We start from the raw sequence: 115,343 nt of genomic DNA on the forward strand, positions 1-115,343 counted from the left end.
TTTGGCCGTCGTAAATTTGGCACCCGGGGAACGCGGTCCGGCGGCCGACGCTTAAGCTTGCGTCCGGGCGGGCGCTCCCCACAGCCTTTCGACCCGGCGTTCGAACACGCGGACGCCTCGGTCGAGCAGCAAGCCGCACGCGCCGATGCAGACGATACCCGCCAGCACGAGATCCAGGCGGAGGGTATTGCGGCTGTCGATAATGAGAAAACCGAGTCCGGACTGGGAACCGACCATCTCCCCGGATACGAGAAAAATCCAGGAGGTGCCGATCGCGATATGCAAGCCGTTCGCGATGGACGGGAACGCGGCGGGGAATATGATTTTGGTCAGCAGCGGCCGGCCACCGATTCCGAAGTTTGCCGCCATTTTCAAATAGCTTCCGTCCACTTTGCGAATGCCCGAAACGGTGGATAACAGAACCGGGAAAAACCCGGCCAAAAAAATAATGACGATCGCGGGCGCATTGCCGATGCCGAACCACAGCACGATAAACGGGGACCAGGCGATCGGCGAAATCGGCCGGACGAGCTGAACGACCGGATCGATCATGGCCCACAGCAAGCGCGTCCTTCCGAGGGCAAGGCCAAGCGCGATGCCCGCGGCCGATGCGGAGAGGTAGCCCGCCGCGAACCGGAGCAGGCTGACTTTCAAATGCGCGAACAGCGCTCCGCTGGCGGCGAGCTCGCCCAGTCCCCGAAGCACGTCCAGCGGGGCCGGGAGCAGCGATTTTTCATAATTTCCGATCCAGACCGCGAGCTGCCAGACGAGCAGAAGAACGAGCGAGCCGATGAGCGCGCAGAAGGATTTACGAATCGGCTTCATGTTCCTGCAGCGCCTTGTCAATGAAGGAATTGTCGACGAAGTCGGCGAAAGCCGGCGGATTCTCGAACAGCTTCATTTCCGTCAAAACCTGCCTCAGCTCCTCGTACGTCCGCTCGTCGAGCTTCAAATCGTCGTAGGAAATCCACTCCAGCGACAAGTCGAGCACGTTTTCGTCGACGTTCATGTATTTCGAGAACGTTTCCTTCACTTGCTCGTCTTTATGCTCGGCCGCCTCTCCCGCTTCCACATATTGTTTGACGAGCTGCTGCACCGCCTCCGGATCGTCCTCGATCAGATCGTTTCGAAGCACGAGGGCGCAGCAGATCGAATCCGGCCACAACTCCCCCGATTGATGAAGCACCTTGCCCGTTCCGCTGGCGACGGACCTGGCGCCGAACGGCTCCGCCACGACGTAGCCGCTGATTCTCCTCTCCGCCAGCGCGGCGGGCATCTCGGCCGGGGGCAGCTCGACGACCTGTACGTCCTCGAACGTCAACCCCGCCTTCTTCAACGTTTGATAAAGCAAAATGTTATGCGTCGAATATTCGTGCGGGATCGCGAAGCTTTTCCCTTTCAAATCGGCCGCGCTTCGAATGTCCGGCGAAGCGACGACGACGTTGCCGTCCTTATGCCCGAGGGCTACCGCCTTCAGGTCGATTCCCTGATCTTTCGCCAGCATCGCCAATTCGACCAGCACCGACGCTCCGTCGATGTTGCCGGTGTTCAGGGCGTCCATCAATTCCGGCCAGGAGCCGAATTTGACGAGCTGCAGCTCGAAGTTGCCGTATCCGTGCTTTCCGAGCTCCTCTTCTATGTACAGCGGCGCCGCGTGCGTAATCGGCAAGTAGCCGATCTTAATCGTCCGCTTCGCCCCCGTCCCCGCTTCCTTCGCTTCTTCCGAGGCGCCGCAGCCGCTCAAGGCGGCAAAGGCGAACAGGGAAATCGCCGCCGCGAGCGCGATTGTCCGTAAAAACTTCACTCTCGCATCCTCCCGTCAAATCGTAAATTCTTCTTTCGAGCCGGAACCCGCAAGCCGAAACTGCTCCAAAATCCGTTTGCGGTACAGTTGAAACTCTCCGTGTCCGCGGTCTCTCGGCTTGGCCGCCGGAATGCGCAGCTCCAGCCGGATGCCTCCCGGCTCCGTCCCGAGGAGCAGGATCCGGTCGGACAAATAAACTGCTTCGTCGATGTCGTGCGTCACCAGAATCATCGTTACGTTCTCCCGCCGCTGAATGCTCAGCAGCTCATCCTGCAAGTAATAGCGGGTAAACGTATCGAGCGCCGCGAACGGCTCGTCGAGCAGCAGCACGCGCGGCCGCACGGCCAAGGCGCGAGCGAGCGCCACCCGCTGCTTCATCCCTCCGGACAGCTGGGACGGAAACAGGCCGGCTTTGTCCTGCAGATGAACCAGCTTGAGATAATCGAGCGCTCTCTCCCGCCGTTCGGACGCGCCGAGCTTGAGCGGCTCTAGACCCAGCTCTACGTTTCCGAGAACCGACCGCCAAGGCAGCAGGCCGTAATCCTGGAACATCATCACCGCCTGCCGCACCGGCCGTTCCACCGGCCGGCCATCGAGCCGGATCGTGCCTTCGTCGGGCAGCTCGAAGCCTCCCAGCAGGTTGAGCAGCGTGCTTTTTCCGCAGCCGCTCGGTCCGAGCACCGATACGAATTCGCCCTGGCGGATGCGGAACGTCACGCCGTCCAGCACCGTCTGCCTGCCGCCTTGATGGCCGTAGCTTTTGGAAATGCGGTCGGCCTCTACCGCGATCGGAGCGTTCGAACTCAACGTGCAACCCCCTTTCCACTAATTCATATAATAATAATCGGAATTAAAGTTATAATAATATACTATGTATTAAAAAGCAACCTTCTATTTGCAAAAAAACGTTGAGACTATCTCTCATTTGCATGATAGGAAGGAGCTTCAGTGGATTTTGTCCAATCAAAATCGGTTTTTCCGCAACGATTTCAAGCTTCAGTGGATTTCGTCCAATCTAGCGAGGCCGATTCGTCCGTGTTGTTCGAAATGGGCATTTTTCGTTGGAGAAAATCCACTCTGGATCGCAATTTCCCCGTTTTTCGCTCTGCCGATTGGATAAAATCCATCATAAGCTACCCCTATGCCGAGTCTTCCCCTTGCCCAATGGTTCCCGTCCTAGCCTTCCCGCTGCCATTGCCTAAAAAACGCGCCTGAAGGCGTCCTAGGAAATGCAGATCACCCGAATGTACTCACCCGGCATGCGACCGTTTGCGTTTCGAAAGTTGTGATTTGAGTCGCCACGACTCAACTGTGCCGTTAGCGCGCGCGCCGAGGCGGCGAGATGAGTCGCCACGACTCAACTGTACTGTTAGCACAAGCGCGGAGGCGGCGAGATGAGTCATTTTTACTCAACTGCGTACGGCTATTTGCGTTTGGTGGGTCGAGATGAGTCGCCACGACTCAACTGTGCACCGCAGCTCCATCGGATCCGCATGGGCCAGTCCGGCTTCCGGATCGGATGTGGACATGTCGGAAGGTAGGTTCCGCGCTACCCTGGCGGGCGCCGTACTCCGCAAGCTTGCCTGCGCGCTTTCGCACGGCGAAGAATTTAAGCTTCCCTTCATTCTAAAAATCTTTCTAAAAAAATCGCCCTCCCCGAGGCACAACCGCTGCCGCCGGAAGGGCGATTCCCGCTTAATTCCGTTCCCGAACCTCCACCGCGTCCTTGTAGTCGTCCCGCACGCTCTTCTCCCACATCGGCACGCCGGTCCGATAGGCGGCTCGCCCGTTCAAATGCCCCGCGATCGGCGACGTGACGAACACGAAGACGATGCCGAGCAGGATTTTCGCGCTTACGTGCTCCAAATAAAACATGAAATACAGAAACACGCCGAACAGCACGAACAGCACGCCGAGCGTCGCGCTTTTCGTCGCCGCGTGCGAGCGCAAATAGACGTCGGGCAGCCGGATGAGCCCGAACGCGCTGAGCAGGCAAAACAACGCCCCGACCAGGATCAGCAAGCCGATCGACAGCTCACCGAGCGCTTTCATCGTTTCCATGCTCGATCACCTTCCCTCTTTCCATATATCGGGCAAACGCCGTCGTGCCGATAAACGTCAAAATGCCGATGACGAGTATCGTGTCCATATACGTTTGCGTGCGGTATTGAACGCACAGAACCGCCACGACGGCCAGCAGGTTGATGCCGATCGCGTCGAGCGCCGCGATGCGGTCGGGCATCGATGGACCTTTCAGCAGCCGGTACAGGCAGCCGAGCATGGCAAGCGACAGGATGACGAGGGCTGCGTTAAGCAGTTGCTCGAACATTACCGCGTCACCTCCATGATCGCTTTTTCGAAGGTGTGCCGGATTTGTCCGGACATTTCCTCCGCGTCTCCGATATCCATCGCGTGAATGTAGAGCGTTCCGCCGTCGGGGGAAACGTCAAGCGTCAGCGTGCCGGGCGTCAGGCAAATGAGGCAGGACAGCACGGTCACTTCCCATTCGCTTTTCAGCGACGTTTCGTAAGCGAAAATACCCGGCCGGACGTTCAGCTTCGGACGAAGAACCGCCCGAACGACCGCGAAGCTGGAGACGAAAAGCTCTTTCAAAAACAGCGCAAGCAGCTTGACGACCGCCCACAGTTTGATTAAATAAAAATCGTTCGGCCAAAAGCGGCGGAAGACGAATATAATCGCCGCTCCGAGCGCGTATCCGATCATAAACCGCGAAGCCGAGCCGTCGTCGTGAAGAAACATCCATAAAAAAGCGAGGATCAAATTAAGCAAAATTTGCATGGCCATGGCCGGTCACCCCCTCAAAACGGCGTCGATATACACTTCCGGCCGACTTAGCACGTATCCGGCTTCGGCGACGTACGACAGCACCCATTCCGAGCCGAGTCCGATCGCGACGACGAGCGCAAAAAGCCCCGCCGCGGCGCCCGCGCTCCACCGCAGGCCGATCTTCTCCGGCGCCGCCGCCGGCGTTTTCCCCCAAAAGGCGTGCCGGAACACGTTCATTAACGAGTATAGCACGACAAAGCTGGAAGCGAGTCCGATGGCGGACAGCGCATACGCGCCTTCGGAAAAGCCGCTGCGAAGGATCATCGCCTTTCCCGCGAAGCCGCTTAACGGCGGAACGCCGACGAGCGCCAGGGCCGTTGCGAAAAACATCCATCCCAGCAGCGGGTAGCGCCCGATCAGGCCGCCCATTTCCTTCAGCTTTTCGGTGCCCGCGGCGGCCGCGATCATGCCCCCGAGCAGAAACAGCAGCGCTTTGGCGACCATATCGTGCATCAGGTAAAACGCGACGCCCCCCAGCGCCTCCTCCGTCGCGACGGAGACGCCGAAGCCGATGAACCCGACGGCGATGACGACGTTATAATTGAGCACCCGGCTCACGTCCCGGTAGGCGATTGCGCCGATGCTGCCCAATATCATTGTGGCGCCGGCCATCCACCCGATCAGAGAATGCGAAATCGCAGGTTCATGGTAAAAAATAAGCGTAAACGTGCGAATGATGGCGTACAGGCCGACTTTCGTGAGCAAGGCGGCGAACACCGCGCGCACGGCCGTCGGCGGCGCGGCATACGAGCCCGGCAGCCAGAAAAACAGAAACAGTCCCGCTTTTAACGAAAACACGAGCAGGAACATGACGGCAATGACGTTGAGGATGCCCCCTTGCCCGCTCTCCGCCACCCGCTCCGCCAAATGCGCCATGTTCAGCGTTCCGACGCTCGCGTACAGGTAAGCGACGGCGGCCACGAACAAGGTGGAGGACAAAATATTGATCAAAATGTACTTCAACGTTTCCCGAAGCTGCCGCTTGGTCCCTCCCAGCACGATCAGCGCGTAGGAAGAAATGAGCATCACTTCGAAGCAGACGAACAGGTTGAAGATGTCTCCGGTCAGAAACGAACCGTAAACGCCGACGAGCAAAAACTGAAAGACGGGGTGAAAATAATTTCGTTCCCGGCTTTCCCCGACGCTGCGGAACGAAAAGAGCAAACAAACGAAGCCGATGACCGCCGTCGTCAACACGAGCAGCGCGGCCAGCATGTCGGCAACGAAAACGATGCCGTACGGCGGCGCCCACCCGCCCATGTCCAGCGTTTGAATGCCTTTTTCCCGCACCTGAACGACGATCAGGCAGGCGACCGCGATATTCGCCAAAGCGCCGATCGCGCCGACGAATCGCTGCCAAACGATGCGGTCCTTCAGAAAAATGAGCGCGACTGCCGTACACAAAGGGAGAAGAAGCGGCATGACGAGCAGGTTATTCATCCTCTTTCCCCCTCAGCTGTTCCATATCGTCGGTCCCCAGCGTCTGATACGACCGATAAGCGAGCACGAAAAAAAACGCGGTGACGCCGAAGCTGATGACGATCGAAGTCAAAATGAGCGCCTGCGGCAGCGGATCGATATACGCCTTCGCCTTTTCGCCGAGCAGCGGCGCCGCTCCCGTTTTCAGCCCGGCCATCGTCATCAGCAGCAAATGCACGCTGTGCGTAAGCAGGGACGTGCCCAGAACGATGCGGAGCAGGCTTTTGGACAAAATGAGATAAACGCCGACGGCAAACAAAATGCCGATGCTTAAAGCCATCAACCCTTCCATTCCGGGTCATCCCTCCCAATCGTAAGCAAAATCGTCATCGTCACCCCGACAACGGCGAGGTAGACGCCAAGATCGAACAGCACGGCCGTCGCGAGCTCCGTTTCCCCCATGATCGGCAGGTGAAAATAGCCGAAGGCATGGCTTAAAAACGGCGCCCCGAACGCAAAGGAACCGATCCCGGTCAAAAACGCGATCGCCAGTCCCGTCGCCGTCAGCTTGCGGAAATCGACCGGCATCATCAGCCGGAAGGAATCCATGCCGAACGCGATCGCGGTCAGCAGCAGCGCCGAAGCGGTCATGAGCGCGCCGATAAAGCCGCCGCCCGGAGCGTTGTGGCCGGCGAAGAACAAGTACAGCGAGAACGCGACGATCAGGAAGACGACCACTCTGGAAATCGTTCGCAGCAGCACGTCGTTGCTCCTGCCTTGCGCCCGGACGCTTGGCGCCGCATGCGCCGCCGGCAGCCTCGGCAAATCCGGATCGAGCCTGAGCTTGACCAACGCGTAAATGCCGAGCGAGGCAATGCCCAGCACCGTAATTTCAAGCATCGTATCGAAGCCTCTGAAATCGACCAGAATGACGTTGACGATGTTTTTGCCGCCGGCCAGCCGGTAGCTTTCGTCCACGAAATAGTCCGCGATCGTCCGAAAGGAGCCGCTCCCGCTCGCGCCCAGCGCGATCAGCGTGACGATGGCGCCCGAGCCCGCCGCGATCAGAAAATTGGTCAGCTTGAAGGGCAGCTTGACGACCTCTTTTTTCAATTTCGGCAGATGATAGAAACAGAGCAGGAACAACGCAACCGACACCGTCTCGACGATCAGCTGCGTCAGCGCCAAATCCGGCGCGCGGAACATGATGAACAGCAGCGTGACGATATAGCCGACCGCGCCGGTCAGGATGATCGCCATCAGGCGCGAGCTCGCGAACGGAACCGCGATCGCCGACACCGCCATGACCAGGACGACGGCCGCTTCGTAAAACGAAACATCGGCATAGTGCTCCGTGCGAAACCGGATATCGCCGGTCAGCAGGAGGGCCGTCCCGAGCGACAAAATAAAAAACAGGAAAATGTAGATTAGATAGTGCCGGACGGACCCCGTCATATAGAGGTTCGTCAAGCGGGAAGACAGCTTCTCCGCCCCGCTCAGGCTCCCGTCGTACAACCGGTTCAGCACGCCGGCCCCTCCCCTTGCCTTCTCGAGGACGCCCAGGCGGCCGTGCAGCGCATACAGCGCCGAACCCGCCAGCACGACCCCGATCGTCATCCATACTTCCGTCGTCCAGCCATGCCAGAAGTGGATCGAGACGTGAAAATGCTCTCCGGGCGCAAGCAAATCCGGAAGAACGGCCCCCATGGCCGGCTCGATCAACGAGGCGGACAGCAAATTCGGAAACAAGCCGAAAATGACCGCGCAGGAAGCCAGGACGACCGGCGGGACGAGCATGCCGAGCGGGGCTTCGTGCGGTTTTTTGCTCAGTTTGTCAAACTGCGGTTTGCCGGCGAACGTCCGCCAGAGCACGATCATGCTGTAGACGAACGTAAATACGCTTGCGACCCAGGCGACGACGGGAAAAATCGCCCCCCACGAGTCCAGGCTCCACAGGTTCAGGCTGGCGATATTCAATACCGCCGTAAAAAACATCTCCTTGCTCAAAAAACCGTTGAACGGAGGCAGCCCGGCCATCGAAAACGCCCCGATCAGCGCGACCGAGAACGTTACCGGCATGATCCGCATCAGCCCGCCGAGCTTGCGCAAATCGCGGGTTCCCGTCTCGTGGTCGACGATGCCGACGACCATGAACAGCGCGCCTTTGAACGTCGCGTGATTGATCAGATGGAAAACCGCCGCCGTCGTCGCTTTCGCGTAAAGGAGCGAATCGCTCGTGCCCGCAAAATAAGCCGCAGCCGAGCCCAGACCGAACAAGCTCATGATCAGGCCGAGCTGGCTGATCGTCGAATAGGCCAGCATCGCCTTCAAATCCGTTTGCCGGACCGCCTTGACCGATCCGAATACGAGCGTGGTCAAGCCGATTCCCGATACGAGCCAAAACCAGGCGTCTTCGCCGGAAAAAACGGGACTTAGCCTCGCGACCAAATAAATGCCCGCCTTCACCATCGTGGCGGAGTGCAAGTAGGCGCTGACCGGCGTCGGCGCTTCCATGGCGTCCGGAAGCCAGATATGGAACGGAAACTGCGCGGATTTCGTGAACGCGCCCAGCAAAATCAGCAGCATGGCCGGGATGAACAGCGCCTGACCGGCGATGTCGTCCGCCATGGCGATCGTTTCCCGGATGCTGAACGTACCGGTCATCGCATACAGCAGCAGGAAGCCGGCGAACATCGCGAGACCGCCGAAAACGGTAATCAGCATCGATTTTTGCGCGCCGTAGACCGACTTTTCCCGCTCCTGCCAAAACGCGATCAGCAAAAACGAGGAAATGCTCGTCAATTCCCAAAAGCCGTAAAGCACCATCATGTTGTCCGACAGCACGACCCCGAGCATGGCGCCCATGAACAGAAGCAAATAGACGTAGAACGGGCGAATCGCTTCTTTCTTTTTATCCAAATAAAAAATCGAGTACAGGACGACGAGCGATCCGATGCCGGTTATGAGCAGCGAGAACAGGAAGCCCAATCCGTCCATGTAAACGGCGAAGTCGATGCCGAGGGACGGAATCCATTCGGCCGTCGAAGCAAGCGCCTTCCCGTCCCGGACATCGGACGAAAACCCGAGAAAATACGCAAACAACAGCACGGGCAGCGGAAAAACGAGCCACCCCGCATGCAGGCGGGGCAGCAGCCTGGAGATCCAAGCCGAGATCGGCGCCCAAATAAAAGGTAAGATGATAGCTACGTGCAGCAGCGTCAAGCCGCTTCCCTCCCTTTGCAGTCCAACTTTTTCCTACTGTTCAGCTTTTCCAAAACCCGGTCTTCAAACCCTTCCACCGCCTTCCGAAACGTAAAGCCGAAAAAACAGAAAAGGAGCCCGCTGGTGGCAGGCTCCTCCGAAAAAACATGTTCAATTGATCCATATTATATCGATGGCTCGAAAAAATGTAAAGGAATTTTTAGTCAGGACGTATGCGACCGCTCGTCGCTGGCAAACCCTTTTCCTATAGGAAAGGAGTGATCCTGGCGTGCGAACTCGCGATAAGGCGTATATTTGCTTGACCCTCTTTTTGCTGCTGCTGGCGCTTGGCTGGGCGCTTGACGCCCGGCTGGCGAAGTCGAAGCCGTCTGCAGAAGGACGCTATACGATCCGGTCGGTCGGAACGACGCAAACGGTGCCGGGAGGAAAAGAGCCTTTCGGGGCGCGGGAATATATCCGCATCATCGGTTGGGAAGACGACTAACGCACGTCCGGCCCGGGATTCCGGATCGCCCGCGATGCCGCGAACGCGACTTTTTCAGGCCGGCCAATCCGGCCCGCGCCGCTTCCGCTACCCGGGCAGGCTTTCCTTAGCGGCCGAAGACGCCTTCAGAATGGAGGTCAGCACGCCCGGAAACCGCGCTTCCAGATCGTCCGTCCGCAGCGACAGAAAGTGCTGCGTCCCTTGAACGCGAATGTTGAGCACGCCGGCTTCGCGAAGAATCCGGACATGGTGCGACATCGTCGACTTGGCCACCGGCTGATCGAACGAGCCGCACGGCCGCTCCCCGCATTCCGCCACGTCGGTCACGAGCCTCATCCGGTTCGGGTCGCTAAGCGCCGCAAGCACCGCCGTCAGTTGAATGTCCTCCCGTTTCGGGTGGAATAAAATTTTCATTTGTCTTCCCCCTCTCCAGGTTGGACTGATGATTTGAATTATACCACAACTCGTGTTATGTTTTTAATGTTCGATAAACATAGAACTTAAACGGATACGAGGGGAAACCATGAAAACCGAAATCAGCTCCGCTATGCCGCCCGCGGACGCCGAGCCGTCCTTGCTGCGCGAGAAGGTCGTCGTTCCGCTGTTGGGCCTCATTCTCGTCCTGGTCATCATGAACACGATGATGTTCAATTTGGCGCTGCCCGTCGTGACCGAACAATTCGCCCTTTCTTCTTCCGCGGCCTCCTGGATCGTCACCGGCTACTCGATCGTGTTCGCGATTTCTTCGATTACCTACAGCCGGCTATCCGATCTCGTTCCGATTCGTTATCTGCTCTCCTTCGGGCTCCTCTGCCTCGGCGGGGCATCGATCGCGGGCTTTTTGAGCCATGACTTCGTCATCCTGCTTTGCGCGCGCATCGTGCAGGCGGCGGGAGCCGGCTCCGTGATGAGCCTCGCCATCGTGCTCATCAGCCGGTACGTCCCGCTGTCGCGCAGAGGCAAGGCGATGGCCCTCATTTCCTCCGCCGCTTCGCTCGGCTTGGGTCTCGGTCCGGTCGTCGGGGGAGCGATCACCCAATTTTGGGGCTGGAACGATCTGTTTCTCGTCACCGGCTGTTCGCTTCTGCTCATCCCGGTCGTCTTCCGCCTTCTCCCCGAGGAGCCCTTCGTCAAAGGCTCCTTCGACTGGCCGGGAGCGCTTCTGATCGGCATCGGCTCGACGGGCTTGCTCCTCTTTTTGACCGGCGGCAGCTTCGTCGCTTTGGCGGCGGGAATCGTCGGGCTGTTCGCGTTTTGGCTTCGGATCCGCTCCGCCGCCGAACCGTTCGTGCAGCCCGCCTTGCTTCGCAACAAACGTTATTTGCTGCTGGGCTCGCTCGGCCTGTTCGCCTATATCAACAGCTTCGCCTTGCTGTTTCTGCTGCCCCAGCTGCTCGCGCACCTGTACGGCTTAAAGCCGGGGATATCCGGGCTGATCGTATTCCCCGGAGCGTTCGTCTCGATGCTGGCCTCGAACGCGATTGGCAAAGGGATCGACCGGTACGGCAACGGCCTGCTGCTTCGCGTCGCCCCCTGGCCGATCGCCGTTTCGGGGCTGCTGTTCGCCTTGTTTGCCGATCAATCCTATTTTGCCGTCATGTTCATTTACATGCTTATGATCGTCGGCTTTTCCGCTCTCAACGCGAGCGTCTCCAACGAGATGTCCCGCATTCTTCCCGCCGCCAACATCGGAGCCGGGATGGGGCTGTTTCAATTGATCCAGTTTTTCAGCGGCGCGTTCAGCGTCGCCGTGTGCGGAAGCTTCCTGGCCGCGCGGGAACGGTTTCCGCTGGCCGACACGTACGCGCTCATCTTTTGGGGATTGATGGGCATCGGCCTGTTGTCCGTTCTCTGTTCGTTCGTTTATTTAGGGTCCAATCGCGGAAGCAGGGCGGACGGCGTGGCGGGATAAGCATCATCCGGACGAAAAGGCAATCGAACTTGCGATCGGCTGCAACAAATCGCGAACGGAGCTCGTTTAAAAACACAAAAGCAGGAAATCATCAGACAAGGAGTGAAATCAGCATGAAAAAAAGCTTGATTTGGCTGTTGTCCGCACTGCTGGTCGTGGCGCTGTCTCCGTCCGTCTTCGCTTTCTCGGATACTTCGTCGTCCAAGCACGCCGACAAAATCAACGCCCTGAAAGAGAAAGGCGTCATCAGCGGGGTCGGCAAAGACAAATTCGATCCCGACGGAGAGCTGTCGTACGCCGCCGGAATCTCGATGATCAACAAAGGCCTGGACATCAGCCTCGCCCGCTTCCTGTTCGTCAAAGCTCCGCTCGCCAGCGACTACTTTACGAACGTGCCGGACGACGCCTGGTATTCGGACGCGTTTATCGTCGCGCACATCAACGGCCTGGAAATTCCGCAGGACGTCAAGCCGGATCAATCGATGACGCGCGAGCAGTTCGCCCATCATCTGTTCCTCGGCATGGAAGCGAACGGAGCCCACGCCTATCCGGAGCCGTACATTCTGATCGACGACGAAGCCGACGTCAATCCGAGCTACATGAACAGCATTCAAAAGCTGCTCATTTCGAACGTCGCCTCCCTGGAAGACGGCAAATTCAATCCGAAAGCGCCGATTACGCGCGGCGAAGCGGCCGAATGGCTGTACAACGCCATGGAATTCGTCCAAAATACGCCGCAGGTCGATCCGAACCCGGAGGAGCCCGATCCGTTGGCCGACTACAAGCTCGAGGTCAAGCCCGTTAACGAGAGCGTGTCCGAAGTGACGGTCAAAGCGACGGCCCCGCATCCGGGCTATGGCCTTCGAATCGTCTCGATTCAATTCGAAGGCGACCAGGCCATCGTCTTTACGGAACCGGTATGGCCCGATCCGGAGATGATGTATCCGCAAGTCCTGACGGAAATCAGCGCCGTCACGTACGTGGACGCCAAGCTCAAGCCGGTGCTCCCGCAGGATGCCGTATCGTCGCCGTCCGACGGCGAAGCTTCCGAATCATCCGCATCCGCATCCGTTTCCTCTTAAGCGAATCAACGATAAAAAAGGCCGGGGCCGTCCCTACAGGTCGAATTTGACCTATGGGACGGCCCCTTCCGTACATGCTCATTTGCTCGCAGCTTACGATACTTCGCCCATAACGGCCTCCGCAGGCCGATATTTCGGATGACGGTTCCTTTCCGGCCTCAGCCGGGAGTCCCGTTCAGCCGAAGGCCGCCCGACGGGCAAAATTCGTCGTTGCCGCCGACTCCCGCGCCGCAGTCGGGGCATCGTTCCAGGCTATCCGCGGCCAAGGCGCCCGCATCGTCCCCGCTGCCGCGTTGCAAAGACGAACCCCATCGGAAAGCCCCCTTTGTCCGCGTTAACGCACCTTACGGAAAATGAACCGACTTTCGGCGTTTCTTTCGCCTTTTTCCGGCCATCCACAAGGCGGCTGCCGCGATGACGGCGCCGGCGGCCCCCGCCCAAATCCATCCGTTGCGAAGCTTCTCTTCTTCCACCGGCATCGCCGCGGCGGCGGCTTCCGTATTTTGCAGCGCGTGGACCTGCTTTTTGACGGGCGTCAAGGTCCCCACCGCTTGCTCGCCGAATTCGGTATCGAGCAGGACGCTCCCTTGCGCGTCGACCCGAAAGGACGGAAGGGCGCCGATCGGCATCAGCGCGCGGATTTCCTCCTCCGCCCGCCATTCGTACGTCTCGTCCCCGATCTCCTCGGTATGCGTCTCGCCGGCGGCGAGCAACGGCGCGGATTCGAAGGCCGCAAAACCGTAATCAAACAGCGCCGTCATATCCGCATAGGCGTTTTTGTTGCTTGGCGCCTTCAGGACGACTCCGATCAATTGCTCGTCTCCCCGGGTCGCGGAAGAAACGAGCGTATTCCCGGCGGCCGTCGTATACCCGTTTTTAATCCCCGTCGCGCCTTCGTACGTCGTCAGCAAACGATTGTGGTTGTAGAGCTCGGACTTCCACTCCAGTCCGTCCCACGGCATTTGAACGGTCGAGACGATTTCGCGGAACGTTTCGTTCTGCATGGCGTAACGCGCGATTCGGGCCATATCGGCGGCAGTTGTCACCTGATTCGGATCGGGAAGGCCGGACGGGTTGACGAAAAAAGTATCCGAAACGCCGACCGTGTTCGTCGCGAAATCGTTCATGCGCTCGGCAAATTCGGCTTTCGAGCCGTCGATATGCTCCGCGATCGCGGTGGCGGCGTCGTTGCCGGAATTGAGCATCATCGCGTAAAGCATAAGCTCCATCGATTTTTGCTCGCCTTCGGACAAATACACGCGCGTGCCGTCCTCGTATCTCGCTTCCCTGGATACGGTTACCGTTTCGTCCAGCCGGGACGTTTCCAGCGCGACGATGGCGGTTACGATTTTCGTGATGCTTGCGGGATACAGCCGCGCGCGTTCGTTTTTGGCGAATAGCACCCGGCCCGATTGCTGATCGATCAAAATCGCGGACTCCGAAGCGATGTTGGCCGGAGCCTCCGGGGGAGCTTCGGCTTCCAGGATCTCCGCCACCGTGACGGACGGCGCCGAGGAAGGGGCGATGGTTCCGTTTTCCGCGGCAGTCGCGGCCTGAAATCCATGCGCAGACGGAAAGGACAACAATAGCGAAACGGCAACGAAGATTTTCGGCAATAGACGCATCGGTCGGTTATCTTCCCCTTTGCTTCCTCCAGTTTCCCCTTTTTCTTATTTTTCTATCGTAACCGAATTCGCATCAAGCGGCAAAGCAAATGCTTGGAATGAACTCCCAATTTCAGCCAGAACGCCCAGCACCCCTTCGAAAGGTCAGGGATGTTGATGGCCGTGCGGGTGAGGCGCGTGGTTCTCGTCCGCGAACGTGACGGACAATTCGGCGTAAAAAACGCCCTTCTGGACTTGAATTTGCTGATGAAGCGATCGCAGCTCGGAAAGCTTGCCGCGCACGACGACGACTTCGAGGCATTGCGCGTGATTCAGATGGACATGCATCGTCGAGATGATGCTGTGGTGAAATTGATGCTGAAGCTCCATCAAAACCATCGGCAGCTCGCTGACATGATGATCGTAAACCATGACGATCGTGCCCGCGACAAATTCTTCGGAATGAAGCTTCGCCGGCTCCAGCAGCGCTTTTCTGGCGAGGTCGCGGATTGCCTCCGACCGGTTCGTGTATCCCTGCTGCTCGATGTAGCGATCGAATTGCTCGATCAGCGGCGCCGGAAAGGAGACGCCGAACCGGGTCAATTCTTCTTTTTCAGCCATGTTCGCACCCTGCCGTTCCATTAAACGTTTCCTGTTACTTGTGCCGCAAATGCTGCAGCGTCGCGTGAAACATCTCTTCGATATGCGCGTCGTCGAGCGAGTAATACACCGTTTTGCCGTCTTTCCTTCTTTTCACCATGCGGATATTGCGCAAGTAGCGAAGCTGATGGGAGACGGCGGATTGATTCATGTCCAGCAGGACGGACAAATCGTGCACGCACAGCTCCTTCTGCATCAAGGCGTCGATCATGCGCACCCGGGTCGGATCGCTAAGCGCCTTGAACCATTCGGCCAGTTCGCCCGCGGACGACTCGCTGAGCATTCGCGAGCGGACGTGCTGCAGATCGGCGACGGTCCCTTCGCACGGCTCTTCGCAATTTGCGACTGCTTGTGGCTCCACTGCGCATCATCCTTCTCCTCAATCTGTCGATGTCGACATTATAACAAAACATCGGCCAAATAAAAAAGACCGCGGTAGCGGTCGCAAGCCTTCCCGGCTTTGCCGACTCCCCCGCGGGGGCGGGAGAGCCGAAAACCGATCAAAATTCGTAGCCGTTCATCCGAAGATGAGCGTGATACATGTCGATCGCGGAAGGATGGTCCTCCTTCGATATCCACTGCTCCGCTTTCCATACGCCCGATTGCTTGAACGCCCGGGGACAATGGATAAAAATTTCTTCCGTCTCGACGACGACCGCCATGCCGGTCGTTTTGCCGGTCCACTGCTGGCTTTCGATAAACGCCTCGTTCCGCGTAATGACCGCCCGGCCGTTAATCCGCAGCACTTCGTCAAAGCCCGGAATAAGAAAGATCATGCCGACCTGCGGGTTTTCGATTATGTTCAAAAGCGAGTCCGTCCGGCGATTGCCGGGCCGGTCCGGAAACGCCAGATGGCGTTCGTCGAGTACTTTGACGAACCCCGGCTTATCGCCGCGCGGCGTAACGTCGGCGCGACGGCTCCCGTTCGAAGTCGCCAGAAAAAACAGCGGAGACAGCTTCAGATAGTTCTCGACATGATCTTCGATGACGCTTACCGTTTTTTTGACGATCGCTTCGTGCGGTGCCTCGATCCGTTCCCGGATTTGCTCCGCCGTCGCGATCGTATCATTCATCCAAGCAGGCGTCGCCGACATTCCCGCCCCTCCCCCTTTCATTTTAAAGCCGACGCGCCTGAAGCGATCCGGGCTTCCGGCGGCGCCGGAGCCGCGGCACGGGGGCGCGGGTCAGCTTTTCGGCCGGGCTTTGACCTTGTTTTGGACCGGCGGCAGATGCTTCATGCTCCGCAGCATCGGCCCTCCGCACAGCGGACACGCTTGCTGCAGGGCCGCGAACTCTTCGCGAACCCAGGCTTTGCATTCCGCGTTTTTGCATTTCCATATTTTCGTCGGCTTCAACGCCGCTTTCGTCTCTTCGCTTGCTGCCAATCTAGAGTTCATCCTTCCTTAAAAAAAATAAAACCCGCGCCGCTTGGGTGCGGGTTTTATCCGTGTAGCGCCGGCCGGACAAACACTGCCGGCCGGTATTTTTCGCCCGTTCGATTACTTGGAGAAAATATCCGTCAGCACCGGAACGATTTGCGACTTGCGGGAAACGACGCCCTTCAGCAAAGCGCGGTTGTTTTCCAGCTTCACGTTGTACGCTTCCTCGACTTTGGAGGCGGACTTGCCCAGCGCGATGCCGACGGAATCGTTGTTCAGAATGTCGGTGACAACGAACAGGAACAGGTCGAGACCTTTTTCCGCGATGATCGCGTTCAGCGCGTCTTCCAGCTCCGCTTGGCGGGAAAGAACGTCGTTCGTGTCGACGGCGTTCACTTGCGCGATTTCGACTTTGGCGCTGCCCATGGAAAATTCCTTCGCGTCCAGCGAGATGAGCTGCGGAATCGTCTTGTCGCTCAGGTCGGCGCCGGCTTTCAGCATGTCCAGGCCGTATTGGTCGGCGTCCACGCCCGCAATGGCGGCAAGCTCGCGAGCCGCGGCGACGTCCTGCGGCGTGCAGGTCGGCGACTTGAACAGCAGCGTGTCCGAAATGATGGCGGACAGCATGAGGCCGGCGACATTGGCGTCGATGGCGACGTCGTTTTCTTTGTATAGTTTGTTCAAAATCGTAGCCGTGCATCCGACCGGCTCGGCGCGGTAGTAAAGCGGGCCGCTCGTTTCGAAGTTGGCGATGCGATGATGGTCGATGACTTCCGTTACGCGCACTTGATCGATGTCGGACGCGCTTTGCTGGCGTTCGTTATGGTCGACCAGAATGACTTCTTTCGTTTCGTTTGCGACCGTTTCCACTTGGCGCGGAGCGGCGGTATTGAATTTGTCGAGCGCGAATTGCGTTTCGGCGCCGACGGCACCCAAGCGAACCGCTTCAACGTCGAAACCCAGCTTCTTCTTCAGTTCGGCATACGCGATCGCAGAGCAGATCGTGTCGGTGTCCGGGTTTTTGTGCCCGAAAATTAGAACTTTCCCCATCTTCATACTCCTCTTTTCGAATGTTCGGCAAAAAAAGTATACCCCAGATCGCCCGTCGCAGGCAAGCGAATCAACCGTTTTCAACGGCAATACGTACAGGTTGTGCGAATAAACTTGTAACGGGGTGAATGCGATGGCGCTTATTGAATTGGACCGCGTCGGAAGGCGGTATCGCGTCGGCGGCGAAATCGTGAAAGCTCTCGACGGCGTCAGCCTGACGATCGAAAAAGGCGAATTCGTCGCCGTTACCGGACCTTCCGGCTCCGGCAAATCGACGCTGATGAACATTATCGGCTGTCTGGACGTTCCGGACGAAGGAACCTACCGTCTCGAAGGAAAAAACGTCTCCTCTCTCCCGTTCGACAAGCTGGCCGAAGTCCGCAACCGCAGCATCGGTTTCGTTTTTCAGCAGTTCAACTTGCTTCCCCGCCTGACGGCTTTCGCCAATGTGGAGCTTCCGCTTATTTACCGCGGCTTGGACAGCAAAACGAGAAAACAGGCGGTGCTCCGGGCCCTTGAAGCGGTGGGGCTGTCGGACCGCAAGCACCATCGTCCCGCGGAGCTGCCTTGCGGCCAGCAGCAGCGCATCGCGCTCGCGAGGGCGCTCGCCGGGAATCCGTCGCTGCTGCTCGCGGACGAACCGACCGGCTCTCTGGACGAAAAAGCGAAGCTGGACGTGCTTTTGCTGCTGTCGGCGCTGCACGAGCGGGGCCATACGATCGTGCTGATCACGCACGACCCGGACGTCGCCGCGTTCGCCCGGCGGGAAATCCCGATCGCGGACGGCAAAATCGCGTCCGATTCGGCCGAAGCGCTTCGCCCATAGGGGCAGAAAAGGTCAATCGGGAGAGGGACCGAGCGGAATTCGGTACGACGAATACTCCTCGATGATATGTTCCCCCTGCGCATACACCCACCGGAAACGAAACCGGTCCCCTTCGTATCCCGTTCGCTTGCGAATATCCGGGACGACAACCGTTTCCAGATGCTCCAGCAAATTGCGCTGCAAATCGGCGATTCGCCGTTCGTTTTCCTCGTTTCGCTTCTCGGCCTCGCGCTCGTTTTCCGAAGTTTGCAAATAGTACATGACGCCGACTTCCTTGTCCGTCAGCGTTTCCGGGAGCGGCGCCCCCGAACCCCGAAACACTTCCCGGACGGTGTCGAGCCAATCCTTGTATAAATCGATCGTGACGTTGACCATCTCTTCCTCCTTTTGGCGGTTTACGATTTTCGGGCGATCGCAAACTCGTCAAGCAGCTTTCCGTCCGCGTCGTATGCCCGGTAAACGAGGCGTTCGGCGTCGACCGTCACGCCCGCGAACATTGGCCGTCCGTTTTGAAAGTGAACCGCATGATAAAATTGATCCTCTTTTTTCTCGTTGAACTTTCCTCCGGAAGCGTTCGGCGTCACGTAAACCGTTCCCTCCCCTTCGGAAACGACTTCATTGCCCTTGAGCGGATACGAACGCGAATATTCGTGATTATGCCCTTGCAGCACCAAATCGACGCCGTGCTTGTCGAAAATCGGGACCCACTTCTTGACGATCGACTTGGTCTGGTTTCCTCCGTAAGCCGGACGGTGAATCGCGACGATCTTCCACGGCTTTTCGCTCGCGGCCAGATCCCGATCCAGCCATTCCGCCTGCTCGTCCTTGTTCGACTCCGAATTCAGCATCGCAAAATGAACGGGACCGTAGTCGAACGAGTAATTCGTGCCCGGAATCGAGTTCCCGGCTCCGTTGCGCGGCAAATGGAAATGAGCGAGAAAGCGGTCCGCCTTTCCGTCCGTTTCGTCATGATTGCCGGTAACCGGCATGAGCGGGATCGAGGCGAGCCACCGCTTCGCTTCGCCGAAAAACGCGTCCCATGCCGTTTCGTCCTCCGGATTTTCGGTCAAATCTCCGTTATGTACGATCAGCTTCGCATCGGGGAACGTCTCCATCGCCTTGTCGAGCGTCCGTCCCCACAGCTTGAAATCGGCCGGCGTCTCGCCTTGCGAATCCGCAACGTGGATAAACGTAAACGATTTCTCGTTGTCGGCTTCGGTTACAAACGCGGCCGGCTCGCTCCACCCGCCCTCTTCGCCGGTTCCCACGCGGTACATATAGACGGTACCGGGCTTCAGTCCCGCCGCCGCCGCTTTGTTCGAGGTTTGCGTTTGACCGTCCCCGACCTCCACTTGCTCGGTCGTACCGCGAAAAGTCAGCGCATTCGCTTCTTCGAACGCCGCGGTTTCCGTTCCTTCGACGATTTGAACGACGGAGGAGGCCGAAGGGTCGGCCGAAAACCAGGAAAACCCGCGGGTTGTCGCGGCATCGCCGACGATCGTCGTTCCGATCGATTTCGTGACGTTCGCGGCGTTCCGAGGCGGTCCCTGCTCTTGTTCCTGCCCGTGTCCCTGCCGCCATTGCAAACCGATCGCGGCGGCCAGAAGAAGCGAAGCCGCCCCCAGCACAATGGCTTGAAGCTTTCGCATCAGAACGACTCCAAAAACCGCTTGCAATCCTCCATCTGGTCCGGCGCCGCATGCTCCATGACGATATCGACGCCCGGCTTGGAAGCCTCAAGCAGTTCCATGTACAGCTTATAATTCATTTGGCCGTGCCCGGGGGAGCCTCGATCAGCTGTCCGTTCGGCTCCAAACGCCGATCTTTGGCATGACAGGCGATAATCCTGTCGCCGAGCAGCCGGAACGCTTCCGCGATCACCTCGTCCTGCCGGTCGAAATTGGCCGCATTCAGCAGGTTTCCGGGATCCAGCACGACGCCGATGTTGCGGGACGGCACTTCGCCCAGCATCCGGCTCAATTGGCCGGCCGTCGCGACAAGATGGCGGTTGGCCGCTTCCAGCCCGACATAGACGCCCCACCGTTCCGCTTCCTCGGCCAATTCGGCCAGCGTTTCCCGCATCGCGGTCCAATCCCGGTCCGCGTACTCTTCGCCCGGATTGACGCCGGTCTCGAAGGCGACCGTCGGACAGCCGAAATCCCTTGCGTGGCGAAGCAGCTCCTTGAACCGGGTTACATTCAGCCGGCGTTGTTCTTCGTCGAGCTCGAACATATGCAGGTAGCAGCCGAGAACGGAAATTCGGACGCCGTTGCGCTCGAACGCCTCGCCGATCGTCTGCGCGAGCCCGGGGCTTAAGCGGCCGGGACGGCTGAAATCGTAATCCTGAATTGCTTTCCATAAAGCAAGCTGAACGTGTTTGAACCCGTATTGGCCGACCTTGGCCGCAAGCTCCCGGTACGGAAGGCAGCCGAACAGATGCGCCAAAACGCCGATCGATCGATCCGTCATTTTTCGCTTCCTCCTGTTTTCGAATTTCGATTTTGGGGAATATATAGTCAGATGTATTGTCATTATACAAGAAGCACGGTCCCTCCCGCTTCCCGTTCGCCGGATTTTCCGGATTTTTAACCAATTCGGACGTTTTTTTGAACGAAGAGGTCCCGACAGGTTGACGACAATTCAGCATCGTGCTATATTTATATCAGGATTTAGATTAAGTTTAAATTTAAAAAAATGAGGAGGAATCGTTCATGTCGAACGTCGCATCCGTACTGAACCAACAAGTTGCCAATTGGACCGTTATGTATACGAAACTGCATCAATACCACTGGTTTGTCAAAGGCCCTCATTTCTTTACGCTGCACGAGAAATTCGAGGAGCTGTACAATGAAGCCTCCGCGCATCTGGACGAGCTTGCGGAACGCTTGCTTGCCATCGGCGAACGTCCGGTCTCGACGCTGTCGGAAAGCTTGAAGCTGGCATCGGTGAAAGAAGGCGCCGGGAAGGAAAGTCCCGAAGAAATGGTTGCCGCCATCGCAAGCGACTTCGCTTCGATCCGGGACGAACTTCAAAAAGGGATCGAAATCGCGGACAAAGCGAAGGACGAAGTGACGAGCGATATGCTGCTTGGCATTCAAACCGGATTGGAAAAGCATATCTGGATGCTGAACGCCTTCCTCGGCAAAGACGTCAAAACGCCGGTCCACGCCTGATCGCGATCCGGATTTACGCCGAAAAGCAAGCTTCCCGCCCGCTACTTGCGCGGTTGCGGGAGGCTTTTCTTCCTTATTTATATTTTTGCCAATCCATCTTGCTGTTGTTCAGCAAAAATTCGAAGTCGTTTTCAAGCCGCTTCAGTTCCGCGCGCCTTGCTTCTTCCTCGCGCTTCTTCTTTTCCTCGGCGGTCTTGCGTCCTTCTTCCTTCAACGCCTCGGCATGAGCCTTCAGCTTGCCCAGCGTTCCTTCGTCGAGCAGGTCGCGAAGCGTCGCCGGTTTGTCGGTTGCGGCGGGCTGCGCTTGCCGCTGCCGTTTTTTTGTTGCCATAATCGATGATCCTCCATTCCGGGCCGTAATGCCGATTACGTCTTCAGCCGCTGGCGCTTGCGGTAATGAACCGCGAAAAATACGGCCGTGAGCACGATGCAGAACGCCGTATAGGAGCCGATTAACGCCCACGTGCTGACGCCGGGCATCAAAATGGACGAGCTGATAATGCCGAACAGCCAAATATGGGACAAGTTCCCGACGATGGAAGAAATCCAGTAGGCGCCCGGCTTGACCGCCGAGATCGAGGCCAAAAACGTGATCAAATTGTTCGGCATGATCGGCAGCGTGCGCAAAAAGATAATCGCCCAAACGCCGTACTCTTCCACGTATTTCGTCCATTTTTCGTACTTTTTCAGCTTTTGCTCCATTTTGCGGTTAAACCACTCGCCCAAAATCGATTTGCAAAGATAATAGACCGCGACGGCCGAGACCGTGCCCGCCAGCCAGCTCATCAGCATGCCGTTGACCAGGCCCAGGCCCGAAATGTGAAGCATGATGATCGTCGTAAACGGAAAAAGCCCAAGCAGGCCTTGAATGGCGGCAAGCGGAATCGTCAGGACGAGCAAATAAAAACCTTCGAGCTGCGTCGCGTCAAGCAGTTGTTCGATCCAAGCGTTAATCGTTTCCCCCACTTCGTCCACTCCAGTTTCCGTCTGTCTTGGCGCTTGCTATCCTATTATATATCAATATACGGATTGCTGCTTACGATTTGACAGACTCGCTGACGAGTTCCGCATAGGCTTTCGCCCCGTCGGGCTTCAGGTGAACCCCGTCCGGATAAAAATAATCGTCCCGGTTCCGGCTCGCCGCGTTCCAATCGAGCAGGATGACGTTGTCGCGGCTTTCGGCCGCCTTTTCGAGCGTGGCGTTCACGTTGTCCTGCCATTTGCGCGGGACCCTCGTGTTGATCAGCAAAATTTGTTCCGCTTCGTCCAGCGAATCGAGCAGACGGTCAAGCTGTTTCTCGGAAAACAACCCGTTCGTGCCGAGCTCGATGACGACCCGGCTGCCGAGCGTTCCGGCTTCCTTCATCTCCTCGATCAATTCAGGGGCGTCGTAAAGCTGCCGTCCTTTCAAGCCGTCTACGCGGATGCCGGGCAGCATCTCCTCGAGGAAGGGCTGGACGGCAAGAATGACCGAATCGCCGATGACGGTGATGCCTTCTCCCGAGACGGCGTTATTTGGGCCGTCCGCCCCGGGGGACGCCGAAGGCGAAGGGGACGGCTCGCTTCCGGGTCCGGTCTGGCCGGACGGCTCGCCCGCCGGCGCCGTTCCGGCGGAAGGCGCCGCCAAGTTCGTTCCGCTCGGCCCCGCGGGCTTCGTCGATCCGCCCGATGCCGATCCGCCGGGAACGGAATGGGCGTATTCGGCTTTCTCCGGCGTCCCCTGCTGCCCGTTCGACCCGGCGATTCCCGTTTGCGGCGCAGCGACTTCGACCGCATTGCCGGATACGCTCGCGAACATGACGCCGAGCAGCAGCGCGGAGCCGAAGCCGACGGCAATCGGCTTGCGCCTCCGGGCCTTGGCGACTTCCGGCGTTCCGGAGACCGCAGCCGCTGCCCGGCGACGCCTCCATGCGCCGGAACGGATCGGTTCCTCGACGAAGCGCCAGGACAAAACGGCGAGCCCGAACGTCAGCGCGAGCTGCAGCGCCATCAAGCCGTAGTCCGTCCCCCCCGTATGGACGGAGGGAGACGTCAGCGCAAAAACCGGGTAATGCCACAAATAAATGCCGTACGAGCGCACGCCGATCCAGCGCAGCGGCCTCGCTCCGAGCAGGCGGCCAAGGCGTCCGTCCGGATGGGCGACGGCCGCAATGACGCCGACCGTGGCGGCGGCGAGCAGCAGAAATCCGCCGGGATACAGCGACGCGTCGTATTCCCCGACCCGCCAAATCATAACGAGCGCGACGGCAAGGCCGGCGATTCCCGCCGCATCGAGCCCGGCAACGCCGCGTCCGCGCACGATTTCGGGCAGCTTCGCGCTCGGCAGCAAGAGCGCCGCCGCCGCGCCGATCAGCATGCCGAAGGAGCGCGTATCCGTGCCGTAATAAACGCGGCTCGGATCGGCGCCCGGCACGTAGAGGAGCCCCATCGCCAGCGCCGACAGCAAAGCGCCCGCGAGGGCGACCGCGGCAACCGCTCCCCTGCGCTTGACGAATTTCAGGGCAAGCGCGACGACAAGCGGCCAAATGACGTAGAACTGCTCCTCCACCGCCAGCGACCATAAATGGCCGAACGGCGAAGGCGGACCGAAGCTTTCGAAGTAGGAAACATCGTGATAAACGAGCCACCAGTTGTTGACATATAAAAGCGCGGACGCCAGGTCGCCGGCGTGGAGCGATAAGCGATGGCCGTCCGTGAACAAGAGCCATAGAGACACGGCCGCAAGCATCGTCAGCATGGCCGGCAGCAGCCTGCGCGCGCGCCGGAGCCAAAAATCCGCGAGCCGGATTCGGCCGTGCGTTTGCCGATCGTTGATCAAAATATCGGTAATCAAATAACCGGAAAGAACAAAAAACATTTCGACGCCCAAAAAACCGCCCTGGGCTCCGGGCAAACCAAAGTGATAGGCGATGACGGCCAGGACGGCAACCGCCCTGAGTCCGTCCAGACCCGGTATGTACCGGTAATTGCGGTGTGAGGGTTTCGGCATACCCGCGTTCTCCTTGCTGCAGTAAATTCATGTGAGGCGACTTGCAAAATCCATTACCATTGTATTCGCGTTCTTCCGGTTTAAAGCCGCTTGCAAGCTGTCGCTCTTTCCTCCTTCCGGCGCCCGTTCGGCATTTTTTCGCTTCCTCGTATTAGACGACGCAGCCCCGCTTCCCGTTACATAAAAAACAAAGAAAAAAGTCGCTTTTTGCGACTTTTTCGCGGCATTATTCGGATCGCTTCCGTTCGTAAAAAACATGTCTCGCCCGCAGGCGGCCCCCTTCGATTTCCATCACTCCGAACGAGTAGGCCGGCTGCCTTCTTTTGTCCGTCGGCGACCCGGGATTGAACACGAGCAGACCGTTCTTCTCCTTCAAAACCGGGATGTGGGAGTGTCCGTAAACGACGGCTTGGACGTCCTCTCCTTTGAACGCGTTCAGGGCGTTCGTTTCGGTATCGGTTCTGGCCCCCGGCCCGTGGCCGTGCACGAGGCCGAGCGCGACCGGACCGAAGCGGACGATTTTCCGGTATCCGAGCCGCTTGACGATGTCCGGCCCGTCGTTGTTCCCCGCTACGCCGTAAACGGGCGCAAACGCCCCCAGCTCCCCGATCAGCTTCGGATCCGTCCAATCCCCGGCGTGCAGAATGGCATCCGCCCGCTTCAGCTCCCGTTCCAGCGGCTCCGGCAGCTTTTTGGCCATTCGGGGCATATGGGTGTCCGCGACGATGACGATTTTCAGCTTAATCTCCTCCCTTCGGCGACTCGAAAGGCAAGTTCGTCGGCTCCTTCCATTAGTATATGTAAACAGAAAGAAGCGAGCAAAATTAGGCAAAAATACAAAACGACGATAACAATCGTAAAAATCGTTGAATGCGTAAGGTATCCCGTGTATATTAATTCGAGTAGTAATCGTAATCGATTTATTTCTTTCGTTTTGCAATCGAAAACCGAACGGAGATGACGATATGGCTCAACAGGAAAAAAACGGCCCGCCCCAGCCAGCCGAAATCGACGGCACCGACCGGCAAATCATCGCCGCTTTGCATAAAAACGGCAGAATCTCCTACACCGATTTGGCCAAAGAAATCGGCCTATCCCGCGTCGCGGTTCAGACGAGAATCAACGCGCTGCTCGAAAGCGGCGTCATCGAACGGTTTACCGCGGTCATCAATCCGGCCAAAATCGGCATCCGGGTGTCCGCTTTTTTTAACGTCGAGGTCGAACCGAAATATTTGCACGAGGTCGCGGACGAATTGGCGGACGATCCGGCCGTTACGAGTCTATACCACATGACGGGCCCGAGCAAGCTCCACATGCACGGACTGTTTGCCGACAACGCGGAGATGGAATCGTTTTTGAAGGATAAGCTGTACAAAATGCCCGGCATCACGAGCGTCGATTGCCAGGTGCTGATCACGCGTTACAAGAGCAGAATGGGAATGAGGCTGTAGCATGGAAAAGCAAACGAACGAAAAGCCCGGCTCTTACGGGCAGCTCGCGTGGGCGATGGCGAAAACCGGGGTGCTGGGCTACGGGGGCGGCCCGTCCGTCATCCCGCTTATCCGGTACGAAGCCGTCACTCACTATAAATGGATGGACGACGACGAATTCGGCGAAGTGCTGGCCATCGCCAACGCCTTGCCCGGGCCGATCGCCACGAAAATGGGCGCATATTTGGGCTACCGCATCCGGGGAACGCTCGGCGCGATCGTCGGCGTCCTGGCCCATATTTTGCCTTCGTGCATCGCGATGGTCGCCTTGCTGTCCGCCGTCCAGGTGCTGAGCGAATCCCCGATCGTCCAGGGAATGATCGGCGCGGTGACGCCCGTCATCGCCGTCATGCTCGGGGAGATGGCCTACCAGTTCGGCGAAAAAGCCGTGAAGGGGTTGGGCATCCCGCTCGGCATCGGGTTTTTCGTCCTGGCGTTCGTTCTCCTGCAAGGGGTCGACCTGCATCCGGCGATCGTCATCGCGCTGTTTCTCGCTTACGGGACCGTCCACTTCCGGTTAAGAGCATGGTTCAAAAAGAAACGAAAACCCGCATCCGAACGCGAAACCGACGCCGGATCTTAAATCGAAGGAGCGCTTGGCATGGATCTCATCAACCTCATCGTCGGATTTTTTATCGCGAACGTGCTCGGATACGGCGGCGGACCGGCTTCCATCCCGCTCATGTATCAGGAGATCGTCAATCATTACCGCTGGTCCACCGATCATGAATTTTCCAACATTTTGGCGCTGGGCAACGCCCTGCCCGGGCCGATCGCAACGAAAATCGCCGCCTTCGTCGGATTTGACGTATCCGGCGTCGCCGGCGCGTTCGCCGCCTTGGCCGCGACGGTCGTCCCGTCGGCCGCGGCGTTGATCGTGCTGCTCAAGGTCATTCAAAGGTACCGCCAATCGAACGTCGTCAAAGGGTTGACGCTGCTCGTCCAACCGGTCATCGCGATCATGATGCTGCTGCTCACGTACGAAATGGGCGAAAGCTCCATCCAGAATATCGGCGTTTGGCAATCGCTCGGCATCGCGGCCGTCGCCTTCTGGGCGATGATCGTCAAAAAAATCCACCCGGCCGTCGTCATCGTCGCGGCATTCGCGTACGGCGGCATCGTGCTCCCGCTCGTTTGACGCGCCGTGCCGATTTTCCGTTAGAAACCGAATGGCCGTCCCTCGTCATGGAAGATGACGGGGGACGGCCGTTTCGTTTGTCCTTCGCTTCATGAAAAACGCAGTTCGTAGGTTCGGCCGGCTTCCGTCGGGAACTCGGTTATGCCGGAGGACCGGCTTGTCTTGACCGTTTCGCCGCCGCAGCTGACCGCGAACGGGCGCGCTTCGGCGATCCGGCAGGGCGCGCCGGCAAGGGAAGCGATGCGGGCGGTCGCCACGCGTCCGTTTTTCCAGGCGAAGCCGACTTCGAAGCCTCCTCGCGCCCGCATCCCTTCGACGCTCCCGTCGGCCCAAGCCTTCGGAAGCGCGGGCAACAGCCGGACGATGCCGCCGTGCGATTGCAGCAGCATCTCGGCGATGCCGGCGGTCGCGCCGAAGTTGCCGTCGATTTGAAACGGCGGATGGGCGTCGAGCAGGTTCGGGTACACGCCGCCGCCGACGAAGCGAATGCCGTCCCTCTCCTCCGCCGGACGAAGCAGGTTCGCGATCAGCGCGAGCGCGCGCTCGCCGTCGCCGAATCTTGCCCACAGCGCGATTTTCCATGCCAGACTCCAGCCCGTTCCGTCGTCCCCTCGGCGCTCCAGCGCCGTCTTCGCCGCCGCGAACAGCGACGGATCGGATTCTTCGGTCATGCCGTCGCCCGGATAAACGCCGTACAAATGCGACACGTGACGATGATGCTCGTCTTCGTCGCCGTAATCGCGCAGCCATTCCTGAAGCTGCCCGCGGCGTCCGATTCGCGGAGGCGGAAGCTTGCCGATCGTCTCCTTCCACTGCCGGCGAAGCTCCTCGTCCGTGTCGAGAATTTCGGACGCCGCGATACAATGGGCCAGCAGTTCGGAGATGAGCAGCATATCCATGGTCGCGGCTTCGCCGAGCGCCCGTACGCTGCCGTCCTCGGTCACGTAGCGATGCTCCGGAGACGTCGAAGGCGACGTCACAAGGAAGCCCCGTCCGTCCTCGACTAGCCAGTCCAGGCAAAACAGCGACGCTTCCTTCAGGATCGGATAAGCGAAGTCGCGCAAATACGCGCGATCCGGCCGAAACTCGTAATGCTCCCACAAATGCCGGCACAGCCACACGCCGCCCATCGGCCAATTCGCCCATAGCGGATTGCCGTGCCCGTAATCGCCGGGAGGGGCGGATTGGCGCCACAAATCGGAGTTGTGGTGGGCGACCCAGCCCCGGCAGCCGTAATTGACGGAGGCGGTCCGCGCTCCGTTTGCCGCGAGTTCCCCGATAAAACGCAGCAGCGGCTCGTGGCACTCGGGAAGCGCGCACGTCTCCGCGGGCCAATAATTCATTTGCGCGTTGATGTTCAGCGTGTAATTGCAGCTCCATACCGGGCGGACCTCATGGCTCCATATCCCCTGCAAATTCATCGGCTGCGTTCCGGGTCTGGAGCCGGCGATCATCAGGTAGCGCCCGTATTGGAACAGCAGCTCGACCAGCCCGGGGTCGGCCGCCCCGCGCTCCGCGATGAGCCGGTCGGTCGTCAGGCCGCGGGCCGGCTCCTCCCGCGGCTGCGGCTTGACGGCCGGCGGCGGAATTTCGCCCGGTTCCGCTTCGGATAGCGGCGGCATGGACGCCCCGTCCGCCGGCAAGCCGCCGACCGCTTCCGATGCCGGGGCCAGCTTCAGCGACACCCGGCCGAACAGCTCGGCATGATCGGCCTCATGCGCCGCGCGAAGCTGCTCGAACGACTTGTCCGCCGCGCGCGCCAAGTCGAAAGCGACGGCGGCTCCCGGGTCGCGGCCCTCCGTGCCGGGACAGCGGTCGCAGCCGTCGAAGCTGGTCGCCGCGGCCAGCAGCAGGACGGCTTCCGTCGCGCGCTCGACATGCGCGCCGTTCGCATCGACGCGGACCGCCGCCTCGGGTCCCGTCGCGCGAATCCGCAGCCGGCATTCGAAGCGCATCGCCTTCGTCGTTTCCGGATAGCCGTAGCGCACCGGGTCGTCCGTCGGATAGTAGCTCGGATCGACGTTTTCCGGGCAATAGCCGCGCAGCGCGAGGTCGTTCCCTTCGGCGCTGGCTTCCGCCCGGAGCAGGCTGTCGAGCGACGCCTTGAACGAGACGGCTCCGTCCCGGCTGGCGCGGATTCGCATGACCAGCAGCCCGTCGGGATGGGAAACGAACGTCTCGCGTTCGTATTCCGTCTTGCCGATCCGATACCTAACGGATGCGATTCCTTGGGCGATATCCAGCTCGCGCGCGTAGCTTTCTGTTTGATGCCCGTGCCGAAACGTCAGGCGAAGCTCGCCGAGCGGCATGTACGTTTGCGTATACGGTCCCATCGTCGCCTCTTTGCTTAACCGTTCCGCTTCTTCTCCTTTGCCCGCCGCGATGAGCCTCCTCATTTCGGGCCACGCTTCCTTCGCCTTCGGGTTGTTCCAGTCCCGCGGATACCCCGACCAGAGCGTATCCTCATTCAGCGTCAGCGTCTCCCGCTCCACGCCGCCGAACACCATCGCCCCGATTCGCCCGTTGCCGACGGGCAGCGCTTCGTTCCATACGGCCGCCGCTTTGTCGTAACGCAGCTTCATCGGACGGCGAGCCCCGATTCCCGCAAAATTTCGTCGATCGTCACGTAGCGCCCGTCCTCCGCCATGCTGCGCTCCATCGCCAGCATCAGCGCAAGCGTGCGAACCGCTTCGGCCGCGTCCGGCAGCGCGGGTTTCCCTTCGTCCAGGCAGTCCGCGAAATACTCGATATAATTTTGATACTCCCCCGCATGGTGGCTTTTGCCTTCGAAACGGAAATAGTAATCGTGCTTTTCCTCGATCGAAACCGTCCGCGTGCCTTCCCCGGCAAAATGCGTATGGTAGCTCAAATTGGAATACTCCGCCCGGGTTACGCCCTTCGTGCCGCGGATGACGCAGCCGATCGAGGGCTCGACATGCTGCCCCAGCGTCGGCATCGTGTAGTTCCCCGAAACCTGGGCAATGCGGCCCTGCTCGTCGCGCAGCAGAAACCGCAGCGAATCCCACGCTTCGATGCCGTAAGATCTGCTGTTTTCGCTAACGCGCCCGAAGCCCATCGCGCCGGTCACGCCCGGCAAATACCACCGCACGAGATCGACCGCGTGAATCATGAAATTGTACATCCAGCTGAACCCTTTTTTCCGGCTCCAGGCTTTGTCGAGAAACCAGCGCGCGTCGGTGATGTAATGGGCTTCCACCGTTTCGACGTCCCCGTGCCGCCCCGTCTCGAAATCTTTGCGCTGCAGGATCATCGGCTCGAAAAAGCGCGAGCTCTGCCCGACGAACACCTGCTTCCCGCTGCGCCGCCGCAGCTCGAGAAGCTCGGCCGCCCCTTCCAGCGACGGCAGCAGCGGCTTCGTGCACACGACGTGCTTGCCCGCTTCCAGCGCCTGGCATGCATGCGTAAAATGCAGCTGGTCCGGCGTATAGATGGCGATCGCATCGATGGCGGGATCGGCCAGCAATTCTTGGTAGCTCGTCGTCCACGCGGAGAAACCGAACTCCTTCTCGCGCGTCCGGCACAGCTCCTCGTTCAAGTCGCACGCCTTCTTGAGCGTCCAGCGATCGCTCTGCAGCGCCGCCGACATAATGCTGCGCCCCTCCCCGAGCCCGATGACGCCGAGATTGTATACTTTGGCGGATGTCATGCTTGTATCGCCCTCCTCTTTTGCTTATATCCAGTTTAACGGATCGCGTCCCCGCAAACTTCTCCGAACGGCCGAAAAAAGTTGCACTTTTGTCCGCTCGCATACTCCCGGCTCTCAGCGCGAGCCGAGACGACAACCGAGATGACAGCGGTTCGGGCAATCGCCGCGCAAGTAAAGCGCCTTACGTCGTCCTCGAAAAGACGGACTTCCTTGGGCGGGGTTGGGCGGGGTTGAGCGGGATTGAGCGGGGTTGAGCGGGGTTGAGCGGGATTGAGCGGGATTGAGCGGGATTGAGCGGGATTGAGCGGGATGACGCAGCGCTCGGCGATGCTTGGTTGGATTTTGTCCAATCAAAACCGGTTTTTTCACGGAACACGTCATCTTCGTTGGATTTTGTCCAATCTGGCGCGTTTTTTTCCGCGTTTTCACCCAAATTCCATGTTCCTCATTGGATAAATTCCACTCTAGACCACGGTTTCCCTGTTTTCCGCTCCCTTGATTGGACGAAATCCAACGTAGGCTCCCTCCGCTTTCCTACCGCTTGGGTGGCTCCCCCTCTCCCCATAATTCTCCATACAACTCTTTAGTACGGTGAAGACCTTAAACTTTCCGATACGCCAAGAGAACCGGCAAATGGCGCGGACAGCGCTTTTTAACGCCTCCCGACGACAAAAAAATCTCGCCATCTCCCACGCCCCCTCCAGTCGCTCCTTATCCTTTTTTGGCGCTTATCTTCGGTATCCCTTTGACTCAGACCGCCCTCCAGTTTCAGAATCCCCGCTTGCTCTCTTAACACGAAGGTTGCGTTTCATGAGCCCCGGTTGCTTTTTGAAACGTTGGATTTTTCTTCCAAACTATAGTCGATATCCCCTTCGCTTAGCAATAGGAAAGTCGGAAGAAGATGCACAACAAGGAACTCAAATTACCGCACCAGGCATCGGATCTTGACACCTCCAATTAGTTCTGTTGTCCGAATGATACTGGGCGGGATACCGGCGCTAATGCGCGCAATGCGCAACATGACTGAGCCAGCGGAATACCGTCGTCGCGAAAAAAACGCAACGCCGCCCCGGAGCGCATCTAGCGATAACGGGCGGCGGCGGCGGGACGCAGCATGCGCGAGACGGCCTACTTCAAAAACAGCTCGATGACCGGCACGCAGGCGGCCGGTTTTTTCACGGGCAGCTGCAGCGTCAGCGTTCCCGCTTTCCTTCCCTCGTTAAAGGCGCCAGCCTCCATCGTCATTTCCCGTTCGCCCTCGAGCATCCGGATTTCCGAGGCGTCGTTCAGCAGTTGGGCGTACTCGGCCAATCCCGCAAATCCGTATAGATGCAGATGCTTGAAAGGCCAGCTGAACAAGTGAATGTACAGCCGCTTTTTCTCGGGATGGAACGTATACCGACAGTCCGGCGGACAATAAAGCGATTCGGGAGCGGCGGTGCAGCCGTAAATCGATCGGCTGTGCAGCCGCATCCAGGCCCCGATCCCCTTCAGGCGGTCGACCGCTCGCTCGTCGATTTCCCCCCTTCCGTTAGGCCCGACGTTCAGGAGCAGGTTGCCGCCTTTAGCGACGGTATCGATCAGCATTTTGACCAGCGTGTCGACGCTTTTCCACGATTCCTCGTCGCGGTAATAGCCCCACGAGCCGCTGAACGTATGGCAAGCTTCCCATACGACGCGGCGACCGTTCACCTGAATCCATTCCCGCGGCTGATACTGCTCCGGCGTCGTAATGTCTCCCGGAATTTGCAGCCGGTCGTTAAGCAAAATATCGGGATGGAGCGACCGGATCGTCTCGACGAGCCGCTCGCTCTGCCATTCGTCTTTCCCCTTCCCGGCAAAGCCTTCCGCGGACGGAATGGAAAAGTCGAAGAACATCAGGTCGATCGGCCCGTACCCGGTCAGCAGTTCTTTCGTTTGTCCGTGCAGGTAGTCTACGTATCGGTGCCAGTCGCGCTCGCGGCTTTGCGCCGCGAATTCGGCATCGTAGCGCTGCGGGTGCTTGACGTCGACGGTGTAATGCGGGTGGTGCCAGTCGAGCAGCGAATAATAAAGGCCCGTCCTTAAGCCCCGTTCGCGAAAGGCGTCCAGCATCGGCCGCAGCACGTCCCTTCCGGCGGGCGTACGGGTCGCTTTGTATTCCGTCAATTGCGAGTCCCACAAGCAGAAGCCTTCATGGTGCTTGGCCGTCGCCACCATGTATTTCATGCCCGCGTCGCTGGCAAGCTGCGCCCATAAGCCGGGATCGTACAAATCGGGATCGAAGCGCTTGAAATAGGTTTCGTACTGCTCGTTGCTCAAAAACTCGCGCGAACGCATCCACTCGTGCCTCGCTCCGAGCGAGTACAGGCCCCAGTGGATGAACATGCCGAAACGGTCGTGCGTGTACCAGCTCGAATCCCCCGGGTAGGGGCTACCGTATCTTGCGGATTATCCAATCGGATTGTGGTCAAAAAGATCAGCCTCCTTCGAAGCGCGTTACGCCTCCAGCAAACCCTCTAGCCAAACAAGAAGAGAAACCCGTCCGAAGCCGCAACCCTAGCCGAACGGCATCGAACGGGGTGAAGCCGCTACCCAAGCCAAGCGGCCTCGAACGGGGCGAAGCCGCAACCCAAGCCAAGCGGCCTCGAACGGCGCGAAGCCTGCTTTCATTCGATCGTCTGCCACTATTGTCCCGCTTAGGGCTCGAACAACCAATCGAGCGTGTCCACGCCGGCCGAAGCGTCCGCATCCCGGGGCGACAGCGGCTCCTCCGCCGGGATGACGCCGGCGACGAGATAGGCGCCCGGCCCGAAATCGAGCGCATGGCGGCCTTCCTCGTAAAGAAATGCATGCACGTTGACCGAAGGATGGAAGAACACCTTCAATCCGTTTGCGATCACCGGCGCGAGTCCGCCGCGCGCGTCGGCGTGCGTGTTCACTTCCAGGCTGGGCACCTGAAGCCACTGGGAATCGCCCGAGCGGAAGTAGCCGATGAGGATGCGCGCGGGCTCCTTCAACTCGAGCTCGATTCGCATCCCCTCCTTGCTCGCGCGCTCGCGGGAGAACCGGATGCCGGTCAGCCCGGCCAGCTCTTCCGCGACGAAAGACGCGAACACGCCGCCGTCCGTAAACAGCCGTTCGTCCTTCCGCAGCGTATAGGTTTCGGCATCCGCCGACAGAAGCTCGAACGCCGCCTGCCGATACGGCGCGATCGCCGCCTGTCCCGCCGCGTCCGCGATCGCCTTCGGCAGCTTCCCCTCCCGAAGCTCCCGCAAACGGGCCGCGAAATTCGCGTACTGTACTCGGCCTCGTAGCGCGGCAGGCAATCCCGCCAGTGGCCGAATTTTTCGCCGTCGGGAAACGGCACCTTCCGCTGCGGCGTCTGCATGCTGTTCGCGTACAAATACGTGCGTTCCGTCAGCTCGGCGAGCTTCCGGTACGCTTCCAGGCTGCGCCGGAAATCCGGCTCCGCTTCCGCCAGCGCTTCGGCATGCTTCGCGAAGCCTCCTTCGGCCGCAAGCCGCTTGTACGCCAGGATGCGAATCGCCGCGCGAACCTTGTGCGTATAGGCTTGCGTCATCCAGGCGATCGCCTCGATATCGGACGCAAGCCGCCCGAACTCGTCCCGGCCGCGCTCGACGAACCGTTCCGCAGACCGGATCGCCCGGAGCGCCCGCTTCGCATGCTCGTCGGCGGCGTCCGCGATATCGGGCGGCGTTTCGCCGATATGCGGCTGCCCGTTCGCTTCGCGCTCGTCATAGACGTCGAGCCGCTCTCCCTGCGGCGCCTGATCCTCCCACAGCTCCCGCCACGGGCTGTAGCGGGCCGGATTGACGAGCTGGCTCATCGTCATGCCGAGGCTCATCGTCTGCCGGTTGCCTTCCGTAATGCCGAACCTCCGCAGCAGCTTCGGCGCGATTTCTCCCGCTTCCTCATAGGCGTCCAGAATCGCTTCCCCCGCCTCGCGGCTGCCGTAGCGCTCCTGCAGCCGCCCGATCCAGTACGAGCGCTCCAGCTTCGGGTCGCGGTCGGGATTCCAGGCGTAGCGGAACCATGCGGCAAACCAGATCCAGTCGCGGTCGATCTGCTTCAGCCTCGGGTTCGTTTTGTCCGGCGAATACGGCCAATCCCAGAAAAAGAGCGGATACAGATGGATACCGTTCGCGTGAAGCCGGTACTTGGCCGCCTGGACGGATTTTTGAATAAAATCGGGAGAACCGTAGCGGAACGGCTCCAAATTCGCCAATATGTGCACGTTGAACAAGTGGACGGAGCCGAGCGAGGCCAAATGCCGGTGCACGCCCTGCCATTTGCCGCGCGGCGTATACGTCGTCAGGGACTCGCCGTTGTACTTCGCCTCGGTGAACAAATTCGGGTATTGCGGAATCGCCTCGGCCATTACTTTTTCCGCGGGGATGGCGTGCGCCCGGACGATGATCGGCGGAGGCTCCTTGCGCCCCAACGACTTTAAGCCTTCCTTAACCCCGGCCAATATCGTTTCGTTGAACCATTCGACGCCGTAAACCGCTCCCTGCAGCGCCTCGCCCAGGCAAACCATCAATCCGACGTTCGGGTATTCGCGGATGAAGGCGGAGATGGAACGGATGTAATAGTCGCTCGTCAGCGGCAGCGGCTTCGGCTGATGAAGGTCGAGGCCGTGATGGCGCGCGAACGGCAACGGGATGTGAATGTTGTAAAATTTGAGCACGAGCCAGATGCCCCGGCGGTCGCATTCTTCGGCGAGCCAGCGGACCGTCTCGGCGTTCAGGCTGAACTCCTCCTCCGTCACTTCCAGCGCTTCGGGGTATTCCGCAAGCCGCACGAGCGAGGAAAACGGATGGCCGGACCAGACGTACACGACGTTGCAGCGATACTCGAACAGCCGGTCCAAATAGGCGAGCCACATCCCCCGGTCGTAAAACCACGGAAACCGGCCGGGCGTGATCGGGTACTCGTACGTTTGCCGGGGCGGCTCCAGCTTCGTCAGTTGCAAAGGCACGACGGGGCCGCGCAGCTTCATGGCCGGACCGTCTCCGTACGCGAGATTGCGCGGAAGCTGGCCCGCCTGCCCGATCCGGTCGGCCAGCTCCTGGCAGCCGTAGAGCGCGCCGGTATCGCCGCCTCCCGCGACCGCGATCAGCTCGCCGGGCAAGGAAGCGAGATAAAACCCTTCGGCGCCCGGCGGATCGGTATGGTACAGCAGCACGTCGCTTTCCTCCAGCTCGCGGAGAAACGGATGCTCCCCGCGGACGCCGACGACGATTTTCGGCCCCGGAATGCCGCGGTACGCCGCGAGCGTCCACGAGCCGTGCTCCCGGACCTCGCAGCCGATTCCTTGCAGCGAGCGCTTCAGCAGCTCCGCGCCGAAGCGCTCTCTTTTTCCCGCCGTTTCCGAGACGGACAAATGAACGGTTTTCATGACGGTACGATTCCCCCTGACGCTCGGTTGGGTCTATTCCTGCAAATATTTTTGGAAAATTTCCGTCGCTTCCCGAAGACCCGACTTTTCCAGATCGCTCAAATACCGGTTCCATTCGGCGTCCTTCGCGACGTCGACGATGCCCATGACGGCTTTCGTGGCGAACTGGTAGGCGATATCCTCCAGCGCGCTCATCGTCGTATTGACGACTTGCTGCTCTTCCTCGCTCAGCGGAGCGCTTTTCGGATCGACGTTGTAGATGCCGGCCAGTTCGTTCATCGCTTCCTGCTTTTTGGCGAACGTCGCGTCGGATTTCAGCACCTCTTCGCTTTGCTTGATAAACCAGTCGAACCCGTATTCCTCCGCGACCTTTTGCCGGTTCAACCCTTCCTTGTAAACGATATTGCCGTCCTTGCGCTCATAGGTAACGTTCTCGATGCCCATATGGTGGAACAGCTGCCCTTCCGGCGTCGCGCTCCATTCGATATATTCGAACAGCTTGTCGAGCTTCTCCGGCTGATCGGCCAGCTTGCTGCTGAAGATCGGCCCGAACAGCGCGAAGTTGGCCGGCTTGAACTCGAGCGCGGGCAAGTCGCCCGCCGTCGGCAGCGCGCGAGTATATTCCCACCGGCCGCCGGGAATGTCCGTCAGCGCGTACGCAGGATCGACGGTATGGCTCGCCCATTGGAAATCGAGCAGCACTTTGCCGGCTAGCCGCTTCGTCACCCACTGGTCCTGCGTCAACGTCGCGAACTCTTTTTCGATCAAGCCTTCCTTGTAAAGGCCGGCCAAATAGGCGAGCATGCTCCGGTGCTTATCCGTCGCCATGTTCCAGACGACCGCGCCGCCCGCGTCCGGGTCGTTCCAGAAGCCCCGCGTCTGCGCGTTGTTCGGATTGCGGAACGACTGGCGGAAGCCGTTCATCAAATTTTGGATGCCCGAGGTGCCGGTCCCGCCGCGCACGCCGATGCCGACCGATTCCGGGTACGCCTCCTTCAGCTTCCGCAGCGCTTCGCGCAGCTCATCGAGCGTCTTCGGAAACTCCGCGATGCCCGCCCGGTCGAAAGCGTCCTTGCGGAAAATCCACGTCATCGGATCGTTCGTCGCCAGGCTCGGCAGCATGTAAAGCTTCCCGTCCGTGCCGGCGAAATCGAGCATCATCGCCCAATCCTCGTCCGTGAACAGCTTCCGGTAATTCGGCAGCTTGTCGATGTAATCGCCGATCGGCAGCAGGTAGCCGGCCGACGCCCACTTTTTGACGCTGGACGGGCTGTTCATGTTCGGAATGAATTCCGGATATTCGCCGGAAGCGAACATGACGTTGTATTTTTCCAGGCCGGCCGAAAGCGGAATCGCTTCGAAGTCCCAGTCCATGCCGAACCGTTCCTCGACCTGCTTCACGTACTCGTTCGGGATTTCGTTCGGCGCGTATTTCGGCATGCCGGTTACCGAAATTTCGATCGCGGCCGGCGCGGACGATCCTGGAGCCGCGCTCCCGGAATCCGCCGGCTTGCCCGCGTCGTTCGAGCCGGCGCATCCGGCCATGAAAGTCGAAAGCATAAGCGTGCCCGCAAGCGCGCCCCGGGTCATTTGCGTACGGTCATTTTCTTCATCCCCCCGCATCGAATGATGCCGTTCCAAGCCCCGGCGCTCCAGAAAAGCAACGCCGGCTCCCGGGACGGCGAAAAAGCCGATCTAGCCTTTGAGCGAGCCGATCATCATCCCTTTGACGAAATACTTTTGGATAAAAGGGTAAACGGCCAGCATCGGCACGATCGAAACGATCAATGTGGCGTACTGCACGCTCTCCGGCGTCAGCCTGGTCCCGTAATCCTCGGCGAGCGCTGCGTTGCCCTGCGCGGCAAGCTGTTCGGCGAGCGTGTTTTGCAAAACGATCTCCCTTAAAATAAGCTGCAGCGGGTATTTGTCGTAGCTGCGGAAGTAAAGCATGGCGGAAAAATAGGAGTTCCAGTGCGACACCGCGTAAAAAAGCGCGATCGTCGCGACGCCCGCCATCGACAAGGGCAGCACGATCCGCAGCAGCGACTGCCATTCGCCGCAGCCGTCCAGCTTCGCGGCCTCCTCCAGCTCCGCCGGGAAATGGCGGAAAAACGAGATCATAATGATCAGCCACCAGGAGCTGATGAGCGCGGGGACGGTGACCGCCCACACCGTGTTCATCATGCCGAGCGACTTGACGAGCAAAAACTGCGGAATGAGCCCGCCGGTGAAAAACATCGGCAGCACCGCCATCGTCATGAAAAACGGACGAAACAGCAAATCCCGCTTGGCAAGCGCATAGGCGGCCGCCGTCGTGAACGCGACGTTCATCGCCGTGCCGACGGCCGTAATGACGACCGAATTCAGAAACGCCTTCGGAATATGGGCGTTTTCGAACAGAATCGTCCGATACGCCTCCAGGCTGAACGAGGACGGCAGAAGGCCGACCTTTCCGCGCACGATCGCGTCGGGATCGCTGAACGACACGGCGGCGATATGCACGAGCGGCAGCAGCGTCGCGAGCAGCACGAGGATCATCGTCAGGTGCACGACGGCGTCGAGCACCTTCGAACCGAATCCGGCGTCTTTTACCATAGGCTTTCGTCCGCCACCTTTCGGGCAATGGCGTTCGCCGTGACCAGAAACGCGATGTTGACGGCGGCATTGAACAGATCGACCGCGGCGCCGAAGCTGAAATCGAGCTCGATCAAGCCGCGACGGTACACGTAAGTCGAAAAGACGTCGGCCGTTTCGTAGGTGAGCGAGTTATACATCAAAATGATTTTTTCCGCGCCGACGCTGAGCACCCCCGACATGTTCAAAATGAGCGTGATGACGACGACCGGCTTGATCGCGGGCAGCGTGATGTGCCACATTTGCCGAAGCCGCGACGCTCCGTCGATGACGGCCGACTCGTATTGCTCGGCGTCCACTTTGGAGAGCGCGGCCAGGTAGATGACCGCACCCATCCCCATCCCCGTCCAAATGCCGGAGCCGACGAACAAAAACCGAAACCATTCGGGCATCGCGAAAAAGTAGATCGGTTCCAGACCGAACCTGGCGAGCAGCTGGTTGACGATCCCCGTGCTCGGCGACAGCGCGACCTTCATCATGCCGACGACGGCGACGATGGACAGAAAATACGGCAGGTAGCTTACGGTTTGCACGAAGCTTTTGTAGAAACGGCGCTTCAGCTCGTTCAGCAGCAGCGCGAATAGAATCGGCACCGGAAACCCGAACAGCAGCGAATAAAAGCCGAGCAAAAACGTATTCCGCAGCAAGCGGCCGAAATGCGGGCCGCCGATAAACGCCCGAAAGTGGTCGAGTCCCAGCGGGCCGGCCCACGGCGAATGCAGGATGTTGGCGAGAAAGCTCTGGCCTTCCTGCAGGCGGAAGTTTTTGAACGCGATCAGCACTCCGTACATCGGGACGTATGAAAACAAAATGAAGTAAGCGACGGCCGGCAGCAGCAGAAGCAGCAGCAGCCTTTGCTTTTTCGCTTTGCGCGCGATTCCCGCGAAGCCGAACGCGTTCGGCGCCGTCCGGAGCGCGCGCGGCGGGGCGGTGGCGTTATTCAATCGATGTCGACCTCCTCCTTGACGGCAGCCGTGCGGCGGCATCTCCGCGGCGTCTGCTTCGAATGTAATAGGGCAGGCTGAAAACGGAAAGGCAAAATGACAGCGCTATCATTTCAACCTTAGCCCCGTTTCTTCTCCGCCGTAAAGGATCAGTTGTTTCAGGGCACGCTTTTTTTTGCCGCGGCCCTTGAAGCCGCGCGGCGCCTGGCTTTTTTCCGCTGTCCGGGCGGGCGGCCGGACCTTTGATCGCAGGCGCGCATTCGTTCGCGGACGGCCTTCCGCGGCGGCCCCGCCCGCCGGACCGGCCATCGCCCGGGCCGGTCATCCTTCGAGCCGGGCCTCCTGCGCTTTCCGGAACGCCGTCGGCTGCGTGCCGAACGCCCGCTTGAACGCCCGGCGAAACGATTTGTCGCTTCCGTAACCGACGCGGACGGCGATCTCCCGGATCGCCAGCTCCGAATCGCGCAGCAGCCCGCAAGCCTGTTCCAGGCGGAGCCGCTCCAAATAGTCCGAAAACGTAGCCCCCATCTGCTCCTTGAAAAAGGTCGACACGTAGCTTTCCGACTGCTTGAATTCGCCCGCCAGCTCGCTCAGGCTCAAATTGCTGTCGTTGCAGCGGGCGGCGATATAAGCTTTCATCCGTTCGAACGTTTCCCGGTAGCGCTCGTTTTTTTGGTTTTCCAGATGCTCGCACAGCCGGAAAAAGGTTTGTTTCAGCTGCGCGAAGGCGTCCTCCCGTCCGCCCGTTTCCCCGGCGACGCCGTCCGGCTCGGCCGCGATCGGTTCCAAGCCCGAGCGGAACCGGATTTGTTCGGACAGCTTTTCGAGCGTGCCGCGCATCTCCTGCAGCAGCTGTTTCTTGCGGATCGGACTGAGCCGGCGCAGTTGAAAATTTTGATGCTCGAAGTGCTCGAACAGGCGGGCGAGCGCCTCCGTATCCCCCGACCGGACCGTATGGATCAGCTTCGTTTCCAAATCGAGCGGATAGTAGTAATGGTTCGAGTTGCGGCTGAACGAGTCATAGCGGGTAAGCTGCTGCGGCAACCCGGGCTCCTGGTAATCCAGCGCCTGGCACGCCTCGTTCCAGGATCGCCACAGGTCCATCGGACCGGCGTACGTCCGGCCGACTCCGATCGACGTCGGCGCTTCGCATTCGTGCAGCAGCCGCTCTTGAACGTTCCGAAGCCGCTCCTCCCACCCGCGCAAAAACGCTTCCCTTCCTTCGCTGCCGGCCGTCACGATCAGGGCAAGCGTCTCGCCGCCCGGATCGTGAACGTAGGCGCCGCCCTCCAGCGCCTCCTCCAGCGCGGCGCGCGCTTTCCGCTTCGTTTCCGGCAGCGGCGCGACGGAATCGGCCCGTTCGTCCGCGGAAAATTCGCCGCCGCGAAGCTTGACGGCGACGGCGAGCGCCGTCCCCTCGCGGAGCTCGAGCTCGCTGCCGGCCAGCCGCGCGTTCAACTCGTCCCGGCTGTTGAATCCCGATTTCAGCAGCCGCTCGAAAAAAGCCTCCTGCAGCAGCGGGAGCTGCCGATTCATCCGCACGTTGAGCCGCTGGTGGCTGTTTTTCATTTGGCTGACGGCCGACTTCAGCATTTCCATTTCGTTCGGCTTCCGCCGCCGCTCCTTGTCCCTGGCCCCGAAATCCTTGATCGATTCCAAAAGCTCCACGATCGGCTTGCTGTTCCGGTACGCGAACAGAAGCGCGATCACGCAGCCGGCGCTTCCGGCCAGAAGCAGAACGACGAGATTGATCCGCTTGATGTAGTCCGCCTTGGACAGGACGGTTTCGGCCGGAACGCCCGCCGCGTACGTCCACCCGTTCGTCGCGGAACGCGTGTTGCTGACGAACATGTTTTGGCCGTTCATTTTAAGGAATTGATACCGCGCCCGGTCCTCCGCTTCGAAAGCCACCGGCCGAACGGGTCCGGTCCCCCGGCTTGCCGAGGCGATGAGCCGGTTTTCCTCGTCCACGATGTAGGCGAACGATCCGGGCTGAACAAGCAGCCGGCTGAACATGGAGGCGACCGTCTTCTCCTCCATGAGAATGACGACCGCGCCGTCGATGCGGCTGCTGTAGCCGGGCGGCAGCGCCCCTACGTACGCGATGTAATTGCCGTCCGCACGCAGGCCGGCCACGTTTTCCAGGCGCGCGTACCGGTTGACGTCCCCCTCCCGAAGCGTCCGTTCCAGCCACAACCCGAGCGGCTCGGCGCCGATCCGCATCGGGTGCTCGGCCGCGCGCTCCACGTAGTCTTTGGATACGACCGACCCGCTTTTTCGCATATAGACGAAAACGTCCGAAAAATATTTATTCGTCGACAGCTTGCTCAGCTCGTTTTTCAGCTGGGAAAAACGGTAAATCGTATCGGCAGACCATTCCGGCCCCGCGTTCGACATCAGCATGAGCATGTCGGTGTTGAGCGAGACGAGCGAAACGACGTCGCGAATCTCCAGCAGCAGCTGGTTCATGTTTTGCTCGCTTTGCTGAAGCACGGCCGCATTCAAGGTGACCGCGTCCTCCCGCAGCACTTCGATCGTTCTTTCGTAAGCGTACAACCCGATCGACAGCGGAATGACGAGGATGAAAAAATAGGAAAGCAAAAACTTGGCGAACACTCTCCCTTTCCCGATCGCCACGACCGGTTTCGCGTAGATCATCGGCCTATCCCCCCGTTTACCGAGCGCAAGCGAATGCGGCGGATTCGCGCAGCCTTCGTGCAATCGCTTACATTTTAATTCGCTCTAATCGTACCGTTCCCTCCCTCCGCGGTCAAGAGAACGGGCCGGACCGGCCGCGCGCCGAAACAAATGGGTGCCGGACAAAAAATTGTACCCTGGCCGCTTGCGGATTCGCCTCTTTGCGCGTGAGCGGGCCCATCGAACGAAAAACCGGCCCGGACGGCGGATTCGCTCCGCCGTTCGAGCCGGTCCTCTGCCGGCAGCCGCGCGATTCGTCCGATCGCCCGGACGGCTCTATTTTTTCAAAATGCCCAAATACGCCTGCCAGGGCCCGACGTCGGCCCGGTATCGTTCCGCCATCACCCGAACGATCTGCGCGATATGCGTCAAATCGTGAACGACCCACGCGGAGAGAAGCTCCCGCAGCTTCACGGGGCCGAACTCGGGATGCATGCCGGTTAATTCGAGTCGCAAACCGGGATCGGCCAGCGATTTGAGCTTGGCGATATTTTGCGCCCGAATCGCTTTCAGCTCCGCCAGTTTCTCCCCGATCGGCCGGTTGGCGTCTTCCTTCAAGTGGGCGAACCGGTCGAACGGAGGAAACGGCTTGCGATCCCCTTCCCTCACGATCCATTCCAGCCGCGGCATCCAGTTCGTTTTTTCCGCTTCGATCAGATGGCCGATCACTTCGGAGACGTTCCACGTTCCTACGCCTTCGTTGCACTCCAGCCAGCCGTCCGATAATCCGGACAAAAAAGCTTCAAGCGTCGGCGGCGTACGCTCCAGCACTTCGATCGCTTCTTCCGGCTTCATCGTCAAATTCATCGCGCCGCTCCTTTCATCCGGGAACATCAAAATCGCGGGCGTTCGGCGGCAACTGCCGGACGCGCTTCAAATAGGCGGTTACGCGCCGGTCGTCCTCCTCGGGATACTCGAAGCCCAGATCCCCCGCGACGTGGACCGCCGTCCGGCGAAACAGCTCGCCCGCGGCAAAGAGCGCGTTCCAGACGCTCTCGTAGCTGCCGTCCGCATAGGTGGCCATCAGTGTCCGCCAGCTGGGCTCGGGCAAATAGTTTTCCAAATATTTTCCGTTTTTGCCCGCGCTGACGGCGAATCCCGTTCCGATGCCCGCTTGCCATTCCAGCATTTTGATTAGCATCGGCCGGACGTAACGGTTCAAATGCTCCTGCGCGTACAGCATCTCTTTGCGCCATAAGCCTTTGGCCACATAGGTCGACACCCACCAAAACTCGTTGCAGCAATCGGCGAACCATTCGGCGGTCGGACGTTTGACCCAATAGTCTTCGTCGGTCGGAGCCGGAAGCTCGGGAAACCGTCCGTCCTTGTCGAGCAGCACTTTCATCAGCTTGTCTTCCTTGCAGTAGGCTTCGACCTCTTCGACGGGAATGAGCGTCAGGTCGATCCGGTTGCCGTCGGCGAACAGCATCAGGTAAGAAAACCGCGCGCCGAGCTCCGGGGGAAACATGCACATATCCTCGGGCATCTGCAAAATGATCCGCTCCCCGAAAACGTCGATCCAGCCGGGGTTCCGCAAGTAGGATTCCATCTCCGTCACGTGGTAGGAAATATCGTAGTCCTGGAAAAGGTCCCGGGGCGCGTTCGGGTTCGTCCGCGATCCTTCCATCGTCACGGCACGGACGCGCTCGTCGCTTTTGGCATAATCGAGGATCAGGTCCAGCATTTCGTTTTCCGTTCGCATTTTCGATTCAACCTCCGTTTTTATTTTTTCGGGCGTTAGAAGGCGATTCGGAGGTCCACGGATGCGAGCCGCAAAAACGAAGGTTCGGGCCCGGCGTTACAACTTGTTCCACTTTTTCTTCATGCGCGCTCTCCCCTTTCCCTTTCAGAATACAAGACTCCCGTCGGAAGCACAATGCATGCCGGGGAGCGATTGCGGCGCAAGCCGCGCGGCGGCATGTCATGGCCGCCGGACGCGAAGATTGCCTTTTCCCGGAAACGCATGTATAATGACAAAGCAAACAAACGTTCTCATTCATCTTTTAACAACATTGGTTCGTTTTTGGAGGCATTATGAAAGGTTCGACTCATCTCGCCGTCGGCGCCGGCATCGGACTCGCGGCATCGCTCGTCTACCCGTTCCGGCCGGAAGACGCCCTGCTTTACGTCGCCGTATCCGCGTTTTCCGCGCTTGCCGCCGATCTCGACGGCAACAACCTGCTGAGCGCCAAGCTCGGCAAAGCGACCGGCTTTATCCGCGAATGCGCCTTGTGGGGAGGGGCCGCGGCCGTCGGTTACTTTGCCTGGTCTTATTTCGCCTGGGGCGTCCTATATCCGAAGCCCGCGGCCGCCGCGGTCGCCGCGCTGCTCCTGGGCCTGCTGATGAAGCAGGGCTTCATGCGCAATCTGCTCGTCAGCCTGATCGGAGTCGGACTCGTCTATTCGGGATGGAACGATTATCTATACGGGATGATGGGACTGGGCGTCTTCGTCGCCTGGGCGCCCTGGTTGAATCACCGGGGGCTGACGCACACCGTCTGGGCGGTCGTCGCCTGGGGCTTTATCGGGCGCGCCTTCGAGAATGAGCTGGGCATCCAGGGGCTGACCAACTTCGCGGTCGCGGGCTACGTTTCGCACTTGCTGCTGGATACGATGACGCCGAGCGGCGTCAAGCTGCTGTATCCGCTCACGAAGAAGACGTTCAAGGTTCCGTTTTGACGCCGACAAGCGCAGCTAGCCCTTTCGCTCCGAACAGCCGCCGGATTGCGGGTTTCCGGCGGTTTCGTTATGGCCGCTTTCGGCAGTGCGTTAAATCGTCACGCCTTTTCTGGTAGGATGTAGGAATAGAAGACGTTTCGAAAATCTCTTCCGCGGACACATTGCAAAGGCCGGTTTAATTACAAAAAATAGGTCTTGCCTTTAAGGAGGTAACATGAAAGATTGCCTTTCACCGAAAGAAGAAGCGTCGCTTAAAGTGAAACGGTGGCCGAAAAACACCATAGCGGCGGGGCGTCGTCATACCGTCGGGCTTAAATCTGACGGCACTTTGGTGGCTGCGGGCAATAATGAATCTGGCCAATGCAATGTAAACGACTGGAGCGAAATGGCGGCGGTTGCGGCGGGTTGCGCTCATACGCTCGGCCTTAAATCGGACGGCACGGTAGCGGCTGCGGGCGACAATGAATTTGGCCAATGCGATGTCAGGGGCTGGCGCGGCATCCGGCTGCCCGGCAACTAGTTTTTCGACGCGCCGACCGTCCCGAGCAAAAAACGGCAGACCAAGGCGCAACGCCTCGATCTGCCGTATCTTTTTTTACTGCTCGCTTCGTTGGACGCCAAGTCCGATCGTCACGATCTCGCAACCGCCGACGGCGAGCTGCAGCTTGCCCGGCTTATCCGTCTCGAGCGGTTGGACGCGCTCCTCCAAAATATTGCTCTTGTAAGCTTCCGCAACCGGGATATTCGCGTTCAATTCAAGCGATTCCGCTTCGCCGCTCAGGTTGTACCAGCGCAGCATAACGTCTCCCGTCGCCTCGCTAAGCTTGAGCGAGGAAAACGCCAGCTTGTCGCCCGACCAGCGCAGCGGCTCGTACACAGGCGCGACGGCGCCTTCGTGCAACCCGGTTTGGCGAACCGTCCACGGCACCTGGAACTGGTATGCACGCTCGTATGCGCCGGAGGCGACGCCGTCCCCGTCGTGCGGAATGAGCATAAGCCGTGCCATATGCTTGCCGAGGCATTGCGCCTCCGGCGTCGGGAACAGGCCCCAGTCGCCCAGCTCGCCGACCGAGCGCAGCAAGGTCACCGCGATCGTGTTGCGGCCGTCGCGCAAAACCTCGTATTCGTTCAGGCCGAGGTTGGCCACCGTAAGGCCGGCGCCGCTCTCCGCGACATCCGCGAACGCCTGCTGGTGCTGGGTATAACTCGGATTTTCCCACTCCGGCGCCGGAACGTTGTCCCGGACCGCCACCTCGAACATCGAGTCCGCGCGATGCAACGCCGCCGCAAGGTCCGTCGGAAACAGCATCCGGACGCGATGGTCCTTTGCGCGATTGTCGAGGGAGGATTCGATTTCCAGCCCCTTCGCCGACCGCTCGAGCGTAAGGACCGTGCGGATCGACAGCCGCACCGTCTCCTTCGAGCGGCCGCTTTTGCGGTGCGGATAGTACACCAGCTCCCGCTGCTCCGCCTCCAGCCGCTCGTCCGCCGAAGCCGGAATGTCCCAGTCGTGGACGATTTCAATGCGCGCGCGATATTCCGTATTTTCGACGACGGAAATGCGGGCCGGCAGCCCCTTCGTCGTTTGCGCCGGCACTCCGTCCGGCTGTTTGAACATGTACTCGTTGCCGATATCGCCGACATCCTCGTAAACGCCGAGATCGCGGAAGACGCGGCCCGTCGTTTTGTCGGTCAGCGCAAACGAGCCGTCGTCCGAAACTTCGGCTTTCAGGAAGCCGTTTTCGAGCACGCGTTCACCGGAAACGAGCGATGCCGGCGCCCCGGTTCCAGCGGCGGCCGATGAAGCGCCGGACGACGGGCGCAGCCATGCGTACGTTTTCCAGCCGAGCGCGGGAACGTCGGCCGCCTCGAACGTGAGCGCCACCCGCCGGCAAAAATACGGCTGCCGGAACTTGTCGTCCGGCAAATCGTAGCCGAACTGCAAGCCGAGATCCCGGACGGTGCAGGCGACCGCCGCGCCGTCCGCGTCGACAAGCGCCCGGCCGGACAGGTCGACCGCCTTCATGCGCTCGGCCGCTTCCTCGAGCGTATAGCCTTCGCGGAAGTACAGCCGCTCCGCGTCGAGCTCGATCGTGACGACGCCCGTGCGCGCCGTTCCCGTCGTATTGAACGCGACGACGGGCCGCGCCTCCGCGCCGAAGCGGGCGAAGCCGGACGTGTCGATCCGGTCCGCGATCGCGGAAGCGCTGGCGTCGGCGATGCTTTCCGCGACGTGGCGGCTTTTGTCGAAGCGGGTTACCATTTCGCGGTGCACCTCGTCGACGCTGCAGCCGCAAATGCTGTCGTGCGGATGGTTCTGCATCAGCGTTTTCCACGCGTACGTGAACAGGTGGTGCGGATAGCTCGCCCCGTGCAGGGACGCGATCGTCGCCAGCGGCTCCGCCACTTTTTCCAGCATCGCCTGGCCCAGCTGATTCATTTGCTTCAGATATACGCGCGCCGACGCGGTATTGACGAGCGTCCCCCAGCCGTCCGTGCGCTGGCTGCGCAGCTCGCCGTGCACCGAAGACAGCTCCCGATCGATCGAGCCTTCGAGCGCCCGGACATAATCGGGAAAATTCGAATGAACGAATTCCACGTCCGGGTACAGCCGCTTCGCCGTTTCGATCGCCTCCGGCAGATCGAGCTGGATCGGCTGATGATCGCAGCCGTTCATGAACAGCAGCTCGCCGGTGGACGCGTACTTTTCCGCATCCGCCAGCTTGCGCTCCCAGTACGCTTTCGCTTCCGCCTCGTCCGCGGGCACCTCGTTGCCGTTCGAATACCAGTTCGCGAACAAAATGCCGAGCACCTTCGAGCCGTCCGGGCCGACCCACAGCAATTCGGAAAACGAAGACTCGTAGCCGCCGTCGGACACGGTGTTGTTGAAGCCCGTCGGCTTGACGCCGCGCCCGAAAAACACGTTGCCGATTCCCGCCTGCCGCATCAGCTGGGGCGTCTGTCCCGTCAGGCCGAACGTGTCCGGGTAATAGCCGATTTTGGCCGGCTGGCCGTAGCGCCGCGCGTCCTGGTGGCCGATCTGCATATTGCGGACGTTGGCTTCGCCGCTTGTCAGGAACGCATCCTGCAAAATGTACCACGGCCCGATAATGAGCCGCCCTTCGCGGATGTAAGCCTCCAGCCGTTCCTTTTGCTCCGGACGAACCTGCAGGTAATCCTCCAAAATAATCGTCTGGCCGTCGAGATAAAAACTCCGGTACCCCGGGTCCCGGTCCAGCTTATCCAGCAGGACGTCGATCAGCTCGACGAGCCGGACGTGATGCTTCTCGTAGGGCAAGTACCACTCCCTGTCCCAGTGGGTGTGGGAGATGATGTGCGCCGTTTTTTTGGGGCTCATCTTGTCGTCTCCTTCCATGCGGTCAAAAATCGAGCGTGCGAATTTCCACTTCTTCGGGGCGATAGACGGCGGTCACCCGGCCGGTCCGATCCGTCGCGAACAGCACCGAGCGTTCCTTCTCCAGCTTGAACGCATACGCGGCGCCGGCGTCCCGATCCCCGATTTCGATCTCGGCGTCCCAGGCGGCTTCGGATACGAAAACGAACAGATGGCCCTGCTCGAAACTCAGCTTTCGCCCGTAAACGCCCGGCTCGTCTCCGCCTTTGCGCCATTCGAGCGGCGCGGCGATTCCGGCCGCTTCGGCGGCGTGCCGGTACAGCTCGGCAACCGTTTCGACCCGGTCGTTCAGCTCGACCGGCAGCGGGCACCAGATGAGCTTCCCGCTTCCGACGGCAACCTCCCGCAATTCGTCCGCGCCCGCGCCGCTTCCGTCCGCCGTCGGCCGCGTTTCCTTGACCAGCTCGGCGATCCGCCGGCGGCCGAACGAAACCGGCAGACACTTCCCGCTCAAGACGAGCCGCTCTTCCCGCGTCACGTTGCCGGACTCGGCCGCGCCGAGCAGGTCGTCCAGCCGCGCGGAATCCCGCCAGTACGCGTCCAGCCCGAGCGGCCCGGTCGCGAGCAGCGTCGCTCCGGTTTCGCCGACGATGCGCAACAGCTTCGCGAGCGCTTCGTCGTCCATATTATGCGGACTGGGCAAGACGATGAGCTTGGCCGGATTTGCGGCCAGATCGTCCAGATGATATTCGGAAGCGCCGCGGAACGGCAGCTTCAGCTCGTATGCGAGCGAGCGCGTCGCCCGCGTCGTGGCATCGTAAGCAAGCTTGCGGTTGGAAAAGTCGTTCGAATACGGGAAGACGACCGCGATCTCCTCCAGCTTGCGGCCCGCGAACAGCGGGCGGATGCCGCCCATGAACCGGCCGAAATCGTACGAAACGTCCGCCTCCGGCTTTTCCGTTCCGTCCGCGCGCAGCGCGCCGATATGCGACTCGTTCGCATTGTCCATATAAAAATTCGTGTTCCAGATCCATTGAATCGCCCCGGAGCCGCCCGTCGCGAACGCATAGGCGTATTTGCGCTCCAGCAAATTGCGCAGCTCCGCTTCCGTTCGCTTGGCCCGACCGTCCGGCTTTTCCACGTACATGATGCCGGTTTCCTGCACGAGATTCGGCTTGTCCGCCGTCTTCGCGAAAATGCCGTCCCACAGCAGATCGTCGTTCAGCCACCAGGAGTGGACCGTCGTATAGTCGACCGCTTCCCCGTAGAAAAACGGAGACGGACGCTGGGCTCCGAGCGCTTCGTCCTGGCCGACGGTCACCAGGTGGTCGGGGCAGAGCTCCCGAATCGCGCCGCGCAGTTCCGACGCCCACCGGTTGTGCATGTCCATCGAGAACAGGCAGTAATCGAGCCAGCGGGTGCCTTTTTTGCCGGAATGGATGTCCTGCACGCTGAAGTTGATCTCTTCGGCCTCCGGCGGTACGGCCGACGCGAAATCCGGAAGCTGCTCCGGCGTCATGTTCCATTTTTCCTGCAGCGCCGCAATCGAACCGTGCCGCCTCTCAAGCCATTCGCCGAACGCCTTGCGCTCGAACGGATCCCGCGCCGAACGTGGACCGTCGGAGAAAATACGCGGCGGATCGAACATCGACGGCTCGTTGATCAAATCCCAGTCGACGTGCGTCGTGGCCGCGTGGCGCGAGACGATCGAACGGATAAACCGCTTTTGCGCCTCGACGCTGCGCGGGTCTAGATACGGATTCGTTCCTTCCCACGTCTCCGGCGTAAACGAGAAAAACGTAAACGTTACGTGCAGCTCGTGCCTCGCCGCGGTCAGCAGGAACGCATCGATCGCGCGCAGCGCTTCCTCGGAGGCGTGGCCGTCGGCCAGCATGATGTGGCGGTAAGCCGTCCAGATGCCGGTGCGGATCCAGTTGATGCCCGCTTTTTTCATTTGCGCCATGTCCCGGTCCCAGACGTCCGCGTTCGGAAGCTGCAAAAATTTGCGCGCCACGTCGCTCGTCATGTACGTCATGCCCACGACCGGCAGCGGAACCCCGTCCTGGACGAAATAATCGCGCCCGGCCTGGATCGGCTTCCCTTGCGCCAGCAGCGCGGCGTCGTGTCCCCAGAACGCCTGGCGCAGAACGCGGCGTTCGCCGGACGGCGACGTCGCCTCGCACGCGACGCGGTAAAGACCGGCCCCGATCTCGAACGGCAGAGTCAGACGGATGAAGTTCAACTCGCCGGTGACGTCCGCTTCAAGGCTCTGCGTCCATTCCGGTTCGGCGGCTCCTTCGCGCCGCACCGTCAGCTCGAAGCGCCACGTCTCCCGCTCCGCGCGCGGAAGCGGTCCGCCCAGCCGCTGCGTTTGCAGCGTCAGCGCGGCGCGCTCGCCCGCCGAATAGGACGCGTAGTTGGGCTTCAGCCACAGCTCCGTCGCGCCGCGGGCCGCGAACGCCGTCCACCGCTTGAGCGCCTTGACGCTTTCCGCCCCCGCCGGAAGCGGCTGGCCGACGAACAGCCAGCGGCTTCCCTTGAAGGGGCCGCCGACGTTTTCCCAGAGGACGGCCGGAGCCGAACGCTCGCGCCCGTCCGCGGAAATGCCTTTCAGCAGCGGATAAATCCGGGTGTCCATCGGGCCTCCCGAGCCCATCTGGTCGGGGTGGTCGCTGCTTTTCGTCACGTGCGGCACCAGGTTCCACGCTTCCTTGAGCGGCACCAGCCCCTCGTCGCCCCGCAGCAGCGGAATGCACTCGCTCGAGACGCAGGTTGCGACGATTTCCCCGTCAACTCGCAGCGCTTCGTGAATATGCAGCTGCTGATGGTAGCCGGTTTGCTCGGGTTCCGCGATCCACCGTCCCTCTTGCAGACGGACCGGGCGCTTGAACGGCGCGCCCCCTACGCTGACGAGGCCGCCGCCGCGCCGAGCAAAGCCCAGAATCGATGGCCAGGCGTCCTTCGGAAAAAACGGAGCGTGCAGGTTGACGAAAACGCCGCCCTCCCCGAGAGCGTCAAGCGCCTGCGCCAGTTCGCCCGCGGCGACGACGCTGCCGAATTCGCCGAGCTGCACGGCTTCGGCCTCCGTCCAGGCGCCGCTTGACGGAAAGCCGGGATCGAACAAAATAACGACTCGGGCCGGCAAACTCGATACGACGGATTCAAGGCTCATAGCAAACCGTCCTTCATCGCTTTATACACGAGCTGCGAGAACAGGCTGTTGGACCAGGCGAACCACGAGCGGGTAAACACGTTCGGATCGTCGGCGTGGAACCCTTCGTGCATGAAGCCGGTATCCGCGTCGGTCGCCTCCAGCATCGCGATCATCTCCAGCTTTTCCTCGGCTGTCGTCGCCGTCAGCCCCTGCATCGACAGCGCCATATGCCAAATGTAGTCCGGCGGCGTATGGGGGCTTCCGATGCCTTTTGCGGCCGCGCCTTCGTAATAGAACGGATTTTCCTTGCTCAGGGCGAAGCGGCGCGTATTTTGATAGATCGGATCGTCCGCGGACACGTATCCGAGGTACGGAATGGACATCAGCCCCGGCGTGCCGGCGTCGTCCATCAGGCAGTAATTGCCGTAGCCGTCGGTTTCGTACGCGTAGATCGGGCCGAATTCGGGATGCCGGTAAATGCCGTACAGCCGGATCCCGTGGTCGATGTCCTGCTCCAGCTCCTTCAGCTCGCGAAGGAATTCAAGATCGCGGAACACCCACTCGGCAAACTCCTGCATATGGCGCAAGGCGACGACCGCGAACATGTTGCCCGGAATGTTGTAGTGGAAATCGCACGCGTCGTCGCTCGAACGGAAGCCCGACCACACCATTCCCGTATAGTTGACCGGCATGCCGAGCCCGTTGTTGCGCAGCGAGTCGGTCGGAATGCCGTTGTTGCGGGTAAAACGGTACGGCGACAGCTCGAAGTGCCGCTGCTCGGTTTTAAACAGCTCGTAAATCGTTCGCATCGCGGCTTTGAAGCCGGCGTCGAAAATGTCCGTTCGCTCCGTTTCCTTCCAATATAAGTAGGCGAGCCGCACCGAGAAGCAGAGCGAGTCGATTTCGAACTTGCGCTCCCACACCCACGGCGACATTTCGGTTTCGTCCGTCGTGTTCCAGTGCCAGTCGTTGGCCGATTCGTTGAACGCATTCGCGTACGGATCGATTTGAATGTAGGCGACATGCCGCTTGATCAGGCCGGCGATAATGCGCTGCAAATCCGGATCGTTCTTGGCCAAAGGCACGTAATGAACGACCTGCTCGACCGAATCGCGCAGCCACGAGGCCGGAATATCGCCGGTGATGACGAACGTCGTGCCGTCGTCCAGCAGCTTCGTCGTCGTTTCCAGCGTGTTCGGGAAGCAGTTTTTGAACAGCTTCAGCAGTTTGGGCCGATGCGCCAGTTTTTCTTCGGCTTCGGCGAGCACCGCCTGTACCGCTTGCGGCAGCTCGAGCTTGGGGATCGGAATTTTCGGGAGTCTGAATTGTTCCATGTTCGGGTAGGCTCCTTTATCGTTTCGTTCTGTTCCGCGCCGGGACAAGCGGCCGCCCCTCCTCGGCCTTTCGGGCGAAGGGAGAGCGACCTTTGCTTGCGGCGCCATGCGGATGTTGATTTCAAGCTTTCAAGCGAACGGCATCGTTCGCATGTCCTGTGTCATTGCGACTGCCTCGGACCTGACAATCGGCAGGTCCTCTCGGCCGATATTTGCCGGTGGGCCGCGTCGCCGGGCCGATTAACGGCACGTTGACGCCGTTATTCGCCTGCAGGCCGCGTCCCCGGGCCGATTAACGTCGCCTTGCGGCCGTTAATTCAAAGCGATTCGGCAGCGGAGCGCCGGAACCGCGGATGCGGCGGTTGGCCCCTGCCCGGCGGGAGCGCGAGCCGGGAAGGTTACACTCCCGCAGCCAGCTTCACCGTCTTGATCTCGAACGGACGGAAAGCGAGCTCGATGGCTCCGTCCGTCAACGCCAGCTCCTTCAGCTCGTCCTCGAGCGCGTTGGACACGAACGCTTTGCGGACCGGCTGCGGCCAACCGATCGTTACCCGTTCGCGGCCTCCGGCGGATTCGTACAGTCGGAGGATAATGCCGCCGCCGTCTTCCGACGGTTTGACCGTGTCGAGCACGACATGGTTTGCCTGGAAGCGAATGAACGAGGCCGCGCCCGGCAGCGCGAACGATCCGGGCACCGGCCCGCCCTCGACGCATGCGGCCGCCGCGTTCAGCTCCGCCGCCTTGCGAACCGTGTGCGCCCCGCGCCAGTCGCCTTCGTGCGGGTAGAGCGAATACGTGAACTCGTGCTTGCCGAGATCCGCGGTGTCGTCCGGCCATTTCGGCGCGCGCAGCAGCGACAGACGGATCGTCGAGCCTTGAATGTCGTAGCCGTATTTGCAATCGTTCAGCAGGCTGACGCCATAACCCGCTTCGGAGACGTCGGCGAACCGGTGGCCGCACACCTCGAACTGCGCCTGCTCCCAGCTCGTATTGCGATGGGTCGGCCGCTCCAGCGCCCCGAACGGAATTTCGTACGTCGCCTTGTCGGTCACGACATCGATCGGAAAGCCGACCTTAAGCAGCTTGTGCGCCTCGTTCCAGTCGACTTCCGTCCGGAAGTCGATCCGCTTGTCTCCATGGTACAAAATCAGGTCCTGCCGGATTTCGGATCGGTGCAGCTTCCAGCGGAAGCGAAGCACGTCCTTGACTTTCCCCCGGAGCATGACGCGCTTTTCCAGCAGCACCGCGTCTCCCGCCGGCTGAAGTTCGTATCGGTCATCGATGTCCCAGGCATCCCAAAGCGTCGGACGGTCGTGATAGAAATGGAACCGGTTGGCCGCTTCGCCCGGCTTGACGATCTCGCGGCCGGCTTCCTTGTCGTAAAGGCTCGCGATTTCCCCGCGTTCGTTAAAGACGAGCTTGTAGCGCCCCGTCTCCCAAGCGTCTCCCAGTTCTTCCGGACCTTCCGGACCTTCCGGACCTTCCGGACCTTCCGGACCTTCCGGACCTTCCAGCCCTTGCAACCTTTCCGGTTCTTTCCACTCTTTGATTTCGTCCGGCACTACAGCCACGCCCAGCCCGGACGGCTCGGACGGCGCACCCGCCAGGCCGCCGACCGAAGCGTTTGCTTCCCGCTCGGCCGAATCCGCGGCGGAGCTTGCCGGGCGCAGCCAGATCGTCTTGCAGCCGAACGCCGGAACGGCGGGAACTCGGATCGAAACGCGGCACTCGCGGCCTTCGGAATCCGCCGAGCCCGAAACGACGCCGTCGATGCCGCCGGAGTCCGCCCCGTTCGGCCCGGACGTTGCCATAACGTCCGCGGCAAGCATGCGGCCATCCGCGTCGTATGCCGCGATCCCGGCTCGTTCGCCGCGCCGAATGCCTGCCGTTGCCGCTGGCAGCTCGACGACGATGTCGCGTTCCCAGCCGAGGCTGTTGAACACGACGAACGACCTGCCGCCATCCCCGCGAATGACCGGCTGCTCCGGCGACGCCGCATCCGTCCGTCCGGCCAGCGCGGCCAGAACGGTGTCGCACGCCGCGCGGCCCTTTTCGAATACGTCCTTGTATTCCTTTTCCGAAGTCTCGTACGTCTCCGTAATCGCCGAACCCGGAATAATATCGTGGAACTGGTTTTGCAAAATCAGCTTCCAGCCGTCATGCAGCAGCCCGCGCAGCTCCAGATCCCGCTCGGCCGAAAGCCGCGGCAGCGCCAGCGACTGCCACAGCTCCGCCTCGCGGTACAGCGACTCCGCCTTGCGGTTGCTTCGCTTGTTCCGCGCATGCGTCGTATAGGTCCCGCGATGCAGCTCCAGATACAGGTCGCCGCGCCATTCGGGCAGCTTCGGCGCGCGTTCCGCGATTCCCGCGAAAAACGCCGCCGCCGTTCCGTAACGGCTTTCCGGCTGGCCGACCATCAGCTCCGCGCGGTCGATGAATTCCAGCATTTCGCGCGTCACCCCGCCGCCGCCGTCGCCGTGGCCGTACAGCAGCATCTGCTCGGGGTGAGCCGCTTTTTGCCGGTACGACTGCCAATGCTCGTGGATATCCTTCGGCAGCGTATGCTCGTTGACGCCGTGGTTCAAATAGGACAAAATCGGCGTGCCGTCGATGCCGACCCAATGGAACAAATCGTGCGGAAACACGTTCGTGTCGTTCCAGCCGAGCTTCGTCGTCATAAAGTATTCGATCCCGCCGTGCTTCAAAATTTGCGGCAGCGAAGCGCAGTACCCGAACGTATCCGGCAGCCATTCGATTCGCGACGTTACGCCGAATTCATTCCGGTAAAACGCTTGCCCGTACAGCATTTGTCGGACGAGCGACTCGCCGCTCGGAATGTTTAAATCCGGCTCCACCCACATGCCCCCGACGAGCTCCCAGCGGCCTTCGGCAACCCGTTCTTTCACCCGTTCGAACAGTTCGGGATCGTGCCGCTTCAAAAACTCGAACAGCAGCGGTTGGCTTTGCGCGTATTTGAATTCCGGATACTCCCGCATGAGCGCGTCGACCGTCGAGAACGTCCGGCTCGTCTTGCGGACCGTTTCCCGCATCGGCCACAGCCAGGCGATGTCGATGTGGGATTGTCCGATCATTCGCATCGTGCCTTCGGCGTTGCCGCCAGTCTGCCGAACCCGATCCTTCAGTTCCGTTTCGATCCGGGAGACGGCCGACCCTTCCGCGATCGCATCCGCCTCCAAGCCGACGTAAGCATCCATCGCCGCTAGCAGCGCTTCGAGCAGCCGAACCCGCCGAAAATCCGTCTCCGGCAGCAGCACGGCCGAATCGCGCGCGACGATCGCCGCGTACATGAGGCTTTGCACCGCCCGGTTCGGGCGAACGAGCTCGCTGCGGATCGACGCGATCGGCGGCTGAATGACCGCCTGGGAATTAAGCGGATCGACCGGCTCCGGCACCGGATCGAACAATTCGATTTCCAGCTCCGGATGCGTGCCGATCCGTTCCAGATCCAGCGTCACGTATGCGTGATTGCGATCGAGTCCCTGATAGGACTTCCCGTTCGCCCGCAGCAGCCCTTCGCCGCCGGATTCGAACAAGAGGCCGACCCGGCCGTCTTCCGCGTACCCGGACAAATCCGGAGTCGCGCGAAAATAATAGGTCGTTCCCTGCACGCTCGGAAAATGGTCAAGCCCCTGTCCTTCCGGATAGGGGGCGGTATTTTCGTATTGTCCGGGGAGGACGTAGGTCGTGCGCACGATTTCCCACGACCGGAACGCCTCCCTAGTCAGCCATTGCGCCTCGGACATTTCGCGTATCCATCGTTTGAGGCGTTCCAGTTGCAGCTCCAACCGTTCCATCGTCACGCGTCCTTTCGCACCGTCAATTCCGCGCTGATCGTTTCCTTGACGTTTTTCCCCGCATGGATGCGGAATAGCCCCGGCTCGACGACCGGACGATAGTCGAGGCCGATAAATTCAAGCTGTGCCGGTCCTACCGTAAACGTTACCGTTTTCGTTTCGCCCGGCTTCAGCGCGATTTTGGCAAAGCCTTTCAATTCTTTCTCGGGCCGCGTCACGGAGCTCGCCGCATCGGAGACGTACAGCTGCACGACTTCCATGCCTTCGCGTCGGCCCGTATTCGTAACATCGACCGTCACCGTCGCGGACCCGTCCGGCGTTATGACGCTCGGCTCGACCGTCAGGCGCGAATAATCGAACTCCGTGTAGCTAAGGCCGAAGCCGAACGGGTACCGCGGCTGCGAGTCGTCCTCCAGGTAACGCTTGCCCCGCGAGCGTTTGCCGTTGTAGTACACCGGAAGCTGGCCGACCGATTTCGGAATCGAAACGGTCAAGCGGCCGGACGGATTGACATCGCCGAACAAAATGTCGGCCACCGCCCGGCCGCCCTCCTGCCCCGGATACCAGGCTTCGAGAATCGCATCCGCGTGCTCGTCCACCCACGGCTCGGCGATCGGCCGGCCGTTGATATAGACGACGACGAGCGGCTTGCCGAGCGCTTTAAGCTCCTGCATCAGCTCCAGCTGAACGCCGGACAGCCCCAGCGTCATCCGATCGATGCCTTCCCCGCAATCCATGTCGTTCCACGGGTTGTCGCTCACCTTGGACGCTCCGGTCTTCAGGTCGATCGTTCCTTCGCCGAAGTCGCGGGCGCTCGAACCCCCGGCGACCATGACGACGACGTCCGCCGCCTTGGCCGCGGCCAGCGCGGACGGGAACCCTTCGCGGTCGTCGCCCTTGATCCGGCAGCCCGGCGCGTACAGCACGCGCTCCGGCTCGCCGGCGAACCGCTCGCGGATGCCCGCCAGCACGGTGGACACTTGTCCTTGCGGCTGGGGCGACGTGTAATCGCCGAGCTGGTTGTAGCCCTGATCGGCGTTCGGGCCGATGACGGCGATTTTCCCGAGCTTCGGCGACAGCGGGAGCGTCGCGCTTTCGTTTTTCAGCAAAATGACGCCTTCGGCCGCCATTTGCCGCGCGAGCCCGGCATGCTCCTCGCACCCGATGACCTCGGCCGCCCGTGCCGCGTCCGCGTAAGGACGCTCGAACAGGCCGAGCCGGAATTTCAGCCTCAGCACGCGGCGAACGGCCTCGTCGAGCTTGCTTTCGGACAGCTTGCCCTGCCGCACCGCATCGGCCAAATGATTGCCGAACATGACGCCGGACATTTCCATGTCGATGCCCGCTTCCAGGGCGGCAACCGCCGCGCTCAGGCCGTCTTCGGCCGTGTCGTGTCCGCCCGCCAGCATGTCGATCGCGCCGCAATCGGTGATGACCATGCCGTCGAAGCCCCATTGTCCCCGCAGCACGTCGTCCAGCAGTTCCCGATTTACCGTGCACGGCACGCCGTCGATTTCGTTATAGGCCGGCATGACCGACTGCGCGCCCGCCTCGACCGCTTTGCGGAACGGGTACAAATCGACTTCCAGCAGCTCCCGCCAGCCCATATGAACGGGACCGGCGTTCCGTCCGCCTTCCGAGCTTCCGTAACCGACGAAATGCTTCAGCGTCACCGCCACGCTGTCGTCCCTGTCCAGCCCTTCGCCGTGCATGCCTTCGACCGCGGCGACCGCAAGCTCCCCGATCAAAAACGGATCCTCGCCGAAGCATTCCTCCGTCCGGCCCCAGCGGGGGTCGCGGACGACGTCGAGCACCGGCGAATACGTGACGGCTCCGCCTTGCGCCCGCGTCTCCAGGGCGACGGCGCGGCACATGCGGCGGTACAGCTCCACGTTCCAGGCGCTGCCGATTAGCAGCGGCACCGGGAACACGGTCGCTCCGATCGCCATATGGCCGTGCGAGCACTCTTCCCCGATCAACAGCGGGATGCCGAGCCGCGAATGCTCGATCGCATAGCGCTGAATGGCGTTGACGGCCTCTGCGCCCTGCGCGGGGGAAAGTCCCGTTTCCAGCGTGACGCCGGTCCACGGATCCGCACGCAGCATGCCGTACAAAGAGCCGACGCCGCCCTGGCGGATTTGCTCTTTGAACGTTTCGGTCAATTCGATTTTCCCGTCTTTGGACGTATACGTCTGCCAGCCGAACGGCTGGACGAGCTGGCCGACCTTTTCTTCCAAGGTCATCAGCCCGAGCAGGCTTTCGACCCGCTCTTCGACGGGCCTCGCCGGATCTTTGTAATCCACTGACATTCACCCTGCCCTCTATATAAATGAAGGAAAAATTTCCGATGCCCGTCCCGCTTCCAGGCCCGCTTCGTTACTCTTTCACGGAGCCGACCGTCAAGCCTTGGACGAAATAGCGTTGGAAAAACGGATAAGCGAAAATGATCGGAACCGTGGCCAGCACGACCATCGCCATGCGGGCCGTATCCTGCGGCATGTTCTGCATCACTTCGAGGCTGATCGAGCTGTTGGCCGAATTTTGCTGAATGAACGACATGCTCGATTCGATCCGCATCAGCATTGACTGCAACGGCACCTTGTTCGGATCGTCGATATAGAGCAGCGCGTTGAACCAGTCGTTCCAGTAGCCCAGCGTGCTGAACAGGCCGATCGTGGCGAGACCCGGAAGCGACAACGGCAAGACGAGGCGGTAAAAAATTTTGAACTCCCCGGCGCCGTCGATTTTTCCGGATTCGACGATCGCGTCGGGGACGCTTGTCATGTAGAACGTTCGCAAAATCATAATATAAAAAGCGTTCATCGCCAGCGGCCAAATCAGCGCCCACAAGCTGTCCTTGAGGCCGAGAACTTGCGTCACGATGATATAGGTTGGAATCATCCCCCCGCTGAACAGCATCGTAAATACCGCGAACAGGGAGAAAAACCGCCGATAGGCGAAGCTTTTACGCGAGATGGCATACGAATAAAGGGCGATCATAAGCAGGCTGAGCAGCGTTCCGACGACGGTGACCAGGATGGTCACGCCGTACGACTTGAGCAGCATGTCCCCCGTTTCGAACACGTACTTGTACGCTCCGAGGCTCCATTTTTCCGGAAACAACCGATAGCCGTTCGTGGCCAGCGTTTTTTCGTCGGTAAAGGAAATGATGACGACAAACAAAAATGGAAATACGCACAAAATGGCAAATATGGCGGCGACGGTATTGAGAACCGCGTTCCAGCCCGGGGTCAATTGATGGAAATCCCGTTTTTTCTTCGCTTTTGCGGCCATGAGCGATCACTCCTTTCGAAAGCGGATTAGAACAGCGCGCTGTCTTTATCGATTTTGCGCACGATGAAGTTGGACACCATTACGAGCACAAAGCCGACGACCGACTGATACAGACCCGCAGCCGTGCTCATGCCGATTTCGCCCGTCGTCTTCAAACCGCGATATACATAGGTGTCGATAACGTTGGTCACGGAGTACAGCGTTCCGGAATCCCGCGGCACGCTGTAGAACAAGCCGAAGTCCGCGTAAAAGATTTTCCCGACCGCAAGCAGCGTCATGATGATGATGATCGGCTTCAGCAGCGGAAGCGTAATGTTGCGGACCTGCTGCCACTTGTTCGCCCCGTCGATCATCGCCGCTTCGTACAGCGATCGGTCGATCCCCATGATGGAGGCCAGGTAGACGACGCTGTTGTAGCCGACGGACTTCCACAGACTGACGAAAACGAGAATGTACGGCCAATATTTCGGCTCGTTGTACCATCCGATCGTCTCGACCCCGAAATAGCCCAGAATATGGTTAAGCAGCCCGCGGTCCATGCTGAGGAAGCTGAACGCGAAATAACCGACGATAACCCACGACAGGAAGTAGGGCAAAAACATCCCCGTCTGATACAATTTGGCCATTTTTTTGTTTACGATTTCGGACAAAATGATGGCCATCGCCACCGAAAATACGAGCCCCAAAAAGATAAACGCGATATTGTAAAGCAGCGTATTGCGCGTTATCGTAAACGCCGCGTCCGTGCTGAACAGAAACCGGAAATTGTCCCAGCCGACGTTTTCGCTGTTGAACAGACTGTGCCAGAAGCCTTCCCTGCTGAAGCGGTATTCCTTGAATGCGGCCACGGTGCCGATCAGCGGCATGTAGGAAAAAAACAAAAACCACGCGGCGCCGGGCAGAACCATCAGCAGCATCACCCGATTGCGGAAAAGCGTTCGAAAAAACGAGCCGCCCATAACGTCAACGCTCCTCTCCTCGTATCATGTTAAAAAAGACCGGGCGAGCCTTCACCCGCCCGATCTTTTCGCTAGACGACTGCGTTCGATTACTTGTTTTCGGCTACCCATGCGTCAAGCTGCGCTTGCGCTTCCGCAAGGACTTTGTCCATGCCGGCTTCTTTGAATTTCTCGATCGCGATCGGCAAGTATTCGTTCGGATCGACCGTGCCGGTCATGAGCGATGCCCAGTATTGTTCCTTGACGTTTTGAATGGACGCCATTTCGGTCGCCACTTTCGTGCTGTCGAAGTTGAAGCCGAGAATCGGGGACGCCACGCCTTCGGCGTTGAACTTCTTGAATTCGTCCCACTTGTTGTCCGGATCGTTTTCGTTCAGATACAGAAGCATGTTGTTGCCGAGCGAGTAGGACGGCATGTCGTAGTTTTTGGCGGCGTCCAGATTTTTCATCCGGTTTTCGCCGACTTTTTCGTAGTGCGTGCCTTCGATGCCGGAATCGACCATGTTGCGCAGGACCGGATCCGTATTGAGCAGGTTCAGGAACTCCATCGCTTTTTCCGGATGTTCGGAGTTGGCGGAAATCGCCATGATCGAGCCTTGAACGGACGTGTTCGTAATGATCGCGTCGCTGGCAGGCGTCGAAACGACCGGGTAGCCGTACGTTGCGGACCACTGGTTGTCGGCGAGCGGCTGCGTTTGCGCGCGGTCGACGAGCCAGTTGCCGGACAGCGTCAGATCTTGCGTCGAACCGACGGTTGCGGCTTCGGGCGAAATGTAGCCCGCTTGGTAGTATTTGCGCATCGTGGCCAGCGCTTGTTTCATTTCTTCCGTTTCGAGGATATTGACGACTTTGTAGTCGGTCGTATCCAGCTTGACGGCCATCGGAAGGTTCGTTACGAGATAGTCGTACGGAACGTAAGGAACGTGGTTTTTGTCCATGCCGAACGGCGTGACGTTCGGTTCGTTTTCCTTGATCGTCTTGAGCAGCGGCTCGAGGCTTTCAAGCGAGCGGACGTTCGAGATATCCAGGTTGTACTTGTCCAGAAGCGTTTTGTTGAAACGCCATACTTCCTGCTGCGGAAGCTCCTTGTTGGCCGGAATGCCGTAGTTGTGGCCGTCGACCTTCGAGCCTTCGAGGAAGCCCGGATCGATCGTGTCGACGATGCCTTGGCCGTATTGCGTAAGTAGATCGTCGATTTGGAGGAACGCGCCCTTGCGGACGTTCTGCACGTAATCGAAGCCGCCGGCGGCGGTGAAGATGATGTCCATCGGTTCGCCGGAAGCGACGTTGACTTGCATTTTTTGCGTGTAGTCGCCCCAATCGATTTGTTTCATCGTAATCGTCGCGTTGATTTTTTCCTTCGTGTACTCGCTTACTTTTTCCATGACGGCATCCACGTCTTTTTGCGGCGTTCCGATCGTGTACCAGATCAATTCGACGGTTTCTTCGGAACCGCCGGCGGAACCCGACGCGCTGCCTGCGCTCTCGCCGTTGTCGTTGCCGCCGCAGGCGCTAAGCACAAGCGAAAGCGACATCAGCGAGGCGAGCAAAAGCCCGAACCTTTTTTTCGTTTTGCTCATCTTTTTCCGTCTCCCCCTCAGGTGAAGTAATTTAATGACAATTTAACTGTAATTCATGAAAGCATTTTCAAATAGAAGACAAACTTAAGATATGCTGTTTAAACTAAAGAAAAAGACTGCAGCGAGTGCAGTCGAATTAATCTTCCGTTAACGTTGCCTTAAAGCAAAGCCTTGAATTCCGTCGGAGAGATGCCCACATATTTTTTAAACTGCTTGTAAAAATAGCCGGTTTCCCAGTATCCCACCATCCGGGCGATTTCATGCACTTTATGATGGGTCGTTTTGAGCAGCTCCTTCGCTTTTTCGATGCGGTATTTGTTGATGTATTCCGTAAACGACTCGCTCGTCTCCTTGCTGAACAGCTGCCCCAAATAGACGGGGTGGATATGAAACTGCGCGCCGAGCGTCTTCAGCGACAGCTCGTCGGCGTAGCGCTCGTGAATCGCGTTCAGCACCTGGAGCACGACCGGGCTGCGGACGTCGCGAACGAGCGAATCGACGCAGCGCCGCGCGACCTGGATGACCGCTTCCGCCAGCCCGGCGATTTCGGCCGCGTCCCCTACGCTTTCGAAAGCGGTGGCGAACAGCTCCGGCTCCTCCGTCCGTTTAATGCTTTGCAGCTCCATTTTGAAACGGACGATCAGTTCGACGGCAAGCTCCTTCAAATACGACGGCGTCACGCCCTCGCTTTCCCGGAGCCGATTGAAGTCCTCGTTGATTTTCTCCGCCAGCCCTTCCCCGTCCTTCGCGACGAGCAGCTTGGCGTAATTCGGCCAGTCGATCGGGAACTCCCCGGCCGCGGTCTGCCGGAACGCGCGCGGATCCCCGTAATCGATCCAGTCCCAATCCGGATAGACGAGGAAAAATTCCTGGGCTTTTTTCGCTTCGGCATAGCTTTCCGAGGCGGCGGCCGTAGGGTGGATTTTTCCCGAAGACAGCCGAAAATCCGGCAGCTCGCCCGGCTGATCGGACCGGAGCCCGGACAGCGCCCGAAGGAGCGGCTGCTTGTCGGCATTCCCGTCGCCGTACCCCGCGAGCAGAACGATGTCCCCGTCCATATCGCGGAACACGATCCCCGTCTCCTCGCCGGACGCCGCGCTTTTGACCCGGCCGAACAATCGCTCGGCTTCCTCCGGACGATCCGAACCGGCGCGCAGAACGACAGCAGCCGCATAGGGCGACCGAAGATGAATGCCGAGCATTTCCGCGCGCTCCCTGAATTCCGCCTCCGCCATCGTGCCGGTCAGCCAGCGGTAAAGCGTGTTGTCTTTAATCAACTGAATGCCGTAATCGTGAAAAAGCGTCTCCGTCCTCAGGCTGTTCAGCTTCAGCACCGTATTGCTCAGCGTTTCCTTCAGTTCGCCGACGTTGATCGGCTTCAGCAAATAATTTTCGATGCCGAGCTTCATCCCTTCGCGCAGAAAATCGAAATCGCTGTACGCGCTCAAGACGATCACCTTCAGCTCGGGGAGGCGCCGCCTGGCGGCGGCGATCAGCTCCAGCCCGTTCATGACCGGCATCGAAATGTCGGTAATAAGAATGTCGGCCGGCGTTCGCTCCAGCGCGTCCAGCGCGAGGCGCCCGTTCTCCGCGTGGCCGACGATTTCGAGCCCGAGCGCGGCCCAGTCGATCATGTCGTACAAGCCTTCGATAATAAACGGCTCGTCGTCCGCCAAAAATACGTTAAGCATCGTGAATGACCCCCTCTTCCGCTTGCGGGAGACGGACGGTTACCGTCGTCCCCTCGCCCGGCTCGCTTTCGATGTCCACGCCGTACGGCTGGCCGTGCACGAGATTCAGACGCGCGTGTACGCTGCGCAGGCCGAACGAACCTTCCGTTTCCTCGGCAACGGATAGCCGATCCCGGATTTCGGCCAGCTTGTCCGGTTCGATCCCTTTGCCGTTTTCTTCGACGGTAACGCGAATGTCGCCGCCTTCCGGCCGGACGCGGATCGCGAGAAAGTTGTCCTCTCTTGCGGGATCGATCCCGTGGACGATATAGTTTTCCACGATCGGCTGCAGCGCGAGCCGCATGACCGGAACGCCCGAAAGCTCGGGCGGGCAATCGATCTCGTAGGCGAATTTGTTTTTGTAGCGGATGCGAAACAGCTCCAGATAGAGCCGGCACGCCTCCAGCTCGCTTTGCATCGTGCTTTGCCGCTTCGGGTTGACCAGATTTTTGAACAGGACGGACAGGCTGTAGATCATTTCCGCCGCGTCGCTGTCGCCTTGGGAAAACGCCCGCATGCGGATGACTTCCAGCGTATTGTACAAAAAGTGCGGATTCACCCTTGCCTGCAGCGCCGCAAGCTCCGCGTGCTTTTGATTGATTTCGGCCTTGTACACTTTGTCGATATACTGGTTCAGCTCGTCGAGCATCGCGTTGAAGCTTTTGGAAATTTGGCCGAGCTCGTCTTCCCGGGTTTCGTCGATGCGGGCGTTCAGGTCGCCGTTTTTGACCTTGCGCGTAAACCGGATAATTTCATTCGTCCGCTTGGCGAAGTTCATGATGAACAGCGACGGAATGAGCGTCGCCACCGCGATGCAAATGAAGCTGATCAAAAGGATCGTGTTGCGCGTTCCGGCGTAGGAAACCGCCATCTCCTCGCGGGTCGCTTCCCCGACGATCGCGTATCCGCCCTCGCCGGAGGACAATTTGTTCGTGTACACGTCGCCTTCGATATGCTGTCCGTCCAGCACGGCCGTCGATTCGCCGGATTCGGGCTCGAGCTTCAAGCCGTACCTGGCTCCCGCCGAATCGTAAAACACGCGCCCGTTCGCATCCCGAACGTGAATCGTGCCTTTCATCTCGGGATAGCCGGCAAGCGCGCTTGCGATTTGCTCCGAGTCGAAATAAACGAGCAACTGGCCGATATTTTTCAGCGTTTGCTTGTCGTTGATCGGAACCCGCACCGCGAACATCCGGGGATCGTCGCGGCCGATCGCTTTGCTTACCCAGTAATTCGGCGCCGTGACGTTTCGCGATTCCGCCGCCATCACGTCGGGGATGTACGATCGCGCCATGTTCGTGACGACGAGCTTGAACCGTCTGTTATCGTCAAGAGAATACAGCACCTGCCGATCCGAGCTGTACAGCACGATGTTGCGGATGGAGCTGTCCGAATCGATCCGCCCGAGAAAATAGTCGAGGGCGCTCCCCAATTCGCTCGTCTCTTCCGCCGTAAATTGATCCAGCTGGAATTTCACATACTCTTCGTAGGAATTCAACAAAAAAATGCTCAACTCCGCCGACAGGCTGTCGCTGCGGTAGATGTCGTTCATCATCGCCTGGACGGATTCGACCTTCCCTCCGATGTAGCGGTTTACGCTGTCCATCGCCCGGGTCTGATTGTCCAGTTCCCTCCGGACGGCCGTCTGGGCCGCGTTCCGGTACATCAAATAGGAAAAGGTGATGATCGTCACGATCGTGATGACCGAAAAGAGCAGGATGATTTTGAGAAAGAGGTTGTTTTTGAAGTACTTGCGGTAAACGGCGCCGATGTCCATGATGCGGGCTCCTTCTGTCGAATGAGGCTATTATAACATATCGGCGGGTTTGCGTTAGCAGCGGGGGGCGTTGCGCGGGATCGATAGATTCCGCGGATATCGGTTGCGGCCGGCAATCGCATTGCAAGCCCGGATCGGCAACGCATTCCCGATCTGCCGGACTCATGAATGCGTTGCAGTCGGGAGGCCATATTATTTACATGACAGATTGTAAAATGAAGTGCGACAGGTAAAGTAAAGGCCCATGGACGATTCGTGTAAAATGGAGTCACCACAACAACCATTACACGGGAGAATCAATCCATGGGTTACACACATCTTAGCATAACCGAACGCAGCCAGCTAGAAGTCCTCCGCCGTCTGGGATGGTCCAATCGGGCAATCGGCAAGGAGTTGGGGCGGCACCACTCCGCCATAGCGCGCGAGATACAGCGCGGAAGCGTGGAGGGCGAATATCGGGCGGAGACCGCCCAGACCGCCTATGAAGAGCGTCGGAGTACCAGTAAGCCAAAAGGTCGATTCACCACTGAGCTAGCCGATGAGCTGGAGGAGAAGCTACAGCAGACCTGGTCGCCGGAACAGATTGCAGAGAACCGCCGAACAAGCGGAAAGCCGTTTGTTTGCTTCAAGACCATTTATCGCTGGCTGTACGATGGACGTCTGAATGGAGGCGAAGTGAGCGTCCTGCGCCACAAGGGAAAGCGGCGCAAGCCGGTAGAAACGCGCGGTCGCTTTCTTGTCGGCAAGACGATCGCACAGCGACCAAAGGCCATTCGGAAACGCGAATCGTTCGGCCATTGGGAACTCGATACGGTTGTCTCCAGCCGAGGGAAAAGCCGTGCTTGCGCCGCTACGTTTATTGAGCGTAAGACACGGATGTACGTCGCGGTGAAGATGCCCGATCGCACAGCTCATTCGATGGAGGTTGCTTTCGGAGTGGCAGCCGGACAATTCGCGCAAGGCGCGTTTAAGACGGCCACTGTCGACCGTGGAAAGGAATTCGCCTGCTATGCAGCGCTTGAATTCTTCCATGGCATCGATGTGTACTTCGCCGATCCCTACTCGTCGTGGCAGCGTGGATCCAACGAGAACGCGAATGGGCTCCTACGTGAATTTATCCCGAAGGGTCACGATTTTGCTGAGGTGACCGATGAAGAGCTGGCTTATGCTCTCCACCTCATCAACCACCGCCCCCGGAAATGTCTCGACTGGAAGTCGGCTTACGAATCGTTCATGGAAGAACTGTCGCACTTAGCTTGACAATCCGTCACATAAAAAAACGCCATGTCCGGCGGTTGCGAGCGTACTTTTGGATGATTTATCGTACAAAATCCCTCTTCCTGCCGCTTTCGCGACGACTTTTGTACGTTTTTTCATACAAAATCGCGCGTTTGAGGGCGAATCGACCGTTTTTGGATGATTTTTCGTACAAAATCCCTCTTCCTGCCGCTTTCGCGACGACTTTTGTACGTTTTTTCATACAAAATCGCCGCGTTTGAGGGCGAATCGATCGTTTTTGGATGATTTTTCGTACAAAATCCCTCTTCCTGCCGCTTTCGCGACGACTTTTGTACGTTTTTTCATACAAAATCGCCGCGTTTGTGGATTAATCGAACGTTTTTGGATGATTTTTCGTCCGCTCCGCTCCGCTTTCGTACTTGAGCATTTTGCATAATTCCGTTTTTGAAGTAGGTAGTGGAATTATGGGGCCAATTAAACCAGCTTTCTAGCTAAATCGACTTTAATTTTCAAAAATGGGCAGACCTGCAGAATTTTTACTGAATCAAAAAATTTAAGCGGCGGCGTTCTTGGATTGACGAGCCATCGCTAACGCAGAAGCTAATAACACAATGGCGTTTAGGTATTGGTGAGTTGTCACCTTTTGAATACCCCAGACGTGCATGGCGTCTGCGGTGAGATAGGTTTTCAACCTGGAGTTGCATCGTTCTACGCTGGTTCTTTCGTTATACAACTCCTTCCAGCGTTTGGTGTCTCGATGTGGACTTGAATAACGACGCAAATCGCTTTTCGTATCGACTTTGACGACCATTCCATAGTTGGAAGATGAGCAAGCAGCCATCCCAAGCGGACAGTCTACCTTGCCCGTGGCATGGGGACAGCGGAATTTCAGGTATTCTCCATCAACGCCCCAATAAGTCATTTCATAGCCCATCGAGCAACAGGGTGTGCCACTGGATGTCATGCCCGCAGGTGGTTCCTTCTCGTTGCGAAGGTTCATCGGAATAATCGCCTGCGCCTTTACATTTCGCGCTGCTTCGTAGTTTTTAAGCTGGTCATAACCGGCATCAAGCATAAAGAACTTCACCTGTGTACCCGCAGCCACTTGTTCTATGAGAATCGGAGCCATATCGCCGTCATTGACGTGAGCCGGTGTAACGGAGAGCGCCATCGGCAGCTCGCTTGTTGTGTCGACGGCGAGATGAATCTTGTAGCCAAACCACTTGACCTTGTTGCCAAACGAATCGAACTTAGCCCCCCAGTTGGCATTGCCAGTCCGTTCGCTTTTCCGTTTCGGTTGCTTCTTCTCATAAGCATGAATCGCTGCACTGTCGATCGCCACATGACTTCCGTCGATGATTCCCTCCTTCTTGCATTGTACAACGAGATCATCAAACAGGCGCTGAGCTTGCCCCTTGCTGGTTAACTCAGCGAACACGCGGCTTAAAGTCGCGATAGAAGGAGCCTCACGGTCCAGTCTAAGTCCACATTGATAACGAAAGCGAAGATCGACATCCAAACGATGATGTAGACCCGTAAATGTATCGATGTTCTCAAGCGGGGCAGCAAGTAGCGCACGAAGAATCCCTTGCCTGCAATGTCCGTCGGCACCTCGGGGTGAATGACTTCTCAATTCCTTGGCATAGGGGCGTAAGTCCAGGGCGCTGAAAAAGATAGGCAATCGTTCTTTAGATTCAAGTTTTTGAAGCACATCAAAGGAAAATAGACTTTCTTGGAGAATATACAAAGTGACTTCCCTCCCTTGGGTTTTCTGGTTTGGTCACTTGAAAACTTCTCCAAGTTGGGGTGAAGTCCCTTTTTTTTGCTCAAAAACCTTTGTACAGCAAGGGCTCAGATTAATGCAAAATGCTCACTTAAAAACGGCTGATTTGCAAGCGGGCATTGCAGCCGGAAGGCCACCTATGTTTTTCGTACGCGGCCTCCCGAGATCGCTCACTTCAAAAACAGCTCGATCACCGGCACGCAAGGCTCCGGCTTCTTCACCGGGAGCTGAAGCGTGAGCGTATCCGCCGGACGGCCTTCGTCGAACGCCCCCGCTTCCATCGTCATCTGCTGTTCGCCCTGCACCATTCGCACTTCCGAAGCGTCGTTCAGCAGCTGCGCGTACTCGACCTTGCCCGAAAAGCCGGACAGGTGTACATGCTTGAACGGCCAGCTAAACAGGTGCAAATAGAGCCGATTCGTGTCCGGATTGTACGTAAACCGGCAATCGTCCGGACATTGCCACTCCTCCGGAGCGGCGGTGCAGCCGTAGATCGAACGGCCGTGCGCGCGCATCCAGGCGCCGATGCCCCGCAGCCGTTCGACTGCCCGCCTATCGAACTCGCCGCGCCCCGTCGGACCGACGTTGAGCAGCAGGTTCCCGCCCTTGGCAACGGTATCGATCAGCATTTTCACGAGCATGTCAACGCTTTTCCACGATTCCTCGTCGCGGTAATAGCCCCACGAGCCGCTGAACGTATGGCAAGCTTCCCATACGACGCGGCGACCGTTCACCTGAATCCATTCCCGCGGCTGATACTGCTCCGGCGTCGTAATGTCTCCCGGAATTTGCAGCCGGTCGTTGAGCAGAATATCGGGACGGAGCGACCGGATCAGCTCGACGAGCCGCTCGCTCTGCCATTCGTCTTTCCCCTTCCCGGCAAAACCTTCCTCGGCCGGAATGGAAAAATCGAAGAACATCAGGTCGATCGGCCCGTACCCGGTCAGCAGCTCCCGCGTTTGGCCGAACATGTACTCGACGTATTTGGAGAAATCCCGCTTTTGGCTTGCCGCCGCGAACGCCGGATCGTACCGGAGCGGATGCTTCACGTCGACGGTGTAATGCGGATGATGCCAATCCAGCAGCGAATAATAAAGGCCCGTCCGAATGCCGCGCTCGCGGAAGGCATCCAGCATCGGCCGCAGCACGTCCCGGCCGGCGGGCGTGTTCGTCGCCTTATAGTCGGTGAGCTGCGAATCCCACAGGCAAAAACCTTCGTGATGCTTCGCGGTGACGACCATATATTTCATGCCCGCATCCGCGGCGAGCTGCGCCCATAAATCCGGATCGTACAAATCGGGATCGAAGTAGCGCATATACTTGTCGTACTTCTCGTCGCTCAAAAATTCGCGGGACCGCATCCACTCGTGCCGGGCGCCGAGCGAGTAAAGCCCCCAATGAATAAACATGCCGAAGCGGCTTTGCGTATACCAGTCCGTACGATTCGTTCCCATAAGCAGATTGCCTCCTAGTTTCGATTCCGTCCAAGAATAAGAGCTCCGGCATCCGTTAGCGCGCCTCCGACCCGTCCCATTTGCCGATCCGACCGCCCGATCTTCGCCAATCGGTCAGCCCGTCGCCCGATCCGCGCGAGCCCGGTTCCGGAATTCCCGCGGCGACATCCCGCGATGCTCTTTGAAATGCTTGTTGAAATACGCGAGCGACCGGTAGCCGCATTCGAACGCGATGTCGGTGACCGGCAGGCTCGTCGTCTGCAGCAGATGCGCGGCGATCTGCATGCGCAGCCGCTGGATGAACCGGTTCGGCGAAAGGCCGACCGTCTGCCGGAACGCCGCGTAAAAGCCGGTCCTCCCTTTGCCGCAAAGATCGATCAGCCGCTGCATCTCGATCTCCCCGGTCACGTTGCGCAAAATATATTCCACGGCCGCGACGACGCCGTCATCGACATCCGTCCCGGCCCCGGAGGCCTCCTTCCCTTTTTCCAGCGCGTACCGATAGACCTGAACGAGAATGTCGACCAGATGCTTGAACTGGCTCGCCTCCCAGCCGGGAAGCCGCCTCTCCTGCTCTTCGCACGCCGCTTTCGCGGACGCCTGAATGCCGCGGGCATACGCCGACGAAGCCGGAATCAGCGGCGAGACGCGGCCGGAATAAAACGGGTACAGCAGCCGATGCCCGTCCGGAAGGAGCCGGACGACGGACGGCGAGAACAGCGCCATCAGCCAGCGGATCGGCTTGCCCGCCTCCGCCGCCAGGTTGTAGTGCGGCTCGCACGGCCGGAACAGAAAGACGTCCCCCGGCTTGCCCTCGTAATGCCGGTCCGACAGCTGAAAGCGGGCGTCATTTTCCAGCAACACGTTCAGCTCCAGCAGCTCGTGCATGTGCAGCTCGTGCTCGGTATCGCCGTCGACGCGCAGCTCGAACTTCCATTCGCGGTCCTGTTTCAAGTCATGGTACAGCAAATGCCTCACCCTTTGACCGAGCCGCTGGTCATGCCCGAAATGATATATTTCTGGCCGAGCAAATAAATGAGGATCACCGGCAGCGTCGTCAGCACGATATCCGCCGAGACGAGATTCCAGTTCACCTGGAACCGGCCGAAAAAGTTGTAGACGGCGAGCGTCATCGGCCATTTGTCCGAGTTGTTCAGGTAATAGAGCGGCAGCACGAAATCGCTCCAGCAATTCATGAAGTTCAAAATGCAAACCGTCACGAGCACCGGGGTGAGCAGCGGAATCGCGATGGAGCCGAACAGCCGGAACGGCGAGCAGCCGTCAACGATGCCCGCTTCGTCAAGCTCCCGGGGAACCGTGCCGACGAAGCCGTAGATGAGAAACACGCTGAACGGAATCGCCATGACCGACAGAAGGACGATAATGCCGATTTGCGTATTGATCAGCTGCGTCCACTGCATCACCTTCGTCAGCGTCACGTAGTTGACCGGCATCGCGATGCCCATGATCAAAAAAAAGTACATCGCCCGGTTGAGCCTCGTCGCATTCCGCGAAAAAATGTAGGCGGCGACGGAAGCGAGCGCCACGCTGAGCAGCGTGGAGGCGACCGCGTACAGCAAGCTGTTGAAAAAGGAGGAAATCAGCTTGCCCTCTTCGATGACGACCGCATAGTTGCTCCAATGCAGCTCGGTCGGAAGCTTGATGCTCATCGTATTGGCCTGCACGCGGTCCTTCAGGGAATTGACGAGAATGAGCGCGAACGGCACGAACATGATCAGGCTGAGCGCCCACGCGAATACGTTTCGCAAAACGGAGAGGATCGTTTTCCCTTTCATCCTTCGTTCTCCTCCTTCGCCATCAGCCGAATGACGAAATAGCCGGCGATCGTCATGAACAGGAACAGTACCGACGACAGCGCCGTGCCGACGCCGTACCGTCCAAGCGAAAACTCTTTGAAAATCGTCGTATACAAGACGTCCGTCGCATAGCCGGGCCCGCCGTTCGTGAGCACGTAGACGACCTCGAACACCTTCAGCCCGTGCAGCAAATTGAGTACCGTCGTGACGACGAGCGCCGGCATGAGCAGCGGCAAGGTGACGTGGACGAACTTTTGCCAGACGTTTGCGCCGTCGATCGCCGCCGCTTCGTAATACGTGCGGGAGATCGACTGCAGGCCCGCGAGCAAAATGATCATAATGTAGCCGACGCCCTTCCACACGTCGACGCCGATGATCGATTTGAACGCCCAGTTCACGTCGACAAGCCATTTTTGCGCCATGAAATCAAGCCCGATCGCCCGCAGCGTCTCGTTCAGCAAGCCCGTGGCCGGATTCAGCACCGACTTGAAGATGAGGCCGACGACCAGCATCGGCACGACCGCCGGCAGAAACAGCATGACGCGGTGAAAGCCCTTCATCCGGATGCCGTCGTTCAGCGCCATTGCGAACAGCAGGCCAAGCACCGTTTTCAAAATGACGGTAAAAAACGTGAATTTCAGCGTGTTGTACACGAAGCTCATATAGTTCTCATCGGCGGAAAACAGCTTCTTGAAATTGTCTACGCCGATGAAGTTGATTTCGTTGGAATAGCTGTTCCAGTCGGTAAACGAATAGTAGAAGCCCATCAATCCCGGAACGATAAAAAAGACCAAATACAAGCCAAGGGTTGCCCACGTATAATAAAACGGGTACATTTTGCTCTTGATCATGCCCTCTCTCCCCACTCGCGAGTTTTGAATCGCCCGTATGCCGTCCGCTCCCGCAAAACGTCTTCGCCGTCCGCGAAGGGACGGCGAAGAGCGAAACGGCGATTCCCTGCTGCCCGATCAATTCGCCCAAGCCGGGTCTCCGGCCACTTTCGCCATGTCCTCCCTGCGCTTGTCGATGCTTTTCAGCACGTCGACGGGTTCCATCGAGCCCCCGAACATGGCGGCGATGTCTTTGCCGATGTCCATCCATTGCGGATTGACGTAATTGACGAAATTTTGGATGTCCGTCCCTTTTTCCGGGTACGTTTCGAACAGTTTTTTTTGCTCCTCGGTATATTTGTCCGTAAGGCCCGAGAAGTTCAGATTGGAAACCGTATCGTCGTTGTCCAGCATGTATTGGAGGTTTTCTTGCTTCGCGAGAAAGGCGAAGTATTGCTTCGCTTCCTCGATGTGCTTGGAGCCGGAATAAATGAATTTGCTCGGCCCGCCCGGATTGATGTAATAAATCTGATTGTCCGCGAGCGGGATGACGAAATAGCCGAAGTCTTCCGGCGATAGGTCCGGATTCGCTTCCGCGATGTCGAAGACGAGGCTCTGGTTGGCGAGCGCCATCGCGTATTCGCCGCTGGCCAGCTTGTTGGCCGTATCGGCGCCCGTATCCGAGAACGTGTTATCGCCGAAGAAATTCAGGTCGTACATTTCTTTAAGCTGCGCGAGCGCCGTTTCCATCGTTTTGTCGTCGGCGAACTTTTTCTTGTTCGCGTTCAGGTCGTCATACAGGTTCGGCGTCGTCTTGTCGTATTGCGGTCCCGGCTCCGCGAACCACAGCACGTGATGCCAGCCGTCCGCGATCGGCTCGTAAATCGGCGTGATGCCGGCTTCCTGGATTTTCAGCGAAAGCTGCTTGAATTCCTCGTACGTCTTCGGGATTTCGAGCCCGAGGTCGGCGAAGATTTTTTTGTTGTACACGAGCACGAAGCTGGAATACGTATCCCAAATCGTAAGCGCATACACTTTTCCGTTAAGCGAAAGCTGCTCGAGCGTAAGCGGATCCTCGCGCTGCGTCCATTCCTCGCCGGTCAGGTCGACCGCGTTCTGCTCGACGTTGTAATTCAGTTTAATTTCGCTGTACCCGCTTTGGCCTCCGAAAATGTCCGGGCCTTCCTTGGCGTTCAGCTTCGTTTTCAGCACGTTGTAATATTGATCCGAAGGAATGATCTGATAGTCGATATGAATGCCCGTTTCTTCCTCGAATTTTTTGGCGAGCTCCATTTCGGCATCCTTGATCCAGCCCTGGCTGGCCATATACGTCAGCGTGACGTCCTTCTTCCCGCCGGACGAACCGGAAGACGTCCCGCCGGATGCCGACGGCGAACCCGAAGCGCCGGAACCCCCGCCGCCGCACCCGGCGATCAGCGCGACGCTAAGCGCAAGCGCGGTCAAACCGAAAAACGATTTTTTCACCTTGATTCTCCCCTTTAGGTCGGTATGAATTTACGAATCCGCTTTCAATCGCGCCGGCGTTTTCGCGATGCCTTTCGCTCGGCCTCGCCCGGCGGATTGCCTTCATTATAGACGGAGCCTGCGGCCGCTCCAATGGAGAAAACGGTTTCATTTTTTGTGTTTATTTAACCGCCGGCCGCCGGCCTCTCCGAAAAGTCTTTGACAAACGCGGCTCCCCTCATCACAATGGAATTGTAAGCGATATCAATGGAGTGGACAACATGCGCCGAAACATGCGGAATATCCAGACCGTTTTGTTTTCCACCTATACGCTGATCATCGTGCTCGTTTTCGCGGTTTTGATCGGCTGGTTTTATCTGTGGGCATCCGAAACGCTTCGGCGCAACGCCACCGATTCCATCGACAGCATCGGAGGCTCGATGCGGGATCAGATCGATTCGGAACTGCGCAAGATGAACGACGTCTCGCTTAACGTCATGTATTCCAATCTGGTCAAGGATCATTTCCGCAAATATTTGTCTTACGCGGAAGGCGGCGCCCCGCAGGACGAAAACGAGTTTGCAAGCCCGTCCAGGGAAGTGGAAAGCGCCAAGGAGCTGGCCGATATTTTGACGGCGGCGATCGGGCCTTCGCGGCCGGTGGAGCAGCTTTATTTGTACGATTTCGAGGGCGTCGTTTACGGCAACGGCTTCGACAACGGGGAACGGCGCTACGACCCGGAAACGAAAGACTGGTTCGCGGCCGTCCTGAACAATGCGGAAGGAAAGTACCTCCATCCCCCCGTTTTGGACGAGGACATGTCCAAATTCATTTCGTCGCGGGAACCGCAGTATTCGGTATCGTTGTTCCGGCTGTTTTACGACCATTACAATTCCCCGATCGGCATCGTCGAAGTGAAGCAGTACTACAATAAAATATTCAAAAGCGTCCTCGACTACGAAAGCGGCGGCGGCTCGCACGACGAAGTGCTCGTTTTCGACCGGAACGGCAACGTGCTTTATCCGCTCGACGCCTCGCCGTCCCGATTCGAGCCCTATATCGAACTCGTTTCCGGTTTCGGGGAATCGGGCGGCGCGGATCGGCATCTCGGCTTTCGCAATCCGGACACCGGCGACCGCGAGCTGCTATCCCTCCACCGTTCGGAATTTTCCGGCTGGAGCACCGTGTTCATCGTCTCGGAAAAGCGGCTGCTGCAGCCGCTCACCGCGTTCGCGAAGCAGACCGTGCCGATCGCCTTCCTGATCTTGCTGTTCGCGATCGTTCTCTCTTACGTTGCAGCCCGCAAAATCACGTTCCCCATTTTGAAAATCCATCGCATGATCCGCAATATCCGCTTGGACGATCTCGGCGCCGGGCGCTTCGCGAATCGGGAGCTGAACAGCGGGCTGAACGAGCTGGACCAGCTTCACCAGGCGTTCGTCCATATGAACATCCGATTGAAGCAGTCGATGGACGACCTGCTGCTCGCGCAGTCCCAGGAGCTTCAATCCCGGCTGGTCGCTCTTCAGGCTCAGATGAACCCGCATTTTCTGTACAACACGCTGACGACGATCGGCGTCATGGCCGAGGAGAACATGAACGGACAAATCGTCGCCATGTCGGAGGCGATGGCCGATATGCTCCGCTATATCACGTCCGACGAATCGGAAGTCCCTTTTGCGGCCGAACTCGAGCATACGCGCATGTACGGAGATATTCACCGGATTCGCCACGGCGGCAAGCTGGAGCTGGTCCTGGAAGCGGAGCAAAGCCTGATGGCCGTTCGCATCCCGAAGCTGATCGTGCAGCCGCTCGTCGAAAATTCGCTCAAGCACGCGGCCAAGCGGCAGCCGCCGTGGATCGTTCGGGTTTCGGGGGAAGGCGACGCGAGAAAATGGGTCGTCCGGGTCGCCGACAACGGCCCCGGCTTCAGCGAGGAAAGTCTGGCCAAGCTGCGCGAAAAGATGGAGGAAACCGGACGGACGGGCACCGTTCCGGCTTTGAAATTAGACGGCATGGGGTTGCTGAGCGTATACTTCCGGCTAAGATTGAGCTACGGAAAAGAAGCGGTTTTTTCGATCGAAAATCGAGCCGAGGGCGGGGCGACGGTCACGATCGGCCGCATGCCGCCCACGGATTAAATCGGTTCGAACGCGGGAGGGAAAAAAATGAACGAAGCTTCGCCCGTGCGGATCGTCGTCGCCGAAGACGAAGAGCTGATCCGCAACCATCTGGTCAAAAAAATAACGGCGCTGGACCCGTCCCTGCACGTCGTATGCGCGGCCGAGGACGGGAAGGAAGCGCTCGAGTTCGTCGAGCGCCGTTCCGCCGATCTCGTGCTCACGGACATCCGGATGCCGGTCATGGACGGCATCGAGCTTATTCGCGCGCTTCATCTGAAATATCCGCACGTCCGCACGATGATTGCGACCGGCTTCGCCGAATTCGAATACGCGAGGCAGGCGATGCGGTACGGCGCCTCGGAATATTTGCTGAAGCCGATCAAGCCGGCCGAGCTGAAAAACGCCCTCGCGGCGGCGGCGGCGGCCATTCGCGGACAGCGGAGCGCGGACGCGCGCAGCCTCGAAGGGCTGTCCGCCCGGGACGGCGGTCCCGAGGAAATCGTCCGGCTCGTGCAGGCGTTTCTGCGCGAAAATTATACGAAGGATTTAAGCCTCGAGGAAATCTCCCGGAACTTTAACTTTACGCCGGCCTACCTCAGCAAAATTTTCTTGAAGCATGCCGGCGAGCCCCCCTCCAGGTACGTCATTTCGCTGCGGATCAACGAGGCGAAGCACCTGCTGTCCCGGCAGCGGCACTTGTCGATCCGGGAGGTCGGCGAACGGGTGGGGTACGCGGACCCGTATTATTTCAGCCGCATTTTCAAGCAGGTGACCGGCGTCTCGCCGAAGGACTTTGCCAAGTAGCGAGCCGTGTTGCGGCTAGCCGCGCGGCAAACGAATTTTCGGATGCCTCAGCATCCCCTCGTCGGTCCATTCGCGCCCGGTAACCTCGGTTTTGAACGGCTCCCGCAGCCAGACGATGTCGATTTTCCTCAAATCCTTCGGCAGCGGGATCGGCGGCGGAACGTTTCCCTCCGCAGGCGCAAGGCCGGCCAGCCATTCCTTGTTCCTGCCGTCCAGCCCGGACGAAACGCGGCCGACGTAACGGCCTTCCCGGCACATGACCAGGCTGGAAATGCGGCCTTCCTTGCGGGTGATGCCGACGATTTCCGCTTCGAACCGGATTTCGGTTTTCGTTTTCAGCCAATCGTTATGCTTTTTCCCGATCCGATACGGAGAGGCCAGCCGCTTGCTGACGACGCCCTCCCATTCGTTCGCCTCCACCCAGGCCCACAGTTTTTTCCCGTCCGCGAACAGCTCCGTCGTGAATAAGGGCGGCGGCCAGCGCTCCGCAAGCCGCGCCAGTTTTTCGTTTCGTTCGGCGAACGGCCGGGACCGCCAATCTTCCCCGTCCAGCTCGAGCAAATCGAATACGATATACTGAACCGGGAGCTTGCCGGAACGATCCTTCCGGTTCGCCATTTTGCCCGCCCGCTGCTGCATGAGCTGGAAGCTCGGTTTTCCCGTACGCGGATCCATGACGACCGCTTCCCCGTCCAGCACGCAGGAGACGTTTAAGCCGGCGAGGGCCTCCGCGACTTCCGCATAAACGTCGGTGATTTGCGCCATATGTTTGGAATACAGCTTGACCTGCCCGCTTCGAACGGAGGCGATCAGCCGGTACCCGTCCCATTTCAATTGGTGGCCCCATTCGCTCCCTTCCGGGACCCGCCCGGTCAGGATCGGGGACATCGGTTCGAACGACGAAAATTGGATCATGAGCCGCGCCGCAGATTCGCTTGCCTCTGCCGCTACGCACACCGCCTTTGAGCGCACGGGCGCCCGTACATTTAGTCTATTGCCTATTTATTGACGAATTGTCGAGTAAACATAAGCGGAAAAATACAACGCGATCCGGTTCTTGGCGGGGCGGGCAGGAGTTTGCGAGGATTTGGGCGAACGTATGATACGGGAGGAGGAAGATCAGGATGAAATTGGACCGGTTCCGTCTTTCATCGGCAATCGCTTTGATCCTCATTTTCGGAGGAGGGTTCGCGATCCGCTACTTTCGAACACGGGAAATCGCGGCCGAGTATGCCGCCGTTTGCGCGGTCGGCTTCGTTTTGCTGGCCGTTTCGCTGGCCGTTTCGCTCGCACGGAGAAGAAGAAAAGAAACCAATAAAAACGCCTGACGGCGTTGAAGGGCGATAACGCGAAGACAGTGGTTCGATAGCGATGAAGCATAAAACCGGTCTCCCTTCTACGCGTTGAGCGTATGCGAGGGGAAGCCGGGGGGCGGCGAGGGATCGGCGAGCCTACAATGGATTTTGTCCAACCAAAACCGGCTTTTTCGCGAAACTCGCCAGCCCCGTTGGATTTTGTCCAAACTAGCAAGTAAAATCCAACATGGACACCCGCCGCTTGAGCGCGTTCCCCTGAGGACCCACTCGCCGCACTGCGAATTCCGGCCGACCGCTCGTCACGGCTCCCGCTTCGTCCACGTCGTCCGCACGTAGCCGAGCCGCATGCCGGCCCGTTCCATATTGCGGTGGCTGGCGGACAAGAACGCGCATTGGCCGACGGCCAGGGTGCAGCCCCGTTCGGCCGCGGCCGCCAACCGATGCAGCAGCAGACGGCGATGGATGCCTCGCCCGCGAAACTCCGGCAGCGTCGCCGCGAACGTGAACGAAGCGGTGCCTTCCGCTTCATGCATAACGGCAGCCGCTGCCGGCGCTCCTTCCCAATAGGCCAGGTAAAACGTCCAGCCCGGACGGGCATGAAGCACCCGATTATTGGCGGCTACATGCGGGATGCCGTTGTCCGGAAGCCCGAACGCCCGGCAATGGATCGCCGCATACGTTTCGAAATCGTCCTGACCGAGTTCGACGATACGCAGCGGATCGCCCGCGGAATCCATGGCCCCGGTGCCGGAACCATCCCGGGAACGGGCTTCGGAGTCCCCGGCCGCAGCGCCCAAACCGGTTCCGAGCCCATACATCGAAGCATGAAATCCCGACGGATAAAGTCCGCGCCCGGCAAGCGCCTTGAGCAAGTCCGGGCCGATCAATCCGGGAACGATTTCAAACTGAACGTTCCGGTCCCGCTCGCGATAAAAAGCCGCGATCTCGTCCAGCCTGGCCGCATCCTCGTCGCGGAGCCCTTTTACCGTATTGAAAGAAGGCCATGGCATCGTTCGGCTGTACAGGCAGACCGCCCCTCCGATCCGGGCGATCTCCACGCCTTCCGGATTGCCGGGCCGTTCTTTGATGGCCGTCATCCGGTCGGTCGCGAAGGCGATTTCCGACCGTTCGATTTCCCGAACGATTCGCTCGTTAAGCGGCGCTTCCGCTGGCATGGGCATCCCCGCTCCCGTCCTCCCTAGGTTTAATGTTCCCGGCGCGCGATTTCGGCGATGGTAGCAAGGGCGACGTCGATTTCCCGATGGACCGCCTCGCGAACGAGATCCTTATGCGGATCGTAGCCGTCGTCCGTCTTCGTCGCATCCCCGTCCAGCGCGACGATCGCTCCCGCGCGCGCTCCGCGCAAGGAGGCTACGACGTACAGCGCGGAAATTTCCATTTCGACCGCAAGCGCGCCCGCCCGTTTGTATTTCTCGAGCGGCAGCTCCTCCACGCCGGAGTAAAACGCGTCGACCGTCACCGTAATCCCTTTGCCGACCGGTCCGCCCCGTTGGACGGCCTTTTCGTGCAAAAGGTCGGCGATCGTGCCGTCCGCGACGGCCGGATACGCCAGCGGAACCAGCTGTCTCGTCAAGCCTTCCTCGCGGACGGCCGCCGTGCTGACGATCAGGCTCCCCGCCGGATAATCCGCCGTCAGGGTGCCCGCGGTTCCGACCCGGATGAGCGTCCGGACGCCGGCCTGGATCAGCTCCTCGAAGCAGACCGCCGCGCCCGCCGCGCCGACGCCGTGGCTCGTTACGGCGATGCGGACGCCTTCGAATTCCCCGACGAACGTCCGGTATTCCCTTGCGAAAGCAAGCTCGACGGCGTCGGTCAGCTTGCGGGAGATCGCTTCCGCGCGGAACGGATCTCCGCATACGATCGCATAGGCCGGCATATCCGCCGGATCGACTTGCAAAATAGGCAGCTTCATCTGGTTGTCCAAACTCCTTTTGCGATTATAAATTCGTTACAATGCGCTTTCCCTATTGACGAGATTACCAGGTTTGCCCCGCTTCGTTCAAGCTTATCGCGCTCCTTTCGCATCACTGAAAAAACCGGATGTGCCGGATTTGCGTTCCGAGCCGGTCCAGCCTTTTTTTCCATCCGTGCCTCGTATCCGGCGCCAGCTCGAGTCCGGCCATCGCCGCGATCCGCTCCGCGACCTGCTCGATCGTACGCCCTTCGGTGTCCAGATGGCATCGAAACGCTTCGTGGGCGAGCCCTTCCGCGCACCGGTCGATTTGGCGCGCCGCCCACGAACGGCCGCCTTCCCCCCGGCTTCGGAGCCGTTTGAGCAGCGTTTCCCGCGAAGCGCAAAGCGCGAAATGACGAACCGTCTCACCGTCCGTTCGGAGGCGGCCGACGATTTCCTCGAAATAAGTCCGATTGACGATCGTCATCGGCACGATAACGGCGCCGGAATGACGGACGGCGATGGAGGACAGCATTTTATAATTGAATTCCCGCCATAGCGGATCGTCCTGAAAATCGTCCGTTTGCAGCGATCGCGGCATGTTTTTGCGCAAAAAATACCCGACATTTTCCGGATCGTACAGATAGCTGCCCGGCACTCTTCGCTGCAGCTCGTGCGCCGTCTGGGTTTTCCCCGAACCGAAAGCGCCGTTGATCCAGACAATCATCCATGATGCCTCCCCGCGCCATGATTTCCGGCCTTTTCATATATGCCGTCTATTGTATCATACTTTCGGAACGCGGGTTGCCCGAATCCGGGCCGGACCTCATGAATGACGCCTGATCTCAACCATCCCGATTATTCCGTTCGCCTTTTTCGGCCGCAATCTCCTCGTCCAGCTGCTGTTGTCCCCTTTCTTGCACCGATTTCAGCGCTTCCTCCAACGTTTGGGTACCCGCGCGCACCTTTGCGATCTCTTGGTTCACAATGCTGTCGAGCTGGCTCGCGAATCCCTTCGGGACGCGGCTCAAGTCCTTGCCGAGCTCGTTCAAATTGGGACGTTGGCTGTACAAAGCCTCGACATGCTTGCCGTCAACGTTCCAAATGTATTGGGTCCGCGTCGGCAGCATATACGGCACCGTTCTGGATCTGAGCCTCGCCATTTCGTCGCTGTTGACGAACTTGACCAACTGCCACGCGGCCTGCGGATAGGGCGACTTCGCGTTTACGGTGTAAATCTCCGAATAATACGTAAAGGAAGAAGATTCCCGGTCCCTCGCGTCCGACGGCGGAGTGACGATGTCCCAGTCCGGCTTGAAATCCGAACCCTGCTTCATCTTCGCCGGCCGGATCACATTGTTGATATAATAGGAATAATCGATCGCCATCGCGCTTTTTCCTTGTATAAACGGATCTTCCTCATTCGCGGAAGCCGGCGGGGCCAGCGCCCCGGTTCGATAAGCGTCGACAAGCATGCCTGCCAGTTTGCTTACGGAAGGCGTAACGGCGGTTACGGTTAGCGTCGTCGGATTAAAAAGCTGAACGTCGTGACTTGACGCCATCAGGCTCGTCAAAAATCCGGCATCCAAGGAAGAGTACAGCCCGAAAATGTCTTCGCCAAGCCCTGCGAACCGGCTCGCCAGCTGGAACAGTTCCTCCCATGTCATATTGTCCGTCGGGTAGGGGATGCTGTAGCGGTCGAACACCTTTTTGTTATAGTAGATTGCCAAATTCAAATAGAACGGAGGAAGTCCGTACAGTCGGCCGCCGCCTTGCTGCTTGAGCGCCTCGACGATCCCGGGATGCATCCGATCCAGATCGAAACGGTCATCCGTAATCAGGTTGTGCAGGTCGTATAGCGCGCCTTTTTCATAGAGCAGATTGAAATCGGCGGGAAGAAGCGCCATCACGTCCGGCTCCTGTTCCGCTACGGTCCGGACGATATCGCGGCCCTCGTACGGCACGAATTCGATCGTCATATTGGGATGTTGAATAAGGAAAAGCTCGCCGTATTCGCGCATAAAAAAGTCCTCGGAAGACACCATGACCTTCAGCGTCGCCTCTTTTTTCCACTCGCCGTCAAACGTCGCCTCGTTCCCGGAACCGGTGCAGCCGGTTAGCGCCGGAAGGAGGCATAGGATGAGCAACATGCTTCTTTTGCGCTTTCTCGTCATGTTCCTGTTTCGCCTCCCCGCCGGAATGCCGATACCAGCGCGATTGAGCGCTGAACATTCGCGAATAATCCCCGTTTTGTTTCATTAGACTTTCATGCGTCCCTTGCTCCGCGATTTTCCCGTCCTTCATGACGACAATCAGATCGGCGCGAACGCAGCTTCCCAGCCGATGGGAGATCATCAGGCTGGTTTTTCCTTCGGCAAGCATCGAAAATCGCTCGAACAGGGCCGCTTCCGACAACGGATCCAGCGCCGAGGTCGGTTCGTCGTAAACGACGATTTCGGCATAAGTGTTAAAAAAGGATCGGCCCAACGCCACCTTCTGCCACTGCCCCTGCGACAGTTCCTGCCCTCCCTCGTATTCCGGCGCCAGGTCCGTATCGAATCGCGACGGCAGCTTTTCTACGACGGTCAGTGCTCCCGATTGCGCCGCCGCCGCTTCCAATTTCGAGCGATCGTTCATTTCGTCGATGTACCCGAACCCGATATTCTCCCTGACCGTCAACGGAAAATGCACGAAATCCTGGAATACGGCGCTGATTTTGTCCTTGTAGCCCGGAATCTCCGAGATCGGCGTACCGTTCCAGTAAACGCATCCTTCCTGGGGTTCGTACAGGCCCAGCAAACATTTGATCAACGTGCTTTTCCCCGCGCCGTTGGGTCCCACGATCGCCACTCGCTGCCCCGGCTCGATGCGCAACGATACCTCTCTCAAGATCCAGTCTTCGCGGCCGGGATAGCGGAAGCTGACTCCGCTGACGGTAAGCCCTGCCCAATCCTGATGTTCCGGCAGCGGCTCCGTTTTTTGGCCTTTGGCGGTCCTTTCCTCTCGCAAAACGAGAAAATCGAACAGCTCGTTAGCAAATAATGCGCTTTCATAAATATTGGCCAGATGAACCGCAACAATGGAAACTTGGTTTTTTGCCGTGTTGACGGCCTGCGTCAGCGCAACGAACTGTCCCAGCAGCAGCTTTCCTTGACTCGCCAACACAACAAGATATCCCGCCGAAAAAACGATGGCCAGATGGGACAGAAGCTCGGCGTACATGACGAAAAACAAGCCTGATTTTTCGAGCTCCTTCTGTTCGTTTGCATTTTTCCAAAAGTATCGGCTCCACTTTTCCGTCATATAGGCATACAAGCCGAAAAGCTTCATTTCTTTGGCCGATTCTCTGCGCGTAATCAATCTCATCAAATCGTTCATTCTGCGGTTCGTTGCGGTCTGCCCGAGCAACTGGCGGTAACGGAGCTTGCCCAGGCGAAGCTGAACGAGAAAACCGGGTACGGTCAGCACGACGATACCGATGCCCAGAAGAGGGTGAAGGTCGACCAGCAGAAACACGAGCGAGAAAATCGTGACAAAGCCTTGGAACAATTGGAACAGATGATCCAATATGTTTAAACCTCGGCCGGCCATCCCCTGAGAGACCCGCTGAAGCCGATCGTAGTACGAGGGATCTTCGTAATAGATGAAGGGCAGTTTTTGGCATTTTTCGGCAATCAACAGATCGGCCTTGTACTGCACTTTCTGCTTCAGCTTCAGCAGCCAAACCTGGCTGACGGCTTTGATCCATTGTTGAACCGCGAACGCCAGCGTTTGAAGTCCCAACCACATCGCGGCAAGGCGCAGTTGGGACGCGTCGCCCCCGACCAGGCGGGCTACGGCGTCAACAAGCTGCTGGGTCAACAGAATCTGACCGGCCGGAAGCAGAGATTCCAGAATGCGAACGGACAGGAGAAGCGAAAATGCGGTCCCGTCCGTCTTCCAAATAAAAGGAATCAAACGTGCGAGCAGATTCGTAAAAACCCGATTGCGGTTTTCGCCCTTATACATGTTCCTTGAAAGCCGCTAAGCCGCGAGCTTCCATGCTCCCTTTGCGATCAGCGTCTTTACGTGTTCTTCCGTATTCACGATTCCTTTGGCTCGCACGAGGCCATCCGCGGAGACAAAGAAACCGGAAGGCACGGCGGACATGCGGAAGCGGGAAAAATCGTCGACGGAAGCGACCGGGATGTGCAGACCGAGCTGCTCTTTCACCGCTTCCGCCGGAGCACCCGTCATAAAGATGACGAAGCGATACCGCGGAAATTGCCTCTGCATCGTATCCAAGACTTCGTACAAACGTTTGCATGCATCGCAGTAAAAATTGGTCATCAGCACGACCGTTCCTTCCGACGGCAGAGGGGTATCCGAGGATTGACGGCTTTTTAACGCCGGATAGTCGTCCAGCGGAAACCTCTCTCCGATGGCGATTCCCATATGATCCTGGTGAAGCCTGCCGGCTTGCGCGATATTATGTCTTAATATCGTCAGAAAGCTGTATGCAATGACCAGCACGACGCCCCATAAAGCCGTCATGCCGATAAAATCCGCATTCATCCGCTGCTTCGCCTCCTCTCTTTCAAAACGCGTTTTTTTCAGGCAAACGTCTTTTTATACCTGCGAACCGCCGCGAGCAGGCCATAAAGAACGAGCAAGGACCAAGCGATCAACAGATGCGTGACGAACGTTTCCCGCGCCTGGTATATCGGAGTTGATGACATAGGCGCAAAGAGTAAAACCAGGCTGACGACGCTTAAAACTCCGATACGTATATTCGTGTTGCGCCCGAAGCGGTCGTCGATCAAGCCTCCGAAGCAGCGGCAATCCACCAATCGCCCGCGAGCCCGGATCCCCGCCCAGAGGAAAATAGCAAGCAAAACAAGCGAGCAGACCGCGCCGTGACGAATCGTTTCGTTAAAAAGCAGCAGTCCGGCCGTTGCGAATTCCGCTAGCGGAATAAGGACGGCGCCGGCCGCGGCCGCTCGTTTCGAGAACTTGAGCTGGAATATCGTTTCCCGAAATACCGCCCATTCCGCCGCTTTGGAAACCGAAGAGTAAACATACACGACCAGCAGAAAGGTTTGAAAAAAAGCATACATTCGCCTCACCTCGCAATCTCAGGGAGACAGGGACGGTCGCCCCTGCCCCCCCTCTCAGGTTAGCATCCGCAATTGCAAACTTGGCAGCCGTCATGGTAATACTGGCAAAGCAACGTTTTGCCCGTACCGCAAACATACGAGCTGCAGTACGTATACAAGTAGGACCCGGAGCACATGAGAAAAACCTCCTTTCCGTTTGATATTTATAGTTAAGGCTGAGCCTTAGCTATACGAAGTCAAGGGTGACCTAAAATCCATAAATACGTGCAATCGTTTGCATTTTTGCGTTTAAACGCTTACAATTAACGTGAGACGATAGTTAACCGTATGAATTTACTTATATATTCCAATTTAGTTTATTTTTGTATTTTTGTCAACGGTGATTAAAGCGTTTTCAAAATAAAATTAAACTTTCGCCTCTCCAGTACACTTCTGCCTGCGAGCTCGCTTCCGGCTTTAACGTAATTCACAATTCGTTCGACCGAGGCCGAGAACCGCCCGGCGGCCGAATTAACGGCCCCGAGACGCCGTTATTTGCCGTTTTTCTCGCATGGAGAGCAATCAGACAAAGAAGGCTGTCCCCCAAGCCTTTTCGACCTTTCGGGACAGCCTAATGGATTAACCCCTATGAACGAAATAACCAAAGGCGCCTATCTCTTCGCCAGCTTCGCGCACCGCCTCGCATACTCGCGCGGCGTCTGCCCCGGCACGCGGGAGACGGCGAACGCGCCCAGCCGGTTGAAGGCGTCCTCGAGCGCGCGCTGCAGCGATTCGGCGGCCGGCTTGTCTCGCACGGTCCACACCGCCACCGCCCGATCGGCCACCCATGAAGGCTGCGCTTCCAACGCCGCGAGCAGCCGCTGCGCGGATGCCGACATCTCGCCGAATCGCGTTGTCGCGACGATGACGATGAGCCGCGGGCACGCCTGCTCGCATACGTCAAGCAGCTCGTCTTCGCGCTCGACCGTTTTCAGCTCCAGGCCATGCCCTACGCCGAGCCCTTCCAGCAGCTCCTCGATTTCCGCCCTTCCCCGCTCCCAAGCGTCCGGCGGCATCAGCACGAACGCGCGTCCTTCGATTCGCTCCGTTTCGCTCAGCGCGACACCCCTGCGGTTCGTTTCCTCGCGCGGCAGCACGCCGTACAGCGTCAGCTTGATCATCTGATCGACGAGCAGTCCTTGCAGTTCCTCATACGTGCCGTCAAGAGCGAGCTCCTCCCGCAAATCTTCCACGCCGCGGAAATAAAACTGGTTCATCATGCCCCAGATCAAATGAAGCAGCACCCGCTCGTTAACGTATTCGTGAAGGACGCCGGCCCGTTTCCAGCCGGCCAGCATCCCGGATTTTCGCTCGGTATCCGTCGTCCAGTCGGCAGACGCGTATTTGGAAAACAAATCCCCGCCTTCGATCGCTTCCCGCTGATAGATTTTGTACAGGTTGGGGAGCTTGCACTTCAGTTCGAAATGCTCCTTGATATATTTCCGAAGCAGCTTCTCGGGGTCGTCGTCCGTCAGCTCGATGTCCCGGACGTACGATTCCCATTGCCGGAACAGTCGGGTGACGACTTCCTCGTAAAGCTTTTCCTTCGAATCGAAATAATAGTGGATCGACGCCTGATTGACTCCCGCCTTGATCGCGATTTCGCTCATCCGGCTTCCCGCGAAGCCGTTCCGGACGAATATCTCCTCGGCCGCGTTCAAAATGCGCTCCTGCGCCGTCGCTTTCGCCTCTTCCGCGCTTATCGTTTCCGCCATCAGGCCGCCTCCTCCGTCCCGACTGCCGTTTCCCGACGTCTTGCCTCAAGGATTCGGCGCGTTTCGTTTCGTTCCCATTTTACGTTTTGCCGGTTGAAAAAGAAAGACGCCCGCAAGCACGCGGGCTCTACTCGACCAAGCGGTTGCAAACGAGCCAGGCGGTCGTTCCGTACACGACGGCGGCGTCAACCATATCGTCGACCGTCGGGCGGAACCGTTTCGGTCCGTACGTGACCGCAGGGATTCCGTACATATTGAAAACATTATGATCGCGCCACATGCTGGAATAAATCGAATGGGCGATCGGCGTTTCCCCTCTGCCGGCCGAGACGCTCGCCCGGCTGAACGCTCGGTGCAGTCCGGCCGCTTCGGTCGCGTCGGCTTCGAAGCCTTTCCGGAACACGATCGGCTCGACGCGGCCTTCGAAGCCTTCCGACCGCAGCAGCCGCTCCAGCTCCCGCTGGGCGTCCGCGATCGTCTGGACGGGCGTCAGCGTCAATTCGACGTAAACGGAGCATACCTCGCTGCCGCCGCCCATCAGGTGAGGATCTCCGCCGCGGATGGCGCCGATCTGCACCTTGGGCACGGCCGTGCCGCCGGGAGAACGGTAGATGTTCCGCTTCTCGAAGTCGACGCACCAGCGCTGAAGCGCTTCGATGAAAGGAGCCACCTTCACGAGCGGGCTCGGATGCCGCCGCAGCTCCTCCGGATGCTCCAGCAGCGGCGTGAACACGTCTTCTCCGTAAAGATCGATGCGCATATTCGCGTGTCCGGACGACACCCAGGAGATGCCGAAGTCCGTTCCCTCGGCGGCGACCGCGAAATCCGGAGCGACCCCTCCGTGCGTCATCATGAACTGGGCGCCGATTTCCTTCCCGAGAAACTGCGGCCCCCGAAACTCCTCCACGTGCTCCGGGCCGATCTCCGCCGGGCAAGCGGTCAAATACAGCGTGCCCGCCATCGAAAGGCCCGCCCGCTTCAGCGCTTTGGCGCCGATCAAAAAGCACGACATCGGCCCCCGGTCGTTCTCGACCGGCCTGCCCGAGAAAACGCCGTTTTCCAGCTTCGCCTGCAGCCATTCCGGCTTGTCGGCCGAGCCGGGCCGATATTTCCAGCGATCCGATTCGTTATATTGAGGAGCCTCCGTATCCAGATGGCTCGTAAACAACAGATTGCGCCCGTTCAACGGATCGTCCCCGCCGCAGCGGCCGATAACGTTGAACCGGTCCGGCACCATGCCGACCCGTTTCGGGGCGAACGACTCCTTTTGCATCCACTCGTACACGAAATCTCCGGCCGCTTTCTCGTAACCGGCGAGGCTCGGAATGTTGCCGAGCTCCAAAATGAGATCGATCAGCTCCTGCCGATCGATCGCCGACCGGATTCGCTCCGCAGCCTCGCGAATCTCGGCGTCGGAAACGCGGCTGCCCGACTTAGCGATGATCATGTATACCTCCCCGTTGTTCGTTCTCCCAGCTACGGAGCGCTTGCTCCGTCGAAACGACGGTCGCGAAATTAAGCGCCATCGACTTGAGCGAGGCGTCGTGCAGGTCCCGCTCGTAAGCGGCACAGGCATCGGAGACGACGAACGTCTCGTAATCCCGCATGAACCCGTCCCGGACCGTCGATTCCACGCAGCACTCGGTCGTAAACCCGGCTGCGACGAGCTTTCGGATCCCCTTGCTTCGGAGCAAAAGCTCCAAATTCGTCCCGACAAAAGCGCTGTATCGCTGTTTGGTCACCTGCAAATCGCCCGCAGCCGGAAAAATGCGGTAATAAGCCGCCCCTTCCGTCCCGCTTCGGCATACCGCCGCGGCGGAGGCGTCGATGCCCTGCCGCCCGTACCATTCGAGCATCGCCGGAGAATCGGTGTCGGGCGAGGTGACGAGCGCGACGAACACGACCGGCATCCCGGCCCTGCGGGCGGCCTCCGCGAGCCGCTCGATCCGGTCCGCGGCGGCATCGATCGCGGACAGGTCCGCCCCCCAGGCGGCCATTTTGCCGTCCGGCGAGCAGAAGTCGCGCTGGACGTCGATCAGAACAAGCGCCGTCTCCCGCAGCGGCACGACCGTCTTCTCGCACACGCAAGATTCCTCCTCCGAATATGTCACAGACTTCCCTTTATTGCCTTATGTGCCGCAAGCCGCCCGGCGCGGCGTCAGCTTCCCCTGTTCGCCCGCAGCTCCGGCAGCACCCGTTCGCCGAAAAACCGCATATCCGCATCGTAATCGGGGAACGTCAGCATCATGCCGTCCAGCTCGGCCGTTTCGATAATCGTCCGGATTTTGGCGACGATCGTCGCCGCCGAACCGGAAATCGGCTCCGACATGAACGCCGTGCGGGCTCTCGCCGCAATCGACGTCTCCTTGCCGTCGACCGCCATGCCATAGCTTTCGAGCAGCCCGACGATAGCCTCGCGGTCGACGCCTGCCTCGTACCGCTTCATCCGCGCTTCCGCTTCCGCGTCGGTTTCGCCGGGATAAATGCCGAACATCGCGTACGTTTTGATCGGCTTGTCCCGCTCCCGCGCCATTTCCTTCGCGCGCTTGCTTACCTGGGCCAGCTCTTCGACGTCCTTGCCGCCGATGAAGCAGGCGTCCCCTTCCTCGATCGTAAAGCCCATCCCCTTTTCCGATTGGCCCGCGCAAATGATCGAAGGCCTCGGCTTCTGCACCGGCTTCGGATTCGACATGCAATCGGTCAGTTGATAGAACGTCCCTTGATGATCGACGCGCTCTTCGCTCCACAGCCGCTTGACGACCTGCATCCATTCGCGCGCGAGATCGTAACGCGCGTCGTGATCGAGGTGTTCCGGCCACATGCCCATCTGCGAAAATTCCTTGGAAAACGACCCCGACACCACGTTCATGCCGACCCGTCCGTTGCTGATCTGGTCGAGGGTGGCGAACATTTTGGCGGCGACGGCGGGATGGAACAGCAGCGTATGCACCGTCGCGTACACTTTGACCCGCTTCGTCGCCTCGGCCAGTCCCGCCATCATCGTCATCGATTCGAGCGAAGTTCCCCAATGGTTCGTCCGCCCGCCGTAGCCGCGCCATTTGGCCATCGACATAATGAAGTCGAGACCGATTTCTTCCGCGAGCACGGCCGCATTGCGGTTTTGCTCATAGCTTCCTTCCACCTTGGGCGTCGTATCCGAGATGATCCAGCCGCCGTTCGAAATCGGAAGAAACACGCCAAAATCGATTTGATTGTAGTCGATGCCGCTCATTGTTCATCACTCCATGAATAAAGTCTGTTTGCCGCGACGTTTAGGGCCAGATCAGCTCGCCGTCCGCGTAAATCGAATCGATGTACGCATTGTCCATCACTTGTTCCAGCGGCAATGCCTTCGGGATCACCTTCGCCTGGACGAGCATGTCGATTTCCCGCTGCCACTGCTCGTCGGTCTGCACGGCGACGCCCTGCCCGGCGGGTAGATGGTCCGCGATCAGGCTGCTTTCGACCGTCCACCGGTTCGTTTCCGCCGCAACGTCATAGCCGGTTTCGGAATGCGACGCCATCCTCTCGATCGCCTCGTCCGGATTTTCCAGCACCCATTCGTGCGCTTTGGACAGCGCTCTTAGGAAATCCTCGACGGCCGTCGGATGCGCTTCTGCGAATTCGGAGTTCACCGCCACGACGCCGAACGACGTCTCGCCGCCGAAGTCGCCCGGATCGATCAGCCGCGTTTTGTAGCCTTCCTTCTCCATAATATATGGCTCGTTCGTTTTAAATACGGTTAATGCGTCCAGATCGTTTCCAGCCAAAATCCTCGGGTCGTAGCCGACGGATACGGCTTTGATATCCGTTACGTCGAGTCCGTCCGCCGCCAGCATCGTGACGACCCAGGGAGGAATCGCCCCCTTGTACCCCAGCGTCTTGCCCGCCAGGTCCTTCGGGCTTTGAATGTCCGAATCCTCCATCACCATAATCGCATTGACGCCGACGGAGCCGAAGGTGGCGACGCCCTTGATTCCCGCTCCGCTCGCGACCGACTGGATGACAAGACTCGGATTGCCCGCGCTCGAGATTTGCGCCTGCCCCGCCGCGAGATATTTCATCCCTTCCGAATCGAGTCCCGGCTGAACGTCCACGTCAAGCCCAAGCTCCTCGAAATACCCTAGATCCCGGGCGACGACGGCTTGCACGTCCGGCGACGAAGCCGCATAAAAATAGCCGGTCGTATACGTAATTTTGCCCGCCTTTTGATTTTCGGCCTTGCGGGCCTCCCAGTCGATGCCGGAACCGGCCGTTCCGGCGGGAGAAGCGCTGGCCGGAGGCGACGCGGCGGCCGAAGCGGACGGCGACGCGGCCGTATTCCCGTTTCCGCAGGAAGCGAGCAGCAGAATGGCCGCCATCGTCAAGACGGACCTATACGCAAGTTTTTTCTTTGCTTTCATCAGCATATTTATCGACTCCCGTCCTCTTTTACCGGCTCCACGCCAGCACTTTTTTCTCGATGGCGCCGACGATCGCCGTCAGCAGAATGCCCATCGCCGCAAGCATCATGATCGCCGCGAACACCTTGACCGTCTGCATGTAATTGCCGAACATCATGACGACGTTGCCCAAGCCTTCGCTGGAGCCGCTCCATTCCGCCACGACCGCTCCGATGACGCTGAGGCTGATGCAGGTTTTGGCCGCGGAGAACAAATAAGGAAGACTGCCCGGCAAACGAAGCTTGAAAAAGATTTCCCGCTTGCCGGCGCACAGGGAACGCATATAGTCGTAACGGTTCGGATCGACCGCCCTGAACCCGGTTATGGAATTGACCAGCATCGGGAAAAACGTGATAATCGCCGCGATCAGCACCTTCGGCAGCGCCCCGAAGCCGAACCAGATGATCAGCAGCGGCGCGATCGCCACGACCGGTGTCACGCTGGCCAGCACCGCCAGCGGCAGCAGCATTCGCTCAAGCGCCGGAGAATGGGCCAATACGACGCCGAACAGCAAGGCGACCCCCGCTCCGAGCGAAAAACCGGCGACCGCTTCGTACAAGGTGACCATCGCATGATCAACGTAAAAGCCGAATTCGGAAAACAAGGCGCGGAACACAGCCGACGGGGTCGGAAGCGTAAGCGGGTCGACCCCGAATAAGCGGACGAAGCTTTCCCATAAGACGAAAAACCCGACAAAGGCGACAAGGGGCAGTCTGCTGCGGGCCCACCAATCCTTGATTAACGGATTCAGCCGCGTTTTCGCTAACGTTCCCTCTCGGCTCGACGACGATTGAGCTCTGCCGAACACGCTCGTTCTGATCGCCATTTTGCTTATGCCCACCTCTCCTTGAGCAAATGTTTGATTTGCCGGACATAATCGAAAAACGCGTCCGATTCTTCCAGCTCCTGCGTGCGCGGCCTCGGCAGCCGAATATCGACGATTTCGGTAATCCGGCCCGGCCGGCTCGTCATGACGACGACTCGATCCGACAGGAAGACGGCTTCCGGAATGCTGTGGGTGACGAAGACGACCGTCTTCTTATGCTGCTCCCAAATGTCCATCAGTTGATGGCGGATCATTTCCCGCGTAATTTCATCTAGCGCCGAAAACGGTTCGTCCATGAGCAAAATCGGCGCGCCGGAAGCGAACGCCCTGACGATGCCGACTCGCTGCTGCATTCCCCCCGACAATTCCCGCGGATAAGCCGTCAGAAAATCGCCGAGGCCGACGGAGGCGAGCCACTCCGCCGCTTCCCGTTCGTCGTAGGACGCCCCGCCTCCTTTCTTCCGGTTCACTTCGAACGGCAAGCGCATGTTTTCGATGACCGTCCGCCACGGAAACAGCGCCGGCGACTGCGGAACGAATCCGAACCGCTTGTCGGATTGCGCTTGCTTCGGCGTCAGCCCTCCGACCGAAAGCCGTCCCTCGTCCGCCGTTTCCAGGCCGCCGATCATTCGCAGCAGCGTCGATTTGCCGCATCCGCTCGGCCCGATCAGACTGACGAACGTGCCTTCCTCCAGGCTCAGCGCGACATCGCGCAGCGCCTCCGTCGTTTGTCCGCGCCTAACATACCGTTTGGAAATTCGGTCCGCCGTTATGTACGACAACGGAAACCACCGCCTTTCGAGCAATTTTCGACTTTAATCATTTGATTTAAAATTTTAGTTATTTATTTTTATCATTCAGTTAAATCTGTATCCAATTTACCACCGCCGACATTGTGAGTCAATAAATATTACATATATTTTTCATAATATCGAAATTTTCAGACATAACAACAATCACCCAAGGATTATAAGGCCAAATATGTGCGTTTTCATAACATATAAATTACATTTCAATCGGTTTTGATCGTTGATTTTCTTTTGTTGCGGATCTCCGTTCGGTTCCCCGGGGATAAATTTTCATCCCCATGGAAAAATAACCAAACCGTATGTTCGGAGAAAGGAGCGAGAGTCGGAATGACCGATCCAACCGCAGAACTTTCGGCAGCCCTTCGAAATATGCGCTCGCTTGTCGGAAACAGCGCGGATTTATCCGTAAGGGAGATCACGGTCGGGGAAAACCGCATCCCAGCCGCCTTGATGTGGATCGAGGGCCTGGTCGACAAAAAATCGCTGCACGAAACGGTGCTGGCCCCGCTCCTGTCCGCGAACATTCCTTCGGAGCTTGCCGATTCGCCTCCGAAACTAATGGATTACGTTGTCCGATCGACGATCACCGCTCCGGGGGTCGAGCGTTTTTTCGCAGCGGAAGCGGCGGTTTCGAAGCTGGTCGGCGGGTGGACTCTCCTGCTGGCGAATAACGGCGGCGAGATCGTCGCCGTCGATACGCAAGGCTACGCCAAGCGAAATATCGAAGAAGCCGCCACGTCGACCGTTATCCGCGGCCCGAGAGACGGCTTTGTGGAATCGCTTGACATCAACATTTCGCTCATTCGGCGCAGAGTAAGGAGCGGCGACGTCCGCGTCGAGAAAATCACGCTGGGCCAACTGTCCCGGACCGATGTCGCCATGCTCTACGTCAACGGCAAAGCGCCTCGGGCCGTCGTTGACGAAGTTCGCGGCCGTCTCGCCAAGCTGAATATCGAGGGCATTCTGGAATCCCAGTATATCGAGGAGCGGATCAAGGACGGTCCGCGTTCGTTTTTCCCGACCGTCTACAGTACGGAACGGCCCGACGATATTGCCGGGATCATTATGGAAGGTCGGGTTGGCATCCTGGTGGACGGAACCCCGTTCGCCCTCGGATTGCCGAGCACCTTGCCCCAGCACCTGCAAACGACGGAGGACTTGTATCTGGCGTACCCGATCGCCACCTTCGTTCGCTGGATCCGATACTTGGGCTTTTTCTTCACCTTGCTTCTTCCGTCCGTTTATGTCGGCATTTTGACTTATCACCCCGAGATCGTGCCGCCGCAGCTGCTCAGCAGCATTTTGTCGGCCCGCGACGGCGTTCCCTTCCCCGTGTTGATGGAAGCGCTGGTGATGGAGGTCATTTTCGAGGGGCTGCGCGAGGCGAGCATCCGCATGCCCCGTTCGATCGGCTCGGCGATCAGCATCGTCGGCGCGCTCGTTATCGGGGAATCGGCCGTTCAGGCGGGGATCATCTCTTCGCCGGCCGTCATCGTCGTCGCCGGAACCGCCATCGCCTCGTTTACGATTCCGTCCGTTTCGTTATCGGGCGCGATCCGGATTTTACGGTTCGGCATGCTGTTCCTCGCGTCCTTGCTGGGGTTGTACGGCATCATGATCGGATTGTTTCTGATGGCCATTCACCTGTCGGCGCTGTCGTCGATCGGCGTACCCTATTTGAAGCCGTTTGCCCCGGGGACCGGAAGAGCGCTGGAAAAAACGATTTTCCGCATCCCGTGGTCGCAGGCAAAAAAAGGGGGAAAATAACGCGCAATCCTCCGCGAAAGGAGATGTCCGGCATGTCTTTCTTCGCAAAAGCCGTGCTCTGCTTGCTCCTCCTTTTGCCGCTTGGCGGCTGCTGGAGCGAAATCGATCCCGACCAGATCACCGTCGTTTCGGCAATCGGACTCGACCCGGCGGAAAACGGCAACATTGCGGTAACCGTCCAATTGATGAATCCGACGCTGCCGATCGCGGCGGGCGGCGGCAATCAACAGCGCAGGCCGTTCGCCATTTACTCGGCGAATGGCAAGACGATCCAGGACGCGGTCGAGCTGATTCAGCTGGCTGCGAAAAAAAGTCTGTTTTTCCCGCAAACCCAAGTCGTGCTCATCGGGGAGACGCTCGCCCGCCGCGGGTTGGACGATTTTTTGGATTTTTTCTGGAGAGAGGAAAATCAGAACTTCAACAGCTGGACCCTCGTCTCCAGGCTTCCCGCCAAGCAGATGCTTGAAAACGCGTCGGAGTTGAAGGCCGTGCCGGCCGAAGAGTGGAAAGCGTTCCTGCGCGGAAAATGGGGGAGGCCGCAAAATGTCGCCATGCAAATGTACCAGTTTTTGCCGCGTCTGAACCAGGTCGGCTTCCAGGCCGTCTCGGCCGGCATCGGGCCCGCCCCGAATCCGAGCAAGAAAGGGTTGATGGAAATCGGCGACGCCGCGGTATTTCGGAACGACCGGATGGTCGGCTGGCTCACCGAAGACGAAAGCCAGATCGTCAACTGGCTGGCGGGCACCTCCTCCAAGGGCAGGTTCCTGATCGTCGCCGATGGAGAAGCGGCCAGCATGGCGATGAGCTCCATCCGGGTTCGCGTCTTCCCGGTCTTTCGGGAGGATCGGATCCTTTTCAAAATTCGGCTGAAGGGGGCGGCGGAGCTCAAAACGTCGACGATGCCGATAAACCTGGCCAAAGACAGGGGAAAGCTAAAAAAGCTGCTCGACGAGCAGCTGACGGAAGCGATCGAAAAAACGGTCGACAAGACGTTCAAGACGTACAAAAGCGATATTTTCGGATTCGGCGAGGTGATCCATAGGCGCCACCCGGGCAAATGGAGAACGCTGAAGCCGCAATGGAACGAACAACTGGAGTCGGTCGAAACGGAAATCGAGGTTTCTTTTCGGATCGAAAGAGCCGGCTTGCTCAAATAGCGGGCAATAGCAGGCGGAAGAGGACAAAAGCGGATGAATCCAAAAAAAATTAACGGTTATCAGTTTTTCTTTATCATCTTCGTTTCCATCACCTCCCTGACTTTCTTTTCGGTCCCGAGCCAGCTCGCGGACAAGGTCGGCCAGGACCTGTGGCTTTCGATGGCCATCGGCACGCTGATCGACGTTTATGTCGCGTTCTTGCTTTACCGGCTGGGAATGAAATATCCCGGGGAATCGATGATCGAATATACGGTCTCCATCCTGGGACCGATCGGAAAAACGGTCGGCTTGCTGTTTATTCTTTTTTTCACCGGAGTCAGCATTACGGCCATTTGGATCTACAGCGAATTTTTGTCTAATACGCTGCTGCCGAACACTCCGCTCGTCGTCTTCTCGCTCACGTTGACGTTATGTTCGGGATGGGCCGCCTTCAAGGGCATCGAGACGATCGCCCGAATCAGCCAGTTGATCGGGTTCGTTATTCTGGCCTCTTCCCTCGTTCTGTTCGCAAGCTCGATTCCCTTGCTTCAGTTGAAAAACCTGTTGCCGCAGTTCGAATACGGTGCGGGACCCGCTCTCAGAGGAGCCGTATATCCGGGAAGCTGGTTCGGCATTTGCATTATGATGGGCATGCTGATGCCTCATCTGAACAAACCCGAAAAAACGTTCAAAATGAAGGTTCGCGCGGTCGTGCTCGGGGCGGTCGTCATGACGTTGTATTTGCTGTACAGCATTTCCGTTATGGGGCCTGATATGGCGACAAGGGTCGAAAATCCGATTTACATTTTTACTCGGCTTACCCACTTCATCATCTTCGAAAGGATCGAGGTGCTGACGCTGCTCATTTTCGTATCGGGTTCGTTCATCACGTTCTCGACTTTGTATTATTCGATCGCCGAAGGCTGCGCCAAGCTGTTCGGAACCCGCAGGCATGCCGGATGGATTTACGCGTTTTCCCCTTTGTTCGTCGGGTGCGTGTTTTTCCCGTTCATGTTCAGCCACGGGTTTATGGAACCTTACCTCGAGTTCTGGTTTCCGCGGGTGGCCCTCGCCCTCGAAGGCGGGGTCACCACGCTGCTGTTTCTGCTGTCCTTTTTCCGCCCTTCGGACGGCAAACGTCATGCCGGGACATAGGCGGCCGAATCGGGGAATAACGGCGGTCAAGCGTTCAGCTCCAACACGCTGCCGTCAACCGGGTTGACGACATATTCGCTTTTTTCCCCGTTTTCGTCGACGAGAAAATAATACCCTTTCGCCACGAACGGATTTCCGGAATTGGCCAGGCTGAACGTCCGTTTGTCCGATTCCAGCACCGCGATTCCGGAAGCGCCCGCCGATTGTACCTGATCCCGAACGAGCGCCTTCGCTTCGTCATGCGAATACGCGGGAAAATACGCCCACAGCAAAGCCGGAGCGAGCAAAACGAGAAAGCGGTTTCTCCTTTCTCCGTCCGATTAAGCGCAAGCTTTTATTCTCCGTATACGAGGCCCGCAAGCCGCAAAACGGTGTCATCCGTCAACGGCTCGGAATTGTCGAACTCAACGACCGAGCCTGCCGGCAGCCTCCATTTCACCTCCCGTTTTGCGAGCGACGTCTTGAACTTTTCCCAGTTTTCAAGCTTCCAACGATCCAAAACCGAGTCCCTTCCCTCGATTCGGCGGCGGTAATCGTTTTCGTACCGCAAGTAAACGAAAACGACTTTGACGTCCACGTCCCGCGTCGAAGCGCCGATCCGGGCAAGCTCCCGGTCCAGCCACGCCGGATCCTCGACCTCTTTCGTAAACGGGCCGATCACGATCGCGTCCGTTCCGATTTCCAGATTATCGAGCGCCGCATTCATCGTCAGACGATAGCCCAAATCCCGACATAGCGCCTTGTATTCGGGCGAATCCCGGTCGTTCGGATCGAGGCCCGCCAGCTTCATCAGCGCCTCCGAAGCGGGCCGCGACAACGAGTCCATATCCAGCACCGCGGCCGGATGCCGCTTGGCCAGCGCCTTGGCGAGCGTCGTCTTGCCGGCTCCCGCACCGCCCAGAAAAAAGATCAGTTTCCGCATAGTCGCCTCCGAAAACGTTTCTTGAATCGTCTTTCGACTTGGCCGCCGTTCGCCCGATCCGTCCATGTCTCGGCCGAGTCTGCCGTCCGTCTTCTGCTCCGTCCGCGACCGCTTTCGTGCCAAGCTGCGGCCGAGTCTTCTGCCATTGTAGCATATTTTTCCCGCGGCAGCTTCGCGCCCTTTCGCCCGGACGACCGTTATGGCTCCGCCCCTGGAATCGCCGACGAATTAACGGAGATCGCGCCCTCTTAAAGCTGCCGCCCGACCGTCATTTTCCCGTTCTCTTCCCGCACTTCGATAAAAATCGGACGCTCGTCCGGCGTCTTGTTCGGCGTATGGAGCGTCAGGACGAGCTTGCCCTCGAACGTGCGGAACGCCATGCCGTGACCGCCGTCGTTCCGGTACAGCGGTTCGTCCTCGTGCGTCCAAGGCCCCGTCACCCGGCCCGACTCGGACCTTGCGAGGCCGAGAGCGTACGTGTTGTCGATAAAGCCGGCCCACAGCATGCACAACGCGCCGGAAGCGCCGCGGAACAAATAAGGGCCGTCCGTCACGTAATTGTCCCGGTTCGGGAACCGCGGCGACACGTACGGCGTCGTCCACGGCGCTTCCGAGGCGCGAAACAGGACGACAGGCTCCGAAACCGCTCGCTTCAAGTCCTTGTCAAGCCGGACCGCGCACACTTCGCCGTCGGTTACCTGCTGCCATTCGTGGCAGAATACCATCCACGGCCGATGCTCCTCGTCGACGAACAGGCTGCCGTCCAGCGAGCTCCAGGGCTCCGGCGTAATCGGCCCGTCGCTGTTGAGCGCGAACGGCCCGAGCAGCCTGTCCGAAGACAGCGCCGCCGTCCCGAGCAGGCCGTTATCCTTTCTCCGGAACGTAGCGAACATATAGTAACGGCCGCCGTAGGCGTACACCTCGGGCGCCCAGAAATTCGTGTCCGAAAAGAAGTCCTCGTCCGGGCGAAACACCGGGAACGGTCCTTCCCAATGCTGCAAATCGTCGCTCCGGTACGCGTCGAAGCCCGTTCCTTTCCCCCAAATATTCGCATCGGTGCTGCCGAACAAATAATACTTTCCCTCTTCGGGCACGGGGACCACGAACGGGTCCCGGATTTGCACGTCCCGGCTTTTCTTCATTCCGGTTTCCTCCCCCGCATAGGGCTATTTGTAAGTCGGATATACGATGCCGATGTCGGAGGCGCGCTCGAACGCACCGGCCGCGAAGTCGAGGCGCTCGTTTCCGTTGACGGCAAACGGAAGCTCCCGTCCCCCTACCCGGATCGTCCCTTCCACCTTCCGCACGCTCATGCCGACGATGCCGGTCAATTCCCCGCCGCGGTTCGCGATCACCCGGATGCCGCTCGGAAACCGCATGTACGGCTCGCCCGCCCGGTAAATTTCCGAACCTTCCCTCGTGTTGATCAGCTCGTAGGCGACGCCGTCGATATTCCGTCCGTACGCCGTTTCGCCGGCAATGTCCTCGCCATGATCCATCGCGTACGGCGTAAGCCCCGTAAACCATACTTCCCCGTCCGGCCGCGGGAGAATGCCGCACAGCCGCTCCACATAATCCAGAAGGCAAAGAATCGACGGCGAGTACGCCTCGGTAAAGCCTTCGTTGCCGGTCCACGGACTGACCGTTTGCGCAAACCGGGTCGCCTTCGCGAACGAGGACAAAATCGGCTGCATGACCCAGGTCAGCTCCACGTGGCGGCCGTGAAACTCGAACGCGTGAGGGGTCCGGATCAGGCTGAGAAAATTCGACGTTCCGGCCCAGGTGTTGTAGCCGGAATTCGGGTCGAAGCGAGGATCGTCCATCGCGATCGACGTAAACGGGTATTTGGCGAAAAATTTGCTCGTGTTGAGCAAATAGCGGCGCAGCATGTCGTCGAAAAACGCCCGCTCGCCGACTTCGCACGCGAGCACCCGCAGCAGAACGTCGGATTGAACCCGGACGAATTCGTCGTTGCGATCCCGATCGTAAAAAAAACGGTCCTCTTCGTCGAAGCAGTAACGGAACAGGCTGGCGAGGCTCGATTCGGCCTTCTTCCTCCACCCGTCTCCGGACTGCCCCAGTTCTTCCGCCATTCGCGCCAAATAGAGCCGCTGGCAATAGACGTTAGCCGTCAAGTCCGGCGCCAGAAAGGGCAAAATCGGCGAATCGGGATCGCACTTCGTCGCGTCGTTCAAATGCGGCGTATCCGGCGCGTGCCAGAAGCGCGGCGACAGATCGTGTCCGGTGTCGAACGCGCTGAACGCTTCGACGCAGCCCGTGCCGCGAGTATCCCGGCAAGCGGCAAGCCAGGCATCGTAGCGAACCATCGCTTCGTACATCGGCTTCAGAAACGATTTGTCCCGGCCGTGGAGGGCGTAATGGTTCCAGACGCTCCGCGCGAGCGGCGTCACCAGCTGGATTTGCCGGTACGCCGGCCCGTGCTCGGTCACCTTGTAAGGCAGCATGCCGTCCTCCCGCTGATGAACGGCGAACGACCGGTAGGTCGATTCCGTTACGGAAGGAACGAACCGGGACAGCAGCTCCGCATTGATCGTTCCGGTGCTCTCCAGCCAGCAGCCGAGATAAATGCCGCCCTCGTGCAGGATCGGTTCTTCGCCGCCGGTCGGCACGATGCAGTCGAGCAAGGCGCGAAGCGCCGAGGCGTACACGCCTTCCAGCTTGCCCGAGGAGGCGACGAATTTGACGCCGGATTCGCGCCATTGCCGGAGAACCTTCTCATCCGAAGGTTTTTTCGGCGGACCCGCCTTTTCATCGACCGTCCATTTCCGCAGCTTCTCCAAAAGCACTTCGTTGTTCATCCTGTCGCCCCTCTTTCGATAAAAATTGCGTTTGGCGCCGCATGGCGCGAAGCGTAAAACAGACTGCCGCGGGGCAGCCTGTTTTCGCGAGCCGGGCTTCGCGTGCCGGCCTACTGATTGTTGTTGAAAATTTTGACCGTGCCGTTGTAAAAATCTTTCACCGCGTCTTCCACGCTTTTGCGTCCGAAGCCGATTTCATAGAGCGTCGATTCCGCCAGCTTCGAATATTCGGAGAAGCCCGGAGGGTTGTAGCTGACGGCGAACGGCTCCGTTTTCGCCGCTTCCGATACGCGGCTCGTGTAGTCGTATACGATTTTGTCCACGTCGCTCGCTTTCCCCTCGAGCAGCTCGCGGTTTTTGGACGTAACCGGCACCCCGCGGTCGTTTCCGAGAATTGACGCGACTTCCGGATCGTTGATGAAAAAGTCGATGAACGTCGCCACTTCCTTCGGATGCTTCGTGTTCACGTAGCCCGACAGCCCTTGGCTCGATTCGAACACGACCCCCGTTCCTTTCGGGCCGCGAGGCAATTGGACCATGACCAGTTCGTCCTGCGTCAAATTTTGGTGTGCGGCCAGCTGGTTGGAAGGAATGAGGCTCATCGCCGCCTTGCCCGTCACGATCAGAGACTTGCTCGTATCGCCCGGGGGTTCGACACCTGGGTTTCCGCCGGAACGATCCCGCCCGCTTTGGACGTTTCGTCCCAGTATTGAAACCATTTGAGCGCATCCGCCTCCTCGAATCCGAGCGTGCCTTTTTCCATGTCGTACAGCTGCTTCCCGTTTTGCTTCAGCCCGATGTCCAGGCCGTCGACCGCATAGTTATAAGACCCGTAATACCCTTTGCCCAGCTTGTCGGAAATTTCCTTGCTGATGCGCGCGAAATCGTCCCAGTTCCAGCCATCCTGCGGCAGCTCGACGCCGGCTTTTTCGAACATCGTCTTGTTGACGACGACCCCGCGGGCGTTCGCTCCGGCGGAAATATGGACAAGCTTGCCGCCGAGCGTTCCGTACTCGATCATCGATTGATCCATGTCCGACAGGTCCAGTTCATTGCCGACATAAGAGGTCAAGCAGCACGTCCTTGATGGCATAATCGGAGACGTTGCCGCCTAGGAAAAAAACGTCGGGTGCCGTGCCGGATGCCAGCTGCGTGTTCAGCTTGTCGAAATAGCCGGTCGACGGCGCGAACTCTCCGGTCACTTTGATGGTCGGATATTTTTCCTGAAAGAGCTTGAGCGCCTCGTTCGTAATGTCCGCGCGCTTCTGATCCCCCCACCACATGACGCGAAGCTCGACCTGTTCGCCGCTGCCGGACGAGCCGGCAGGCGAGCTTTCCCCGCCCGCGTTATCCGAACCGGCAGCGCCGCCCGAACCGCCGCTTCCCGTGCCTCCCGAGCAGGCCGTGACGACGGCCATCATGGCGGTCAGCAAAAAAATGAACCATTTGTTTTTCATGTTGCATCTCCCCCCAGAAAAATATCATGAAGTGAAGCCGCTTACAACCCTTATCCTACGATAAGGCGTACGAAAGTGAAATTTCATTCCTTCGGGTGTTCGCTTATATTTTTTTCGGATTCCATCTTCTCCGGACGATGCCGGTTATTTCAAGCCCGTCGTCGCGATTCCGTCGAGGAAATAGCGCTGGAAAATCAGGAAGATCAGCGTAATCGGCACGAGCGACAGCGTGGACATCGCCAGCAGCGCGCCCCAGTCGGATTGGCCCGACGGATCGAACATCGACCGGATGCCAAGCTGCACCGTAAACAGATCGATCTTGCTGAGGTAGATCATCTGGCTGAAAAAGTCGTCCCACGACCAGATGAAGGTAAAAATCGCGGCCGAAATCAATGCCGGGACGAGCAGCGGCAGCACGATCCGGAAGTAGATTTGCCACATGCCGCAGCCGTCGATCGTCGCGCTTTCGTCCAGTTCCCGCGGGATGCCGCGGATGAACTGCACCATCATCAGGATGAAAAACGAGTCGTTCGCCAGCCATTTCGGCAAAATCAGCGGATAATAGGTATTGATCCATTGCAACTGGTCGTAAATGATGTACTGCGGAATAAGAGTAACGTGGTACGGCAGCATGATCGTGACCAGCATAAGCGCGAACCATATTTTCCGGAACTTGAAATGAAGGCGGGCGAACGCGAACGCCGCGAGCGAGCAGGTGATGACGTTTCCGAGCACGCTCATGATCGAGATGATCCACGAATTCGTGAAAAACCGGCCGAACGAAATGCCCTGCAGGCCCTTCCATCCGTTCGCGTAATTGTCCAGCGTAAAAGCCGACGGCCAAAGTCCCGGCTCGGAAAAAATGAGCTGATTCGGCTTGAACGAGCTGCTGACAAGCCAAAGCACCGGATACAGCATGAGTATGCCGAGCAAAATAATGAACGTATGTTTGACGGCCGCGGTCGTCGCTCGTTTTGTGTGCATGCCTGGTTACCTCCCATCCTTGCTGTCGCCGTAAAAGACCCAATACTTCGAGGTCGCGAACACGACGGCCGTGAAAAGGCCGACGATGATCAGCATGATCCATGCGAGCGCGGACGCATAGCCCATATCGAAGAACGAGAACCCTTTCAGGTAAAGATACAGCGTATAAAACATCGTCGCATCGAGCGGTCCGCCCCGCCCGTCGCCGATGACGTAAGCCGGCGTGAACGCCTGGAACGAGTTGATGATGCTCATGACCAGGTTGAAAAACAGGACCGGCGAAAGCATCGGAAGCGTGATTTTGAAAAACTGGCGGACTTTCCCCGCCCCGTCCACCTGCGAGGCTTCGTACAGATCGGCCGGAATTTGCTTCAGGCCGGCGAGAAAGATGACCATCGCCGAGCCGAATTGCCAGATCGACAGCGTAACGATTGTATAAACGATGTAATCGGGATGGGAAATCCACGACGGCCCCTCGATGCCGAAAAAGCCGAGGAATTTGTTGACGAGTCCGTTACCGTCGAAAATCTGTCTCCAGACGATCGCGATCGCGACGCTTCCCCCGAGCAGCGACGGAATATAATAAACCGTCCGGTAGATCCCGAGCGCGCGAATGCCCTTGTTCAGCAGCATCGCCACCGCGAGCGCGAACGCGAGGCGGAGCGGAACGGACAGAAACACGTACTTGAACGTCAGGAACAAGGAATTTTTAAACGTTTGGTCTTCGCTGAAGATTTCGACGTAGTTGGAAAATCCGATCCATTGCGGCGGGCTGAGCAGGTTGTACTTGGTCATCGAAAAGTAAAGCGATCCAAGCATCGGACCCAGCGTCAGGCAGAAAAAACCGATCAGCCACGGCAGCAAAAACGTGTAGGCCGTCAGATTGTGTTCGCTGGACAACGACCGGCGTTTTTTTCGCATCGCAAAGCTCCCCCTCTTATGCTGTGTACATCCATCATAATAGGGGGAGCTTTCATTATGAATTCTATTTTTTCGGGTGTTCGCTATCAATTTTTACGGATGTCCGCTGCCGGTATTCGGACGGCGTCATCCCGTGCATCCGCTTGAACTTCGAGCTGAAATAGCTGGCGTTGGAAAAACCGGTCAGCTCCGCGATGTCCCACAGGCTGAGCGTCGTTTCCTCGAGCAGGCGAGTCGCCTGCTCCATCCGCACCTCGTTCAAATACTGGATGAACGATTTTCCGACCTTCGCTTTGAACATTTCGGAAAAATAAGACGAATTGTAGTTGAATTTCTCGGCGATCATCGTCAGGTTGAGATCGTACATGTAATTGTCGTCAATGAATTTTCGCGCCGCGTCGATATACGGCGAATCGGCTTCGCCGTGTTCGCTTCGAAGCCGGTCGGCGATTCGCCGGGCCAGCCGGACGAGGAAGCGCGTCCCCTTATCCGCCGTGTCGAAGCCGAGCGCCATTTCGGGCCGAAGCCACAGCTGTTCGCCGCTGTCGAGCGGAACGCGGGCTTCGCAGGCGATCGGCTCGATCAGCAAATACAGCTGAAAGATCGCCTTCACGAACCGGGCCCGGGAAGCGGACAACGCGTCCTGCAGCTCGCGGCGGACCGCCTGCTCGAACGCTTCCGTCTCGCCTCGCTGAAGAAAGCGTTCGATCACCTTGACCCGATCTTCCGGCAAAGCGGCCTGCGAGACGGACAGCCGGACATCTTCGGGAAGCTCGTTCCCGTGCAGGCTCCAGGCGAGAAGCGCAGCCATGTAACCTTCCTTCCACTGCTTGAAGCCGGTTGCGGGCTGCCCGACGCCGACCGTCAGCTCGAAACCGAGAAACAGCTTGACGTTGGCGCGCATCGCTTCCGCAAACCGCTCCCGCTTCTCGTCGTCGTCCGGCATGACGAAATGCATCAGCCCCGGATAGTTGGCGTCGCGGAACGGGAGCGCGGAAGGATGGAAGTTGTCCGCGGTTTCCCGGCAAATCGCGTCCAAAGGCAGCCGGAACTTGTCCGGCGTCCGGTCCGCCGAACCCCCCGCCTCCGCCTCCCGCAGCCCGACCGTCAAGAACCTCACCGTCATTCCGTCCCACGAATCGAGCTCGAACAGCCTCGCCCGCTCCCGGATAAGACGGATCGAATCGAGCTCGTCCCTGACCAGATGTACGATGAAGTGCTCCTTCATTTCCTTGTAATATTGCGACAGCCGCCAGCGGATCGTGGCCGCCTGGTCTTCCTGCCGGCGCTCGTCGTCAAGCTCTCCCTTCACCTTGACGAGCGCTTCCGTGAGCTCGTCCCGGGCGACGGGTTTAAGCAAGTAGTTGCGCGCCCGGCTCCGGATGGCGGCTCTCGCGTAATGGAAATCCTCGTAGCCGGTGACGACGATCAGGCGCAAAGCCGAATGCTGCTCATGGCAGGCATCCAGGAACGAAACTCCGTCCATCAGCGGCATATTCATATCCGTCAGAACGACGTCGACCGCTTCGCTTCCCAGCCGCTCAAGCGCTTCCCGGCCGTTGGAAGCCTCGCAATCGACCCGAAACCCCAACGCCTCCCAATTCACCTTCAATTTCAAGCCTTGACGAATTTCCGGCTCGTCATCGACGATCATCACTCGATACATCGCTTGATTCCTCCTGCGCGGGCAAAATAAGTTCGATCGACGTTCCCTCGCCTTCCGCCGAATCGATGCGGACCTCGAACAGCTCTCCGTAGTACAGCCGGCAGCGGGCCAAAACGTTGCCGAGGCCGATCTGTCCGCTGCGGCTCGCCAAAATCGTGTCCAGTTGCGCGGTAGCGGACTGCTCGAGCAGCTTCCGCCGCCGCTCCTCCGGCATTCCCGAGCCGTTGTCGGCGACCTTGAGCGTCAGCTTGCCTTCCGCGCGCCGGACGGAAATGGCCACGACCGCGTCCGGTCGATGGAGGAAGCTGAATTTGACGGCATTTTCGATCAACGGCTGCAAAATGAATTTGACGATTTGAACCCGTTCCAAGCTCCCTTCCTCGTTCAGCCGAATGGCCAGCCGGTCGCCGAACCGGACCTGCAGGATCGTCATGTAGTATCGCGTGTATTTGATCTCTTCCTTCAGCGGAATAAGATCGTCGCTGATCTTCAGCGAAAACCGCATCATTTTGCCGAGCGATTCGATGACCTGCAAGGTGTCGTCCTCCCGCTTCTGCATCGTCAGACTGCTCATCAGCTCCATCGTATTGAACAAAAAATGCGGATTGATCTGCATGAGCAGCGCTTTGTACTCGGCCTGCTGTCGCAGCAGTTTCAGCTCGAACTCCGTTTTGATGTGTTGCTGCAGCTGCACGACCGATTTGCGAAACGTCGTCGTCGCAAAGCCGACCTCGTTGCGAACGCCGTCCTCGGGCGGCAAGCGGCTCAGCGCGTTGTCGAAATCGCCGCGCTGCACGTGGCGCATCGCCTGAACGAGGCGAGACAAAGGCTTCGTAATGCCGTGCGACAGCCAGGTCGCCAGAAGCAAGGAAAGGATGAGCAGCAAGGTCGCGATTAACAAAATCGTGCCGCGCAGCTTGAACAATTGGGCGTACAAATCCTGTTCCGACACGAAGCCGACCAGCATCCAGTTCGGATTGGTCAACTTCTTGTAAACGAGGATATCCGTATGGCCTCCGTCTTCCTCCAGGTAGACGACTCCTTGCGCGCCCCCTCCGCCGCGGATGCTTTCCATCTCCTCCAGCATGTCCGCCTCCGGCGCGTAGTCGTCCTGGGACAGCATCGGCTTTCCTTGCCGATCGAGCAAATAAATGGCTCCTCTTTCGCCGAGGTGAATGCGATCGAGCGGCTCCAGAAAATAATCCGCGTTCACGTTCACTTTCATAAAGCTGTTCGTGGTCGAAGGAAAAAACGAACCGATCGGCATGAGCATGCTGACGACCGGATTCGGGTTGTTGCTCCGCAGCTCGGCGGCATCCCGATGAGCCGGCACCCAATACTCGTCATTTTCGATAAAATTGAGAAACCAATTTTCCTTCAGGAACGAAGCGTCGTTCACGATTTGATTCCCGCTGCCGATCCATGTGCCTTCCAGACGGTAGACCGTGACGGACGAAACGCTCGAATAACTGTTCGTCGTTCGCATCAAAAACTGGCTCATCTGATAGTTGGCCACGTTCTTTTCGGCCGGCGTCGAGGCCGGATCGGAAACGACGGCATCCCATTCTTTCGTGATGTCGCTGTTGAAGACGATGGATGCCAGATCGTAAATTTGCGTCTGCACCATATCGATATACGAACCATACTCGTCCATCTTCTCGAGCGCGGAAGATTCGATATAAGACCGGATAATCGAGCGGGACTGATTAAAAAGCAAAACGGACAGCGTTCCGAAAGAGAGAACGAAAAGGAGGACGAAGATGGCGATCAGGCGGCTTCTGAGCGAGTAGAACATGGCGTTTCCCTTCCCGGCGGCGCCGCCGGCTTGTTTGAATCCATTTTATGCCCTCGGTCGCGCCCGTTCAAGACTCGCGAAAAAAGACCGTTGTATTCCGCCCGCGAACGGATATAATAATGATAATGATTATCGTTGTTTATTTCATGGACGAGGAGACGGTTTCATGAGCTTGCTGTTGCCCCTTGCCACCGTTGCGCTGGTTGCCGTCGGCTCTTTCTGCCTGTTCATGGCGATCGAGCATGACCGGAAAACGGAACGATGGCTCGCCGACAAAAAAGCGTAGGCCCGCCCCGATTCCGGGCGGACCTCCGAGCGTTCCCTGCTTTTGCCGTCTTGCCGCTTTCCGCGGCCTCTATCGTTAGTTCGCCTCTCCCTTGAACCGCAGCAAACGAAGCCCGTTCAGAATGACAAGAATCGTGCTCCCTTCATGTCCGACGACGCCGAGCGGAAGCGCTAGCTCCTGGAAGAAGTTGGCCGCAAGCAGCAGCGCGATGACCGCCAGCGCGAACGTCATATTTTGCTTGACGACGGTCAGCGTCCGCCTGCCCAACGCGATCGCGCCGGACAATTTCCGCAAATCGTTTTGCAGCAGCACGACGTTCGCCGTTTCGAGCGCCGCGTCGCTCCCGCCCGCTCCCATCGCGATGCCGACCGTCGCCGTCGCCAGCGCCGGCGCGTCGTTCACGCCGTCGCCGACCATTGCCACATTGCCGTACGACTCTTTTAATTCCTTGATTTTGGCCGTTTTGTCTTCCGGCAGCAAATCGGCGAAAACCAGATCGATGCCGGCCTCCTTCGCGATCGCTTCGGCCGTCGCTTGCCGGTCGCCGGTCAGCATCGCGATTTTGACGCCCTGCCGTTTGAGCGCGGCAATCGCCGTTTTCGCCTCCGGCCGGATTTCATCCCTCAGCGCGATAATGCCTGCCGCCCCTAGCGAATGCTGAAGCACCGCGATCGTTTTGCCTTCCCGCTCCAGACGGCGAATATGCTCCAGCAGCGGCTCCGTGGCGAATCGTTCGTCCAGGTAGGCCGGCTTGCCGATTTTCCACGTTTCGCCAAGCAGCTCCGCCTTCAGTCCCCAGCCGGCCTCCGCTTGAAAGCCGGTCGGTCTCGTCAGCTCGAGGCCCCGCTCCTTGGCCGCCTCGACGATCGCCTTGGCCAGCGGATGCTCGGACAAGCTTTCCAACGACGCCGCCGTTTGCAGCAGCTCGTTTTCATCGCCGTCCCGCAGCGCGATCAAATCCGTCACGACCGGCCGGCCCGCCGTCAGCGTGCCCGTTTTATCGAAAGCGACGACTTTCGTGCGCGCCAGATTTTCCAGATGGGCGCCGCCTTTGAACAGCAGGCCCTTTCTCGCGCTGCTGGAGATGGCCGACAAGACGGCCGGCATGATGGAGGCGACCAGGGCGCAGGGCGAAGCCACGACAAGGAACACCATCGCCTTGTACAACGACTGCTCCCAGGACCAGTTCAACAGCAACGGCGGCAGCGCGATCAAAAGCGCGCAAAGCAGAATGATCGCTCTTGCGTAGATGCGCTCGAAGCGTTCCATAAACAGCTGCGACACCGGCTTTTCGCTTTCCGCTTCCTGCACGAGACGCACGATCCGGGAAAACAGCGTCGCCTCCCCGGGCCGGGTCACTTCCACAACGAGCGCCCCCTGCCCGTTAAGCGTTCCGGCATACACCTCGTCGCCGGCTTCTTTGTCGGCGGGAATCGATTCTCCCGTAATCGATGCCTGATTGACGGCCGAGGCTCCCTCGCGGACGATGCCGTCGGCGGGAATGCGTTCGCCCGGTCTGACGATGACGGCATCGCCGGCTTCGAGCTCTCCGACGCCGACCGTCGCCTCCGCCCCGCCGCGAATGACGACGGCCGTTTCCGGCTTTAATTTCATCAGCGACGAAATATCCCGGCGGCTCCGGTCCATCGTGTACGTCTCCAGCGCTCCGCTCAGCGAAAAAATGAAGATAAGCACCGCCCCTTCTGTCCAATAGCCGATGCCGGCCGCTCCGATCGCGGCGACGATCATGAGCAGGTTGACGTCCAGATCGCGCTCGTAGACAAGCGTTTGAAGCCCTTCCTTCGCTTTCGCGAATCCGCCTACGGCGAAGGCGAGGCAGTACAGCGCCACGGCCGCGCCATGCGACACCCCGTCGAGCGACCAGGCGACCGCGATCAGCAAGCCGCTGGCCAGCGCCGCGATCCCTTCCCCGTATCGTCCAAAAACGGCCGCGGCCGAATGGCGCACCGATTTCGTTTGCCGCAGCCCGCTTCGTTCCGCGTATTCTTTCGTTGCCTGTGTCGATGTAACCATGCCGTTTCCCTCCCGTTGAGAATGAGTTCCATTATTGAGGCCCTTAAAATGCCGAATGCTGCTCCGGCGAGGGAGCAGCATTCGAAAATAGAACCTATGGAGAAGCGTATCCGCTTCTTTATTTAGAATTATTATAATTTAGTATTTAATAAAAGTAAATGGGTCCCCGAAAATCTAGGCGCCGGCTCGACGGTTCTTTTTTCGTTCAACCCTGAACGACAGCCGCGATCAGCAGGATCCAGCCCGCAATAAACGAAAGACCCCCGATCGGCGTGATCGCGCCGAGCTTCTTGACGCCGGTGAGGCTCATCGCGTAAAGGCTGCCGCTGAACAGCACGATGCCGGCGAACAGAAGCCAACCCGACGTCAAAACAAGATCGCTCTCGATCATTCCGCCCGAGAGAACGCCGATGAGCAGCAGCCCGAGCCCATGGGCGATGTGGTACTGCACGCCGATCTGATAAATCGCCAGCATTTCCGGCGACAGCCTTTTTTTCAGCGCATGCCCGCCGAACGCTCCGAGAATAACCGCCAGCGCCATCATGATTCCGCCAAGCAGCAATAACGTTTGCATCAATAAATCCTCCCCCGCTTTTACTCGCTTCGCCCGCCGCCCCCGTCCAGCAGCCATTCGCCGGCAATGCCCGGCGTCGTCATTTGGACGGGATCCAGGATGATGTCGATCTCCTCTTTGGTCAACAGATGCCGCTCCAAAATAATGTCCTGCACCCTCATGCCGGTTTTGATCGCTTCCTTCACGATTCCCGCCGCCACTTCATAGCCCAGATGCGGATTTAACGCCGTGACGATGCCGAAGCTGTCATGCACGTATCGCTCGCAGCGCTCGCGGTTTGCTTCCATTCCCTCGAGCGCGAAGCGAATGAACACGTCGACCGCGTTTCGCAAAATTTTGAGCGATTGCAGCAAATTGAAGGCAAGCACCGGCCCCATCACGTTCAGTTCGAACTGGCCCGCTTCCGAGGCGAGGCAAATCGTATGATCGTTGCCGATAATTTGAAAAGCGGCCTGGTTCACGACCTCGGCCATGACCGGATTGACCTTGCCCGGCATGATCGAGGAGCCCGGCTGCCTAGCCGGAAGCTGGATTTCGCTTAAGCCCGTCCGCGGGCCCGAAGCCATCAGCCGCAGGTCGTTGCATATTTTCGAAAGATTGACGGCGCAAACCTTCAACGAAGCCGACAACTCCGTGTAAGCATCCGTATTTTGCGTCGCGTCCATCAAATCGTCGGCGGCCTTCACCGGGACGCCCAGCTCTTCGGCCAACAGCCGCACCACTTCGCTTATGTATTCCGGCTTCGCGTTGAGTCCGGTGCCGACCGCCGTCGCCCCCATATTAACGGCGAGCAGCGTATCCGCCGAACGTCCGATTCGCCCGATGTCCCGTCCGATTACGGCCGCGTAAGCTCCGAACTGCTGTCCCATGCGGATCGGCACGGCATCCTGCAGATGCGTCCTCCCCATTTTAATGACGTCATTGAATGCAATCGCTTTATCGCCGAACGCGTTCCGCAACTGTCGGAGCGTATCCAGCAATTCCTGCGTCAGCCGGTAAGCCGAAAGCCGAATCGCGGTCGGAATGGCATCGTTCGTCGATTGGGACATATTGACGTGATTGTTCGGACTGCAGTAAAAATATTCGCCCTTCGAACGGCCGAGCAGCTCCAGCGCCCGATTGGCCAGCACCTCGTTCATGTTCATATTGATGGACGTGCCCGCCCCGCCTTGAATCGAATCCACGATGAACTGATCCGCCAAACCGCCTTGCGCCACTTCGTCCGCCGCTTTGACGATCGCCTCGGCAATCGGCTCGCGCAGCATATGCGTCGAAGCGTTCGCTTTCGCGGCCGCTTTTTTGACGAGCGCAAGCGTTCGGATCAGCTCGGGATGGACCGGAACGCCGGTAATCGGGAAATTTTCGACCGCCCGCAGCGTTTGAATGCCGTAATATGCGGACTGGGGGACGCTTTTCTCCCCGAGGAAATCCTTTTCGATCCGAAATTCCAATGCCAGTTCCTCCTCAATCGGTCAGATCGGTCAACTCCATAAGTCCCGTCCCGTATATTATACCCGACGCGGATTCGAGTTGAACGGATTTCTTCCGTTTTCTTCCCTGTCGGGCGGAATAACATCGAAAAATGGAAAAAATCGCCGCTTCACGTGAAACAATGCTCTCGGATTTTCATTTGCGCTTGCCGAAGCAAAAAGGCCGCCCCTGCCTTGTCGGCGAAAGGACAGCCTCTTGAAAGGACTTCGCTTATACGACGTCGTAGCCCTGATCTTCGATCGCGTTCTTGATCGCATCAAGCGATACTTTCACTTCGTCGAAGTCGACGGCGACGGAATGGGCCGCCAAGTCGACTTTTGCACTGGCGCCAAGCTTTTTGACGGCGCCCTCGACCGCATTGACGCAGTGGGAGCAGGACATGCCTTCTACTTTCAACGTAACGCTGGACATCGGGAATGCCTCCTTTATTTTAGCGATTTCTGAACGGTAAATCCTACTTGCCGGGACCTATAATCCCGCGGATTCGCCCTAGCTCTTTTACTTTAATATACCCCCTGGGGGTATGTCAAGCAAGTTTAATCCCTTTCGTAAATCGACCCCGAACGGCTCGCGTAAAACTCCGAATAAACCTTCTCGGCGTAGGCGTCCGTCATCCCGGCTATGTAGTCGGCGGCAAGACGTTCCCACGGCCAATGTTCCCGGTGCTGCTCGTAGCTTTCCAGCCAATCGGGGGGAATAATCAATTTGCCCGTTTCAAAATCCTTGAAGCTGTCCCACAGCCTTCGGATCATAATATCGCTCCGCTTATGCAGCCTTTGAACGCGAAAATCTTTAATCAACGTCACCCAGGCGAGTTTTTTCAAAATTTCCATCGTCCGGAGCAGCTCGAGGTCCTCTTGCCCTTCGCGGACGAACGTGACCCGCTTCCATCCGGTGGCCGGATCGTCGATGATGCCGACCTGGTTCGCGAACTTCCGCACCCAGCGGGCTTTCATTTCCCGGCGCGTGCGCGACGGCTCGCGTCCCAGCTCCACGAAGATTTGCTCCCATTGCAGCCAGTATTGGTTCAGCACCCGCTTCACCATATCGGTCAAATCGACTTGCTCCCAGAACATGCCGGAATTTCCCCGGTCTTCGACGATTTCCTGCGTTACGGCCGCAACCAGCTTGTCATCCTCGAACAGATGGCGGTTCATCGGAATTTTGCCGGCCCGGATGCCGTCCTCCAGATCGTGCGTGGAATAGGCGATGTCGTCGCACAAATCCATGAGCTGGGCTTCCAGCGTCGCGACTCCGACGGGCATCTCCCATAAGTCCCGCAAATACCCGATGCCTTCCCATTCCGACTTGTAAACCCCTTTAATGCGGCCGGGTTCGTCGATGCAGAACGGGTATTTGTTGATGCCGAGCAGCACCGACGCGGTCAAATCAAGCCCGCTGTCGCTGCCCGCCCGCTTCTCCAAAAACATGAGAATGCGGTAATTTTGCGCGTTCCCTTCGTATTTGAGGCCGTGCTCTTGCATCAGGACGTCGTTCAAAATTTCCTCGCCCTTGTGGCCGAACGGCGGATGTCCCAAATCGTGCGCGAGCGCGGCGCACTCCACCACCTCAGGGTCAAGCATGAGGCCTGGATGCTCCTTTTTCGCCAAAAAGGGATAGCTTTTGCCCAGTCTCCTTGCCACTTCGCGGGCGATTTGCGATACTTCGAGCGAATGGGTCAGCCTCGTGCGGTAGTAATCTCCCGAACCCGCTCCGAACACCTGCGACTTGCCCTGCAGCCGCCGGAACGCGGGAGATTGGACAAGCCTCGCGTAATCCTTTTCATATTCGTCCCGGTCATCGCCGGAATGGATGTTTTCCGTGTCGAACAACCTTAGCTTGCGAACGTTCATGTTCGCCCACCTCATCTCTTGCTGTTTCTCATATTGTATCTATTTTAACGAGAAGTTGTCATCGTGTCAGGCTTCCTCACAAAAAAATGTGTTCTCTCCGGCAGCGGCTTCCCGCCTCATCTCGGTCCGATATCCCTTTCGCTCAGACGCATACGCTTTGCTATTGAGCACATCGATGAAAACGCGAAGAAAATCCGCGACACGGAATTCAACCGCAAAGCGTTCAAGCGATTGCGGCCGGTTTTCGGAGCAGCTTCAAAATGGCTTGCTGCCGTATTCGGAGGGATCGGCAGCAAGCAACTGCAAGCGTATTTGGAGCATTTTTTCTCCAAGTGGAACCGGCGCGGGAAGCCGTTATTTTTCGAGTTGCTAGGCGACTGTGCCTCCAAATCCACGATTATGTATGACTTATACCGGACATATTGCAACTTTTTAGGGATATTCGGATTTTATGGCAGATCTCGCCTTTGTCATCGTGACTCTAAATCGGAATTCGAAGCATCCATCCATTTTTCCCCCCACTTGCGCATTTGAAGGAGTATTGACCTGTACTCTTTTCCTTTTTCGGTCAAAGAGTATTCTACGCTTACAGGGATTGTCGGAATAACTTGACGATTTACGATCTTATGATGCTCCAAATGTCGCAGGATATCTGTTAAAGATTTGATGCTGATGTTGCCCAAATTTCTACGCAACTGATTGAAACGCTGCG

Annotated in this window: 97 protein-coding genes and 3 pseudogenes (2 of these 100 only partly in view); 19 read left to right on the top strand and 81 right to left on the bottom strand. The window is 58.8% G+C overall.

Annotated elements, in window-relative coordinates; translation table 11 throughout:
- On the top strand, positions 1 to 55 hold the final stretch of the coding sequence (locus JW799_RS23385; protein WP_080839081.1) for a winged helix-turn-helix transcriptional regulator. Its footprint begins 407 nt before the window's first position; the window shows 55 of its 462 coding nt (coding positions 408-462); its start codon lies off the left edge, out of view; its stop codon occupies positions 53 to 55.
- Here JW799_RS23385 and JW799_RS23390 read toward each other — a convergent pair.
- The 9 genes from JW799_RS23390 to JW799_RS23430 form a co-directional block, all read right to left on the bottom strand.
- Positions 52 to 825: an ABC transporter permease gene (locus JW799_RS23390; protein ID WP_080839079.1), complete on the bottom strand. Its 774-nt coding sequence runs from the start codon at positions 823 to 825 to the stop codon at positions 52 to 54. The two genes, JW799_RS23385 and JW799_RS23390, sit on opposite strands and share 4 nt — an antisense overlap.
- Positions 809 to 1,804, bottom strand: coding sequence for an ABC transporter substrate-binding protein (locus JW799_RS23395; RefSeq protein ID WP_080839077.1), 996 nt, complete (start codon positions 1,802 to 1,804; stop codon positions 809 to 811). The genes JW799_RS23390 and JW799_RS23395 overlap by 17 nt, the downstream gene beginning before the upstream one ends.
- 15 nt (positions 1,805 to 1,819) lie before the next feature.
- Positions 1,820 to 2,611 carry an ABC transporter ATP-binding protein gene (locus tag JW799_RS23400; RefSeq protein ID WP_080839075.1) on the bottom strand — a complete coding sequence of 264 codons (792 nt, stop codon included), beginning with the start codon at positions 2,609 to 2,611 and terminating at the stop codon, positions 1,820 to 1,822.
- An 888-nt stretch (positions 2,612 to 3,499) separates the two neighbouring features.
- Complete coding sequence (gene mnhG, locus JW799_RS23405) at positions 3,500 to 3,856, bottom strand: monovalent cation/H(+) antiporter subunit G (protein ID WP_080839073.1); 357 nt, start codon at positions 3,854 to 3,856, stop codon at positions 3,500 to 3,502.
- Positions 3,840 to 4,133, bottom strand: a complete 294-nt coding sequence (locus tag JW799_RS23410; RefSeq protein ID WP_205431942.1) for a Na(+)/H(+) antiporter subunit F1 — start codon at positions 4,131 to 4,133, stop codon at positions 3,840 to 3,842. The genes mnhG and JW799_RS23410 overlap by 17 nt, the downstream gene beginning before the upstream one ends.
- Positions 4,133 to 4,609 carry a Na+/H+ antiporter subunit E gene (locus JW799_RS23415; RefSeq protein WP_205431944.1) on the bottom strand — a complete coding sequence of 159 codons (477 nt, stop codon included), beginning with the start codon at positions 4,607 to 4,609 and terminating at the stop codon, positions 4,133 to 4,135. Before JW799_RS23415 ends, JW799_RS23410 begins: the two co-directional genes overlap by 1 nt.
- A 6-nt stretch (positions 4,610 to 4,615) precedes the next feature.
- Positions 4,616 to 6,091 (bottom strand): Na+/H+ antiporter subunit D, encoded by a 1,476-nt coding sequence (locus JW799_RS23420; RefSeq protein WP_205431946.1) that lies wholly within the window; start codon positions 6,089 to 6,091, stop codon positions 4,616 to 4,618.
- Positions 6,084 to 6,422, bottom strand: coding sequence for a Na(+)/H(+) antiporter subunit C (locus JW799_RS23425; RefSeq protein WP_080839065.1), 339 nt, complete (start codon positions 6,420 to 6,422; stop codon positions 6,084 to 6,086). The genes JW799_RS23420 and JW799_RS23425 overlap by 8 nt, the downstream gene beginning before the upstream one ends.
- Positions 6,410 to 9,292, bottom strand: coding sequence for a Na+/H+ antiporter subunit A (locus JW799_RS23430; RefSeq protein ID WP_080839063.1), 2,883 nt, complete (start codon positions 9,290 to 9,292; stop codon positions 6,410 to 6,412). Before JW799_RS23430 ends, JW799_RS23425 begins: the two co-directional genes overlap by 13 nt.
- Positions 9,293 to 9,560: 268 nt before the next feature.
- Between JW799_RS23430 and JW799_RS23435 the strand changes: the two genes are divergently transcribed.
- On the top strand, positions 9,561 to 9,776 hold the full coding sequence (locus JW799_RS23435; protein WP_080839061.1) for a hypothetical protein: 216 nt from the start codon (positions 9,561 to 9,563) through the stop codon (positions 9,774 to 9,776).
- A gap of 87 nt (positions 9,777 to 9,863) precedes the next feature.
- Here JW799_RS23435 and JW799_RS23440 read toward each other — a convergent pair whose 3' ends face one another.
- Complete coding sequence (locus tag JW799_RS23440) at positions 9,864 to 10,190, bottom strand: ArsR/SmtB family transcription factor (protein WP_080839060.1); 327 nt, start codon at positions 10,188 to 10,190, stop codon at positions 9,864 to 9,866.
- A gap of 109 nt (positions 10,191 to 10,299) precedes the next feature.
- Between JW799_RS23440 and JW799_RS23445 the strand changes: the two genes are divergently transcribed.
- Both JW799_RS23445 and JW799_RS23450 read left to right on the top strand, forming a co-directional pair.
- A complete protein-coding gene (locus JW799_RS23445) occupies positions 10,300 to 11,688 on the top strand; it encodes an MFS transporter (protein WP_080839058.1) in 1,389 nt (462 codons plus the stop codon).
- Positions 11,689 to 11,801: 113 nt separating this feature from the next.
- Complete coding sequence (locus JW799_RS23450; protein ID WP_080839057.1) at positions 11,802 to 12,770, top strand: S-layer homology domain-containing protein; 969 nt, start codon at positions 11,802 to 11,804, stop codon at positions 12,768 to 12,770.
- 158 nt (positions 12,771 to 12,928) lie between these two features.
- On the opposite strand, the gene JW799_RS23455 is transcribed toward JW799_RS23450, so the two are convergent.
- The 7 genes from JW799_RS23455 to JW799_RS23485 form a co-directional block, all read right to left on the bottom strand.
- On the bottom strand, positions 12,929 to 13,069 hold the full coding sequence (locus JW799_RS23455; protein WP_176220859.1) for a hypothetical protein: 141 nt from the start codon (positions 13,067 to 13,069) through the stop codon (positions 12,929 to 12,931).
- Between the two features lie 45 nt (positions 13,070 to 13,114).
- Positions 13,115 to 14,395, bottom strand: a complete 1,281-nt coding sequence (locus JW799_RS23460) for a D-alanyl-D-alanine carboxypeptidase family protein (protein WP_080839055.1) — start codon at positions 14,393 to 14,395, stop codon at positions 13,115 to 13,117.
- Positions 14,396 to 14,539: 144 nt separating this feature from the next.
- A complete protein-coding gene (gene nikR, locus JW799_RS23465; protein ID WP_080840942.1) occupies positions 14,540 to 14,995 on the bottom strand; it encodes a nickel-responsive transcriptional regulator NikR in 456 nt (151 codons plus the stop codon).
- A 34-nt stretch (positions 14,996 to 15,029) separates the two neighbouring features.
- Entirely contained in the window at positions 15,030 to 15,395 is a 366-nt protein-coding gene (locus JW799_RS23470; RefSeq protein WP_245809792.1) for an ArsR/SmtB family transcription factor, read from the bottom strand.
- A gap of 139 nt (positions 15,396 to 15,534) precedes the next feature.
- The gene (locus tag JW799_RS23475) at positions 15,535 to 16,128 is read right to left on the bottom strand and encodes an MSMEG_1061 family FMN-dependent PPOX-type flavoprotein (RefSeq protein ID WP_240353390.1); all 594 of its coding nucleotides are present in this window, start codon (positions 16,126 to 16,128) and stop codon (positions 15,535 to 15,537) included.
- 90 nt (positions 16,129 to 16,218) lie between these two features.
- Entirely contained in the window at positions 16,219 to 16,419 is a 201-nt protein-coding gene (locus JW799_RS23480) for a cold-inducible protein YdjO-related protein (protein WP_240353391.1), read from the bottom strand.
- Positions 16,420 to 16,533: 114 nt separating this feature from the next.
- Entirely contained in the window at positions 16,534 to 17,463 is a 930-nt protein-coding gene (locus JW799_RS23485) for a manganese-dependent inorganic pyrophosphatase (RefSeq protein ID WP_080839051.1), read from the bottom strand.
- A gap of 133 nt (positions 17,464 to 17,596) precedes the next feature.
- On the opposite strand from JW799_RS23485, the gene JW799_RS23490 reads away from it, so the two are divergent.
- Positions 17,597 to 18,289, top strand: coding sequence for an ABC transporter ATP-binding protein (locus JW799_RS23490; RefSeq protein ID WP_205431956.1), 693 nt, complete (start codon positions 17,597 to 17,599; stop codon positions 18,287 to 18,289).
- Positions 18,290 to 18,301: 12 nt separating this feature from the next.
- Here the strand turns inward: JW799_RS23490 and JW799_RS23495 are convergent, their stop codons facing one another.
- From JW799_RS23495 to JW799_RS23505, 3 genes are all read right to left on the bottom strand, one after another.
- On the bottom strand, positions 18,302 to 18,664 hold the full coding sequence (locus JW799_RS23495; RefSeq protein WP_080839047.1) for a hypothetical protein: 363 nt from the start codon (positions 18,662 to 18,664) through the stop codon (positions 18,302 to 18,304).
- Between the two features lie 20 nt (positions 18,665 to 18,684).
- A complete protein-coding gene (locus tag JW799_RS23500) occupies positions 18,685 to 19,938 on the bottom strand; it encodes a purple acid phosphatase family protein (RefSeq protein ID WP_205431958.1) in 1,254 nt (417 codons plus the stop codon).
- Between the two features lie 115 nt (positions 19,939 to 20,053).
- Positions 20,054 to 20,758: a sugar phosphate isomerase/epimerase family protein gene (locus JW799_RS23505; protein WP_240353392.1), complete on the bottom strand. Its 705-nt coding sequence runs from the start codon at positions 20,756 to 20,758 to the stop codon at positions 20,054 to 20,056.
- A 242-nt stretch (positions 20,759 to 21,000) separates the two neighbouring features.
- Here JW799_RS23505 and JW799_RS23510 point away from each other — a divergent pair, with 242 nt between their 5' ends.
- Complete coding sequence (locus tag JW799_RS23510) at positions 21,001 to 21,462, top strand: Dps family protein (protein ID WP_080839041.1); 462 nt, start codon at positions 21,001 to 21,003, stop codon at positions 21,460 to 21,462.
- A 73-nt stretch (positions 21,463 to 21,535) separates the two neighbouring features.
- Here JW799_RS23510 and JW799_RS23515 read toward each other — a convergent pair whose 3' ends face one another.
- The 4 genes from JW799_RS23515 to JW799_RS23530 all read right to left on the bottom strand — a co-directional run bounded on the left by JW799_RS23515 (position 21,536) and on the right by JW799_RS23530 (position 25,190).
- A complete protein-coding gene (locus JW799_RS23515; protein WP_080839038.1) occupies positions 21,536 to 21,793 on the bottom strand; it encodes a YqkE family protein in 258 nt (85 codons plus the stop codon).
- Between the two features lie 35 nt (positions 21,794 to 21,828).
- Positions 21,829 to 22,428 (bottom strand): TVP38/TMEM64 family protein, encoded by a 600-nt coding sequence (locus tag JW799_RS23520; protein WP_080839036.1) that lies wholly within the window; start codon positions 22,426 to 22,428, stop codon positions 21,829 to 21,831.
- Between the two features lie 70 nt (positions 22,429 to 22,498).
- On the bottom strand, positions 22,499 to 24,451 hold the full coding sequence (locus JW799_RS23525; protein WP_205431959.1) for an acyltransferase family protein: 1,953 nt from the start codon (positions 24,449 to 24,451) through the stop codon (positions 22,499 to 22,501).
- A gap of 226 nt (positions 24,452 to 24,677) precedes the next feature.
- Positions 24,678 to 25,190 (bottom strand): metallophosphoesterase family protein, encoded by a 513-nt coding sequence (locus JW799_RS23530; protein WP_205433081.1) that lies wholly within the window; start codon positions 25,188 to 25,190, stop codon positions 24,678 to 24,680.
- A gap of 226 nt (positions 25,191 to 25,416) precedes the next feature.
- Between JW799_RS23530 and JW799_RS23535 the strand changes: the two genes are divergently transcribed.
- From JW799_RS23535 to JW799_RS23545, 3 genes are read left to right on the top strand one after another with little or no spacing between them, the layout of a single operon-like run.
- The gene (locus tag JW799_RS23535) at positions 25,417 to 25,902 is read left to right on the top strand and encodes a chromate efflux transcriptional regulator ChrS (RefSeq protein WP_205431961.1); all 486 of its coding nucleotides are present in this window, start codon (positions 25,417 to 25,419) and stop codon (positions 25,900 to 25,902) included.
- 1 nt (position 25,903) lies between these two features.
- Positions 25,904 to 26,524, top strand: coding sequence for a chromate efflux transporter ChrB (locus JW799_RS23540; RefSeq protein ID WP_080839032.1), 621 nt, complete (start codon positions 25,904 to 25,906; stop codon positions 26,522 to 26,524).
- Between the two features lie 18 nt (positions 26,525 to 26,542).
- Complete coding sequence (locus JW799_RS23545) at positions 26,543 to 27,079, top strand: chromate efflux transporter ChrA (RefSeq protein WP_080839031.1); 537 nt, start codon at positions 26,543 to 26,545, stop codon at positions 27,077 to 27,079.
- A gap of 89 nt (positions 27,080 to 27,168) precedes the next feature.
- Here JW799_RS23545 and JW799_RS23550 read toward each other — a convergent pair whose 3' ends face one another.
- The 11 genes and pseudogenes from JW799_RS23550 to JW799_RS23595 all read right to left on the bottom strand — a co-directional run bounded on the left by JW799_RS23550 (position 27,169) and on the right by JW799_RS23595 (position 44,124).
- Positions 27,169 to 29,661 carry a glycoside hydrolase family 95 protein gene (locus tag JW799_RS23550; protein WP_205431963.1) on the bottom strand — a complete coding sequence of 831 codons (2,493 nt, stop codon included), beginning with the start codon at positions 29,659 to 29,661 and terminating at the stop codon, positions 27,169 to 27,171.
- Positions 29,658 to 30,746 (bottom strand): Gfo/Idh/MocA family protein, encoded by a 1,089-nt coding sequence (locus tag JW799_RS23555; RefSeq protein WP_080839027.1) that lies wholly within the window; start codon positions 30,744 to 30,746, stop codon positions 29,658 to 29,660. Before JW799_RS23555 ends, JW799_RS23550 begins: the two co-directional genes overlap by 4 nt.
- 1,128 nt (positions 30,747 to 31,874) lie before the next feature.
- Positions 31,875 to 33,128: pseudogene (locus tag JW799_RS23560) on the bottom strand (alpha-L-fucosidase); the annotation flags it as partial.
- 296 nt (positions 33,129 to 33,424) lie between these two features.
- Positions 33,425 to 33,844 carry a hypothetical protein gene (locus tag JW799_RS28965; RefSeq protein ID WP_240353393.1) on the bottom strand — a complete coding sequence of 140 codons (420 nt, stop codon included), beginning with the start codon at positions 33,842 to 33,844 and terminating at the stop codon, positions 33,425 to 33,427.
- Positions 33,805 to 36,147 carry a hypothetical protein gene (locus JW799_RS23565; RefSeq protein WP_240353394.1) on the bottom strand — a complete coding sequence of 781 codons (2,343 nt, stop codon included), beginning with the start codon at positions 36,145 to 36,147 and terminating at the stop codon, positions 33,805 to 33,807. The genes JW799_RS28965 and JW799_RS23565 overlap by 40 nt, the downstream gene beginning before the upstream one ends.
- Before the next feature lie 33 nt (positions 36,148 to 36,180).
- On the bottom strand, positions 36,181 to 37,788 hold the full coding sequence (locus JW799_RS23570; protein ID WP_205431967.1) for an extracellular solute-binding protein: 1,608 nt from the start codon (positions 37,786 to 37,788) through the stop codon (positions 36,181 to 36,183).
- 54 nt (positions 37,789 to 37,842) lie between these two features.
- Entirely contained in the window at positions 37,843 to 38,742 is a 900-nt protein-coding gene (locus JW799_RS23575; protein WP_080839018.1) for a carbohydrate ABC transporter permease, read from the bottom strand.
- On the bottom strand, positions 38,736 to 39,725 hold the full coding sequence (locus tag JW799_RS23580; RefSeq protein ID WP_240353395.1) for an ABC transporter permease: 990 nt from the start codon (positions 39,723 to 39,725) through the stop codon (positions 38,736 to 38,738). The genes JW799_RS23575 and JW799_RS23580 overlap by 7 nt, the downstream gene beginning before the upstream one ends.
- A gap of 321 nt (positions 39,726 to 40,046) precedes the next feature.
- Positions 40,047 to 42,383, bottom strand: coding sequence for a helix-turn-helix domain-containing protein (locus tag JW799_RS23585; protein ID WP_080839011.1), 2,337 nt, complete (start codon positions 42,381 to 42,383; stop codon positions 40,047 to 40,049).
- A 315-nt stretch (positions 42,384 to 42,698) separates the two neighbouring features.
- Positions 42,699 to 43,229, bottom strand: coding sequence for a DinB family protein (locus JW799_RS23590; RefSeq protein ID WP_080839009.1), 531 nt, complete (start codon positions 43,227 to 43,229; stop codon positions 42,699 to 42,701).
- 13 nt (positions 43,230 to 43,242) lie between these two features.
- Complete coding sequence (locus tag JW799_RS23595; protein ID WP_080839007.1) at positions 43,243 to 44,124, bottom strand: aminoglycoside 6-adenylyltransferase; 882 nt, start codon at positions 44,122 to 44,124, stop codon at positions 43,243 to 43,245.
- Positions 44,125 to 44,456: 332 nt separating this feature from the next.
- On the opposite strand from JW799_RS23595, the gene JW799_RS23600 reads away from it, so the two are divergent.
- Together JW799_RS23600 and JW799_RS23605 are read left to right on the top strand one after the other, a co-directional pair.
- Positions 44,457 to 45,101 carry a metal-dependent hydrolase gene (locus JW799_RS23600; RefSeq protein ID WP_205431969.1) on the top strand — a complete coding sequence of 215 codons (645 nt, stop codon included), beginning with the start codon at positions 44,457 to 44,459 and terminating at the stop codon, positions 45,099 to 45,101.
- A gap of 280 nt (positions 45,102 to 45,381) precedes the next feature.
- Positions 45,382 to 45,621, top strand: a pseudogene (locus JW799_RS23605) (chromosome condensation regulator); the annotation flags it as partial.
- Between the two features lie 75 nt (positions 45,622 to 45,696).
- Here the strand turns inward: JW799_RS23605 and JW799_RS23610 are convergent.
- The 10 genes from JW799_RS23610 to JW799_RS23655 form a co-directional block, all read right to left on the bottom strand.
- The gene (locus JW799_RS23610; protein WP_205431974.1) at positions 45,697 to 48,459 is read right to left on the bottom strand and encodes an alpha-mannosidase; all 2,763 of its coding nucleotides are present in this window, start codon (positions 48,457 to 48,459) and stop codon (positions 45,697 to 45,699) included.
- A 22-nt stretch (positions 48,460 to 48,481) separates the two neighbouring features.
- Positions 48,482 to 51,628 (bottom strand): alpha-amylase family protein, encoded by a 3,147-nt coding sequence (locus JW799_RS23615; RefSeq protein WP_205431976.1) that lies wholly within the window; start codon positions 51,626 to 51,628, stop codon positions 48,482 to 48,484.
- On the bottom strand, positions 51,625 to 52,944 hold the full coding sequence (locus JW799_RS23620; protein ID WP_205431978.1) for a glycoside hydrolase family 125 protein: 1,320 nt from the start codon (positions 52,942 to 52,944) through the stop codon (positions 51,625 to 51,627). Before JW799_RS23620 ends, JW799_RS23615 begins: the two co-directional genes overlap by 4 nt.
- 398 nt (positions 52,945 to 53,342) lie before the next feature.
- Entirely contained in the window at positions 53,343 to 56,738 is a 3,396-nt protein-coding gene (locus JW799_RS23625; RefSeq protein ID WP_205433082.1) for an alpha-mannosidase, read from the bottom strand.
- A 23-nt stretch (positions 56,739 to 56,761) separates the two neighbouring features.
- Positions 56,762 to 59,062 carry a glycoside hydrolase family 3 N-terminal domain-containing protein gene (locus tag JW799_RS23630; protein ID WP_420830656.1) on the bottom strand — a complete coding sequence of 767 codons (2,301 nt, stop codon included), beginning with the start codon at positions 59,060 to 59,062 and terminating at the stop codon, positions 56,762 to 56,764.
- Between the two features lie 73 nt (positions 59,063 to 59,135).
- Positions 59,136 to 60,053 carry a carbohydrate ABC transporter permease gene (locus JW799_RS23635; protein ID WP_080838993.1) on the bottom strand — a complete coding sequence of 306 codons (918 nt, stop codon included), beginning with the start codon at positions 60,051 to 60,053 and terminating at the stop codon, positions 59,136 to 59,138.
- Positions 60,054 to 60,079: 26 nt separating this feature from the next.
- Positions 60,080 to 61,012: an ABC transporter permease gene (locus tag JW799_RS23640; protein ID WP_080838992.1), complete on the bottom strand. Its 933-nt coding sequence runs from the start codon at positions 61,010 to 61,012 to the stop codon at positions 60,080 to 60,082.
- Between the two features lie 89 nt (positions 61,013 to 61,101).
- Positions 61,102 to 62,592 (bottom strand): ABC transporter substrate-binding protein, encoded by a 1,491-nt coding sequence (locus JW799_RS23645; RefSeq protein WP_080838991.1) that lies wholly within the window; start codon positions 62,590 to 62,592, stop codon positions 61,102 to 61,104.
- A 158-nt stretch (positions 62,593 to 62,750) separates the two neighbouring features.
- Positions 62,751 to 64,283, bottom strand: a complete 1,533-nt coding sequence (locus JW799_RS23650; RefSeq protein ID WP_205431982.1) for a response regulator transcription factor — start codon at positions 64,281 to 64,283, stop codon at positions 62,751 to 62,753.
- The gene (locus JW799_RS23655) at positions 64,276 to 66,099 is read right to left on the bottom strand and encodes a sensor histidine kinase (RefSeq protein ID WP_205431983.1); all 1,824 of its coding nucleotides are present in this window, start codon (positions 66,097 to 66,099) and stop codon (positions 64,276 to 64,278) included. The genes JW799_RS23650 and JW799_RS23655 overlap by 8 nt, the downstream gene beginning before the upstream one ends.
- Positions 66,100 to 66,402: 303 nt before the next feature.
- Here JW799_RS23655 and JW799_RS23660 point away from each other — a divergent pair, with 303 nt between their 5' ends.
- Positions 66,403 to 67,359, top strand: a complete 957-nt coding sequence (locus JW799_RS23660) for an IS30 family transposase (protein ID WP_080832876.1) — start codon at positions 66,403 to 66,405, stop codon at positions 67,357 to 67,359.
- A gap of 532 nt (positions 67,360 to 67,891) precedes the next feature.
- On the opposite strand, the gene JW799_RS23665 is transcribed toward JW799_RS23660, so the two are convergent.
- The 6 genes from JW799_RS23665 to JW799_RS23690 all read right to left on the bottom strand — a co-directional run bounded on the left by JW799_RS23665 (position 67,892) and on the right by JW799_RS23690 (position 74,707).
- Complete coding sequence (locus JW799_RS23665) at positions 67,892 to 69,085, bottom strand: transposase (RefSeq protein WP_080832042.1); 1,194 nt, start codon at positions 69,083 to 69,085, stop codon at positions 67,892 to 67,894.
- 206 nt (positions 69,086 to 69,291) lie between these two features.
- Positions 69,292 to 70,575: an alpha-L-fucosidase gene (locus tag JW799_RS23670; protein WP_080838987.1), complete on the bottom strand. Its 1,284-nt coding sequence runs from the start codon at positions 70,573 to 70,575 to the stop codon at positions 69,292 to 69,294.
- A 114-nt stretch (positions 70,576 to 70,689) separates the two neighbouring features.
- Positions 70,690 to 71,544 carry an AraC family transcriptional regulator gene (locus tag JW799_RS23675; protein ID WP_080838985.1) on the bottom strand — a complete coding sequence of 285 codons (855 nt, stop codon included), beginning with the start codon at positions 71,542 to 71,544 and terminating at the stop codon, positions 70,690 to 70,692.
- Between the two features lie 5 nt (positions 71,545 to 71,549).
- Positions 71,550 to 72,371, bottom strand: coding sequence for a carbohydrate ABC transporter permease (locus tag JW799_RS23680; protein WP_080838983.1), 822 nt, complete (start codon positions 72,369 to 72,371; stop codon positions 71,550 to 71,552).
- Positions 72,368 to 73,243, bottom strand: coding sequence for a carbohydrate ABC transporter permease (locus JW799_RS23685; protein ID WP_205431984.1), 876 nt, complete (start codon positions 73,241 to 73,243; stop codon positions 72,368 to 72,370). Before JW799_RS23685 ends, JW799_RS23680 begins: the two co-directional genes overlap by 4 nt.
- A gap of 117 nt (positions 73,244 to 73,360) precedes the next feature.
- The gene (locus JW799_RS23690; protein WP_205431985.1) at positions 73,361 to 74,707 is read right to left on the bottom strand and encodes an extracellular solute-binding protein; all 1,347 of its coding nucleotides are present in this window, start codon (positions 74,705 to 74,707) and stop codon (positions 73,361 to 73,363) included.
- A 260-nt stretch (positions 74,708 to 74,967) separates the two neighbouring features.
- Here JW799_RS23690 and JW799_RS23695 point away from each other — a divergent pair, with 260 nt between their 5' ends.
- Positions 74,968 to 76,827: a cache domain-containing sensor histidine kinase gene (locus JW799_RS23695; protein WP_080838978.1), complete on the top strand. Its 1,860-nt coding sequence runs from the start codon at positions 74,968 to 74,970 to the stop codon at positions 76,825 to 76,827.
- A gap of 27 nt (positions 76,828 to 76,854) precedes the next feature.
- Positions 76,855 to 77,613 (top strand): response regulator transcription factor, encoded by a 759-nt coding sequence (locus JW799_RS23700; protein WP_080838976.1) that lies wholly within the window; start codon positions 76,855 to 76,857, stop codon positions 77,611 to 77,613.
- A gap of 15 nt (positions 77,614 to 77,628) precedes the next feature.
- Here the strand turns inward: JW799_RS23700 and JW799_RS23705 are convergent, their stop codons facing one another.
- Positions 77,629 to 78,528: an ATP-dependent DNA ligase gene (locus JW799_RS23705; RefSeq protein WP_080838974.1), complete on the bottom strand. Its 900-nt coding sequence runs from the start codon at positions 78,526 to 78,528 to the stop codon at positions 77,629 to 77,631.
- A gap of 209 nt (positions 78,529 to 78,737) precedes the next feature.
- Between JW799_RS23705 and JW799_RS23710 the strand changes: the two genes are divergently transcribed.
- Positions 78,738 to 78,941 (top strand): hypothetical protein, encoded by a 204-nt coding sequence (locus JW799_RS23710; RefSeq protein ID WP_205431986.1) that lies wholly within the window; start codon positions 78,738 to 78,740, stop codon positions 78,939 to 78,941.
- Positions 78,942 to 79,228: 287 nt separating this feature from the next.
- Here JW799_RS23710 and JW799_RS23715 read toward each other — a convergent pair whose 3' ends face one another.
- From JW799_RS23715 to JW799_RS23780, 14 genes are all read right to left on the bottom strand, one after another.
- On the bottom strand, positions 79,229 to 80,110 hold the full coding sequence (locus JW799_RS23715; protein ID WP_338026321.1) for a GNAT family N-acetyltransferase: 882 nt from the start codon (positions 80,108 to 80,110) through the stop codon (positions 79,229 to 79,231).
- A gap of 23 nt (positions 80,111 to 80,133) precedes the next feature.
- The gene (locus JW799_RS23720; RefSeq protein WP_205431987.1) at positions 80,134 to 80,862 is read right to left on the bottom strand and encodes a nucleoside phosphorylase; all 729 of its coding nucleotides are present in this window, start codon (positions 80,860 to 80,862) and stop codon (positions 80,134 to 80,136) included.
- 112 nt (positions 80,863 to 80,974) lie between these two features.
- Positions 80,975 to 81,571 carry an AAA family ATPase gene (locus JW799_RS23725; protein ID WP_205431988.1) on the bottom strand — a complete coding sequence of 199 codons (597 nt, stop codon included), beginning with the start codon at positions 81,569 to 81,571 and terminating at the stop codon, positions 80,975 to 80,977.
- A gap of 118 nt (positions 81,572 to 81,689) precedes the next feature.
- Entirely contained in the window at positions 81,690 to 83,018 is a 1,329-nt protein-coding gene (locus tag JW799_RS23730; protein WP_205431994.1) for an ABC transporter substrate-binding protein, read from the bottom strand.
- The gene (locus JW799_RS23735; RefSeq protein WP_205431995.1) at positions 82,924 to 84,852 is read right to left on the bottom strand and encodes an ABC transporter ATP-binding protein; all 1,929 of its coding nucleotides are present in this window, start codon (positions 84,850 to 84,852) and stop codon (positions 82,924 to 82,926) included. The genes JW799_RS23730 and JW799_RS23735 overlap by 95 nt, the downstream gene beginning before the upstream one ends.
- 15 nt (positions 84,853 to 84,867) lie before the next feature.
- Entirely contained in the window at positions 84,868 to 85,398 is a 531-nt protein-coding gene (locus JW799_RS23740) for a thioredoxin domain-containing protein (protein ID WP_205431996.1), read from the bottom strand.
- A 38-nt stretch (positions 85,399 to 85,436) separates the two neighbouring features.
- Positions 85,437 to 85,940, bottom strand: a complete 504-nt coding sequence (locus JW799_RS23745) for a MauE/DoxX family redox-associated membrane protein (RefSeq protein ID WP_205431997.1) — start codon at positions 85,938 to 85,940, stop codon at positions 85,437 to 85,439.
- A 650-nt stretch (positions 85,941 to 86,590) separates the two neighbouring features.
- Entirely contained in the window at positions 86,591 to 87,694 is a 1,104-nt protein-coding gene (locus tag JW799_RS23750; RefSeq protein WP_205431998.1) for a TetR/AcrR family transcriptional regulator, read from the bottom strand.
- Positions 87,695 to 87,821: 127 nt separating this feature from the next.
- Entirely contained in the window at positions 87,822 to 89,141 is a 1,320-nt protein-coding gene (locus tag JW799_RS23755) for a zinc-binding metallopeptidase family protein (protein WP_205432000.1), read from the bottom strand.
- The gene (locus JW799_RS23760) at positions 89,128 to 89,778 is read right to left on the bottom strand and encodes an isochorismatase family protein (protein ID WP_205432003.1); all 651 of its coding nucleotides are present in this window, start codon (positions 89,776 to 89,778) and stop codon (positions 89,128 to 89,130) included. Before JW799_RS23760 ends, JW799_RS23755 begins: the two co-directional genes overlap by 14 nt.
- A 74-nt stretch (positions 89,779 to 89,852) precedes the next feature.
- Positions 89,853 to 90,926: an LLM class flavin-dependent oxidoreductase gene (locus JW799_RS23765; RefSeq protein ID WP_080838945.1), complete on the bottom strand. Its 1,074-nt coding sequence runs from the start codon at positions 90,924 to 90,926 to the stop codon at positions 89,853 to 89,855.
- Between the two features lie 40 nt (positions 90,927 to 90,966).
- Entirely contained in the window at positions 90,967 to 92,103 is a 1,137-nt protein-coding gene (locus JW799_RS23770; RefSeq protein WP_080838943.1) for an ABC transporter substrate-binding protein, read from the bottom strand.
- A 22-nt stretch (positions 92,104 to 92,125) separates the two neighbouring features.
- Positions 92,126 to 92,962 (bottom strand): ABC transporter permease, encoded by an 837-nt coding sequence (locus JW799_RS23775; RefSeq protein ID WP_205432004.1) that lies wholly within the window; start codon positions 92,960 to 92,962, stop codon positions 92,126 to 92,128.
- A gap of 5 nt (positions 92,963 to 92,967) precedes the next feature.
- Positions 92,968 to 93,744, bottom strand: a complete 777-nt coding sequence (locus JW799_RS23780; protein ID WP_080838939.1) for an ABC transporter ATP-binding protein — start codon at positions 93,742 to 93,744, stop codon at positions 92,968 to 92,970.
- A gap of 354 nt (positions 93,745 to 94,098) precedes the next feature.
- Between JW799_RS23780 and JW799_RS23785 the strand changes: the two genes are divergently transcribed.
- The 3 genes from JW799_RS23785 to JW799_RS23795 are packed head-to-tail and all read left to right on the top strand — an operon-like array spanning position 94,099 to position 97,829.
- Positions 94,099 to 95,538: a spore germination protein gene (locus JW799_RS23785; RefSeq protein WP_205432005.1), complete on the top strand. Its 1,440-nt coding sequence runs from the start codon at positions 94,099 to 94,101 to the stop codon at positions 95,536 to 95,538.
- A gap of 32 nt (positions 95,539 to 95,570) precedes the next feature.
- The gene (locus JW799_RS23790) at positions 95,571 to 96,695 is read left to right on the top strand and encodes a Ger(x)C family spore germination protein (RefSeq protein ID WP_205432006.1); all 1,125 of its coding nucleotides are present in this window, start codon (positions 95,571 to 95,573) and stop codon (positions 96,693 to 96,695) included.
- Positions 96,696 to 96,728: 33 nt separating this feature from the next.
- A complete protein-coding gene (locus JW799_RS23795; RefSeq protein ID WP_080838933.1) occupies positions 96,729 to 97,829 on the top strand; it encodes a GerAB/ArcD/ProY family transporter in 1,101 nt (366 codons plus the stop codon).
- 26 nt (positions 97,830 to 97,855) lie between these two features.
- Here the strand turns inward: JW799_RS23795 and JW799_RS23800 are convergent, their stop codons facing one another.
- From JW799_RS23800 to JW799_RS23865, 14 genes and pseudogenes are all read right to left on the bottom strand, one after another.
- Positions 97,856 to 98,116, bottom strand: a complete 261-nt coding sequence (locus JW799_RS23800; RefSeq protein WP_080838931.1) for a hypothetical protein — start codon at positions 98,114 to 98,116, stop codon at positions 97,856 to 97,858.
- Positions 98,117 to 98,163: 47 nt separating this feature from the next.
- The gene (locus tag JW799_RS23805; protein WP_080840936.1) at positions 98,164 to 98,751 is read right to left on the bottom strand and encodes a P-loop nucleotide/nucleoside kinase family protein; all 588 of its coding nucleotides are present in this window, start codon (positions 98,749 to 98,751) and stop codon (positions 98,164 to 98,166) included.
- Positions 98,752 to 98,999: 248 nt separating this feature from the next.
- Entirely contained in the window at positions 99,000 to 99,893 is an 894-nt protein-coding gene (locus JW799_RS23810; protein WP_080838929.1) for a glycoside hydrolase family 43 protein, read from the bottom strand.
- A 24-nt stretch (positions 99,894 to 99,917) separates the two neighbouring features.
- The gene (locus JW799_RS23815) at positions 99,918 to 101,570 is read right to left on the bottom strand and encodes an MGH1-like glycoside hydrolase domain-containing protein (protein WP_080838927.1); all 1,653 of its coding nucleotides are present in this window, start codon (positions 101,568 to 101,570) and stop codon (positions 99,918 to 99,920) included.
- A gap of 110 nt (positions 101,571 to 101,680) precedes the next feature.
- Positions 101,681 to 103,027 (bottom strand): annotated as a pseudogene (locus tag JW799_RS29805) (ABC transporter substrate-binding protein).
- Between the two features lie 144 nt (positions 103,028 to 103,171).
- The gene (locus JW799_RS23825; protein WP_205432007.1) at positions 103,172 to 104,011 is read right to left on the bottom strand and encodes a carbohydrate ABC transporter permease; all 840 of its coding nucleotides are present in this window, start codon (positions 104,009 to 104,011) and stop codon (positions 103,172 to 103,174) included.
- 6 nt (positions 104,012 to 104,017) lie between these two features.
- Complete coding sequence (locus JW799_RS23830; protein ID WP_205432008.1) at positions 104,018 to 104,932, bottom strand: carbohydrate ABC transporter permease; 915 nt, start codon at positions 104,930 to 104,932, stop codon at positions 104,018 to 104,020.
- 64 nt (positions 104,933 to 104,996) lie between these two features.
- Entirely contained in the window at positions 104,997 to 106,598 is a 1,602-nt protein-coding gene (locus JW799_RS23835) for a response regulator transcription factor (protein WP_080838919.1), read from the bottom strand.
- A complete protein-coding gene (locus JW799_RS23840; RefSeq protein WP_205432009.1) occupies positions 106,573 to 108,393 on the bottom strand; it encodes a sensor histidine kinase in 1,821 nt (606 codons plus the stop codon). Before JW799_RS23840 ends, JW799_RS23835 begins: the two co-directional genes overlap by 26 nt.
- Positions 108,394 to 108,754: 361 nt before the next feature.
- Positions 108,755 to 110,713, bottom strand: coding sequence for a heavy metal translocating P-type ATPase (locus JW799_RS23845; protein WP_205432010.1), 1,959 nt, complete (start codon positions 110,711 to 110,713; stop codon positions 108,755 to 108,757).
- A gap of 205 nt (positions 110,714 to 110,918) precedes the next feature.
- A complete protein-coding gene (locus tag JW799_RS23850) occupies positions 110,919 to 111,287 on the bottom strand; it encodes a DUF423 domain-containing protein (RefSeq protein WP_080838914.1) in 369 nt (122 codons plus the stop codon).
- Positions 111,288 to 111,307: 20 nt separating this feature from the next.
- Positions 111,308 to 112,738, bottom strand: a complete 1,431-nt coding sequence (gene aspA, locus JW799_RS23855) for an aspartate ammonia-lyase (protein ID WP_240353396.1) — start codon at positions 112,736 to 112,738, stop codon at positions 111,308 to 111,310.
- 250 nt (positions 112,739 to 112,988) lie between these two features.
- Positions 112,989 to 113,189, bottom strand: a complete 201-nt coding sequence (locus JW799_RS23860) for a copper ion binding protein (RefSeq protein WP_205432011.1) — start codon at positions 113,187 to 113,189, stop codon at positions 112,989 to 112,991.
- A 125-nt stretch (positions 113,190 to 113,314) separates the two neighbouring features.
- On the bottom strand, positions 113,315 to 114,631 hold the full coding sequence (locus JW799_RS23865; RefSeq protein WP_205432012.1) for a deoxyguanosinetriphosphate triphosphohydrolase family protein: 1,317 nt from the start codon (positions 114,629 to 114,631) through the stop codon (positions 113,315 to 113,317).
- A 63-nt stretch (positions 114,632 to 114,694) separates the two neighbouring features.
- Between JW799_RS23865 and JW799_RS23870 the strand changes: the two genes are divergently transcribed.
- Positions 114,695 to 115,165, top strand: a complete 471-nt coding sequence (locus JW799_RS23870) for a hypothetical protein (RefSeq protein ID WP_176220746.1) — start codon at positions 114,695 to 114,697, stop codon at positions 115,163 to 115,165.
- Here JW799_RS23870 and JW799_RS23875 read toward each other — a convergent pair.
- Positions 115,102 to 115,343, bottom strand: the 3' portion of a protein-coding gene (locus JW799_RS23875) for a winged helix-turn-helix transcriptional regulator (protein WP_080838902.1). The gene runs 106 nt beyond the window's last position; only the last 242 of its 348 coding nucleotides appear in the window; its start codon lies beyond the right edge, outside the window; it ends in the stop codon at positions 115,102 to 115,104. The two genes, JW799_RS23870 and JW799_RS23875, sit on opposite strands and share 64 nt — an antisense overlap.

The organism is Cohnella algarum (genome assembly GCF_016937515.1).
GTDB classification, from domain to species: domain Bacteria; phylum Bacillota; class Bacilli; order Paenibacillales; family Paenibacillaceae; genus Cohnella; species Cohnella algarum.

What these genes read in the sequence shown, in the direction of transcription:
- JW799_RS23390 (WP_080839079.1), bottom strand. Translation starts at nt 825, where the DNA reads ATGAAGCCGATTCGTAAATCCTTCTGCGCGCTCATCGGCTCGCTCGTT.
- mnhG (WP_080839073.1), bottom strand. Translation starts at nt 3,856, where the DNA reads ATGAAAGCGCTCGGTGAGCTGTCGATCGGCTTGCTGATCCTGGTCGGG.
- JW799_RS23410 (WP_205431942.1), bottom strand. Translation starts at nt 4,133, where the DNA reads ATGTTCGAGCAACTGCTTAACGCAGCCCTCGTCATCCTGTCGCTTGCC.
- JW799_RS23415 (WP_205431944.1), bottom strand. Translation starts at nt 4,609, where the DNA reads ATGGCCATGCAAATTTTGCTTAATTTGATCCTCGCTTTTTTATGGATG.
- JW799_RS23420 (WP_205431946.1), bottom strand. Translation starts at nt 6,091, where the DNA reads ATGAATAACCTGCTCGTCATGCCGCTTCTTCTCCCTTTGTGTACGGCA.
- JW799_RS23425 (WP_080839065.1), bottom strand. Translation starts at nt 6,422, where the DNA reads ATGGAAGGGTTGATGGCTTTAAGCATCGGCATTTTGTTTGCCGTCGGC.
- JW799_RS23440 (WP_080839060.1), bottom strand. Translation starts at nt 10,190, where the DNA reads ATGAAAATTTTATTCCACCCGAAACGGGAGGACATTCAACTGACGGCG.
- JW799_RS23445 (WP_080839058.1), top strand. Translation starts at nt 10,300, where the DNA reads ATGAAAACCGAAATCAGCTCCGCTATGCCGCCCGCGGACGCCGAGCCG.
- JW799_RS23450 (WP_080839057.1), top strand. Translation starts at nt 11,802, where the DNA reads ATGAAAAAAAGCTTGATTTGGCTGTTGTCCGCACTGCTGGTCGTGGCG.
- JW799_RS23460 (WP_080839055.1), bottom strand. Translation starts at nt 14,395, where the DNA reads ATGCGTCTATTGCCGAAAATCTTCGTTGCCGTTTCGCTATTGTTGTCC.
- nikR (WP_080840942.1), bottom strand. Translation starts at nt 14,995, where the DNA reads ATGGCTGAAAAAGAAGAATTGACCCGGTTCGGCGTCTCCTTTCCGGCG.
- JW799_RS23475 (WP_240353390.1), bottom strand. Translation starts at nt 16,128, where the DNA reads ATGTCGGCGACGCCTGCTTGGATGAATGATACGATCGCGACGGCGGAG.
- JW799_RS23485 (WP_080839051.1), bottom strand. Translation starts at nt 17,463, where the DNA reads ATGGGGAAAGTTCTAATTTTCGGGCACAAAAACCCGGACACCGACACG.
- JW799_RS23490 (WP_205431956.1), top strand. Translation starts at nt 17,597, where the DNA reads ATGGCGCTTATTGAATTGGACCGCGTCGGAAGGCGGTATCGCGTCGGC.
- JW799_RS23495 (WP_080839047.1), bottom strand. Translation starts at nt 18,664, where the DNA reads ATGGTCAACGTCACGATCGATTTATACAAGGATTGGCTCGACACCGTC.
- JW799_RS23500 (WP_205431958.1), bottom strand. Translation starts at nt 19,938, where the DNA reads ATGCGAAAGCTTCAAGCCATTGTGCTGGGGGCGGCTTCGCTTCTTCTG.
- JW799_RS23505 (WP_240353392.1), bottom strand. Translation starts at nt 20,758, where the DNA reads ATGACGGATCGATCGATCGGCGTTTTGGCGCATCTGTTCGGCTGCCTT.
- JW799_RS23510 (WP_080839041.1), top strand. Translation starts at nt 21,001, where the DNA reads ATGTCGAACGTCGCATCCGTACTGAACCAACAAGTTGCCAATTGGACC.
- JW799_RS23515 (WP_080839038.1), bottom strand. Translation starts at nt 21,793, where the DNA reads ATGGCAACAAAAAAACGGCAGCGGCAAGCGCAGCCCGCCGCAACCGAC.
- JW799_RS23525 (WP_205431959.1), bottom strand. Translation starts at nt 24,451, where the DNA reads ATGCCGAAACCCTCACACCGCAATTACCGGTACATACCGGGTCTGGAC.
- JW799_RS23535 (WP_205431961.1), top strand. Translation starts at nt 25,417, where the DNA reads ATGGCTCAACAGGAAAAAAACGGCCCGCCCCAGCCAGCCGAAATCGAC.
- JW799_RS23540 (WP_080839032.1), top strand. Translation starts at nt 25,904, where the DNA reads ATGGAAAAGCAAACGAACGAAAAGCCCGGCTCTTACGGGCAGCTCGCG.
- JW799_RS23545 (WP_080839031.1), top strand. Translation starts at nt 26,543, where the DNA reads ATGGATCTCATCAACCTCATCGTCGGATTTTTTATCGCGAACGTGCTC.
- JW799_RS23550 (WP_205431963.1), bottom strand. Translation starts at nt 29,661, where the DNA reads ATGAAGCTGCGTTACGACAAAGCGGCGGCCGTATGGAACGAAGCGCTG.
- JW799_RS23555 (WP_080839027.1), bottom strand. Translation starts at nt 30,746, where the DNA reads ATGACATCCGCCAAAGTATACAATCTCGGCGTCATCGGGCTCGGGGAG.
- JW799_RS23565 (WP_240353394.1), bottom strand. Translation starts at nt 36,147, where the DNA reads ATGAAAACCGTTCATTTGTCCGTCTCGGAAACGGCGGGAAAAAGAGAG.
- JW799_RS23575 (WP_080839018.1), bottom strand. Translation starts at nt 38,742, where the DNA reads ATGGTAAAAGACGCCGGATTCGGTTCGAAGGTGCTCGACGCCGTCGTG.
- JW799_RS23585 (WP_080839011.1), bottom strand. Translation starts at nt 42,383, where the DNA reads ATGATCTACGCGAAACCGGTCGTGGCGATCGGGAAAGGGAGAGTGTTC.
- JW799_RS23590 (WP_080839009.1), bottom strand. Translation starts at nt 43,229, where the DNA reads ATGAATTTGACGATGAAGCCGGAAGAAGCGATCGAAGTGCTGGAGCGT.
- JW799_RS23595 (WP_080839007.1), bottom strand. Translation starts at nt 44,124, where the DNA reads ATGCGAACGGAAAACGAAATGCTGGACCTGATCCTCGATTATGCCAAA.
- JW799_RS23600 (WP_205431969.1), top strand. Translation starts at nt 44,457, where the DNA reads ATGAAAGGTTCGACTCATCTCGCCGTCGGCGCCGGCATCGGACTCGCG.
- JW799_RS23610 (WP_205431974.1), bottom strand. Translation starts at nt 48,459, where the DNA reads ATGAGCCCCAAAAAAACGGCGCACATCATCTCCCACACCCACTGGGAC.
- JW799_RS23615 (WP_205431976.1), bottom strand. Translation starts at nt 51,628, where the DNA reads ATGAGCCTTGAATCCGTCGTATCGAGTTTGCCGGCCCGAGTCGTTATT.
- JW799_RS23620 (WP_205431978.1), bottom strand. Translation starts at nt 52,944, where the DNA reads ATGGAACAATTCAGACTCCCGAAAATTCCGATCCCCAAGCTCGAGCTG.
- JW799_RS23635 (WP_080838993.1), bottom strand. Translation starts at nt 60,053, where the DNA reads ATGGCCGCAAAAGCGAAGAAAAAACGGGATTTCCATCAATTGACCCCG.
- JW799_RS23640 (WP_080838992.1), bottom strand. Translation starts at nt 61,012, where the DNA reads ATGGGCGGCTCGTTTTTTCGAACGCTTTTCCGCAATCGGGTGATGCTG.
- JW799_RS23645 (WP_080838991.1), bottom strand. Translation starts at nt 62,592, where the DNA reads ATGAGCAAAACGAAAAAAAGGTTCGGGCTTTTGCTCGCCTCGCTGATG.
- JW799_RS23650 (WP_205431982.1), bottom strand. Translation starts at nt 64,283, where the DNA reads ATGCTTAACGTATTTTTGGCGGACGACGAGCCGTTTATTATCGAAGGC.
- JW799_RS23655 (WP_205431983.1), bottom strand. Translation starts at nt 66,099, where the DNA reads ATGGACATCGGCGCCGTTTACCGCAAGTACTTCAAAAACAACCTCTTT.
- JW799_RS23660 (WP_080832876.1), top strand. Translation starts at nt 66,403, where the DNA reads ATGGGTTACACACATCTTAGCATAACCGAACGCAGCCAGCTAGAAGTC.
- JW799_RS23670 (WP_080838987.1), bottom strand. Translation starts at nt 70,575, where the DNA reads ATGGGAACGAATCGTACGGACTGGTATACGCAAAGCCGCTTCGGCATG.
- JW799_RS23680 (WP_080838983.1), bottom strand. Translation starts at nt 72,371, where the DNA reads ATGAAAGGGAAAACGATCCTCTCCGTTTTGCGAAACGTATTCGCGTGG.
- JW799_RS23685 (WP_205431984.1), bottom strand. Translation starts at nt 73,243, where the DNA reads ATGATCAAGAGCAAAATGTACCCGTTTTATTATACGTGGGCAACCCTT.
- JW799_RS23695 (WP_080838978.1), top strand. Translation starts at nt 74,968, where the DNA reads ATGCGCCGAAACATGCGGAATATCCAGACCGTTTTGTTTTCCACCTAT.
- JW799_RS23700 (WP_080838976.1), top strand. Translation starts at nt 76,855, where the DNA reads ATGAACGAAGCTTCGCCCGTGCGGATCGTCGTCGCCGAAGACGAAGAG.
- JW799_RS23705 (WP_080838974.1), bottom strand. Translation starts at nt 78,528, where the DNA reads ATGATCCAATTTTCGTCGTTCGAACCGATGTCCCCGATCCTGACCGGG.
- JW799_RS23710 (WP_205431986.1), top strand. Translation starts at nt 78,738, where the DNA reads ATGAAATTGGACCGGTTCCGTCTTTCATCGGCAATCGCTTTGATCCTC.
- JW799_RS23715 (WP_338026321.1), bottom strand. Translation starts at nt 80,110, where the DNA reads ATGCCCATGCCAGCGGAAGCGCCGCTTAACGAGCGAATCGTTCGGGAA.
- JW799_RS23720 (WP_205431987.1), bottom strand. Translation starts at nt 80,862, where the DNA reads ATGAAGCTGCCTATTTTGCAAGTCGATCCGGCGGATATGCCGGCCTAT.
- JW799_RS23725 (WP_205431988.1), bottom strand. Translation starts at nt 81,571, where the DNA reads ATGATTGTCTGGATCAACGGCGCTTTCGGTTCGGGGAAAACCCAGACG.
- JW799_RS23730 (WP_205431994.1), bottom strand. Translation starts at nt 83,018, where the DNA reads ATGACGAGAAAGCGCAAAAGAAGCATGTTGCTCATCCTATGCCTCCTT.
- JW799_RS23735 (WP_205431995.1), bottom strand. Translation starts at nt 84,852, where the DNA reads ATGTATAAGGGCGAAAACCGCAATCGGGTTTTTACGAATCTGCTCGCA.
- JW799_RS23740 (WP_205431996.1), bottom strand. Translation starts at nt 85,398, where the DNA reads ATGAATGCGGATTTTATCGGCATGACGGCTTTATGGGGCGTCGTGCTG.
- JW799_RS23745 (WP_205431997.1), bottom strand. Translation starts at nt 85,940, where the DNA reads ATGTATGCTTTTTTTCAAACCTTTCTGCTGGTCGTGTATGTTTACTCT.
- JW799_RS23750 (WP_205431998.1), bottom strand. Translation starts at nt 87,694, where the DNA reads ATGGCGGAAACGATAAGCGCGGAAGAGGCGAAAGCGACGGCGCAGGAG.
- JW799_RS23755 (WP_205432000.1), bottom strand. Translation starts at nt 89,141, where the DNA reads ATGATCATCGCTAAGTCGGGCAGCCGCGTTTCCGACGCCGAGATTCGC.
- JW799_RS23765 (WP_080838945.1), bottom strand. Translation starts at nt 90,926, where the DNA reads ATGAGCGGCATCGACTACAATCAAATCGATTTTGGCGTGTTTCTTCCG.
- JW799_RS23770 (WP_080838943.1), bottom strand. Translation starts at nt 92,103, where the DNA reads ATGCTGATGAAAGCAAAGAAAAAACTTGCGTATAGGTCCGTCTTGACG.
- JW799_RS23775 (WP_205432004.1), bottom strand. Translation starts at nt 92,962, where the DNA reads ATGGCGATCAGAACGAGCGTGTTCGGCAGAGCTCAATCGTCGTCGAGC.
- JW799_RS23785 (WP_205432005.1), top strand. Translation starts at nt 94,099, where the DNA reads ATGACCGATCCAACCGCAGAACTTTCGGCAGCCCTTCGAAATATGCGC.
- JW799_RS23790 (WP_205432006.1), top strand. Translation starts at nt 95,571, where the DNA reads ATGTCTTTCTTCGCAAAAGCCGTGCTCTGCTTGCTCCTCCTTTTGCCG.
- JW799_RS23795 (WP_080838933.1), top strand. Translation starts at nt 96,729, where the DNA reads ATGAATCCAAAAAAAATTAACGGTTATCAGTTTTTCTTTATCATCTTC.
- JW799_RS23805 (WP_080840936.1), bottom strand. Translation starts at nt 98,751, where the DNA reads ATGCGGAAACTGATCTTTTTTCTGGGCGGTGCGGGAGCCGGCAAGACG.
- JW799_RS23810 (WP_080838929.1), bottom strand. Translation starts at nt 99,893, where the DNA reads ATGAAGAAAAGCCGGGACGTGCAAATCCGGGACCCGTTCGTGGTCCCC.
- JW799_RS23815 (WP_080838927.1), bottom strand. Translation starts at nt 101,570, where the DNA reads ATGAACAACGAAGTGCTTTTGGAGAAGCTGCGGAAATGGACGGTCGAT.
- JW799_RS23825 (WP_205432007.1), bottom strand. Translation starts at nt 104,011, where the DNA reads ATGCACACAAAACGAGCGACGACCGCGGCCGTCAAACATACGTTCATT.
- JW799_RS23830 (WP_205432008.1), bottom strand. Translation starts at nt 104,932, where the DNA reads ATGCGAAAAAAACGCCGGTCGTTGTCCAGCGAACACAATCTGACGGCC.
- JW799_RS23835 (WP_080838919.1), bottom strand. Translation starts at nt 106,598, where the DNA reads ATGTATCGAGTGATGATCGTCGATGACGAGCCGGAAATTCGTCAAGGC.
- JW799_RS23840 (WP_205432009.1), bottom strand. Translation starts at nt 108,393, where the DNA reads ATGTTCTACTCGCTCAGAAGCCGCCTGATCGCCATCTTCGTCCTCCTT.
- JW799_RS23845 (WP_205432010.1), bottom strand. Translation starts at nt 110,713, where the DNA reads ATGGTTACATCGACACAGGCAACGAAAGAATACGCGGAACGAAGCGGG.
- JW799_RS23850 (WP_080838914.1), bottom strand. Translation starts at nt 111,287, where the DNA reads ATGCAAACGTTATTGCTGCTTGGCGGAATCATGATGGCGCTGGCGGTT.
- JW799_RS23860 (WP_205432011.1), bottom strand. Translation starts at nt 113,189, where the DNA reads ATGTCCAGCGTTACGTTGAAAGTAGAAGGCATGTCCTGCTCCCACTGC.
- JW799_RS23865 (WP_205432012.1), bottom strand. Translation starts at nt 114,631, where the DNA reads ATGAACGTTCGCAAGCTAAGGTTGTTCGACACGGAAAACATCCATTCC.